Origin of the sequence: Streptomyces sp. Ac-502, from assembly GCF_045222935.1 — a bacterium.
GTDB lineage: Bacteria > Actinomycetota > Actinomycetes > Streptomycetales > Streptomycetaceae > Streptomyces > Streptomyces monomycini.
In genome coordinates this window covers 6,877,724-6,990,213 of the sequence record NZ_JBHFFO010000001.1, presented here as the reverse complement: position 1 = coordinate 6,990,213, position 112,490 = coordinate 6,877,724, and the positions used below count along the sequence as shown (strand labels likewise).

Here is a 112,490-nt window from a genome sequence, read left to right as displayed (position 1 = left end):
GCGCCCGGTGGCGGGCCGCGGGTCCTCGACCGCCGTGAGGGCCCGTACGGCGAGGTGGTGCTGCGGCAGCGGGACGAGCACTTCGAGATCATCGCCAACGGGTGCTTCCTGATGGACACCTCGGACGGGCGGTCGGAGCGGCTGCTGGTGGACGCGGCGCTGGCGGAGCTGGGGAGCGCGCAGGCGTCGCACCGTGTGCTGATCGGCGGGCTCGGGGTCGGGTTCTCCCTGGTCAGGGCGGTGGAGGAGGCCCGGTGGGGGCGGATCACGGTGGTGGAGCGGGAGGCCGCGGTCATCGACTGGCACCGCGCCGGGCCGCTGTCGGCGGTGTCCGGGGCGGCGCTCGCCGATCCTCGTACCGAGATCGTCGCCGCCGACCTGGTCGCGTACGTGCGCGAAGGCGCCGGGCCGCGCCTGTTCGACGCGCTGTGCCTGGACATCGACAACGGGCCCGAGTGGACCGTCACCGAGGACAACGGCGGCCTCTACTCCCCCGCCGGTCTGGCGGCCTGCCGGGAGCGCCTGACGCCCGGCGGCGTGCTCGCCGTGTGGTCGGCGCAGCCGTCCGCCGCGTTCGAAGAAGCTCTACGAAATGCCGGGTTCACCGGCGTACGTACCGAAGAGATCCCCGTTGTCCGAGGCGTCCCCGACGTGGTGCACCTCGCGCGCAAGGGCGCGTAGCCGATGGTCATACCCTGCCCTTACGCTGCTGCCCAGCAGTACGCGACCATGCAGCACGGGGACACGCAGGGGCGGGCGATGGATCAGACGCAGACCACCCAGGGCGGCACCGCCGCGGCCACGCCCGGCGCCCAGCGCCGGATCCTCGTCGTGGAGGACGACCCGACGATCGTCGACGCCATCGCGGCCCGGCTGCGCGCCGAGGGCTTCCAGGTGCAGACGGCCACCGACGGCCCGGCCGCGGTGGACACCGCCGAGGCGTGGCAGCCGGACCTGCTGGTCCTGGACGTGATGCTGCCGGGCTTCGACGGGCTGGAGGTGTGCCGCCGGGTGCAGGCGCGGCGTCCGGTGCCCGTCATGATGCTCACCGCGCGGGACGACGAGACGGACATGCTGGTCGGTCTGGGTGTCGGCGCGGACGACTACATGACCAAACCGTTCTCCATGCGGGAGCTGGCGGCCCGGGTGCACGTACTGCTGCGGCGCGTGGAGCGGGCGGCGCTGGCCGCGCACACCCCGCGCAGCGGCATCCTGCGCCTGGGTGAGCTGGAGATCGACCACGCGCAGCGCCGGGTGCGGGTGCGCGGCATCGACGTGCACCTGACACCGACCGAGTTCGACCTGCTGGTGTGCCTGGCCAACACGCCGCGCGCGGTGCTCTCCCGTGAGCAGCTGCTGGCCGAGGTCTGGGACTGGGCGGACGCCTCCGGCACCCGTACGGTCGACAGCCACATCAAGGCGCTGCGCCGCAAGATCGGCGCGGAGCGCATCCGTACGGTGCACGGCGTCGGGTACGCGCTGGAGACCCCGCCGGTATGACGGCCTCCACCCGCCAGAAGGAGCGGGCCGGACGCCAGGACCGCGAGCATCCGCCGGACGGGCTGCGGGAGCGGGTCTGGGCCCCGTTCTGGCGGTGGGTCTGGGAGGGGCTGCGGCCGCTGGACCCGTACCGCTCGGTGAAGGCGGCGCTCGGCGCGCTGGTCATCGTCTCGGTGATCATCACGACGCTGCTGGTGTTCGTCGCGATCCACTCCGACACCGAGCTGCGGGTCATCACGGTCTTCTCGATCATCGCCTCGCTGCTGGTCACCCAGTTCGTCGCGCAGGGCCTGACGGCGCCGCTGGACGACATGACGGACGTGACCCGGGCGATGGCGGACGGTGACTACACCCGGCGGGTGCGCGGCGGGCGGCGCGACGAGTTCGGCGACCTGGCCGACGCGTTCAACCGGATGGCCGCCGACCTGGAAGCGGTGGACACCCACCGCAAGGAACTGGTCGCCAACGTCTCGCACGAGCTGCGCACCCCGATAGCGGCCCTGCGCGCCGTCCTGGAGAACGTGGTGGACGGGGTCTGCGAGCCCGATCCGGAGACGATGCGCACGGCGCTGAAGCAGACGGAACGGCTGGGGCGGCTGGTGGAGCACCTGCTGGACCTGTCGCGGCTGGACAACGGCGTGGTGCCGCTGCACGCCCGCCGCTTCGAGGTGTGGCCGTACCTGTCGGGGGTGCTCAAGGAGGCCAACATGAGCCGCGGCGCCTCCACCCTCTCGCGGCTCGCCGGCTCCGGCGCCCACACCCGTACGGACGTCCATCTGCACCTGGACGTCTCGCCGCCGGAGCTGACCGCGTACGCGGACGCCGAGCGGCTCCACCAGGTCGTGGCGAACCTGATCGACAACGCCATCAAGCACAGCCCGCGGCACGGCCGGGTCACGGTGCTGGCGCGGGGCGGCGAGACGCCCGGGGGCCTGGAGCTGGAGGTGCAGGACGAGGGCCCGGGCATCCCGGAGGCCGAGCGGCACCATGTCTTCGAGCGGTTCAACCGGGGCGACCCGGCGGCGTCGGGTCCGGGCAGCGACGGCGGTACGGGGCTGGGCCTGGCGATCGCGCGCTGGGCGGTGGATCTGCACGGCGGGCGGATCCGGGTGGCCGAATCGCCTCGCGGCTGCCGCATCCGCGTCACTCTTCCGGGAAGCGACTCCGTTCGAGGTTGACGCCGGGTGTCGTAGGGTCGGTGGCGGAAGCACACAATCCGGGGTGCGGCGGCGATGCCGCGTACCCGGACGCAGGCGAACCTGGTGTGTTTCCCGCCAAGTCATGCCCCGAAACCCGCAGCCGAATGTGACGTGCACGACGACTGACGGCCCCGGACTGCACCAAAGGTCCGGAGAGGCGTAGCCTTTATTCCCGCTGTCCACCACCTTAGGAAGCGGAAGAGGGCGGTTGCCGCCGTGTCGCCACAGTCCCCCAACAGTTCGAGCACTTCGACTGACCAAGAGGGGCAGGGTAAGAACCCTGCTGCCGCGTTCGGTCCGAATGAGTGGCTCGTCGACGAGATCTACCAGCAGTACCTCCAGGACCCGAACTCGGTAGACCGAGCCTGGTGGGACTTCTTCGCCGACTACAAGCCGGGAGCGGGCGCCAGCACGCCGGTCCCGGCGAGTGACGGCAGCCCCGCCACTCCCGCCGCCGGAACGGCCCAGGCCGCCCCCGCGACGCCGAGCGCCGCGCCGAGCACGCCCGCGGCCCCCGCCGCGCAGCCGGCCGCCGCGCCGGCCCGCCCGGCCGCGAGCGCCCCGGCGCCCGCCAAGGCCGCCCCGGCGAAGGCCGAACCCGCGAAGACCGCCCAGCCCGCTGCCAAGAAGGACGATGTGAAGCCCGACGAGGCGCCCGCAGGCCCGGAACTGGTCACTCTCCGTGGCCCCTCCGCCGCTGTCGCGAAGAACATGAACGCCTCCCTGGAGCTGCCCACGGCCACGTCCGTGCGCGCCGTCCCGGTGAAGCTGCTGTTCGACAACCGCATCGTCATCAACAACCACCTCAAGCGGGCCCGCGGCGGGAAGGTCTCCTTCACCCACCTCATCGGGTACGCGATGGTGCAGGCCCTCAAGGCCATGCCGTCGATGAACTACTCCTTCCAGGAGAAGGACGGCAAGCCGACGCTGGTCAAGCCCGAGCACGTCAACCTGGGCCTGGCCATCGACCTGGTGAAGCCCAACGGTGACCGCCAGCTCGTCGTCGCGGCCATCAAGAAGGCGGAGACGCTCAGCTTCTTCGAGTTCTGGCAGGCGTACGAGGACATCGTCCGCCGCGCCCGCAACAACAAGCTGACGATGGACGACTTCACCGGAGTCACCGCGTCGCTGACGAACCCGGGCGGCATCGGCACCGTCCACTCCGTGCCCCGCCTGATGCCCGGCCAGGGCCTCATCGTCGGCGTCGGCGCGATGGACTACCCGGCGGAGTTCCAGGGCACCTCGCAGGACACCCTGAACAAGCTGGGCATCGCCAAGGTCATGACGCTGACCAGCACCTACGACCACCGCGTGATCCAGGGCGCCGCCTCCGGCGAGTTCCTGCGCGTCATGAACCAGCTGCTGCTCGGCGAGAACGACTTCTTCGACGACATCTTCAAGTCGCTGCGCATCCCCTACGAGCCGGTGCGCTGGCTGCGCGACATCGACGTCAGCCACGACGACGACGTCACCAAGGCGGCCCGGGTCTTCGACCTGATCCACGCCTACCGGGTGCGCGGCCACGTCATGGCCGACACCGACCCGCTGGAGTACGAGCAGCGCAAGCACCCCGACCTCGACATCATCGAGCACGGGCTGACGCTGTGGGACCTGGAGCGGGAGTTCGCCGTCGGCGGCTTCGCCGGCAAGACCATGATGAAGCTGCGCGACATCCTGGGCGTGCTGCGCGACTCGTACTGCCGCACCACCGGCATCGAGTTCATGCACATCCAGGACCCCAAGCAGCGCAAGTGGATCCAGGACCGGGTCGAGCGCGGGCACTCCAAGCCGGAGCGCGAGGAGCAGCTGCGCATCCTGCGCCGTCTGAACTCCGCCGAGGCGTTCGAGACGTTCCTCCAGACGAAGTACGTCGGCCAGAAGCGGTTCTCCCTGGAGGGCGGCGAGTCCGTCATCCCGCTGCTGGACGCGGTCATCGACTCGGCCGCCGAGTCGCGCCTGGACGAGGTCGTCATCGGCATGGCCCACCGCGGCCGGCTGAACGTGCTCGCCAACATCGTCGGCAAGTCGTACGCGCAGATCTTCCGCGAGTTCGAGGGCAACCTCGACCCGAAGTCGATGCACGGCTCCGGCGACGTGAAGTACCACCTGGGCGCCGAGGGCACCTTCACCGGCCTGGACGGCGAGCAGATCAAGGTCTCGCTGGCCGCCAACCCCTCGCACCTCGAAGCGGTCGACCCGATCGTCGAGGGCATCTCCCGCGCCAAGCAGGACATCATCGGCAAGGGCGGCACGGACTTCACCGTCCTGCCGGTCCAGCTGCACGGTGACGCGGCCTTCGCGGGCCAGGGTGTCGTCGCCGAGACGCTGAACATGTCGCAGCTGCGCGGCTACCGCACCGGCGGCACGGTGCACATCGTCATCAACAACCAGGTCGGCTTCACCGCCGCGCCGGAGTCGGCCCGCTCCTCCATGTACGCCACGGACGTGGCCCGCATGATCGAGGCGCCGATCTTCCACGTGAACGGTGACGACCCGGAGGCCGTGGTGCGGGTCGCGCGCCTCGCCTTCGAGTTCCGCCAGGCGTTCAACAAGGACGTCGTCATCGACCTGATCTGCTACCGGCGCCGCGGTCACAACGAGACCGACAACCCGGGCTTCACGCAGCCGCTGATGTACGACCTGATCGACAAGAAGCGCTCGGTGCGCAAGCTCTACACCGAGTCGCTGATCGGCCGCGGCGACATCACGCTGGAGGAGGCCGAGCAGGCCCTCCAGGACTTCCAGGGCCAGCTGGAGAAGGTCTTCACGGAGGTCCGCGAGGCCACCACTGCCCCGGCCGCCCCCGAGGTGCCGGAGCCGCAGGCCGAGTTCCCGGTCGCCGTGGACACCGCGATCTCCCAGGAGGTCGTCAAGCGGATCGCCGAGTCCCAGGTCAACATCCCCGAGCGGGTCACCGTCCACCCGCGCCTGCTGCCGCAGCTGCAGCGCCGCGCGGCCCAGGTGGAGGACGACACGATCGACTGGGGTACGGGCGAGACCCTCGCCTTCGGCTCCCTGCTGATGGAGGGCACCCCGGTCCGCCTGTCGGGCCAGGACTCCCGCCGCGGCACCTTCGGCCAGCGCCACGCGGTGCTGGTGGACCGGGAGACCGGCGAGGACTACACCCCGCTGCTCTACCTGTCCGAGGACCAGGCGCGCTTCAACGTCTACGACTCGCTGCTCAGCGAGTACGCGGCGATGGGCTTCGAGTACGGCTACTCGCTGGCCCGCCCCGAGGCGCTGGTCATGTGGGAGGCGCAGTTCGGTGACTTCGTCAACGGCGCGCAGACCATCGTCGACGAGTTCATCTCCTCGGCGGAGCAGAAGTGGGGCCAGACCTCCGGCGTCACCCTGCTGCTGCCGCACGGCTACGAGGGCCAGGGCCCGGACCACTCCTCGGCCCGTATCGAGCGCTTCCTCCAGCTGTGCGCGCAGAACAACATGACCGTCGCCATGCCGACGCTCCCGTCGAACTACTTCCACCTGCTGCGCTGGCAGGTGCACAACCCGCACCACAAGCCGCTGGTCGTCTTCACCCCGAAGTCGATGCTGCGTCTGAAGGCCGCGGCGTCGAAGACGGCGGAGTTCACCACGGGCGGCTTCCGGCCGGTGATCTCGGACGAGGCGGCGCGGGCCGCGGACGTCACCAAGGTCATCTTCTGCTCCGGCAAGCTCTACTACGACCTGGAGGCGGAGCGGGTCAAGCGCGGCGCGTTCGACACGGCGCTGGTCCGTATCGAGCGGCTGTACCCGCTGCCCGGCAAGGAGCTCCAGGCGGAGATCGCCAAGTACCCGAACGCGGGCAAGTACCTGTGGGTGCAGGAGGAGCCGGCGAACCAGGGTGCGTGGCCGTTCCTGGGTCTGAACCTGATCGACCACCTGGACCTGTCCGTCGGCGCCGACGTGCCGCACGGTGAGCGGCTGCGCCGCATCTCGCGGCCGCACTCCTCGTCGCCGGCCGTGGGTTCGGCCAAGCGCCACCAGGCCGAGCAGGCCGCGCTGATCGCCGAGGCGTTCGACGCGTAACCCGCGACCACCGGTGTGACGGCCCGGGGCCCCGCCGCGAACGACCGACGTTCGCTGCGGGGCCCCGGGCCTTTCCGAAGGCGCGGCGGGATCAGACCGGCTGGGGCTCGAAGTCCCAGTACGGGCGGCGCCTGCGGCGTGCGGAGAGGGTGTGCGGGTGCTCGGCGCCCAGCGTCTCCGTGAGCTGCTGTACGGCCTGCTGCTCCAGTTTGGAGGCCTCCTGGCCGCGCCGCAGCGCCCGCAGGTCGTCGGCGAGCGCCGTCTTGGCGGAGAGCGTCAGCGGGTGGGTGTCGCCGAGCACCCGCTTGGCGCGCTCCAGGGTCTCCCGGCTCAGCTGTGCGGCGCTCTCCTCGTCGTCCACGCGGTTGCGCGCGCCGGCGGCGTTCAGGGCGCAGCCCAGCGTCCAGGGGTGCTCGGCGCCGACCGCCCGGGTCATGCCCCTGAGCGCTTCTTCGGCGATGGCCAGCGCGTTGTCCCGCTCGCCGAACTCCCAGCACACCAGGCCGGTGTTGCCGAGGGTGCCGACCGCGAACGGGTGGGCCTCGCCGACCAGGCCGCGGTAGCGGTCGGCGGCCTCCTCGCCCATCGCCCTGGCCCGGCCGAGGTCGCCGTGCTCGCGCAGGAACGTGGCGTAGTTGGCCTGCATCATCAGCGTCTCCGGGTGCCGGGGGCCGTGCACCCGGCGGGAGCGCTCCACGACGTCGCCCATCAGCGCGTCGGCCTGGGTGACGGCGCCGGAGCGGCGCAGGCACAGGGCGAGGTTGTGCTCGGCGCGCAGGGTCAGCGGGGTGTGCTTGCCCATGACCTGGTGGTAGAGCCGTACGTTCAGCTCCTGGCGGGACAGCGCGTCGGTGTAGTGGCCGAGCAGGCGCAGCATCCGGGCGTAGGAGTAGGCGGCGCCGAGGGTGAGGTGGTGGCGGGCGCGCAGCTCGCGCTCCCAGACGAGCAGCACCTCGCCGAAGAGTTCGAGCGCGTCCTGGTAGCGGCCCAGGGCGCTGAGCGCCGAGGCGAGGTTGCTGCGCGAGGAGAGGGTGAGCGGGGCGTCGGGTCCGAGGAGTTCCGTACGGCCGCGGACGACCGACTCGAACATCTCCAGCGCCTGCCCGTAGGAACCCAGCGCCATCAGGGTGCCGGCGAGGCCGTCCTGGGCGCGCAGCAGCGAGCCGTCGCCGGCCTCCCGTTCGGCGGCCAGCTCCTCGACGATGGCCCTGCCGACCGCTTCGGCCTCGCGGTAGCGGCCCAGCCGGCGCAGCATGTTGGCGTGCTGGTGGGTGATCACGAGCATGGTGCGCTGGGTGGGGGCGATGCGGGTGCGCCAGCGGGAGAGGAACTGTTCGCACAGCCGCAGGCCGATGCGGTACTCGCCGCGGACCCGCAGGTACTCGACACAGTTCAGCAGCAGTTCCTGGACGGCGGTCTCCGGGCTGTCCAGGACGCCGGCCGGTTCCAGGTGCGGGATGAGGGCGGCGTACCGCTCCCAGGTGCGGGTGTCGGAGGGGCTCTGCGGGTCGGCGGTGGCCAGCACCCGGCAGGCCGTGGCGGACATCGCGTCCCGCTCGTCCTCCGCCATGTCGCTGCGCAGGAACCGGTGATAGAGCCGGTGCATCTGCGCGGTCTCGACGGCGGGGTCCGAGGTGGTCTGGGCGATCTGGTAGTCCAGGCGTACGGCGGTGGACTCGGTGAGCCGGCGCAGGGCGGTGTTCCAGGCGATGGGCTCGGCGGCGAGGTCGGCGAGGTATTCGGGCAGGTCGCCGCGGCGGGCGCGGGCGAGCATCGGTACCGGGATCGCGTCGGGCGCGAAGAACGCGAACAGTTTGAGCAGTTCGACGGCGGCGGGGCTGCGTTCGCGCAGCGTGTTCAGCGTTATGGCCCAGCTGGTCTGGAAGGCCATCGGGTAGTCGGTGGAGATGCGGATGCCGACCAGGCTCGGCTCGCCGCGGCGGATCAGCTCGATGTACTCCTTGGGCGCCATCGGGTTGGCGTCCAGCCAGGCGGCGGTCTGGGCGAGCAGCAGCGGCAGGTCCTGCACGGCCTCGGCGAGCAGGTCGGCTTCCATGGTGGTCAGCCGGGGCGCGCGCCGCCGCGCGTAGGCGACGGACTCGGTACGGGTGAAGGGCAGCACCTCGATCTCCTGGGCGCTGCCGGAGCCGGACCAGTCGCGGGTGAGGGTGGTGATCAGGACGTGGCCGCGGCCGTCCGGCACCAGGTCCTCGATCTGCTCCATGTCGTCGGCGCTGTCGAAGATCAGCAGCCAGCGGCGGTACGGGCGGCCGATCCGCAGCGCCTCGTGGACGGCGCGGATGCGGTCGCCCAGCTCCTGGCCGACCGGCAGCCCGAGGCGGGTGGCCAGCTCGGCGAGCTGTTCGCGGGCGGCGCCCCGGTTGGTGGCGCTGATCCACCACACGACGTCGTAGTCGTTGCCGAAGCGGTGGGCGTACTCGGCGGCGATCTGGCTCTTGCCGACACCGGAGATGCCGTACAGGGCGATCCGGGTCTCCAGCGGCTGGCCGAGGCCGGGCACCGGGCCCGCCAGCTTGCCGTGCAGCTCCTCCAGCGCGGTGTCGCGGCCGGTGAAGCGGTTGTTGCGGCGGGGGATGTTCCAGATCTCGGGCGGGTCGTTGGGGAAGCGCGGCGCGTTGGCGGCGGGGTCGGCGAGGCGCCGGCCGGCGGCCGGGACGCCGAGGCGGTTCAGGACGCGGCGGTTGGCCTCGACGGCGTCCAGGTCGCGCAGGTCGGCGGGGCGCAGCACGGAGGCGGTGGCGGGCAGCCGCTGGGTGGCGACGCTGACGGCGGCGAACCGGTCGGCGTGGTCCGGTACGACCTCCTGGAGGGCGGTCGTCCACTCGTCGTGCGTCTTGGGGCCGAGTTTGAAGTACCAGTCGTCCAGCACCATCAGCAGGCGGCCCTCGGCCGCGAGCAGACCGGCCAGCTCCTCGGTGAGGGGGCTGTCGGCCGGGGGTCCCAGCGCAGCATGGTGGTGCCGTGGCCGAGCCGTTCCAGCTGGTGCGAAATCCACGCCGCCCACGGCCGGTTGAAGCCCGCATAGCTGATGGTGATGTGCTCTGCGGAGCCGGTGGTACCGGACTGATCGACCATGCGACCGTCTCCTCGGTATGCGGTGGTTCGCGCGGGCGCGAGCTGGCTGTTCGGCACGATAGCCCAAGTATCGTCCCGCACGGCGACGCCACGTCAGGTCTTGTTCGCCGTACGCCAGTTGACGGACACGGCGGTCGGCGCGGTGACCGGCCGCGCCGGCCTGCCCGCACGGACCTCGGCGTCCAGCCGGGCGGCGATGTGCCGGATCACCCGTTCCAGGTCGGCGCAGTACACGGACGGGTTACGGAAGCCGCTGCCGCCGGCCCGGTAGCGGTGGGCGTAGTTGCCGCCGCCGCAGACCGTCATCAGCGCGCAGCCGCGGCACCGGTCGCACAGGCCGTCCGCGCCGAGCCGCCGGGCGGTCATCCCGGGGTGCTGGAGCGCTTCGTCGAAGCTGTTGCGGAAGACGTCCAGGCCGGTGGCGGCGGCTCCCTCGTACGCCGATTTGAGGGAGTCGACCTGCTCGATGGCGCCGTCGGTGTCGACGATGAGCGCGACGACGGGTGACAGGCCGACCGCCTCGCTGGTGCTGGGGCGGCCCAGCAGCAGTCCGATGATCTCGGTGAAGAGGCGGACGCGGGGAGCCGGCTCCCGTTCGGCCCACCACAGGTCGAAGACGGTGCACAGCCAGTCGCCGTACGGGGTGGTGCCCGCCGGGCCGGGCGGCAGCGGCGGGCGGCTGGTCCAGTTGGCGTGCGGGAGGAGGAAATCGAGCATCGGCGGGCCGAGCGCGCGCAGCGAGCCGTAGACCCGGGCGGGGTCGGAGGTCAGGTCGATGGTGCACAGGATGCCGGCGAAGACGCCGGGGCGGCCGGCCAGCAGCCGGGCGGCGCGGGACGCCGCGGGCCACGAGGCGCGGCCCGCGTGGTCGACGCGGCGCCGGTTGAGGCCGGGGGTGCCGCCGTCCAGGCTGAGGCCGACGCGGAAGCCCGCGCCGGCCAGGGTGTCGAGGACCGCCGGGGTGAGGAGGGTGCCGTTGGTCTGTACGCCCAGGTGCGCGCGGCAGTCGGCGGGGAGCTCGGCGCGCAGCGCGGCCGCCTGGTCGAGGAGCGGTCCCGGGCCGGTGAGCAGGGGTTCGCCGCCGTGCAGGTCGATGCGTATCTCGTCCAGGCCGTGGGCGCGTACGTGTTCCGCTATGCGCCGGGCGGTCTGGCGCACGGTGCCGGGCGGGGCGTGCAGGGGGCGGTCGCGCCAGCTGCGGTCCGGGCTCGTGTAGATGTAGCAGTAGGTGCAGGCGAGGTTGCAGCGGCTGTGCGTCTTCAGGACGAACTGCCGGAAGGGGATCACGGCCCGCTCAAGGTTCTGGCCCGTCACGACACCGCCCCCTGCCCGCGTCCGGCATCCGGGCACCCCGGAGACGGCCCGCTGTCGCCATACATGGCTCGGCCACCGGGGAACATGCACAGGGCATCGGCAACTGGCCGGTTACGCGGCCTGGTTGTCCGGATACCGCTGCTCAGGAGCGTCGGCGCACGACGCTCAGCGGTCGTCCTTGGGGTCCCCCGGGCCGTCGTCGTAGTACGCCACCGCCCGCTCGGCGGGGACCCAGGTGCGCAGCAGGAGGGCCGTCACCTCCCCCAGCATCCGGTGGTCCGTCCCTGCGGCCACCGCGGCCACATCGACACCGCCGAAGTCCGGCAGCGGCTCGGCCGACGGGCCGGACGGCTCGACCGGTGCGGCCGGGGCCGTACCGGTGACGGGGACTGTCGCCACGCTGTTCTCCTCTGGGCCGGGTGGACGGGTGTTTCCCGCGCGCCAGGGCACGGAAACCCCGGGCCGGCCGGGTCAGACGGTCATTCGGACGGGTCCAGGGCGCGCATCCGCTCCCTCGTGCGCCGGGCTTCGGGGCCGTTCTCCTCGGTGGCGCGCTGCCACTGCTCCCAGCTCTCCCGGTACGCCACCAGGGCCGCCTGCGGTCCGGCGGTGTCCTCCAGCACCCCGGCCCGCCGGTGGTGGGCGCGCGCCGCCAGCAGGGGGCTGCCGGCGCGGTCGGCGTCGGCCGCGGCCCGGCGGTAGCAGGCGGCGGCGCGGTCGTGGCGCTCCCGGGAGCCGAAGCGCCGGTCGAGCGCGAGCTGGACGTCGCCGACCTCCAGCCAGGCCTCCGCGGCGACGGCCGGGTCGTGCGAGCTGCGCGCGGCCAGCTCCAGGACCCAGTCGGCCTCGTGCAGGTCGGCGAGCGAGGGCTGCCGGTCGTGGCGCAGCCGCAGGGCGCGGCCGAACAGCAGGCGGTGGGCGCCCAGTTCGGGGTCGTTCGGGGCGACCCGGCCGAGCGCTTCGCGCAGCACGTGCACCGCCTCGTTCGCCAGCCGTCGGCCCTGGTCGCCGGGGGCTCCAGCCGGGCGCGCAGCAGTAGGGCCGCGCCGCGCTCGGCCAGCAGGGAACTGTGTTCGGGCGAGTCCGGGGTGGTCAGGCGCAGCGCGGCGGCCAGTGCCTCGATCGCCTTGTCCAGGGCGTCGGTGTCGCCGGTGCGGGTGTGCACGGCGCGGTACGCGGCGGCCGTACGGCTCAGGCTCTCCGCTTCCAGGGCCGGGTCGCGCAGTTCGCGGGCGAGCGCGCGGGCCCGGGCCAGGACGGGCAGGACGGCGTCCGGCCCGGTGCCGGCACCGAGCAGCGAGCGGGCCTGGGCCAGCTCCAGCAGCGTCTCGCAGACCGCGCGGTCGGCGGGGCCGCCCTTGCGGCGCAGCAGGACCGTGGCGGCGTCCAGGTCGGCGGTGGCGCGCAGGGCGAGCGCCCCGGTGTGCGCCTCGGCGCCGGTCTCCGCGTCGGCGGCGCGGCGCGCCTGGTCCAGCAGGACGCCGCCGCGGGCGGCGTAGATCTCGCCGGGCACCTGCTCGCCGCTGGGCCACTGTTCGAGGAGGGTGGTCAGGGCGAGCTCGGCCTCGTCGAGCGGATCGCCGGGGCGGCCGGTGCCGGCTCCGGTGGCCGGGGGCAGCGCGGCCAGCCGCCGCAGCACTTCGGTACGCAGCACCATGCTCTCCAATACGCGGGGGTCCAGCAGGCCCATCAGCCCGCACGCGGTGTGCAGGTGGCGCGCGGCGTCCTCCAGCGCGCCCCGTTCACCGTCCGGGTACCCCGCGGCGCCGCGTTCCTGCGCGGCGGCGTAGCGCACCCGGGCGAGCACGATCAGAGCTCTGACGCGTGCTTCGCCGTCCCCGTCCGGCGGCCGGGCCGGGTCGTCGCCGACGGCTTCCGCCGCCGCCCGGACCGAGCGTTCCGCCTCCTCCAGGGCGTCCGGCTGCCGCCACTCCGCCCAGCCGTGCAGCAGCGCGCGGGCCAGGTCGGTGCCCGCGGCGGGCAGCTGCCGGGTCGCGGCCCGCAGCAGGCGCACCGCTTCGATCAAGTCGCGTACCGCGCCGTCCTGTTCGTAGCGGTCCAGCAGCGCGGCGCCCTCGGCGGCGGGCCCGTCGGGCGCGTACGGCGGCTGGACGGGTGTCCTGAGGGCCGGTTCGAACCGGCGCAGGACCCGCTCGGAGATCCGCGCGAACGGCTCGGGCACGGCGCGCTGCCCGGTGGCCGGTTCCCGGCCGCTGCCGGAGAGCATGGCGACCGCCACGGCCGGGAAGTTGCGGGCGCTGCGGCCGAACGTGCGCTCGATGTACAGGGAACAGTGCTTGAGGACGAGGGCGGCCTCGCCGGCGCTCAGACGGCTCAGCAGCTCGTCCCGCACGCCGGGCACGAACTCGTACCAGGGGCCGCCGGCCGCGCCCTCCCGGGCGGGACCGCCCGGCGGGTCGGGCAGCTGCTCGACCAGGCCGCTGAGCAGCACCTCCGCCAGTTCGGCGGGGCCGGTCTGGGGCAGCATGGCGCGCTGTACGAGCTGGATGACGGGCAGGGCGAGCGGTACGGCCGACAGATGGACCGCCAGGTGCCGGGCGTCCGGGGAGGCGGCCTGCTCGAACTCCCTGACCAGGGCGTCGGGTCCGGGCCGTTCGACGCGGCGGGTGAGGTCCGTACCGATGCCGTGGTCGCAGCGGACGACGGCGGCGGCGCCGCTCAGCGAGAGGCCCGACTCGGCCGCGGCCAGCCGGGCCCAGGAGCCGAGGGCGGCGGGCGCGGCCGACAGGACCGGCACGGCGCGCTCGCGCACGTCGCCCTGGGGGCGCCCGCTCGCGGACGGCGCGCGGCGGCGGCGCCGGGCGGGCCTGAAGCCGAGGGTGCTGTACGGGCCCTGGCGCCGTACGAGGGTGCCCGCGACGGCCGGGAGCAGGGTGCGGGCCCACATCCGCTGCGGCAGCGGCTGCACCACGGCGAGCGGCGCGTCGGCCGCCCAGCGGTACAGCAGCCGCTGGATGCGCCCGTCACGCCACAGCGGGCCCGCGCAGTCGCTGACGACGAGGGTGAGGTGATGGCCGGTGGGGTCGTGCAGCTGGTCGGCCGGGCGCAGCGGGGCGTCCCGGCCGGGGCCGGCGGCGACGCCGACCTCGTCGCCGTGCGGGTGGAGGTAGTGGACCGTGACGTCGCGGAAGGCGCCGACCCGTTCGCAGACCTGCCGCAGGTCGTGCAGCATCTGCTCCCACACGGCCATGGAGGAGGAGCCGTCCATCAGCAGGCGCAGGCTCGCCGCGCGGCGGCGGACGCCGCGCAGCACCGGGATGATCAGCTCGGCGTGTGCGGAGAGGTCGGCGGTGGCGTCCTCGTCGAGTTCCTGGCGGGCCGGGGCGACCGGCGGGTGGTAGCGCTGGACCGGCCGGAGGGCGCGTTGCAGCGGCAGCAGTCCGGGGAAGGCGGAGGCGACGGGGATGCCGACCTCGCCCAGCCGCCCCTGGCCGGGTCCGAGGGTGCGGTCGTCCTGTGCGGGCAGCAGGTCCACCTCCGGGCGGCGGGGGCGGTCGCGCGCCGCGGGCTCCGTACGGCTCGGCGTGTCGCGGGCCGGTTCGCGGCTGCGGGGGTCCACGGAGAATGTGGCTGGTTTTGGCCTCTGCGCGGCGGCCGGAACGGTCCCGTCGGCGGATTCCTCGTCGCCCTCGGAGGGCGTGGGGGTGATCCAGCGGGCCAGCCACAGGGCGTCCGCCATGGAGCGGGCGTCGGCGGGCAGCCCGGCCGCGCGCAGCCGCGCGACGATCTCACCGAGGGGGCCGAAGCCCGGTCCGCCGGCCGGCACCGCGGGTCACCTGGTCCGATCCAGGGGCCGCAGCAGTTCGGCCGTCAGGCGCCGCCGCGTCTCCTCCTCGTCCTCGTCCGCCCAGCCGGCCTTCTGCGTCAGGTGGATGGCGTTGAGCAGCTGGTCGACGGCGCGTACGTCGCCGGGCTCGCGGTCCAGGAAGCGGTCGATCAGCGACGCGTAGTCGGCGGCCGCGCTCTCGCCGAAGTGCGCCCGGACCATGTCGGTGAGCCGTTCCTTGTCCGGTGTGGGGATGTTCAGGTGGATGCAGCGGCGCAGCAGCGGGGCCGGGAAGTCCCGCTCGCCGTTGCTGGTCAGCACGATGAACGGGAAGGCTCGGCAGCGCACCCGGCCGTCGCGGACGGTGACCTGGCCGCCGTCGTCGCTGAGCACCGGCACCTCGGGGGCGGATCCGGCCAGCCGTTCCAGCTCCGGAATCCTGAACTCCCCTCCTCCAGCACGTTGAGCAGGTCGTTCGGCAGGTCGATGTCGCTCTTGTCCAGCTCGTCGACGAGCAGCACACGCGGCTTCGCGGCGGGCAGCAGGGCCGTGCCGAGCGGGCCGAGGCGGATGTAGCGGCCGATGCCGCCGCCGGGCTCGTCCGGTGTGCTCGGGCGCCCCTCGGCCGGGCCCGGTCCGGGCTGGGCGGTGCGGGCGATCTGGAGGTCCTGGAGGCGGCCGATGGCGTCGTACTCGTACAGCCCGTCACGCAGCGAACTGCGGCTGACGATCGACCAGTTCAGCACCCGGCCCAGGCCCAGCTCGTAGGCGACCGAATGCGCGAGGGTGGACTTGCCGCTGCCCGGGGCGCCGGTGACCAGCAGGGGACGGCGCAGGTAGAGCGCGGCGTTGACCAGCTCGCGCTCGGTCTCGCCCGGCCGGTGGTAGCTGGCCTCGCGGCGCTGCACGCCGAGCCTGCGCTCGGAGGCGTGGTCGAGGGCGGCGGGCGGCGCCACCGGCGGGCCACCGTCGAAATCCCGCCAGGGAGGGGGTGGTGGTAACTGCTCGATGCCGTCGTGCGGAGCCCCCGCGCCACGGTAGATGAGCCAGTCGCTCACGTCGGAACTCCTCGTCGCCGGCCGGCCGTCGGGCAGGGGCGAAGGGGCCGCGGAAGAACCATCCCGGCAAGCGTCGGCATCCGCTCACCGCCCTCCCCGGACCCGTCCCCTAGCAATCTCTCACGACGCTAGGACAGTAGCCAGCCGGACGGAAGGATGCGGGGCGTTTTCCGGTCTCCGGGGGCGTCACGGGGGCGACAATTGCGTGGTTCTGGAGAAGAGTTGGGGAATCGGGTTGCCCGGGTCGTCGTAGAGGAGCACGAGGTCGCGGGCCCAGGAGACGCCGCCCTCCGCGGCCTTGGCCCGCAGCTCCCGCACCAGTTCGGGAACCTCGGCGACCGACTTCGGCGCGCCGAGCAGCTGCGCCACCTCCCGGTGGAACTCGTCGCACACCCGGTCGCAGTCCCGCTCGTCGTGGCCCTCCGCGAGCCACAGGGCGACCGGGTGGCCGGTGTCCAGGGTCCAGCCGACGGCCTCCAGCCCCGTCCCGTCCGCGACCGACCGGCACAGCGCCGGTACCGCGCCCTCGCCCGCCTCCTCCAGCTGCCGCGACAGCCCCGCCACCGAGGCGCGGGCGCCGGCCGGCACCCGCAGCGCGGTCAGCCGCCCCGCCGCGGCCAGGCCCTGCCAGCGCCGCAGCCAGGCCGGGTCCACCTCCTGGCGCCGCCCCTGGTCGCGCAGCACCACCGCGCGCGCCGGGCCCAGCGGGCGCAGGCGCGCGGCACGGCGCGTCGATGCCGGTACGCGCCAGCGGTCCGCCGGCGTGTGCCACCGCTCCTCCGGCACCGCGACCTCCAGGCGCACCCGGGCGCCGCCCGCCGCGTCGTCGGCGCGCAGCAGCCGCGGACCGAGCCGTCGCAGCACCTGGTCGCGGGCCTGCTCGAAGGACATGCCGTCCCGCGACTCCTGGATCTCGACGCGCTGCCACCGGCCCTGCCCGTACCCCTCGCTGACCGACCAGTTGAACAGCTGCCGGCCGGCCGCGTCGGCGTAGAACAGCGGCTCGAACTCCACCAGCAGCGCGTCGGGGCGGCGCCGCACCGGGCCGATCCGCTCCCGGTCCCGTGGCAGCAGGACCACCGCCTTGGCCGTCACGAACAGTTCCAGCCGCTCGGCCGCCGTGCGGAGCGCGGCACCCTCCTCACCGGGGACCTCCCGCGCCTCGTCGGCCGTGCGCTGCGCGACGATGCGCAGGTAGTGCACGAAGGCGCTCAGCTCCGTGTACGGGTCGCTGCCCTGGTAGAGCGCGCCGTGCCCGTCCCGCCAGGTGCGCAGTGTCCACGGCCCGGCCCGCCCGGTACGGCCCCGCGGGTCCGCGCGGCCCAGCGCCTCGGCGACCGCGGCGGCCACCACCAGCGGGTCGCGCGGCGCGGGCAGCGACGCCAGCAGGTCGAGCGCCTGCAAGCGCTCCTGCACGCCCCACAGCCGGCCGCGCCCCGACATGATCGCGTGCTGGGCGTCGAACCAGGTGGGATCGCCCGGCCCGCCGAGGTCCTGCCCGGCCCAGTGCCAGCGGTCGTGCAGGCTCGTCAGCGCGTGGTACGGGTCGTCGCCGAGCCCGGCGGCGCCCGGCACCAGGTGGTGCGGCGCCAGTCCGCGCAGCTCGGTGACCGGCACCGCGAGGCCGAGCCGGTCCTCGCGGTGACTGCCCTTGACGATGCCGACGACCTCGCCGCGGTCGCAGTCCAGCAGCGGCCCGCCGGACGCGCCCGGGGTCACCCGGACGTCGGTGCCGAACTGGAGGCCGCGGGCGTCGCGGGCGCCGAAGCGGACGGCGATGAAGGGGTGGACGGGGGCGGTGTCCGGGCCGGGGCCGGCGCCCGGGGCGGGTCCGGTCCCCGGGCCGGTTCCGGCGTCGTACGGGGCGCCGGACGGGTCCTGGTCGTGGCCGCGGAAGATGAACGCGTCCTCCAGGAGCGCGGCCGGCTGGTCGCTGAGCCAGGCGCACGGGTGCGGGACCCCGGGGTCGAGGAGGCGCAGGAGGGCCAGGTCCACGCGCGGGCCCGGAGCGGGCGCCGGGCCGCGCCCGGCCGCCTCTCGGCCGGCGCCGAAGGCTTCCGCGGTTTCCGGGGCTTCCGGTCTCCCCTCCCCGGCCGTCCGTACCGGGGCCGGGCGGCTCAGGTCGTACTCCAGGCGCGCGGCGACCACCCGGCCGTCGAACGCCACGCCGATCTCGCCGTCCGGGCCGGTGGCGCGACGCCGGCCGTCGCCGCTGGTGAGCACGTGGGCGCAGGTCAGCACCCAGCCGGGGGCGATGAAGACCCCGCTGCCCCACAACGGCGCCGGGGTCACACCGGGCGCCGGACGGATGGCGACGGTCGCCCGGCCCGCGTGCCCGAGGAGGTGCGCGTACTTCTCGCGGTCCGCGCGCTCCCCCGTCCGGGCCCGTGGCCGCCTTCCGGGGGCGCCATCACTCACCCGGGTCGTGCGGCCCTCGGCCGTCGGCGCGGCCGCCCTCCACCGGGGCGGGGCCGCCCTCGGGCGTCTCCCGCCGCCGCCAGGTGAGCGTCACCGACAGGTTGGCCTTGGCCTCGCCGTCCGCGAGCAGCGCCACCGCCCGGCCGGGCTTGGCCGCCACCTCCACGCCGAAGGTCACGCTGGTCTCGTCCGGCGCCACCCGTTCGGTCGCCTCGCGCAGGCTGGCCGCGACCCCGCCGACCAGGTCCCGCAGTCCCTCGACGCGTGCGCCGAGCGCTTCCCACGCCCCCACGTCGTCGTATTCCCCGTCCGGTTCCCCGGCGACGTCCAGCCGGGAGACCCGGGCCCAGACCGCCGTACCGTCGGGCAGCTCGATGAGATGTGCGCGATCGCGCATCACGGCCTCCTGCTCCCCCTGAGCGGCAGAGTCCCCCTGCCCCAGGGCCGTTGACAGGTGATCAGGTTATCCCCAGGGCGCGAGGGGCGCGAGGGGTCGCGGCGCCTGCCTATCCTGGCCGGGAACGTCCCGAAAACCTGGTGGAGAGCACGTGTATTTCACGGATCGCGGTATCGAGGAGCTGGAGAGCCGGCGCGGCGAGGAGGAGGTCACCCTCGGCTGGGTCGCCGAACAGCTGCGTACCTTCGTCGACCTCAACCCTGACTTCGAGGTTCCCGTCGAGCGTCTGGCCACCTGGCTGGCGCGGCTGGACGACGAGGACGACGACTGACCCTGTGCGGCGCGCCGCCGCCCGAGCCCGGCCGTCCGGCGGATCCCCCGCCGTGGCGGCCGGGCTCTTCGCGTGCCCGGCGTCCGGGCCCTGCCCTTGGACATCACCCCGAGCGCGATATATCGTGTTGAGAGATACGCGATATGTTGCGTCGCTGTCACGCCGGGGAGGCCAGAACATGTCAGAACGGGCCGAGTGGTCGGTCTCCGAGCCACGCACACTGGAGATCGAGGGGACCGTCACCACCCTGGAGGTGCGGGTGGTCGGCGGAACCGTCAACGTCGTCGGCACCACGGACGGCGGCACGGCACGGGTGGAGATCAGCGAGGTCACCGGGCCGCCGCTGACCGTCCGGCGGGAGGCGGGGACGCTCACCGTCACGTACGAGGACCTGCCCTGGAAGGGCCTGCTGAAGATGTTCGGCCGCGGGCCCCGGCAGCGCACCGCGGTCGTCTCGGTCACCGTGCCCGCCGCGACCCGCGTCCAGGTCGGCGCGGTGGGCGCGAGCGTGGTGCTCTCGGGGATCTCCGGGCGTACGGAGCTGCGCGGTGTCACCGGCGACAGCACCCTGGTCGGGCTGACCGGCCCGGTGCGGGCCGAGACCGTGTCGGGCCGGGTCGAGGGGCAGGCCGTCACGGGGGACCTGAGCTTCCACTCCGTCTCCGGCGGCCTGACGCTCCTGGAAGGGTCCGGCGGCTCCGTACGGGCCGAGTCGGTCAGCGGCGACCTGGCCCTGGACCTCGATCCGGCGGCCGGGGGCACGGACGTGCGGCTGACCACGGTCTCCGGCGAGGTCGCCGTGCGGCTGCCCGCGCCGGGCGACACCCGGGTCGACGCGAACACCACCAGCGGCACGGTCGCCAACGCCTTCGAGGACCTGCGCGTCAGCGGCCGGTGGGGGCCAAGCGGATCACGGGCCGGCTCGGCTCGGGCAACGGCTCGCTGAAGGTGACCACGGTCTCCGGAGGCCTGGCCCTGCTGCGCCGTCCACCGTCCGGGACCCCTGACGAAACCCCCGCCGACAGCGCCGGCCAGGCCGGCAAGAAGGTGCTCTGAAAGCCATGCCCCCCGTCTTCGCCCACGGCCGTCTCCGCCTCTACCTCCTCAAGCTGCTGGACGAGGCCCCGCGGCACGGTTACGAGATCATCCGGCTCCTGGAGGAACGCTTCCAGGGGCTCTACGCGCCGTCCGCCGGGACGGTCTACCCGCGGCTGGCCAAGCTGGCGGCCGAGGGCCTGGTCACCCACACCACCGAGGGCGGCCGCAAGGTCTACGCGATCACCGCGGCGGGCCGCGCCGAACTGGCGGACCGGGGCGGTGAACTGGCCGACCTGGAGCTGGAGATCCGCGAGTCCGTCGCGGCGCTGGCCTCCGACATCCGGGAGGACGTGAGCGGCTCCGCGCGGAACCTGCGCCGCGAGATGCGCGAGGCGGCGCAGCAGGTCCGGGAGGGCCGGCGGGGCGCCGCCAAGGACGGCGGCGCGGAGCACGGGTTCCCCGACGCCGCCGAGTACTTCGAGGACCGCTTCGGCGACAAGGAGGGCTGGCGGCAGGCGAAGGAGGAGTTCCGGCGCGCCAAGGAGGAGTGGAAGGAGCAGGCGCGGCGGGCCAAGGAGGAGAGCCGGCGCGCGAAGCAGGACGCGCAGCGGGCCCGTAAACAGGCCCGGGACGCGCAGTCGTTCGTACGCGACGAGGTGCAGCAGGCCATCAAGCGCGTACAGGAACAGGCCCAGGAGCACGTACGTACCGGGGACTGGGCCGGCGCGCTGCGCGAGGCGCTGTCGGAGGTCTCGCGCGAGATGGGCCGCTTCGGCGCCGGGCCGGAGCCGGCCGAGGGCGCACCGGCGGACGCGGACCGCCCCGACGGCGCGCGCGGGCAGCGCCCGGCGGACGCGGCAGGTGCCGACCTGACCAAGGGGAACGCCGCGGCGGGAGCGGGCGGGACGGACGGCTCGCGGGCGGCGCGGACGGGGGCCGGCGACCGTGCGGTCGCCGAGCCCGCGTGGGCGTCCGAGCCCGGTTCCGGCGACCCGGCCCGGGACTTCGACCGGCTGCTGGACCGCTTCCGGGACGACCTGCGGGACGCGGCGCGCGACCACGGCGTCAGCGCCGAGCAGTTGAAGGACGTACGCAGCCGTCTGTCGTCGACTGCTGCGCACGTCGGAGCACTGCTGCGTGACCCGGAGGCATATGCGGCCGGGCAGGAACCCCCGCGCTGACCGCTCCGGCTGATCGCCCGTCCGTCACGCACAGTTGTCGGCGAGGGTCTGGATTCACCGCACGTAATCGGGGAACTCAGACCCTCGCACGGCTTTTTGCCCGACGACGGGATCTGCCGTAAGAAATCGCAGACCTGTGGCCGTGTCCGCCTTTACAGTCAACTCTCCTTGTCTGAACGGATCTTGAAGGCCAAGAGGTAAGCGATGTCGGAATACCCTGCCGTGGCCCGCCGGATGTGGCGCCAGCTGGAGCCCGTCCACGCCATTGTCTACTTCGCGCCCGAGGCGTTCGAGGAGGCGGCGGCTCTCGGTTACGACACCGATTCCCGCTGGCCCAGCTACTTCGCCTGGCGCACGGCGCCGCTCGGTGCGGCGGGTCCCGAGCTGGTGGCCGCGACGTTCTACAGCTTCAGTCCGCGGATGATCGCCCGGTACGTGCCGGCGATCTGGTCGACGGCGGCGCCCGGCAAGGTCCTGGACGCCCGGACGCAGGCGGTGGACCGCATAATGACCGGCCTGACGAGAGCCGCCCGGATGTCCGCCGCGCAGATCGCCGAGGCGGCCCGGCTGGCCCGGCAGGCCGCCGAGAACGCCTCGACGGCCGCCCGTCCGCTGGCCGCCGCCAACCGCGACCTGCCCTGGCCGGACGCCCCGCACCTGGCGCTCTGGCACGCCATCACGGTGCTGCGCGAGCACCGCGGCGACGGGCACGCGGCGGCCCTGCTGACCTACGACCTCGAACCGTGCGAGGCACTGGTGTCGTTCGCCGCGATCGGCGCCGTGCCGAAGGCCAACTTCAAGGGGCGCGGCTGGACGTCGCAGGAGTGGAGCGCCGCGCACGACCGGCTGGCCGCGCGCGGCTGGATCGACCCGGCCGGGCGGCCGACGGACCGGGCGCGTGAGGGGCGGGACGACGTCGAGCGCATGACGGACCGGCTGGCCGCCGCGCCCTGGCGGGCGCTGGGCCGGTCCCGCGCGGAACGGCTCGCCCAACTGCTCAATCCGCTGCTGGGCGCGGTCTCCGAGGCCGGGCTGCTGCCGCGGCACGGTACGTCGGGGATCGGGGCGGTGAAGGTCGCGTACCCGTAACGGGCGGCGGGCCCTCCCCGCCCGCCCCGCACCCGTCCACCCCGCGTCCGCCCGTCCCGCACCCGCCGCCCCGAGCCCGTCCGTCACGCCACCGCGGCGGGCCCCTCACCCCGCCGCGGCCCGCTCCCCCAGCGCCCGTACGACATCGGCGTGCCCGACGCCGTGTTCGGCCAGTACGGACGCGGCGAGGCCCGGGCTGGACACCATGGCGAGCAGCAGGTGTTCGTCGCCGATGTGCTTGTCGCCGCGGCCGAGCGCGACGCGCAACGATCTTTCCAGTACGGCCTTGGCCTCCGGGCGGAACGGTCCGCGCAACGAGCGCCCGCGGCGTCCCTTCGGTGCGGAGGCGGAGTCCAGCGCGCCGGCGCCGTGCGCCCGTTCCACCCGGGTGACGACCTCCGTCACGTCGATGCCGAGCCCGGCCAGCGCCTCCGCGTCGGCGGCCGTCAGACCGCCCCGCCGGCGGGCCTCGTCCAGCGACCGTTCCACGGACGCGCGGCGCTCGCGCATCCCGAGGGCGGCGAGCGCCTCGGCGCCCGGGGAGCCGCGGCCGTCCAGCAGGGCGAGCAGCAGTTCCCCCTCGCCGACCGTGCCGGGGCCCGGCCGTACCGCGTAGGAGGGGGCGCCGCGCACCACGTCGCGGGCGCTCGCCGTGAACCGTTCGAACATCAACGCCTCCCGTGCTTCTTGTGGACCGCCTGCCTGCTGACGCCCAGCTCGGCGGCGATCTCCTGCCACGACCAGCCCTTCATGCGGGCGCTGCGCACCTGTACGGCTTCCAGCTGCTCCAGCAGCCGGCGGAGCGCGGCCACCGCACGCAGGCCGATCCGGGGGTCCTGGTCGCCCGCCCGCTCGGCGAGCTTCGTTGCTTCGCTCATGACGTCAATGTAGGTTGACGCACACCTCGTGTCAACAGTGGTTGACGGCCGGCCGTCACCGTGGACGGACGGCGACGCACACCGGCAACGGGCCCGCCATCGGCACCCCACCGCCGTCATCCATGTCGACGAGTCGATTCCCGGCGCCCGCCGACCCGGGGCGCCCCGGGTCGTCCCGATACGAGCACTACCGCGACTACGCCACCCTGCGGACCCCCGGGCGACACCGCGGCCAGTTCAGGCAAAGATCCGGTCGAGGTGGTAGTCGATGGTGTGCCGGACCTCCGCCATCGTGCGGCGCCCGTGCAGCACGTCGAGGCCCAGCCCGGAGACGCCCGACACCAGCAGGTCCGCCTCGCGCGCGGGATCGACGCCGGGCCGTACGCCGCCGGCCTCCCGGATCAGGGTGGCGACCAGGGACTCCACCACCTGCTCGCCGTGCAGGAAGACCTCGGACATCGCCGGGTCGGTCAGACTGCGGACGAAGTACGCCGTGAACACCCGCAACGCCAGCGCGCGTTGCGCGTCCAGCGGCAGGAACTCGACCAGCACGGCGCGCAGCACGGCCCGCAGATCCCCGGCGTCGTACAGGTCCGCCATGCGCGCTCGGGCCCGGCGGTCGTTCTCTTCGTGCAGCATCCGCAGCGACTCGACCAGCAGCTGATGCTTGCTGCCGAAGTAGTACTGCACCACCCGCAGCGACACCCCGGCCTCCGCCGCGACCTCGCGCATGCTCGCCGACTCCAGGCCGCGGGCGGCCGCGATCCGCCAGACGGCCTCCGCGACCTCACGCCGCCGCCGCTCCCGCGCGCCGCCGGCGGGCGGCCGGGTGACCTCTGCGGGCCCCTCGCGCGCGGAGCGTTCGCGACGGTCCTCCACAGCCGTACGGGCCGCCTTCTTGCGCCGCCGGTACGCCTTCGCCTGACAGCTCCGCGAACAGTACGCGGGCGGGCGGCCGCGGACCGCCTCGGGCAGTCCGGCACCGCAGATCCGGCACTCGGCCGTCTTTTCGTCACGCACACGAGGAGCGTACCGCGCCACGAGAAATCGTGACGAATAGCAGAAGATGCAGGGGTAGCCAAGGCGATGGGAGCGAAACTTTGATACGGTCGTATCCACGAACGGTGAAATACCGGCACGGAACGGGGAGACGACCATGAATGAAGCCTGGTACCGGCTGCTGTCCATCCTCATGTTCACCGCGGGCTTCTGGGAGGGCCCGGCGGCCATCCTCTACCGGATCGTCGGTGACGACCGCGGCCACCCCATGCGGCCCGTCAACTACCTCGAAGCGCCATGGAACTTCGTCGCCTCGGGCGCGGCGATCGTCGTCGCCGTCGTCCTGCTCGCCGTACTGGACAAGGGGCGCGAGAAGGCACTCGCCCGCGAACGCGGCACCGGGGCAGCCCGCGCGCACGCGGGCGCGCACACGGACTGAGCGCCCGCGTCCGCGCCCGCCCCCGGCCGTCACACCGGCTCATAGACCTGCCCGGTCTGCCCGCCCTCGACCGACCGCACGTACGCCGCGGCCACCTGCGCCAGGTCGACCGGCTTGACGCCGGGGAAGAAGTCCCCGTACTCCGCGAGGGATTCGGTGACCACGGCCGGGCTGACGGCGTTCACCCGCTGCGGGGCGATGTCGAGCGCGGCGGCCCGCACGAACGCCTCCACCGCGCCGTTGGCCATCGCCGCCGCGCTGCCGGTGGGGACGGGATCGCGGGAGAGCACCCCGGTGATCAGGGTGAAGGAGCCGCGCCCGGCGATACGGGCGGTGCCCTGGCGCACCAGCTCGATCTGGCTGAGCACCTTGCCGCGGAAGCCCGCCGCGTAGTCCTCCGCGGTCATCGCGGCGACCGGCTTGAACGGGGTGTCGCCGGCCGCGCTCACCACGGCGTCCAGGGTGCCGGCCCGTTCGGCGGCCCGGTCGTACGCCTCGGTGACCTGCGCCGGGTCGGAGATGTCGAGCCGCAGGTCGCCGCCGCGGCGGCCGACCGTGATGATCTCGTGGCCGCGTCCGGCCAGCGTCTCGTGTACGGCGGCGCCCAGCTTTCCGGTCGCGCCGATCAGCAGAATCCTCATGCCGCCGACGCTAGGGCGGGCCGTTCGGGGAGGGAAATACCTTCCGTGCAGGATTTATGCTCGGAGATCATGAATGGTGTGTGGCTCCTGAGCGTGCAGCCCGGCCGGGGCGGGGACGGAGGCGTGCGGTGAACGTGGAGTTGCGGCATCTGCGGGCGCTGGCCGCCATCGGGGACGAGGGCACGATCACCGGCGCGGCGGCGGTCCTGCGCGTCAGCCAGCCCGCGCTCTCGCGCACTCTGGAGCAGTTGGAGAGCCGCCTGGGCACCTCACTGGTCGAGCGGACCACCCGCCGGCTGCGGCTCACCCCGGCGGGGCGGCGGCTGCACGAGCACGCCCACCGCATCCTCGCCCAGCTCGACGACGCGCTGGCCGAGGCGGTGGCCGGGCCGCGCCCGCTGCGCGTCGGCTTCGCCTGGGCCGCGCTCGGACGGCACACCGTGCCGCTGCTGCGCGAGTGGCGGCACGAGCGCCCCGGCGAGCCCGTCGAGGTGCACCGGCTCGACGACGCGGAGGCCGCGCTGCGGCGTGGCACCGTCGATCTCGCCTTCCTGCGGACCGTCCCGGCGGACGACGGGGCGCTGGACACCGTGGCGCTGTACCGCGAACGCCGGATCGCCGCCCTGTGCGAGAGCGACCCGCTGGCCGAAGAGCCGGCGGTCTCGCTGGCCGACCTGACGCACCACGCCATCGCGCTGTGCGCCACCGCGTGCACCACCAGCGCCGCGCTGTGGCCCGCCGGTCAGCGTCCGCGCAGCACCTTCGAGGTCGCCAACGTCGACGAGTGGCTGACCATGATCGCGACGGGGGCGGCGGCCGGGGTGACGGCCGAGGCCACCGTGCACAGCCATCCGCACCCGGGTGTCCGTTACGTACCGATCACCGACGCCGGCCCGGTCACGGTCCTGCTGGCCCGCCCCCGGACGGCCACGCACCCCGCCACCGACGCCTTCACCACCCACGCGCGGCACACCCTGCGCCGCACCGGCGCGACCGGCACCCCGGTCTCGGACGCTACGCGGACGCCTCCGGCAGCCGGGCGTCCGGATCCGCCGTCCGTACGGTGAGGGTGACGACGGCCGTGACCCCGTCGGCGTGCAGCGAGACGCCCGCGTCCGCGGGCATCAGGGCGGCGTCGTACCGCTCCAGCGTCGTGCGGGTGTGTCCGGCGCCGGCCCCGGACAGCCGCGTACGGCCGGACAGCGCGACCACCAGCCGCGCCCGCCGCTCCCCGGACGTGTCCTCCACGTCCCCCGGCCGCGACTCGGCGGCGCAGCGGACATAACTCCCGCGTGCCACCTCCACGGTCGCCGTCGCACGCCCACGCCGCAGCATGACGTTGAAGTTGACGACCGGCCCGTCCAGGAGGCGGCAGCCGGTCGGTGCGTCGCCGGGGAAGGCGAACGGGCGGTACGGGCCGGGCAGTACGTGACGGGTGCCGTCGACGGTCAGTTCCAGTCCGGCGCCCTCGGCCACCGTCAGGACGCGGTCCACGCCGGGCAGCGCGGAGTACGGACCGTCGCGGCCCACCTCGGCCAGGCTCACCCGCCAGTCGAAGGTTTCCCAGCCCGCGCCGGGCGGTGCGGCGGCGATCTCCCGCGTCACCCCGCCGCCGTTGCTCCAGGCCGTCGCCGTCCGTCCGGCCGCGCGCAGCACCCGCACCCGTCCCGCCTCTCCCGGTGTCTCCTGTCCTCCCCCGCCTCAGACCGTCAGGACGACCTTGCCGAACATCTCGCCCTCGGCCAGCTTCGCGAAGCCCTCGCGGGCCCGATCGAGCGGCAGGGTGGTGTCGATGACGGGCCGGACGCCCTTGGCCGCGCAGAAGTTCAGCAGCGAGGCCAGTTCGTCCTTGCTGCCCATGGTCGAGCCGACGACCTTCAGCTCCAGGAAGAAGATGCGGTTGAGTTCGGTGCGCTCGGGGTTGAAGCCGCTGGTGGCGCCCGAGATGACGAGCGTGCCGCCGGGCTTGAGCGACTTCACCGAGTGCGACCAGGTGGCGGCGCCGACCGTCTCGATCACCGCGTCCACCCGCTCGGGCAGCCGCTCGCCGCTGGGCAGCGCGGCCTCGGCGCCCAGTTCGACGGCGCGCTTGCGCTTGTCCTCGCTGCGGCTGGTGGCGAAGACCCGCAGCCCGGCCGCCGCGCCCAGCACGATCGCCGCGGTGGCCACACCGCCGCCCGCGCCCTGGACGAGCACGCTGTCCCCGGGCCGTACCCCGGCGTTGGTGAACAGCATCCGGTACGCGGTCAGCCAGGCGGTCGGCAGGCACGCGGCCTCGGCGAAGGACAGCTCCTTCGGCTTGGGCAGCACGTTCCAGGCGGGCACGGTGACCTGTTCGGCGAAAGTGCCCTGGTAGCGCTCGGTGAGGATGGAGCGCGGCTCGTCCGGGCCGACGCCGTGGCCGCTCTGGCCGATCACCGAGTGCAGCACGACCTCGTTGCCGTCCTGGTCGGTGCCGGCCGCGTCACAGCCGAGGATCATGGGCAGCGCCTCCTCGCCCAGACCCACGCCGCGCAGCGACCACAGGTCGTGGTGGTTGAGGGAGGCGGCCTTGACGTTGACGGTCGTCCAGCCGGGGCGCGCGCCGGGGGCGGGGCGTTCCCCCAGTTCGAGGCCGTTCAGCGGCTGGTCGCGGTCGATGCGGGCGGCGTAGGCAGCAAACATGATCCCAACGTAGGGCGCCCGGGGGCCGGGCGGTACCGGGCCGCGGTGTGACACGCGCCGCGCCGCCGCCCGCCGTCCGGCCCTTGCCGCCGCCGGCGCAGCGAAAAGGCCCCGCCCGGAGGCGAGGCCTTTCCACGGACGCGGGGTCAGCGGCGCGCGACGCCCTCCGCGCGGGCGGCGGCCGCGACCGCCGAGGTGACCGCCGGGGCGACCCGCTCGTCGAACGGCGACGGGATGACGCACTCGGCGCTCAGGTCGTCGGCGACCACCGAGGCCAGCGCCTCGGCGGCGGCCAGCTTCATGCCCTCGGTGATCCGGCTGGCGCGCACCTGGAGGGCGCCGGCGAAGATGCCGGGGAAGGCCAGCACGTTGTTGATCTGGTTCGGGTAGTCGCTGCGGCCGGTGGCGACGACGGCCGCGTACTTGTGCGCGACGTCCGGGTGGATCTCCGGGTTGGGGTTGGCCATGGCGAAGATCAGCGCGTCCTTCGCCATCTTGGCGACCGCCTCCTCCGGCACCGTGCCGCCGGAGACGCCGATGAAGACGTCCGCGCCGTCCAGGGCCGTCTCCAGGGAGCCGCTCAGTCCGGCCTTGTTGGTGAAGGAGGCCAGCTCACGCTTGACGTCGGTGAGGTGTTCGTCGCGGTCGGCGGTGACGATGCCCTTGCGGTCGCACACCGCGACGTCACCGATGCCCGCCTCGACGAGGATCTTGGCGATGGCGAACCCGGCCGCGCCGGCGCCGGAGATGACGGCGCGCAGCTGTCCGAGCGAACGGTTCGTCAGCTGGGCGGCGTTGCGCAGCGCGGCCAGCGTGACCACGGCGGTGCCGTGCTGGTCGTCGTGGAAGACCGGGATGTCCAGGCGTTCCTGGAGCTTGCGCTCGATCTCGAAGCAGCGGGGCGCGGAGATGTCCTCCAGGTTGACGCCGCCGAAGGACGGCGCCATCCGCACGACGGTCTCGACGATCTCGTCGGCGTCGGTCGTCGCCAGGGCGATCGGCACCGCGTCCACGCCGCCGAACTGCTTGAAGAGGATGGCCTTGCCCTCCATCACGGGCAGCGACGCCTCGGCCCCGATGTCACCGAGGCCCAGCACCGCGGTGCCGTCCGTGACGACGGCCACGACCTGGGACTTCCAGGTGTAGTCGTGCACCAGCTCGGGTTCTTCGGCGATGGCGCTGCACACCTTGGCGACGCCGGGCGTGTAGGCGAGGGAGAGGTCCTCGCTGTCGCGCACCGGGACGGTCGCCTGGATCGCCATTTTGCCGCCGCGGTGCAGGAGGAAGGCGGGGTCCTGGCACTGCCGCTCCCCGCCGTCCGGTCCGGAGCCGGGCGCACCCTTGGCGTCCGTGTCCGCGTGCGTGTTGCCGCCGTCATGGGCCTGGGCGGTCTTGGCTGTCACTGGTTCAACCCCTTTGTTCGTCAATCAGTTGAGGGTGTCCACTCCCTGGTCAAGGGGTGGGCGGGCACCGCGGCCGTGCCCTGCGCGACGGATGGCCGTCCCGCGGGGGGAGGTACGGACGCCGGGCGCGCCGCACGCGCGCCCTGAGCCCCGGATGAGGGGTGTAACGAACCTTTCTACCGGACGGGCGCGGGCCCCGACGAGTCGGATTCGTTACCCATGGGTCACCTCTGGGGTCACAACCTCGGCATTAGGGGTGAACACCGCGAACCATAGGAAGTTCCCCGCGCTCTGTCCGTACTGCGAGACGCGGGCCCGTACGGCCGGGCCCTTCGCCCTCCAGTTGGCGCGCACCGCCCAAGGGACACCTGGGTTGTGCGGCTTCGTCCCCGTCCGTTATCCGATTTTGACCTGGACGGCAGTCCGGATAGCGGTGTCCGGATGGCAAGATTCCGTCACCGAACGAGGTCGCGACGCCCGAAGGTGTGTGCCCGGCCCCTGCTCAGTCGGCTTCTCCCTCATCCGCAGGAGGATCAGCATGACCGCAAGCCTCACCCGTCGCCCGGCCCCCGGCAGGTCTCGTTCAGCCGTGGCCGCCGCGACCGCGGTCGCGGCCTCGCTGCTGCTGCTCAGCGCCTGCGGCGACCAGACCGACGCGGCGATCGCCAAGCGGGAGGCGGCCAAGAACCGCAACCCCGACGCTCCCCTGTTCAAGCTCCTGCCCAAGGAGATCCAGGACAAGGCGATGATCCAGGTCGGTTCGGACATCACCTACAAGCCGGTGGAGTTCCGTACCGACGGCAAGGTCACCGGCATCGACCCGGACCTCGCCGACGCGCTGGGCGAGGAGTTGGGCGTCAAGCTCAACTTCAACAACGCCACCTTCGACACCCTCATGGGCGGCATGAAGTCCAAGCGGTACGACATCGCCATGTCGGCGATGACCGACACCAAGGCCCGCCAGCAGGGCGTGGACAGCGCCACCGGCAAGAAGGTCAGCGACGGCGTCGACTTCATCGACTACCTCGACGTCGGCGTCTCGATCTACACGCAGAAGGGCAAGACCCAGGGGATCGACGGCTGGGAGGCGCTGTGCGGCAAGAAGATCGCGGTGCAGCGCGGCACCGTCTCGCACGACCTGGCCAAGGACCAGGCCAAGAAGTGCGAGGAGTCCGGTACGGACGCGATCTCCATCGAGGCGTTCGACAACGACACCGAGGCGCAGACGCGGCTGCGCACCGGCGGCGTGGACGCGGTCTCCAGCGACTACCCGGTCGCGGCGTACGCGGTCAAGACCTCCGGTGGCGGCAACGACTTCCAGCTGGTCGGCGGCGCACCGGTCAAGGCCGCCCCGTACGGCATCGCGGTGCCCAAGGACAGCCCGAAGCTGCGCGACGCCCTGAAGGCGGCCATGGAGGCCATCGTCAAGAAGGGCAGCTACGCGCAGGTGCTCAAGAAGTGGAACGTCACGGACGCCGCGGTCAAGGAAGTGAAGCTCAACGGCGGCAGCTGAGCGCCTGCCCGAGCCCCGCCCGCCCGCGTGCCCGCCCGGCCGCGCACGGCCCGTCCCTCCCGCCGAACGCTGAAAGGCAACACCCGTGTCAGTTGACGTCGACAAGCCGGCCCAGCCGCCGGCGGACGCCCCGCCGCCCGCTCCCGAGCCGATCAAGGCCATTCCCGTCCGGCACTACGGGCGCTGGGTCGCGGCGCTGGTCGTCCTCGTGCTGCTCGCCCTGCTCGTGCGGGCCTTCGCCGCCGGCAAGGTCAACTGGGGCACGATACCCGAGTACATGTTCAACGCGGACATCCTGCGGGGTCTGCGCAACACCCTGATCATCACGGTGCTGTCGATGGTCATCGGCATCGTCCTCGGCGTGGTCCTGGCCGTGATGCGGCAGTCGAAGAACCCGGTGACCTCGACGGTCGCGTGGTTCTACGTCTGGTTCTTCCGCGGTACGCCGGTCTACGTCCAGCTGTTCCTGTGGTTCAACCTGGGCCTGGTCTTCCAGTACATCGACATCATGCCGATCTACAAGGACGAGTGGTCGGACTTCATGACCCCGTTCCTGTGCGCGCTGCTGGGCCTCGGGCTCAACGAGGCCGCGTACATGGCGGAGATCTGCCGCGGCGGCCTGCTCGCCGTCGACGAGGGGCAGACCGAGGCGGCGCACGCGCTGGGCATGAGCCACGGCAGGACGCTGCGCCGGATCGTCGTACCGCAGGCGATGCGGGTGATCGTGCCGCCGACCGGCAACGAGGTCATCAACATGCTCAAGACCTCCTCGCTGGTCATCGCGGTGCAGTACTACGACCTGCTGCAGTCGGCGCAGAACGTGGGCCGCGACGCCGGTCCCGTGGTGGAGATGCTCGTCCTCGCCGCAGTCTGGTACCTGATCGCCACCTCGGTGCTCAGCGTCGGCCAGTACTACCTGGAGCGCTACTACGCCCGCGGCGCCAGCCGCCAGCTGCCGCCCACGCCGGTCCAGCGGCTGCGGGCCAGGCTGTCCGGCGGCACCAACCGTTCGTCGGCCGGAGGTGCCGCATGACCAGCAAGTCCACCCCCATGGTCAAGGCCGAGGGCGTCCACAAGTCCTTCGGCACGGCCCACATCCTCAAGGGCATCGACCTGGAGGTCGCGCCCCGCGAGGTGTTCTGCCTGATCGGCCCGTCCGGCTCCGGCAAGTCGACGTTCCTGCGCTGCATCAACCACCTGGAGAAGATCAACGCCGGGCGGCTGTCGGTCGACGGTGAGCTGGTCGGCTACCGGGAGGCCAACGGCAAGCTGTACGAGCTGCGCGACCGCGAGGTGGCCGCGCGCCGCCGCGACATCGGCATGGTCTTCCAGCGCTTCAACCTCTTCCCGCACATGACGGCGCTGGAGAACATCATGGAGGCGCCGGTCCAGGTCAAGGGCGAGTCCAAGGCGACCGCCCGGGAGCGCGCGGGCAAGCTGCTGGACCGGGTCGGCCTGGCCGACAAGGCCGGCAACTACCCCTCGCAGCTCTCCGGCGGCCAGCAGCAGCGCGTCGCGATCGCCCGCGCGCTGGCGATGGAGCCGAAGCTGATGCTCTTCGACGAGCCGACCTCGGCGCTCGACCCGGAGCTGGTCGGCGATGTGCTGGACGTGATGAAGGACCTCGCGTCGGACGGCATGACGATGATCGTCGTCACGCACGAGATGGGCTTCGCGCGCGAGGTCGGCGACTCGCTGGTCTTCATGGACGACGGTGTGGTGGTCGAGTCCGGGCACCCGCGCGACGTGCTGGGCAAGCCGCAGCACGAGCGCACCAAGTCGTTCCTGTCGAAGGTGCTCTGACCCGGCGGGCAGGGCCGTACGCCCCACGCGACGGGCGGTACGTACGGGCGCGGCAGGCGCTCCGGTACGTACCGCCCGGTCGTCGGACGAACCGTACGCGCGCTACTTCAGCCCGAGGACCAGCGCGTCCGAGGGCGAGCGCCACACCGCACGCGCCTCACCGAAGCCGGACTCGCGCAGCACCTCGCAGTGCCATGCCACCGAAGGGGTGTCACCGTCGGCGTGCTCGCCGTAGATCTCGAAGCGCTCGGCGGTCGGCCCGGCGAGCACCGGGTCGGCGGCGGCCTTGTCCCACCAGGCACGCCAGTCCAGGGCGCCCGCAGCCTTGGCCTCCTCCTGCCGCGCGTGCCGGAAGGCGCGCTCGGCCGCGTCGATGCGCGGGGTGTCCCCTTCGGGCATGTGGTCGGCGTTCATGAAGACGCCGCCTGCCCTGACCAGCCCGCCGAGCTGCCCGTACAGCCCGCGCAGCGGTCCGGTGTGCATCCAGTGCAGGGCCGTGGCGGTGAGTACGGCGTCGTACGAGTCGTGGGGCAGGGCGTCGGTCCACCGGGGGTCCTTGAGGTCCGCGCGGACGAACGTCACCCGGTCGTCACCTTCGAAGTGTCCGCCGGCGATGGCCAGCAGGGCCGGGTCGAGGTCCACCCCCACGCTGACCGCCTTGGGGAAACGCTTGAGCAGCCGGTCGGAGATACTGCCCGTGCCGCACGCCAGGTCCAGCACCCGGGGCTCGGTGCCCACCAGGGCCTCGACCATGTCCAGCATCACGCGGAACCGCTCCTCGCGGTCCGGCATGTACCACTCCTGCTGGCGGTCCCAACTGTCCTGCCACCCCTGCCAGTCAGTACCGACGACGGTCTCGGTCATACCGTTACCTCCAGGCCGTAATACCCTCGTAGCAACAACACCTATTACGAACACTAGACCGCGCCCGTAAGGACTACAAGTGGAACTGGCCTATTACTCGGACTATGCCGTTCGCCTGGTCAACACCGAGCAGCCCGAGCGCGGCGGCGACACCCTGACCTCGGTCGAGGCCGTCCGTGAGCTGTTCGGGCCCGCCCAGCAGATGGCCCGCCGGGCCAACGAGAGCGACGTGACCCGCCTGCGCGGCGTACGGACCCGGCTGCGCGCCGTCTTCGAAGCGGCGGACAAGGGCGACGAGGTGCGGGCGGTGGACCTGCTCAACGCGCTGATGATGGAGTTCCCGGTCAGTCCGCAGGTCTCCGGGCACGAGTTCCGCGACGAGGACGGCCGCCCCAAGTGGCACCTGCACATCGCCGACCACGCGGCCAACGCCACCGCCGGCTACACCGCCACCGCCTCCATGGGCCTGGCCTTCCAGCTCACCGAGCTGGGCGTCGACCGGCTCGGCATCTGCCAGGCACGCCCGTGCCGCAACGCCTACCTCGACACCTCGACCAACCGCTCCCGGCGCTACTGCTCGGACCGCTGCGCGACGCGCGCCAACGTCGCCGCCTACCGGGCCCGCAAGCGCCTGGACAGCGAGCGGCCGGCCCGTACCGGGCGCACCGCCGAGACCACCCAGGACAGCGCGCCCGACAGCGAGCGCTGAACACCGCGCGGCGGCCGCACCCGCACCCAGGCACGCGCGATCACCAGCTCGTCGGGCACCACCCCGAACTCGCGGCTGTCGTTCTCCACGAACGGATTGTCCCCCTGGACCCACCAGCCGCCGTCGCGCCGCTCGACGGCCCGTTTGACGATCAGCAGGTCCTGCCGGAACGGGTGCCGCAGGACGACCACGTCACCCGCCCGCACCACCGCCCCGTACCGCACCACCAGCTGGTCGCCGGGCCGCAGCGTCGGCACCATCGACGGGTTGTAGACCTCGGCCAGGCCGAAGGCCCGCAGCAGTCCGCCGCGCTCCCGCCCGTGCTCCTCCCCCTGCTCCGGCCCGCGCTCTTCCACCCGCTCCGGCATCCCCGTCACACCTCCCGGTCCCAGCCCGGTGACCACCACGGCCCGGTCACCCGTCACCGGTCCCATCCTCCATCAGACCCGGCCCGGAACCGGCCTTTTGCCCTAAGACCCCGAGCCACCCGAGAAAAGCCTTCCCGCGGCGAGTAATCTCGCACCTGAGAAGACGATCACGAGGAAGGACTGAACATGCTTTCCCGCCTGTTCGCCCCCAAGGTGAAGGTCAGCGCCCACTGCGACCTGCCGTGCGGCGTGTACGACCCGGCCCAGGCCCGTATCGAGGCCGAGTCGGTCAAGGCCGTCCAGGAGAAGTACCAGGCCAACGAGGACGCGGACTTCCGTACCCGCGCCGTCCTCATCAAGGAGCAGCGCGCGGAGCTGGCCAAGCACCACGTCTCGGTGCTGTGGAGCGACTACTTCAAGCCGCCGCACTTCGAGAAGTACCCGGAGCTGCACCAGCTGGTCAACGACACCCTCAAGGCGCTGAGCGCCGCCAAGGGCAGCAACGACCCGGCGACCGGTCAGAAGGCCCTGGACTACATCGCCCAGATCGACAAGATCTTCTGGGAGACCAAGCAGGGCTGACCCGCCCCGCGCCGCGGCGGCCGCCCGTCCCCACACCGGGACGCGCGGCCCCCGTGGCCCGCACCAGCACCGCACCCGGTCCGCGGGGCGCCCTCCACAGGCGCCCGCGCGGGCCGGGTGCGGCTGTTTCCGCACGTTGGCACGTCCGCGTACCCGCCGCCGGGCCCGGCTTTCGATAGGCTCGGAAGGTGACGACAGACCGCAGCGCAGCGGACCACTACGAGGCCGTGGCCCTCGCGTCGTCCGCGGGCGGCATCAAGGCTCTGACAGCGGTCCTCGGCGCCCTCGGACCGGACCTCCCGGTTCCGGTTCTGGTGGTCCAGCACCTGGACCCGCGACACCGCACCATCATCGCCGAGGTGCTCGCCCGGCGTACCGCGCTGCGGGTCAAGCTGGCCGAGGCCGACGAGCGGGCCCGGCCCGGCACGGTCTACATCGCGCCCCCCGACCAGCACCTCCTGGTGGGCCCCGGAGGTACGCTGACGCTCTCCGGGAGCGAACAGGTCCACTTCCTGCGCCCCTCCGCCGATCCGCTCTTCGAGTCGGTCGCCGGGGCCTACGGGACGCAGGCGATCGGCTGTGTGCTGACCGGGACCGGCAGCGACGGCGCCATGGGTGTGGACGCCATCAAGTCACGCGGCGGCACGGTGATCGCGGAAGATCCCCGGACGGCCGAGTTCAAAGGAATGCCAGAGGCAGCGGTGGGTACGGGATCGGTCGACTTCGTGCTGCCCCTGGAAGAGATCGCCGCGGTGATCCGCGGTCTTGTCGAGACCAAGAGGCAGTGATGGGGCAAGCTCGGGATGTCGAGACGGACGAGGAACTGGAGCAGCTGCTCGGCTTCCTCAGGGACGCCCGCGGATTCGACTTCACCGGCTACAAGCGCTCGTCCCTGGGCCGGCGCATCCGCAAGCGGATGGCGGACGTCGAGACCGATTCCTACGCGGACTACCGCGACCGCCTGGAGACGAACGCCGACGAGTTCAACGCCCTCTTCAACACCATCCTGATCAACGTGACGTCCTTCTTCCGCGACCCGGACGCCTGGACCTTCCTGCAGCGCGAGGTCGTACCCGAGCTGCTCGCGGACACCCCCGCCGACGAGGAGATCCGGGTCTGGAGCGCGGGCTGCTCCAGCGGTGAGGAGGCGTACTCCCTCGCCATCATGTTCGCCGAGGCGATGGGAGTCGAGGAGGCGCTGAACCGGGTCAAGATCTACGCCACCGACGTGGACGAGGAAGCCCTGCGCGACGCCCGCTCCGGCCTGTACACGGCGAAGGCGCTGGAACCGCTCTCCCCGGAGCTGCGCGACACCTACTTCGAGCAGAACGGCACCCGCTTCAACTTCCGCACCGACCTGCGGCGCCGGGTCATCTTCGGGCGGCACGACATCACCCGCGACGCCCCGATCTCCCGGCTGGACCTGCTGGTCTGCCGCAACGCCCTGATGTACTTCAATGTCGAGGCGCAGCGGCAGATCATCGACCGGTTCCACTTCGCCCTGCGCGAGCGCGGCTTCCTCTTCCTCGGCAAGGCGGAGATGCTGCTGAACGACGCCGAGCGGTTCGAAGTGCTCAGCATGCGTCAGCGCGCCTTCCGGCGGCGCCCCGGCGAGGCCGGTCCGCCGTACCACCCCACGCCCGCGAAGATCCGGGGCGGGGGAGCACCGAGAAGCTGGCCACCGCGGCCCGCAGCCGGCAGCTGCGCGACCTGATCCTGGACGCCAACCCCGCCCCGGCCATCGCGGTCGACGGCGAGGGCACCGCGGTGCTGATCAACAGCCAGGCGCGGGCCCAGTTCGGCCTGACCTCCAACGACATCGGCCGGCCCTTCCAGGACCTGGAGATCTCCTACCGCCCCGTCGAGCTGCGCTCACTGATCGAGCAGGCCGCCCACGAGCGCCGCACCCTGCGGGTCAACGGCGCCGAGCGGCGGGTCGGCGAGGAGGTCCAGTACTTCGACATCCTCATCCAGCCGCTGATGGGCTCCAGCGGTCTGCTGGCCGCCACCAACATCACCTTCTCCGACGTCACCGTCGCCACCCAGCTGAAGTCGGAGAACAAGCGGGTACGCGAAGACCTGGAGACGGCGTACGAGGAACTCCAGTCCACCAACGAGGAGTTGGAGACCACCAACGAGGAGCTCCAGTCGAGCATCGAGGAGCTGGAGACCACCAACGAAGAGCTCCAGTCCACCAACGAGGAACTGGAGACCACCAACGAGGAACTCCAGTCGGGCAACGAGGAACTGGAGACGATGAACGAGGAGATGCGCACCCGCACGGAGGAACTGGACGAGGCCCGTGCCTTCCTCGAAGGGGTCGTCACCTCCATCGCCGCGGGTGTGGTCGTCCTCGACAAGGAACTGAAGGTCAAGAGCTGGAACCGCGGCGCGGTGGACATGTGGGGCCTGCGCCCGGACGAGGTGATCGACGAACCGTTCTTCTCACTGGAGTTCGGGCTGCCCACCGAGATGCTGCGCCCGGCCGTGGAGAAGTGCCTGGAGTCCGGCAAGCGGACGTCGCCCTCGCGGGTCTCGGCCGTCAACCGGATCGGACGGTCCATCACCTGCAACGTGCTCTGCTCCCCGTTCGACCGGCACAACGGCGGGGTCGTCCTGCTGCTGGAGGCGGACCGCGGCGACAGCGGCGACTGAGCGCCGTCATCGGCGTACGCTGGGCCCATGGTTTGGGGCCAGCGCAGGGACGTCCAGGCACAGCTGGCGCGTCGCCGTGCGGCCAGGGCACGCCAGCGCGCCGAGCATGCCGCGGCCTGCGCCGAACAGCAGGAGATCCTGGCGGCCTCGGCCGGCGGGGACCTCCACCTCCATCTGGCGGACGCCTACCGGCGATCGGCGGAGTGCCACCTGTCCTCGGCGCGTCTCCAGGACACCTACGCCGACCGCCTGTCCGCGTGGCGCGGGGACGAGACCAGCCGCCCGCGCTTCATGACCGGCGTCGCGGAGGCGTGCGGGACGACCAGCGCGGCGCTCACCCTGATGGGCTCCGACCACGGCCAGCTCTCCGTCGCCTCGTCGGACGGGCCCTCCCGGGCCGCGCAGGACCTGGAATTCATGCTCGGCGAAGGGCCGGCGCACGACGCCTCGGTGGGCGGCTGCCTGGTCTCCGCGGCCGGCCGGGCCATCGAGAGCCGCTGGCCCGCCTACGGGCCCGCGCTGACCTCCCTGGGCGTCCACGAGGTGCTCACGGCTCCGTTGCGGACCGAAGGCAGTTGCATCGGCGCGCTCGCGGTCTTCGACCCGGGCGGCGGCACGGCCGCCGCCGGCACGCTCACGGTGATCGCCGACGCCCTCACCCGTACAGTGCTCCTCGGCCCCGACGCCGACCCCGAGCTGTACGAGGACGCCGACCACCGGGACCGCATCCAGCAGGCCGCCGGAATACTCTCCGTCCAGGCCGGCTGCCGGGTCCAGGACGCACTCGCCATGATCAAAGCGCGTGCTTTCGCCGACGGGCGGCCCCCGGACGTCATCGCCGAGCAGATCGTACGCGGCACGCTGAAACTCGCCCAGGGCAGCTGAACCCACCGAGGGGACCCCCACCCATGACCACAGCTCCGCACCACCTCGCCTCCGTCTTCGTGGAGCTGGCGGGCGGCGGTGGGCAGGGGCCGCCCGGCGTCCCCACGCTGCTGGACCGGCTCACCGACCGCAGCAGGGAACTGCTCGCGGTCCGGGCGACGGCCGTGACCTTCTCCCCCGGGCCCGTGACGCCCCCTGGGTGGCGGCCTCCGACGCCGACGCGCGCCGCCTCGAAACGGACGCGGTCGCCTGGGGCGAAGGCCCCGGCCCCGCCTGCCGCCGCACCGGCCGGGCGCTCGGCGGTACGGCCCTGAGCGGAACGGTGGCCCGGCAGCGCTGGCCGCGCTACGCGCCCCGCGCGCTCGCCCTGGGCTGCACCCACGCCGCCGCCCTGCCGATACGGGGTCATACCGGCCCGGTCGGCGCCCTGGTCCTGCTCGCCACCCGCCAGACCGCGCTGACCGGTGACCTGATGGCACTGGGCCAGTCCCTCGCCGACTTCGCCGCCGTGACCCTGCTGCGTGAGCACGAGGTCGAGGCGAGCCGCACCCTCGCCGCCCAGTTGGAACACGCCCTGACCACCCGGATCGTCATCGAACAGGCCAAAGGAGCACTCACCGCGCGGCACGACCTCTCCCCCGACGCCGCCTTCACCCTCCTGCGCGGCTACGCCCGCTCCCACCGGCGCCTGCTGACCGACGTGGCCCGCGAGGTGGTCGAGGGGCGGCTCGACCCGCGGTGACCTCACGCGTGGTCGCGGCGGGCGGGTCCGTCTGACCTACGGCCACGGGCGGCGCGCACGGCCGCACGGCCAGGTTCCGCCCCGCCTCACGTCCCGATCGGCAACGGCCCGTCGTGCCGAACGAGCCACTCGCGGTACGCGGTGCTCTCCCAGGCCACCTCCATGTAGGAGGCGGTCAGGTCGGCGAAGAGGGCGTCGGCGGGGGCGGCCGGGGCGGCGCCGGGACGGTGGGCCATGAAGAGCCGGACGGCCAGCGGGTCGCCGCGCAGCGGGCGGACGACCATGCCGTGCCGGGGCCGGGAGGTCGGCTGGCAGGGGGCGACCACCTCGCCCGCCGCGACCAGGTCGGCCGCCGTGAGGTAGTCCCCGTGCACCACCCGGGGGTCCAGGCCCGCGGCCGCGAAGACCCGGCGCAGCCCCGTCCACTCGCCGTCCACCGACGGGTCGACCATCCACTGGTCACCGGCCAGCTCGGCGAGTTCGACCACCGGGTGGCGGGCCGCCGGGTGGTCGGCCGACAGGGCGACGAACTGCGGTTCCCTGGCGATCAGTTCCCGTTCGACGAGCCCGTCGGGGCGGCGCAGCGGCGCTCCCTCCACCTCGTGCACGAAGGCGACGTCGAGCTGGCCCATCGCCACCATCTGCAACAGCGCGTTGGCGGACACGTCGATACGGATGGCGGTGTCCGTGTCGGGCAGCCTGGCCCGCAGCCTTCGCAGCCAGCCCGCCACCGCCCGGCTGCTGGTGCTGCCGATGCACAGCCGTGATCCACCGGCCCGCAGGGAGGCGGAGGCGATCTCGTCGACCAGCGCGCGCATGTCGGCCACTATCGGCCGGGCCCGGCTCAGCACCGAGTGCCCCAACGGCGTCGGCCGGCTGCCGGTCCGCTCGCGGAAGAACAACTGGCCGCCCAGGGCGTTCTCGATGCGGCGGAGCTGGGTCGTCAGGGAAGGCTGGGTCATGCCCAGCTGCCGCGCGGCCTTGCGTACGCTGCCCGCGTCGGCGATCGCGCACAGCGCACGAAGGTGCCTCACTTCGAGCTCCACGACCGGAGCATAACGACGTTCGCGCACGTCACACCAGACTCTCCGGGCACGCTCGGTCCGGCTTCCCCCGGGGGCATCACCTGGTGCTATCGCCACATGACATCTCCGCGCCCCGGATGATCTCCAACAGACTCTCCGGCACCAAGAGTTCATCCGCAGGGCCCCGGCCGCCGCCCCACACGGCGGCCGTACGGCCCCACGGACGATAAGGAGTCCCCCCACATGAGATCTCCCAAGACGGCTCTGTCGGCAGTACTGGGCCTGGGCCTCGCCGCCACGCTGGCCGCCGCGGCCCCCGCGACGGCGACCACCGTCTCCGCCGCCCCCCAGACCCACCGGGTCACCGCCGCCGCGTACGCCGGTTCGGCCGCCGAGCAGGCCGACACCAAGGCGTTCTTCCAGGCCGTCATGAAGTCGGTCAAGGCCAAGCAGGCGGCCCACCCGAACCTGAAGGCCGTCACCGTCACCTACGACGCGAGCGCGGCCCCCACGTTCAAGAGCCAGATAGCGAAGAGCGCCCAGATCTGGAACGGCGCGGTGCAGAACGTCAAGCTCCAGGAAGGTAGCGGCGGCGACTTCCAGTACCGCGAGGGCGACGACGCGCGCGGCTCGTACGCCAGCACCGACGGCCACGGCAAGGGCTTCGTCTTCCTGGACTACAAGCAGAACCAGGAGTACGACTCGACCCGCGTGACCACGCACGAGACCGGCCACGTGCTGGGCCTGCCGGACCACTACGAGGGTCCGTGCAGCGAGCTGATGTCCGGCGGCGGCCCCGGCCCGTCCTGCACGAACTCCCAGCCGGACCAGACCGAGCGGGCCAAGGTGGACCAGCTCTGGGCCAACGGCCTCAAGGGCATACGTCCCTGACGGGCCGCTCCCCCGGCAGGTCCGGTAAGGCGTGACATCGCCACGGCCCCGGGAAACTACGGCGCGCGAGCGCCGCGGTCCGACAACGTCTACGCGCGCGGCGGGCTCCCCGGAGCCCTGCCGCGCGCGTACGCGTTCCGCGCCGCGCGCCCGGCGGTGTTCGTACCGTTGCGCCGTGCCTCAGTGCGTCAGTTCCCTGCTCCACGCCTCCAGTTCCGGTTCCCCGTCGTCGGACCGGCGCAGCCGGCCAGTGGGCTGCCACCCCCACGCCCGTACCGCGGAGCGTGCCGCCCCGTTCGCCGACTCGACGAGGGTGACGACCGCCGCCGCGTTGCTGCGGATCAGCAGCATCTCCTGGAGCCGGGTGGCGACGTGGCCGCGCCGGTGCGCGGGCAGCACCATCAGCTCGGCGACGACGAACACCTGCCCCGACGCGGTCAGTTCCTCCAGCTCACGCGGCACCTGCCCGTTCAATCCCTGCCACCACCGGCCGTCCCGCTCGGCGGGGAAACCGTAGGCGCAGCCGACCAGCGCCGGGTCGCTGGCGATCACCATCTCGAAGCCGGGGCGCTGGACGTGCTCCGCGAACCGCTGCAGAAAGGCCCCCGCCCGCGGAACTCCTCGCCCGAGGGGCCGCGGTACGCCTCGACGCACAGGTCGGCGACGGCCTCGCGTTGTGCTTCGGCCTGCCACCTGGTCAGGCGCCGTAAGAAGACTTCTGCCATCCGGTCCTCCACAGGATCCAGGAAATCACCTTCGGTTGAGGAAGTACTCCATGACGAGGCCGCTGTCGAGCGTGCCGTCGACGACCTGGCGGGCCAGGTCCGGCAGCCGCCGGCGGTGGGCCCGGGCATAGGCCCGGACGACCGTGAACGCCTCGTCCACGGTGGTCGTCCAGCGTTCGGCGAGCATGCCTTTGGCCTGTTCGATGACGACGCGGGAGCTGAGCGCGTGCTGCAGCTGGGTCCGCTCGGCGTGGCTGCGCTCCAGGCTCTTGCACTGGACGGCGGTGACGGCCAGCAGGTCGGCCAGGGAGCGGGCGAAGGCGCCGTCCTGCTCACCGAGCGGTGCGGCGGTGCCGGAGAAGAGCGCCAGGACGCCGACGGTCCGGGAGTGCAGGCGCATCGGCAGGGCGTGTGCCGTCACATGGCCCCGTTCCCGCGCGAGGGCGGTGAAGTGCGGCCAACGCGCGGCGGTGCGCGGGTCGGACAGGGCGATGTCCGTCTCTGCGGTGCCGCTGCGGTAGCAGTCGGCGTACGGGTCACAGGGGCCCTGCGGTCCGTCCGGGCCGAGCAGCCGGGCGGTGTCGCCGGACTCGGCGACCACCCGCAGCCGGTGGTGCGCGTCGGCGAGGAGCACGGCGGCCGCGTCGGTGCCGAACAGGGCGGCGCAGTGCGCGCACAGGCGGCTCAGCAGTTCCCCGCAGTCGACGTCGCCGACGAGCCCCTCGGGTAAGTCCGCCCACACCTGTGTCAGGGGTCCTTCACGGGCCATGGAAACCATCCCTTTCCGCCTTCGACCGGTCGTGGCCCGTGTCCATCGTCTCTCGGATCGAAGCCGCACGGCTACTATGCCTCCGGCAAGCCTCCGGCGGGAGACCGCCTGCACGTGGACCTCGGGTTTCGGTGCCCGGGCCCCGCCGGGGAGGGCCGGACACACGGTCTACGGCGAGCAGTTCGCCATCTGGTCGCAGCGCGCGTCCCGTACGCTCGCGTAGCGGGGAAAGCGGCCGGTCAGCCGGGTCGCCCTGAGCAGGATGGCGATGCCGCGGTGAGCGTGCACGACGCGCAGCCAGCCGCCCTGCTCGACGGCCCAGCTCTGCGCGGCGCACAGTTCCCGCAGCGCGGAACAGTCCATGAAGGTCACCGCCCCGAGGTCGACGATCACCCGGGGCGGGCCGGTTGCGCGACCGTGCTCGCGCCGCAGCAGGGTGCGCAGGCGCGGGGCCGTCATGAGGTCCAACTCCCCCTCGGGCCGCACAACGTTGATCTGGTTGACACCGATCCGGTGGTGAAGGTCCATAGCGATTCCGCCCCTGCAATCAAACATGCCGCACTGACTGTTTTTCGTGCGAACCGGGGTCCGGGGCACCGCGCCATCAGCGTATTCCGGCTGGGCGTCGGGCGGCGGTGAAGAAAGGTTCCGTTCGAAACTCGACCGCATTCGTTCACTCGCCCGGGGGCCGCGTCGCACGGGCAAGCGCAATCCGGCCCACCCGGTCCGCCCGGTCACCCCCGTACCACTCCGGGCCCGCACAGACCTGCCCGAACCTGCTCAGACCCGCGCAGGCCCGCTCAGCCCCACAGCGCTTCGGCGAGAGCCGCGCCGGCGTACACCGCGGCGAGGCCGACGGCGACACTCGCCGCCACATTGGCGGCAGCACGCCACCGCGCGCCGTCGGCGGCCAGCCGCAGCGTCTCGTACGAGAAGGTCGAGTACGTCGTCAGCGCTCCGCAAAGGCCCGTACCCAGCAGGAGGTACAGGTCCGAGGAGGCGGCACCCGCCGCCACGGCACCGGTGACCAGGCCCAGCACCAGCGAACCCGCGACATTGACCGTGAACGTCCCCCAGGGGAAGGCCGTACCGAGCCGGGACCGCACCAAACGGTCCGTCAGAAAGCGCAGCGGCGCACCGGCCATCCCGCCGGCCACCACGAGCAGCCAGTTCACCGCGCACCTCCGCGCCGGGTCAGGGCGTACCGGGTGCCCGCGTGCGCGGCCCACACCGCCGCCAGCGCGGCGAGCAGGGTGGCCGCCAGGTAGGCCAGGCCGAGCGGGAGCCGTCCGGTGTCGGTCAGATGCCGGACGTCCGCGGTGTACGTGGAGAAGGTCGTGAACCCGCCGAGGACGCCGGTGCCGAGGAACGGGCGCAGCAGCGGGTGGGGCGCGCCCCGCTCGGCGATCAGCGCCGTCAGGACGCCCATCAGCGCGCAGCCGACGGCGTTGACCAGGAGGATCGTCGCGGGGAACGTCCCGGGGGCGGTGGGCCACAGCAGCGTGGCCCCGTACCGGAGGGCCGCGCCGATGCCGCCGCCGAGCGCGATGGCGCCGACGGCCGGCCATTGGCCCTGCCAGGGGGCTGTGTACGGGGATGGGCCGGGGACGGGCGCTCTCCGGACGGCTCGGTGGGGTGCGGGGATGGGCGAGCGTCGGTTTGCGGGGAAGGCCGACCGGCGACGTGCGGGTCGGCGGTGTGCGCACCGGCAAGGTGCGGGGCGGGTGGGCCGGGTGTGGCGTCGGTCGCCGCCGGGCGGGGGGCTCCGGTGGTCATACGTCTCCTACTCGCGCGGTGCGTGCGTGCTGCTTTCCGCTCTGCAAGCAGGGACCGTTAGCGGCCTCGGACGGCCGCGGTTGGGGTCCGGCGGGCCCCACCGCCGGGCGATGATCCGCGGATCACCGGCGCTCTCAGAGTAAACCCGGCCGTTTGACACCGCCAAACATGGGATGTTCCCATCACCGGTGGAATCGAGAGGGAGAGGACGGCGTCCATGCCGCTGCGCAGCACCGCCCGCACCAGCCTGGTGGACCTGGTCATCGAGCAGATGGAACAGCTCATCACCGACGGCGAGTGGCAGGTCGGCGGGAAGATCCCCGCCGAACCCGTCCTCGTCGAGACGCTCGACGTGGGCCGCAACACCGTCCGCGAGGCGGTCCGCGCCCTCGTGCACACCGGGATGCTGGAGCCGCGGCAGGGCGACGGTACGTACGTACGCGCCAACAGCGGCTTCGGCGCGGCCGTGCAACGCCGACTGCGCCGGGCCGCCGACCTGGAGGCGTACGAGGTCCGGGCCTCCCTGGAACGCGACGCGGCCCGCTACGCGGCGCTGCGCCGCACCGACGACGACCTCGCGGCGCTGCGGGCCGCGCTCGCCGAACGCGACCGCGCCTGGGAGAACAGCGACGTCACCGCGTTCATCGACGCGGACATGCACTTCCACCGGACCGTCGCGGCCGCGGCCCACAACAGCGTCCTCGCGGAGCTGTACGAGCACCTCAGCGACGCCCTGCGCGCCGCCCTCCAGGCCGTCGTCCGCAGGCCGCTGCCCGATTCCGTCCGCCACCAGTTCGACGCGCACACCGCCATCGTCGACGCCATCGAGGCCCAGGACCCGGACGCCGCCGAACAGGCCGCGCTGGCCCACCTGACCGAGGCCATGGACGCGCTGCGCGCCACCCGGCCCGACGACGAGGCCCCGGCGGCCCCCGCGCGCGCGAAGCAAGCCCAGGAGAAGAAGACCATGCATGACGACGGACCGGCCGCCACCGTGAGCGCCACCGGCACCGGCACCGGCGGCGCCGCGCGGCCGGACGCACCCGCCGACGCGCCCGCCGAGGCACCTGCCGACGCCCCTTCCGGGGGCGCCGCACCGCCCGTTCCGGCGCCGGGCGCCACCGGACGCCGCGCCCTCTACCTGGGCGCCGGCGTCATCCTGCTCGCCCTCAACCTGCGCCCCGCCCTCGTCGCCGTGTCCCCGCTGGCCGGCACCATCCGCGACGAGAGCGGCATGTCGGCCGCGGCCACCAGCCTGCTGACCGCGCTGCCGCTGCTCTGCTTCGGCCTGCTCGCCCCGATCGCGCCGCGGCTCGGCCGCCGCTTCGGCATGGAGCGCTCGCTGCTCGGCACCATGGCGCTGATCTGCGCCGGTACGGCGCTGCGGCTGCTGGACTCGGTGGTGGCGCTGTTCGCCGGGACGATCGTCATCGGCGCGGGCATCGCCGTCGCCAACGTCCTGCTGCCCGGCCTGATCAAGCGCGACTTCGCGGCCAGGTCCGGGCTGATGACCGGGCTCTACTCCATGTCGCTGTTCGGCGGTGCGGCCCTGGCAGCCGGTGTCACCGTGCCGGTGCAGCGCGCGGCCGGACTGAGCTGGCAGGCCACACTGGCGTGCTGGGGCTCGCTGGCGGTCATCGCGCTGGTGGTGTGGCTGCCGCAGACCCGCAGCCGTACGCGGACCTCCGCCTCCGCCGCCCGTGGGGCGGCCCACCCCGTGCGCGGCCTGTGGCGCTCCCCGCTGGCCTGGCAGGTCACCGCGTACATGGGCCTCCAGTCGCTCAGCTACTACGCGGCGGCCGCCTGGCTGCCGACCATGCTCACCGACGCCGGACTGAGCGCGGGCGACGCGGGCTGGATGCTGTCGTTCTCCTCCCTGCTGGGCATCGTGGGCTCCTTCCTCGCCCCGGTGATCGTCGGCCGGCGGCTGCCGGCCGGTGCGCTGGCCACGGTCGGCGCGGTGCTCTGCGCAGCCGGTTTCGCCGGGATGCTGGCCGCGCCGGCCGACGGCGCGTACGTGTGGATGACGCTGCTGGGCCTCGGCCAGGGCGCGGCGATCAGCCTGGCCCTGCTCTTCATCGTCCAGCGCGCCCCGGACATCCGGCACACCGCACAGCTGTCCAGCATGGCCCAGTGCTTCGGCTACATCCTGGCAGCCACCGGCCCCGCGGTACTGGGCACCGTGCACGACGCCTCGGGCGGCTGGACGGTACCGGTGGTCGTGCTCCTGGCACTGCTCGTCCCCCAGGTGATCATGGGCCTCGGCGCCGCACGCCCGCGGCATGTGGCTGGACGGTGATCCGGTGGGGCACCGGGGTCCGGGGGCCGGGGGCGGCGGGCGGTGATCCGGTAGGTCGCCGGGGCCGGGGGCGACGGGCGGTGCCTCCGGTAGGTCGCCGGGCTCCGGGGTGTCGACGGGCGGTGATCCAGTACGTGGCCGGGCCCGGGCGGGGGACAAAGCCGGACGCTGACCCGGTCCTCGACGGACGCTGACCCGGTACGTCGCCGGGCCCCGGGATGCCGGGCGGGCACTCTTCCGGTACGTCGCCGGGCCCGGGCGGGGACAAAGCCGGACGCCGACCTGGTCCTCGGCGGACGCTGACCTGGTACGTCGCCGGGCCCCGGGATGCCGGGCGGGCACTCTTCCGGTACGTCGCCGGGCCCGGGCGGGGACAAAGCCGGACGCTGACCCGGTCCTCGACGGACGCTGACCCGGTACATCGCCGGGCCACAGGCTGTCACCGGACGCTGCCCGGCACTCGCCGGGAGCTGCCTCCGGTACGTGGCCGGGCCCCGGCACGTCGTCGAGCGCCGCCCCAGCACTCGCCGGGCCCCGGCACGTCGTCGAGCGCCGCCCCAGCACTCGCCGGACCCCGGTATGCCGCCGGGGCGCTGCCCGGCACTCACCAAACCTCGGAAGGCCATCGGACACCGCCCCGGCACGCACCGGACCCCGGTGTGTCGCCGGGCGCCGCCCCGGCACCTCACCGCGCGCCGCCTCCCGTACGGACGCGCCGGAGTGGGCCGGTCCGTACGGGCGGGAGGTGTGCGGAGCCGCCGTCACGCCTCCCGCCTCGCCCTACGACCGGTCCATACTGGTGCGGTGTCGGTGATCAGCAACCTTCGTAAAGCGGTCCGGCTGCCGCAGCAGCAGCGCCGTGGTGTCGACCTCAGCCACCCCGCGCGGTCACCGCTGGGCACCGCCGTGGTGAACTGCGCCGTCTACGAGAACGGGGTCCGCCAGCCCGGCGACCACCCGGCCGAGGACGCCGTCCACCGGGTCCGCGGCTCCGGCGACGGCTTCGTGTGGATCGGACTGCACGAGCCGTCGGAGAAGGAGTTCGCCGGCGTCGCCGAGCTGTTCGGACTGCACCCGCTGGCCGTCGAGGACGCGGTGCACGCGCACCAGCGGCCGAAGCTGGAGCGCTACGACGACTCGCTGTTCACCGTGTTCAAGACGGTCTGTTACGTGGACCACGACCGGCTCACCGAGTCCAGCGAGGTGGTGGACACCGGCGAGATCATGGTCTTCACCGGCGCCGACTTCGTCATCACCGTCCGGCACGGCGGCCACGGCTCGCTCGGGCCGCTGCGCGAACAGCTGGAGGCGGACCCGGAGCAGCTGGCCATCGGCCCCTCCGCGGTGCTGCACGCCATCGCGGACCTGGTCGTGGACGACTACCTGGACGTCGCCGCCGCCGTGCAGGACGACATCGACGACGTCGAGAGCGAGGTCTTCGCCGAGAGCCCGCGCCGCACCCGCGGCGAGGAACGGCGCGGTGGCGCCAAGGGCTCCGGCACCGGCGCGGGCCGGATCTACCAGCTCAAGCGGGAACTGCTGGAGCTGAAACGGGCCGTGGCGCCGCTGGCCCGACCGATGCAGGCCCTGGCCACCCAGCCGATGGCGCTGGTGGACCCGCACATCACCACGTACTTCCGCGACGTGTCGGACCACCTGGAGCGGGTCACCGAGCAGATCAACGCCTTCGACGAACTGCTCAACTCCATACTCCAGGCGCACCTCGCGCAGATCACCGTGGCCCAGAACGAGGACATGCGGCGGATCAGCGCCTGGGTCGCGATCCTCGCCGTCCCGACGATGGTGTGCGGCATCTACGGCATGAACTTTGAGTACATGCCGGAGAAGCACTGGACCTTCGGCTACCCCCTGGTCATGGCCTTGACGGTCACGCTCTGCTTCCTCATCCACCGGGGCTTCAAGCGGAACGGGTGGCTGTAGGGCGCCTGGCGCCTCCTCTCATGACACGGCCCCCTCAGGCCAGATAACCGTCCGGGCGGACCAGGAAGGTGTCGCCGGGCTCCGCCGCATAGCCCGCGAAGGCATGGCCCTCGGCATCGACGACATACCGTCCGCGGCCGGGCCGTCCACCGTCGGATATCTCGCCGCCGGGCTCCTCGCCGGGTCGCAGCACGGCGTAGGCATGCTCCTCCTCCGGGGCGGGCGCGCCGAAGACCAGCCGGGTGAAGTGCGGGCCGCGGAAGAGGTCAAAGAGGCGGACGTGTTTGCCGTCCGCGTCGAGCAGCGGAGCGTCCGGGGCACGGTCGCCGGTGACGAGGACACCGGTGGCGTCCGGGGCCCGGTAGGTGATGTCGAGGCCGAAGCTCTCCTCGCCGCGCTTGTGGGCGTCGGCGCTGCCCTCGACGTACTTGTCCAGCAGGTCGGTGCTGAGGCCGAGGACGCGGGCCGCGACGGCCCGCCGCTCGGTCTCGTAGCTGTCCAGGGCGGTCTCCGCGGCCAGCTTCCAGCCCAGGTTGTAGGCGTCCTGCACGCCGGTGTTCAGGCCCTGTCCGCCGGTCGGCGGGTGGACGTGCGCGGCGTCGCCGGCCAGGAAGACGCGCCCGACCCTGTACCGCTCGGCCAGCCGTACATTCGGCCGCCACACCGTCGACCAGCCGTGTCCGGTCAGGCGCACACCGGCCGAGAACCGGTCGAGGGCGGCCTGCATCGTCTCCAGGGAGGCGTCGTCGCCCTCGTCCAGCGGCGAGATGAACTGGAACTGCCCGGTGCCGGGCAGCGGGGTCAGCGCGACGCCCGCCATGGGGTGGCCCTCCGTGGCGAACCAGTGGCCGGACGTGGGATCGAGGTCCGGCGCCGTCACATCGCCGACCAGCGCGCGGAAGGTCTCGTCGGTGGTGCCGGGGAAGGCCACACCGATGGCCTTGCGGACGAAGCTGGCGCCGCCGTCGGCGCCCACGAGGTAGTCGAACCGGGCCGCCTCGCCGGTGGCCAGCCGCGCGGTCACGCCGTCCGCGTCCTGTTCCAGGCCGGTCAGCGCGGTGTCCAGCTCGACGCGGACGCCGAACTCCCGCAGCCGCGCCCGCAATATCCCCTCGGTCTGCGACTGGCCGAGCACCCACGGATTCGGATACGGCACGCCGGGCCGGGGCTCGCGCAGCTCGGCCATCCAGTGCTCGCCCACGAACCGGCCGTCGAAGTGCACGCGCAGCGGCGCCGGCGGCGCCCCGGCGGCCCGTACGGCGTCCAGCACACCGAGGTCGTCGAAGGCCTCCAGCGTGCGCGGCTGAAGGCTGTCACCGCGCGATCCGTCGAAGTACGCGGTCGCCTTGTCGACGACCCGCACCCCGACGCCGCGCCGGGCCAGCTCGATCCCCAGGGTCAGCCCGGTCGGGCCGCCGCCCACCACCAGCACTCGCATGATGAATCTCCATTCGCTGAATGTGTATTCATCGTGAGGCTGCTAGCGTGCGATGTCAAGAGAGCTGGAGGAGACGTGAAGCGCGCGGAGCAGGCGGTCGAGACGAGGGCGGCGCTGATCGAGGCGGCCAAGCGCCTGTTCGCCGACCGCGGCTACCTGAACACCAAGATCACTGACATCACGACGGAGGCCGGCCGGGCCGCCGCTCCTTCTACCGCCACTTCACGAGCAAAGAAGACCTGCTCAGGGCGCTGCTGGACGAACTGTCCGCGGCGAGCGACGCCTACGCCGGAACCGACCAGCACAAGTCGGACTTCACCGACCCGGAAGCGATCCGCTACCACGTCGCCAGCTGCTGGCGCGTGCACCAGGAGCACGCGGCGACCATGGTCGCGCTGCGTCAGGCGGCGCTGGTCAGCGAGGACTTCACCCGCACCTTCGACCAGTTCCGCCGCGCCCAGCTCGAAGACCTGGCCGACCACCTGGAACACGTACAGAACCTGCCGGCCTCCCCCGAGACCACCCTGCTGATGATGAGCGCCATGCTGGACGCGCCCGCGCAGCTGTTGCCCGGGATGACCGAGGACGAGGCCATCGAGGCGACCACCCGCTTCCTCTACCGCGCGCTGAACGGCAGGGACTACACGCCGTAGGTACGGGCGCGCGGTCCCTGCCGATGAAGGGCCGGCAGGCCAAGTGGGAGCCGGTGGGGGGCTGATGGGGTCGGCGGGAGGCCGCCCGGGTCAGTGGACCAGCGTGCGCTCGGCGTCCGAGGTCCGGCGCCCGTCCTCGGGCCCGGACCCGGCGGGCAGCTCCGCTCCCCCGCCCGTACCGGACTCGTCCGCCGTACTGGATTCCTCCGCCGTACCGGGTCGGCCCGCCGTACCGGACTCATCCGCCGTCCCGGACCCACCCGCCGTACGGGACTCCCCGCCCGTACGCGGCTTCCCCGGCAGCAGGAACAGCAGCAGGAAGATGACCACCAGACCGGCCGCCACCCACCACAGCGAGGTGACCGTCGCGTCGACGACCGCCGCCCTCGGGTCCCGGCCGGCCGCTCCGTCGAGGACCCCGAAGAAGGCCACCGACGACAGGCCGAGCCCGAACGCCATGCCCAGCTGACTCGTGGTGTTGAAGACCCCGGACGCCGATCCGGAGTGTTCGGACGGCACCTCGGAAAGGGCCGCGTCGGTGATCGGCGCGACGATCAGGCCCATGCCGCCGCCCATCAGCAGCAGGGCGGGAGCCATCTGCCAGGACGTCAGGTCCGTGCCGTACCGCGTGGCCCCGGCGATGTAGAGCAGCACACCGCAGAGCATGATCAGCGCGCCGGCCTGCATCACCTTGCGCCCGAAGCGCGGTATCAGCTTCTGTACGGAGACACCGGCCGCCGCCGAGCAGGCGACCGAGAACGGCACTCCGGTCAGCCCGGAACGCAGCGGGCTCCAGCCCAGGCCGAGCTGCATGCACAGGGTCCAGACGAGGAAGAACAGCCCCGAGAGCGCCCCGAACGTGAGCTGCACCCCGGCACCCGCGACGAACGTCCGGAGCCTGAAGAGGGAGAGTTCGACGAGCGGCGAGCCGTCCTTACGGGCCTTGGCGCGCTCGTACCGTACGAAGGCGGCGAAGACGAGCGGACTCGCGGCCATCGACACGAAACCCCAGGCGGGCCAGCCCATTTCGCGGCCCTGGGTGAGCGGGTAGAGCACCATCAGGAGGGCGAGCGCGGCGAGGACCATGCCGCCGAGGTCCAGACGCAGCGCCTTGGGAGCGCGGGACTCGGCGATGAAGCGGCGCCCCAGGAGGATGCCGGCGACGCCGACCGGCAGGTTGATCAGGAAGATCGGCCGCCACTGGAGACCGAGGATGTCCCACTGCGTCAGCAGCGCGCCGATCAGCGGACCGCAGACCGCGCCCAGCCCTATGACGGCGCCGAACATGCCGAAGACCTTGCCCCGTTCGTGCGGAGGGAAGGTGACGTGGATGATCGCCAGCACCTGCGGCACCATCAGCGCGGCCATCGCGCCCTGGAGGACCCGCGCGGCGATCAGCATCCCCGGGTCGGCGGCGATGCCGCACAGCGCGGAGGCGACGGTGAAGCCGCCCATACCGAGCAGGAAGAGCCGGCGGCGGCCGTGGATGTCGCCCAGCCGGCCGCCGGTGATCAGGCCGACGGCGAAGGCCAGCGCGTAGCCGGCGGTGATCCACTGGACGGCGCCGAACGTGGCGCCGGTGTCCCGCTGGATGCTGGGCACGGCGATGTTGACGATGGTCGCGTCCACCAGGTCCATGAACGCGGCGGTCAGCACGACGGCGAGCGCGATCCAGCGCCTGCGGCCGGTCGGGCCGGGCGTGCCGGGTACATCGGCCGGATCGCTCGCGCCGGGCGTGCCGGGCGGGTCGGACTCACCGGGCGTGCCGGGGGCGGTCGTGGGCGGGGTGGGCATGGCGGTGACTCCAGGGGTGGTTCAGGACGGGAGCGGAGGGCCCGGGGGCCCGGACACCCGGGGCTTCCCGGGGCTTCCCGGGGCAGGCCGCAACGGGCAGACCTCGACTTTACGGTCCGTATAGGACAGCTCCGGTCCTACTGAGCCCTGCATCATCGACGGCATGAGCGAGACCTCGGCACGCCTGCTGAACCTCCTGTCCCTCCTCCAGACACCCCGCGAATGGCCCGGCAGCGAACTGGCCGGCCGCCTACGGGTCACCACCCGCACCATCCGCCGCGACATCGAGCGGCTGCGCGACCTCGGCTACCCGGTGCACGCCACGATGGGCGCGGAAGGCGGTTACCGGCTCGCGGCGGGCACCGCGATGCCCCCGCTGCTGCTGGACGACGAGGAGGCGGTGGCCATCGCCGTCGGGCTGCGCTCGGCGGCCGGCCACACCGTCGACGGCATCGAGGAGGCGTCCGTACGGGCCCTCGCCAAGCTGGAACAGGTCCTGCCGTCCCGGCTGCGGCGGCGGGTGGGCACGCTGGGGACCGCCACCGTACCGATGCCCGCCGGGGACGGCCCGACCGTCGACCCCGCGCACCTGACCGCGCTCGCCGCGGCCGTCGCCAACCGGGAGCGGCTGCGCTTCACCTACCGGGCGGGCGACGGCGTCCGCTCCAAGCGCCTGGTGGAGCCGCACCGGCTGGTCGCGGCCGGGCGCCGCTGGTACCTGGTGGCGTACGACAACGAGCGCGAGGACTGGCGGATCTTCCGCGTGGACCGGCTGAGCGAGCCGTACCCCATGGGGGTACGCACGCCCCCGCGCGAGCTGCCCGCCGAGGACGCCGCCGCGTTCGTCACGGAGCGGATGCAGGGCATGGGGCCCGGTCGCGCCGCGGTGGTCACGGTGCGCGCGCCGGCCGCCGAGGTGTGCGACCGGCTGGGGCGCGCGGTGGCCGCGGTGGAGCCGCTGGGCGAGGGGGTGTGCCGGGTGCGCACCCGGCCCGATTCCCTGGAGTGGACGGCGTTCCGGCTGGCGATGCTCGGCAGCGATTTCACGGTGCACGAGCCGCCGGAGCTGGCGGAGTACCTGCGGCGGCTGGGCGGGCGGGTACTGCGGGCGGCCGACGGGGAGGGTGATGCGGGGACAGGTGGGACGAAAGGGAGCAACAGGCCCGCCGAGGCTGTCGAGGCAGATGGGGTAGTCGAGGCTGGTGAGGCAGTCGAAGCCGGCGAGTTCTCCGACTCCGGTGAGAGCACACCCCGACATACCCAGGAGGGGTAGCACCCATACCCCCTAGGGGTATACAGTCCAGACAGTGGACCACGACGACCCTCCGCCGTCACCCCGCCCCCAAGGAGCAGCCATGACCACCACCGTCGGCGAGCACGGCATCGAGCTGGAGATCGGCGGCATGACCTGCGCCTCCTGCGCCGCCCGTGTCGAGAAGAAGCTCAACCGGATGGACGGCGTCACCGCCACCGTCAACTACGCGACCGAGAAGGCGAAGGTCACGTACGAGGACGGCGCCGGGATCGAAGTCGCCGACCTGATCGCCACCGTCGAGAAGACCGGCTACACGGCCGCCGTCCCGGAGCCCCCGGCCCCCGCACCGCCGCCTCCGGATCCCGACGCGGGGCCGGTACCGGCCCCGGAAGCGGGCGCCGACCCGCTCGCGTCGCTGCGGCAGCGCCTGACCGTCTCGGTGCTCCTGGCCGTGCCGGTGATCCTGATGGCGATGGTCCCGGCGCTGCAGTTCACCAACTGGCAGTGGCTGTCGCTGACCCTGGCGGCGCCGGTGGTGGCGTACGGCGCCTGGCCGTTCCACAAGGCCGCCTGGACCAACCTGCGGCACGGTACGGCCACCATGGACACCCTGGTCTCCATGGGCACGCTCGCCGCGCTCGGCTGGTCGCTGTGGGCCCTGTTCTTCGGCCACGCCGGGATGCCCGGCATGACCCACCCGTTCACGCTGACCATCGAACGCGGCGACGGCGGCAGCAACATCTATCTGGAGGCCGCGGCCGGGGTCACCGCCTTCATCCTGGCCGGACGCTACTTCGAGGCCCGCTCCAAGCGGCGGGCCGGGGCCGCGCTGAAGGCGCTGCTGGAGCTGGGCGCCAAGGACGTCGCGGTGCTGCGGGACGGGCGCGAGGTGCGCGTACCGGTCGGTGAGCTGGCGGTCGGCGACCGGTTCGTGGTCCGTCCGGGCGAGAAGATCGCCACCGACGGCACGGTCGTGGACGGGTCCTCCGCCGTGGACGCCTCGATGCTCACCGGCGAGTCCGTTCCCGTCGAGGTCTCCCCGGCGACCCGGTCACCGGCGCCACCGTCAACGCGGGCGGCCGGATCGTCGTCGAGGCGACCCGGATCGGCGCCGACACCCAGCTGGCCCGGATGGCGCGGCTGGTCGAGGACGCGCAGAACGGCAAGGCCGCCGCCCAGCGCCTGGCCGACCGGATCTCCGCCGTCTTCGTCCCGGTCGTCATCGCGCTGGCCCTCGGCACCCTGGGCTACTGGCTGGCCACCGGTGCGGGCGCCGTCGCCGCGTTCACCGCCGCGGTCGCCGTACTGATCATCGCCTGCCCGTGCGCCCTGGGGCTGGCCACGCCGACCGCGCTCATGGTCGGCACCGGCCGCGGCGCCCAGCTCGGCATCCTGATCAAGGGGCCCGAGGTCCTGGAGACCACCCGCCGCGTCGACACCGTCGTCCTGGACAAGACCGGCACGGTCACCACCGGCGCGATGACCCTCACCGGTGTCCACCTGGCCGAGGGAGTGGCCGAGGCCGAGGCGCTGCGGCTGGCCGGTGCCCTGGAGCACTCCTCCGAGCACCCCATCGCGCGGGCCATCGCCGCCGCGGCGGCCGAGCGTACGGGGGAGCTGCCCGCCCCCGAGGACTTCGCGAACGTACCCGGGCTCGGCGTCCAGGGCGTCGTCGACGGCCACGCCGTCCTCGTCGGCCGTACCTCGCTCCTCGCCGAGTGGGCCGTCGAACTGCCCGCCACCCTGGCGGACGCCAAGACCGCCGCCGAGGAGGCCGGGCACACCGCGGTCGCCGTCGCGTGGGACGGGGAGGCGCGCGCCGTGCTCGTCGTCGCCGACGCGGTCAAGCCCACCAGCGCCGAGGCCGTCCGGCGGCTGCGCGCCCTCGGCCTCACTCCGGTGCTGCTGACCGGCGACAACGCGGCCGTCGCCCGCTCGGTCGCCGCCGAGGTCGGCATCGACGCGGAACACGTGATCGCCGATGTGCTGCCCGAGGACAAGGTCGCGGTCGTCCAGCGCCTCCAGAAGGAGGGCAGGTCGGTGGCCATGGTCGGCGACGGTGTCAACGACGCGGCCGCCCTCGCCCAGGCCGACCTGGGCCTGGCGATGGGCACCGGCACGGACGCCGCCATCGAGGCGGGCGACCTGACGCTGGTACGGGGCGACCTGCGTGCCGCAGCGGACGCCATCCGCCTCGCCCGCCGCACCCTCGGGACCATCAAGGCCAACCTCTTCTGGGCCTTCGGCTACAACGTCGCCGCGCTGCCGCTGGCCGCCGCCGGGCTGCTCAACCCGATGATCGCCGGAGCCGCGATGGCCTTCTCCTCGGTCTTCGTGGTGGCCAACAGCCTCCGGCTGCGCCGGTTCGCACCGCTCGGCTGAGCGACGGACGACGGGAGAACCGAGAGCGGGGCCCCGGCCGGCCCGTACCGCGGAGCGCTGTACGGGCCGGGCGTCGTCGTGCGCGGGATCACGATCCCGGCCCGGAGCCGCCGGAAGCGTCCGCCGCACGCCGTCCGTGGCTTCCCTCCAGTTCTCGCCCCCGAAGATTGGCGGTTCTCGCTACGTCCTCAGCAGCCGCGCCCCCAACACTGGACGGAAACCGTCCGCACACGCTCAGGGGATCCCATGACGGGCTCACGCGTCCTGTCTCTCGGCCACTACCAGCCCTCCGAGGTGCTCACCAACGACGACCTCGCGAAGATCGTCGACACCGACGACGCCTGGATCAGCAGCCGTGTGGGCATCCGCACCCGGCATGTCGCGGCCCCCGACGAGAGCGTGGACGCGATGGCGGCCGCCGCGGCGGCCAAGGCGCTCGCCGCCAGCGGCCTGACCTCCCAGGACATCGACCTCGTCCTGGTGGCCACCTGCACGGCCGTCGACCGCAGCCCCAACACCGCGGCGCGGGTCGCCGCCCGGCTCGGCCTGCCGGCCCCCGCCGCCATGGACCTCAACGTCGTCTGCGCGGGCTTCACCCACGCGCTGGCCACCGCCGACCACGCCATCCGGGCCGGTTCGGCCGTCAACGCGCTGGTCATCGGCGCCGAGAAGTTCACCGACGTGGTCGACTGGTCGGACCGTTCGACCTGCGTGCTCGTCGGGGACGGCGCGGGCGCCGCGGTCGTCACGGCGGCGGCGGAGCCGGAGATCGGCCCGGTGCTGTGGGGTTCGGTCCCGGAGATGGGCGGCGCGGTGCGCATCGAGGGCAGCCCGGCCCGGTTCTCCCAGGAGGGCCAGGCCGTCTACCGCTGGGCCACCACCCGGCTCCCGGCCATCGCCCGCCAGGTGTGCGAGCGCTCCGGCATCGAGCCGGAGGACCTGGCCGGAGTCGTGCTCCACCAGGCCAACCTGCGGCTGATCGAGCCGCTCGCGGAACGCATCGGCGCGGTCAACGCCGTGATCGCCCGCGATGTCGTCGAGTCCGGCAACACCTCGGCCGCCTCCGTACCCCTGGCCCTGTCCAAGCTGGTGGAGCGGCGGGAGATCCAGTCCGGCGCCCCGGTGCTGCTCTTCGGGTTCGGCGGCAACCTGTCGTACGCGGGGCAGGTCATCCGGTGCCCGTGACACCCGTGGCGGTACCCGTCCCGCGCCCGTAGCGGCACGCGTACCGTACCGGTGTCCGATTCGTTCAAGACCGGGCCGTCCGGCGCTCCCTACGCTCCCCGTATGAGCAACGAAACGCACCCTTCCCCCGGTTCCACCACACCGCGCCTGGCGGCGATCGGCATCGTCGTCGCCGACATGGCGGCCTCGCTCGCCTTCTACCGCCGCCTGGGCCTGCCGGTCCCGGCGGAGGCCGATTCCGCCCCGCACGCCGAGGCGGCGCTGCCCGGCGGTCTGCGTCTGATGTGGGACACGTACGCCGTCGCGCGCTCCATCGATCCCGGGTGGACGCCGCCGGGTTCCGGCACCCCTACGGGGCTGGCCTTCGAGTGCGCGGGCCCGGCCGAGGTCGACAAGGTGTACGGGGAACTGACCGCCTCCGGGTACGTCGGCGAGAAGGAACCGTGGGACGCGCCCTGGGGGCAGCGGTACGCGGTGGTCCAGGACCCGGACGGGCATGGAGTGGATCTGTTCGCCGCGCTGGCGTAGGCGTGGGCCTACGGGAGCACGCGAGTACGGAGCGCCCCGGGCCGGCCGCCGCGAGTACGGGCCCCCGAAGCCCGCCACCGCGAGTACGGGGTACCCCGGAGCCCGCCACCGCGAATACCGGGTACCCCGGAGCCCGCTGCCTCGGCTACACCACCTCGCGCAGGTACAGCGCCCCGCAGGAGTGGCAGAAAGGTTCGCCCGCAGCCGTGCCCCAGGCGTCCGAAGGCTGCACCGCCGCATCCGGTCGCAGTTCGCGTCCGCACATCGACTGGGTACCGTCCAGCCGCACCATGTGCCACAGCTTCACCGGGGCACCCTCCTGCGGCGAGCCGCCCTCCGCGTACTCGGCGCGCATCTCGTGCTCCATGGCGACGCACCTCCTCGTCCCCACGATGCGCCCGGGGCGCCGCCGCCCGCCACCGGGCGGCCGGCTCAGAACACCGACCAGCCGGTCAGCGACGTGAAGTGGTCCAGCGCCGCCGCGCCCGCGACCGAGTTGCCGCGGCTGTCCAGGCCGGGGCTCCACACGCACAGCGTGCAGCGTCCCGGTACGACCGCGACGATCCCGCCGCCGACACCGCTCTTGGCGGGCAGCCCCACCCGGTACGCGAACTCCCCGGCCGCGTCGTAGGTGCCGCAGGTCAGCATCACCGCGTTGATCCGCTTGGCCTCGCGGGCCTCCAGCAGGCGGCTGCCGTCGGCGCGCAGGCCGTGCCGGGCCAGGAACCCGCCGGCCGCCGCCAGGTCGCGGCAGCTCATCTCGATCGAGCACTGCCAGAAGTAGTGCTCGATGACGCTGGGGACGGGGTTCTCCAGATTGCCGAAGCTGGCCATGAAGTGGGCGAGCGCCGCGTTGCGGTCGCCGTGTTCCGCCTCGGAGTCCGCCACGGCCTGGTCGAAGGCGAGGTCCGGGTTGCCGCTCTCCTCGCGCAGGAAGTGCAGCATCGTGGTGCTGGCGTCGCCGGTCAGCGTCTGCAGCCGGTCGGTGACGACGAGCGCGCCCGCGTTGATGAAGGGGTTGCGCGGTACGCCGTTCTCCCACTCCAGTTGCACCAGCGAATTGAACGGCGTGCCCGACGGCTCGCGGCCGACCCGCTTCCAGATGTCCTCGTTGTCGTTGGCCATGACCAGCGCCAGCGAGAAGGTCTTCGATATGGACTGGACGGAGAACGGGACCTCCCAGTCCCCCACCCCGTACACCTCGCCGTTGATGTCGGCCACCGCTATGCCGAAGCGGTCCGTCGGCACCTTTTCCAGTGCCGGTATGTAATCGGCAACCTGCCCATGTCCGACATACGGCCTCGCAAAGGCCGCTACCTCCTCAAGAACGGCCTGGTAGTCCATGACGGACAAGCTACCCCGGGGCCACGATCACCCCCAGCGGGGCCCCCGCCAGCGCTTTCACCTCACGCGCCAGGTGCGCCTGGTCCGCGTACCCGGCGCGGGCCGCCACCTCCGCGTACGGCATTCCACCGCGGGCCAGTTCCAGCGCGCGGCCGAGGCGCAGCACCCTGGCCAGCATCTTGGGCCCGTACCCGAATGCCTCCAGACACCGGCGGTGCAGCTGCCGCCCGCCGACGCCCACGGTCCGGGCGACCTCCGCAACGGACCGGCCGCGGCCGAGCGCCGCGGCGATCGCGTTCCGCGCGGGGTCGGCCGGGCCGGCGGCCTCCCGGAGGCGGTGTACGGCGATCTCCTCCAGCACCCGTCCGGGTGAATCGGTCCCGGCCACCGTTCCGGCCAGCCGGTCCACCAGGCTCCGGGGCCACAGCTCCTCCAGCGGCACCCGCTGATCGCGCAGCACGTGCGCCGGCACGCCGAAGACGGCAGGCCCCTGACCGGGGGCGAAGCGCAGTCCGACGGAGTTCTCCCCCGGCCGTACGACAGGGGTGTACGCGCTGGTGTCCGGCCCGGCCACGATCAGCCGGCCACCCCACCAGAGCAGGTCAGTGCAGCCGTCGGGCAACACCCGCTGCGGCGCCGGTGCCGGGCCGCCGGGCGCGCGCTTCACCCAGACGACCGCACCGGGCAGCCGCGCGGCCCGCTCCCGGTACCCGCCCAGGTCCGCGGCCGCGCCTTGGCCGACGCCCTGGTCACCGCCCTGGTCCGCGCCCGGGCCCGCCCCCGGGGCCTCGTCCGCGGCCCCCTCCGTGCCCCTGTTCACCTCATCAGCCTGGCACGGGAACGCGGGTAACGTCCGGACCGTTGATCCGGTACGGCACCGCGACGGCAGCGGGGCCGTCCGCCCCCCAACCTCACCGGAGGCAGCAATGGCAGGCTTTCTCGACCGCGCCAAGGAGCAGGCACAGAGCGCGCTGAACCAGGGCAAGCAGAAGGTCGACGAGGTCCAGCAGCAGCGGGCCGGCAACGATCTGCTGAAGAAGCTGGGCGCGGCCTACTACGCGGAGCGTCGTGGCAACGGCTCCGCCGACGCCACCCAGGAGGCGCTGAGCGCGCTGGAGGCCCACATCGCCACGCACGGTGACGGCTTCCTGCGCGGCTGAAAGGCGGCGCCTGCCGCGACTGAAAGCGGTGGATAGCGGCTGAAACCGCTCGCTCACCCGCTCGTACACGCGACGAACGGCTGGTCTGTGACCTGGCGTTCCAGTACAAGCGTTTTATGAGGCGGTGCGCGGTCGGCGGCCGCCGCGCACCGAACGGAGTCGGCCATGGCCCCACCCATGTCCGCGAACACCTTCATCAAGGCCCTCAGAGACGAGGGCCTGGAAGTCGTCGAGGTCGGCGAGTGGCGTACGCACAACCGCGAGGGCCACGGTGACTGGGGACCGGTGCACGGTGTGGTGATCCACCACACCGTCACGTCCGGGACCGAGAGCACCGTCCGCCTGTGTTACGACGGCACCTCGGCGCTGCCGGGTCCGCTGTGCCACGGCGTGATCACCAAGGACGGCCGGGTGCACCTGGTCGGCTGCGGGCGCACCAACCACGCGGGCAGCGGTGACCGCGACGTGCTGAACGCCGTGATCGCCGAGCGGACGCAGCTGCCTCCCACCAACCAGTACAACGCCGACGGCAACGTCCACTTCTACGGCTTCGAGTGCGAGAACCTGGGCGACGGCAAGGACCCGTGGCCCGAGGCCCAGCTGGAGGCCGTCGAGAAGGCCGCGGCGGCGCTGTGCCGGGTCCATGGCTGGAACGAGTACTCGGTCGTCGGCCACCTGGAGTGGCGCGCGGACAAGATAGACCCCAAGGGCTTCACGATGAAGGACATGCGCGCCCGTATCGGCGCCCGCCTGAAGTAACACCCGCAGCACACGTACCACTCGTACCAGCCGCTCTGTCCGTACCATCCGTACCACCCGTCGGCAGGTGAAGCAGCGCCCGCCGGCACGCGACAATGGCCGGGTGACCTCCGCCGTCCCCGACCTCGCCGCACTGCGGCCGCGCCTGCCGTCCCCCTCCAGCACATCGAGGACGGACGGTTCGCGCGCCGCGGTGTGCGGCTGCTGCTCAAACGGGACGACCTGATCCACCCCGAGCTGCCCGGCAACAAGTGGCGCAAGCTGGAGCTGAACCTGCGGGCGGCTGCCGAGGCCGGGGAACACACACTGCTCACGTTCGGCGGTGCGTACTCCAACCACCTGCGTGCCACCGCCGCGGCCGGCCGCCTCCTGGGATTCGCGACGGTCGGCGTCATACGCGGCGCGGAACTGGCGGACCGGCCGCTGAACCCCTCCCTGGCACGCTGCGCCGCCGACGGCATGCGCCTGCACTTCGTCGACCGCGCCGCCTACCGTCGCAAGGCCGAGCCGGAGACCGCCGCCGCGCTCCGGGAACGCTTCGGCCCGCACTACGCCGTACCGGAAGGCGGCAGCAACGCCCTCGCCGTCCAGGGCTGCACGGCCCTGGGCCGGGAGCTGCACGGCGCGTCGGACGTCGTCGCCGTCGCCTGCGGCACCGGCGGAACGCTGGCGGGCCTGGCCGCCGGCCTGGCGCCGGACCAGCGGGCCCTCGGCATACCCGTCCTCAAGGGCGGCACACCGCACTTCCTCGCCGCGGAGACCGAACGCCTCCAGTACGCGGCCTTCGGCGGCCGGCGCGGCACCTGGGACCTGGACGACCGCTTCCACTGCGGCGGTTACGCCCGCCGCACCCCCGAACTGGACGCCTTCGCCACCGACTTCGAGGCCCGGCACGGCATACCCCTGGAACGCCTCTACGTCGCCAAGCTCCTCCTGGGCCTGACGACCCTGGCCGAGGAGGGCGCCTTCCCGCCCGGCACCACCGTCACGGCGGTCGTGACGGGGGCTCCGGCTCCCTGACTCGCGCCCCGTAATGCGCGACCCCGCGCCCCGCGCCCCGCAAGGCGACGCCCCCGTGCCCGCCGCCCTAGTCGGCCCCCTCCCGGTATGCCGCGGCCTCCTCCAGGTCCAGCCGCTTCAGCAGCACGCTCATCATCTCGTCGTCGATCCGCCGCTCGTCCCGCAGCCGTACGAACACCTTGCGCTCCGCGTCGATCATCTCCCGCGCCAGCCGCCGGTACGTGTCGTCCGCCGACTCCCCCGTGGTCTCGTGGACCGTGCCCAGCCGCTCCCACACCGCGTTGCGCCGCCGTTCCATGACCGTGCGCAGCCGGTCGGCCAGCGGCCCCGGCAGCGCGTTGCGCTCGTCCTCCAGCAGCTCCGCCAGCCGCTGCTCCGCGGCTCGTGACGCCTCGTTCTGCGCCTGTGCCTCGGCCAGCGTCTCGCCCTGTACGTCGCGCGCGGGCAGCCGCAGCGCGCGGATCAGGGGCGGCAGGGTCAGCCCTTGGACGGCGAGGGTGCCGATGACGGTGGTGAAGGTCAGGAAGAGCACCAGATTGCGCGCCGGGAACCCGTCGCCGGAGTCCTGGACGGTCACCGGGATCGAGAAGGCGATCGCCAGCGACACCACGCCGCGCATCCCGGCCCACCCGACGATCACCGGTGCCTTCCAGTTCGTACCGGGTTCGCGGGTACGGATGCGTGCGGACAGCATCCGCGGCAGGAAGGTCGCGGGGAAGACCCAGACGAAGCGCGTGAGCACCACCACCAGGAAGACCACGACGGCATACCAGGCGGCCTGGGCGCCGCTGAACTCCCCGAGCCCGCGCAGGACGACCGGCAGTTGCAGACCGATCAGCGCGAACACCGACGACTCCAGCACGAAGGAGACCATCTTCCACACGGCCTCCTCCTGGAGCCGCGTCTCGAAGTCGACCTGCCAGGAGCGGTGCCCGAGGTAGAGCGCGACCACCACGACCGCCAGCACTCCGGACGCCCCGAACTCCTCGGCGACCTGGTAGGCCACGAACGGGATGAGCAGCGACAGGGTGTTCTCCAGCAGCGGCGCGTCCCGCAGCCGGCAGCGCAGCCAGTGCAGCGGGATCATCAGCACCACCCCGACGCCGATGCCGCCGAGCGCCGCGACCGCGAACTCGCGGATGCCGTCGGTCCAGGTCGCGCCCACCCCCGCGGCGGCGGCCACCGCCACCTTGTACGCGGTGATCGCGGTGGCGTCGTTGACCAGCGACTCGCCCTGGAGGATGGTCGTGATCCGGTTCGGCAGGCGCAGTCTGCGGGCGATGGCGGTGGCGGCCACGGCGTCCGGCGGCGCGATCACCGCGCCGAGGACGAGCGCCGCCGCCAGCGGCAGGTCCGGGACGACCAGGTACGCGACGTACCCGACGGCGACCGTCGCGAAGAGCACGTATCCGACCGACAGCAGCGCCACCGGCCGCAGGTTGGCCCGCAGGTCCAGGTAGGAGCTTTCCAGGGCTGCGGTGTGCAGCAGCGGGGGCAGCAGCAGCGGCAGCACGATGTGCGGATCGAGCGTGTAGTCCGGTACCCCCGGGATGTAGGACGCCACCAGGCCGGTGACGACAAGCAGCAGCGGCCCCGGTACGGGCGTGCGCCGGGCGGCGCCGGCGACCGCCGCGCTCCCCGCGACCAGCAGCAGTAGTGGCATCACGTCCATCGGTCCAACCCGTCCTGTCCTGTCCTGTTCCACCGGGGCGGCGCGCGCCACCCCTGTCGCCGTCGCGGCCGCCTGTGCCGCGCCCGCTCCGGCGATCTAACCTGGCAATCATGAGCGAGTGCCCGCATGTTCCCTGTCTGCCGCGCCCCGAGCCCGCCGCGCTGAGCGCCACCTGCCCCGAGTGCGAAGCGGTCGGCAGCCACCCCGTACAGCTGCGGCTGTGCCTGGAGTGCGGACACGTCGGCTGCTGCGACTCCTCGCCGTTCCGGCACGCCACGGGCCACTTCGCGGCGACCGGCCACGCGGTGATGCGCTCGTACGAGCCGGGCGAGAGCTGGCGGTGGTGCTTCGTCGACGAGACCGTCGTCTGAGCCGACGGCGCGACCGGCGACCGGGCCGGCGGACCGTGAGAGCCGACGCCGGGACCATCGGCCGGGCCGGCGGACGGTGAAAGCCGGTGGACCGCCTTCCGAGCAGCCCCCGCGGCGCCTTCCGTCCCCTTTGGGCGCCTTGCGCGGGCCCGGTCCGGCGGGATCACCGCACCCCCGGGCCGGATGTCAGTGCCGCCCGCTAGCCTTCAGGCATGATCCGCACCGCGACGGTCGACGACGTACCCGTCATCCACACGATGATCCGCGAGCTGGCCGAGTACGAGCGGGCCCGGGAGTCCGCGAAAGCCACCGAGGCGCAGTTGCGCGAGGCGCTCTTCGGCGCGCATCCGGCGGCGTTCGCGCTCATGGCGGAGGACGTCGAGGGGCCGGTCGGCTTCGCCCTGTGGTTCCGGAACTTCTCGACGTGGGCGGGCACGCACGGTGTCTATCTGGAGGATCTCTACGTCCGTCCGGAGGCGCGCGGCGGCGGTCACGGCAAGGCGCTCCTCGCGGCGCTCGCGGAGATCTGCGCGGAGCGCGGCTACGAGCGTTTCGAGTGGTCAGTCCTGGATTGGAACGAACCGTCCATCGGTTTTTACCGGTCGATCGGCGCCGAACCCATGGACGGATGGACCGTCTTCCGGCTCACTGGAGATGCACTGCACAACCTTGCGGGCGTCTCGAACGTCAACGCAGCGTAACTAGTTCCGATTTGGCAGTGCAGACCCCTAGCCACTGTCCGTACCCGTAGGCTTACAATGAGTGACAGTCGTAGGACTGCGGGACGCTGTGAGACCACCCGTCGCACCGGAAGCCGGCGCTGCCTCTTCCGGGCGACATCGCCCCGCGGATCGCGATAGCGTCGCAGGCGAACCATGTGCCGCGCCGGATCGTTCTCCTCTTGTCACGAGAGGGGCCGCGACCGGCGCGAATATCAGCTCAACCAGCTTGTGTCACCTTGGAGGTGAGGGTGTCCCAGATCGCAGGCGAGCCCGGGACCCAGGACTTCGTGGAAGTCCGGCTGCCCGCTGCGGGTGCCTACCTGTCGGTGCTGCGTACGGCCACGGCCGGACTCGCAGCCCGCTTGGACTTCACCCTCGACGAGATCGAGGATCTGCGCATCGCCGTGGACGAGGCGTGCGCGATTCTTCTGCAACAGGCCGTGCCCGGCTCCGTACTGAGCTGCGTCTTCCGCCTGATCGACGACGCGCTGCAGGTGACCGTCTCGGCCCCGACGACCGACGGCCGCGCCCCCGAGCGCGACACCTTCGCCTGGACGGTGCTCTCCGCGCTGGCCGGCAAGGTCGACTCCACCGTCGCGGAGGACCGTACGGTCACCATCAGCCTGTACAAGGAGCGCGGCGCCGGTCCCGGACCGTCATGACCGAACAGGGGGCCCCGTGAAGGATCTTGAAAGCGGCACGCGGATGGCGCCCGTCACGGCCATCCCCGAGCAGCATCATGCCCGGCCGCAACCGGTGGGCGCGGATGACCACGGCGGCCGTTTGGACGCGGCGGAGCAGGCAGAGCGGGCGGACCACATGGACCAGAGCGAGAACAAGCGGACCGAGCGCGATCCGCACACCCCGCACCACCCTCATGACCCTCACGACCCCCATGACCGCAGCGGCGCGCGGGCGATGTTCTACGAGCTCCGCAAGCTGCCCGACGGATCGGCGGAGCGCGCCGAGCTGCGCAACACGCTCGTACGGATGCATCTGCCGCTCGTCGAGCACCTGGCCCGGCGCTTCCGCAACCGCGGCGAGCCGCTGGACGACCTGACCCAGGTCGCCACCATCGGCCTGATCAAGTCCGTGGACCGCTTCGACCCCGACCGCGGCGTGGAGTTCTCCACGTACGCCACGCCCACGGTCGTCGGCGAGATCAAGCGGCACTTCCGCGACAAGGGCTGGGCGGTCCGGGTGCCCCGCCGCCTCCAGGAACTGAGACTGTCGCTGACCACCGCGACCGCCGAGCTCTCACAGCGCCACGGCCGCTCCCCCACGGTCCACGAGCTGGCCGAGCACCTCGCGATCTCCGAGGAGGAGGTCCTGGAGGGCCTGGAATCGGCCAACGCGTACAGCACCCTGTCCCTGGACGTACCGGACACCGACGACGAGTCACCGGCCGTCGCCGACACCCTGGGCGCCGAGGACGAGGCGCTGGAGGGCGTCGAGTACCGCGAGTCGCTCAAACCGCTGCTGGAGGACCTGCCGCCGCGGGAGAAGAAGATCCTGCTGTTGCGCTTCTTCGGCAACATGACCCAGTCGCAGATCGCCCAGGAGGTCGGCATCTCCCAGATGCACGTCTCCCGCCTGCTGGCCCGCACCCTGGCCCAGCTCCGCGACAAGCTCCTGGTGGAGGAGTAGCCCGGCAGCACCTGCACCCGTCACCCGCATGTGCACCACCGCCACCGCCCCGGCCTCGATGTCCGAGCCCGGGGCGTCGTGCGTGGGGCGCCGCGTGCGGGGCCTCGTACGGCGGGCGCGGATTCCGTACGGCGTACGTCACATGCGGGGCGTCGTACGGGGCGCCCGCGGTCGGGAGCGCACCTCGGACGCCGTCCCTCACTCCCTCGGGGTGATCCCCAGCGCCTCGGTGGCCGTCGGATTCACCAGCAGCCCGAGTACGGCGATCGCGACCACCGCCAGACCGACACCGGCCGCGATCAGCGCGCCACCGCCGTTGATCAGCGTCCAGGCCACCGGGAACGCCACGATCTGGGTGATCAGCGAGGGCCCGCGGCTCCAGCGGCGCCGCAGCCACAGCCCGCGCGCCGCGACCAGCGGCAGCACCGCCAGCGCGATCACGGTCAGGCCGCCCGTCTCCGCCTGCCGCGGACTGTCGGGCGAGCCGGCCAGCCCGTCGACGAGCATGTAGATGCCGAGGGCGGCCAGCGCCACACCCTCGACGGCGGTGAGCACCGCGGCGGCACTGAGCCGGGCCGGCCGCGGCCCGCTCGGTCCGGAGGAGGCAGTCGCGCCGGCCTTGGCGTCCGGCCGCTTCCCGCCCGCCTTCCCGCCCGAACCGCCCTTCCCGGCCTTCTCCGCCTTCGCAGGCTTCTCGGCCTTCCCGGACTTTCCGCCCGATCCGGCCTTGGCACCCCCGGCCTGCACGTTCTCCCCGTCCGGCTTACTGCCCCGTGTCGCCTCGGCCGGCCGGGAGGGCTTGGCCGCCTTGGCCGCGGGCCGTTTCTGCTTACTGCTCACCCCAGCAGGGTAGCCCCGGGACCCCCTCCGCACGGCGGGCAGGGAGTGGGTCGGGTACCGGCAGGTAGGTACCCTGCTGCACATGCGCGCACTTCTCGTGGTCAATCCCGCAGCTACCACCACCAGTGCGCGTACGCGTGAAGTGCTCACCCACGCGCTGGCCAGCGATCTGAAGCTGGAGGTCGCCGAGACCCGCTACCGCGGACACGCCCGGGACCTGGCCCGGCAGGCGGCCGAGGGCGGGCAGATCGAGCTGGTCGTCGCGCTCGGCGGCGACGGCACGGTGAACGAGGTCGTCAACGGTCTGCTGACGCACGGCCCCGCCCCCGAGTCCCTTCCGCGCCTGGCCGTCGTCCCCGGCGGCTCCACCAACGTCTTCGCCCGGGCCCTCGGTCTGCCCAACGACGTGGTCGAGGCGACCGGCGCCCTCCTGGACGCGCTGCGTGACGGCAGCGAACGCACGGTCGGCCTGGGGCTGGCCGCCGGCACGCCGGGCACGGAGGACGAGGGCGTACCGGCCCGCTGGTTCACGTTCTGCGCGGGCTTCGGTTTCGACGCGGGCGTGGTCGGCCGGGTCGAACAGCAGCGGGAGCGGGGCAAGCGTTCGACGCACTCGCTCTACATGCGGCAGGTGCTGCGCCAGTACGTCGGCGAGTCGAACCGCCGGCACGGCACGATCACCCTGGAGCGCCCGGGCGAGGACCCGGTGGAACAGCTGGTCATGTCGATAATCTGCAACACCGCCCCCTGGACCTACCTGGGCAATCGCCCGGTCTACCCGGCCCCGGCGGCCTCCTTCGACACGGCGCTCGACGTGTTCGCCCTGTCCAAACTGTCCGCATCCGCGGTGACCCGTTACGCGACCCAGCTCCTGGCGTCAACACCGGAGCGCGGCCCCCGGGGCAAGCATGTGGTCTCGCTCCATGACTTGACGGACTTCACCTTGCATTCGCAGGCGCCACTGCCCTTCCAGATGGACGGTGACCACCTGGGACTCCGTACGAGCGTGACGTTCACAGGCGTTCGCCGTGCACTGCGTGTGATTGTGTGAGCAGTAGGGCCTAAAGTCCTTTCAGTCGAACGTTTAGGCTGACTTCCACCCCCTAGAAGTACGGCTGTGACCTAGGCGACACCAAGGAATCAAAAAAAGTTTCCGGAAGGGGTTGTATCCGCCGCCGAGGTTTGCGAGTCTCTTCATGGCGATCGGGACGGCCGTTTCTACCGGCCCCCTTGAGAGCCCGAATCCTCCTCCTCATTCTTCAGGACCGCACCAGTTCTCAACTGGGGTTCGGCCCTTCCCTTGTGGAGGGATTCGTGAAAGCGTTCACATTCACAAGCAACGATCCCGTCACACGAGGAGATGGAGCAGCCATGGACTGGCGTCACCGCGCCGTTTGCCGCGAGGAAGACCCCGAGCTCTTCTTCCCCATCGGCAACACCGGTCCTGCGCTGCTGCAGATCGAGGAAGCCAAGGCCGTCTGCCGCCGCTGCCCCGTCATGGAGCAGTGCCTGCAGTGGGCGCTTGAGTCCGGCCAGGACTCCGGCGTCTGGGGTGGTCTCAGCGAAGACGAGCGCCGCGCCATGAAGCGCCGTGCAGCTCGCAACCGGGCGCGCAACGCCAGCGCCTGACCGCCAGACGCCCCCGTGGCCCCCGAGCCGCAGCGCGCAGTACCCCCGATGCTCCCCCAGCGCCCTGAGCGCCTGGGAGCTCCCCACGCAACGTGAGCTTTGAGCCCCGGACCGGATAGGTCCGGGGCTTACTGCTGTCCGGACCCGCCGGCCTGCGGCTCACCGCCGACCCGGCGCACCCCGCCCACCCGGCGCACCCCGCCCTCACCCTTGCCTGCCACCCTCGCCCTTGCCGCCCTCGCTCCAACCTCCGCCCGCACCCCCGACGCGCCCCGCCCCGCCTTCGTCCGCGCCTCCGGAAAGGTCCGGACCTTCATCTCCCGGGCGTCCCTGGTGACTTACCCCACCCCGGCGTTGTCCATTCGCCGCCCCCGCCGTCACTCTTCCGTTACGTCGTTCTGCTGTACGGCCATTCGGCGGACCAGGTGCACCGCGCGGTATTTTCTCCGTATTTCCCGAATTCCACGCGCTCGCCGCTCACTTGATGAGCGGTGTCTTCATCAGTGCTTCTCGGCGCGTACGGGAATGTCGAGAATCACCTGGGTGCCCCGTTCGGCTCCGGGCACCATGTCGAACTTTCCGCCCAACTCGCCCTCCACGAGCGTACGGACGATCTGCAGCCCGAGATTGCCGGCCCGGTGCGGGTCGAACCCGTCCGGCAGGCCGCGGCCGTTGTCCTGAACCGTGACCAGCAGACGGGGTTCCGTACGGCTGCCGCCGCGGACCGCGCCCACCTCGACGGATCCCTGGTCACCCGGCACGAAGGCGTGTTCGAGGGCGTTCTGCAGGACCTCCGTGAGGACCATGGAGAGAGGGGTGGCGACCTCGGCGTCGAGTATGCCGAAGCGGCCCGTACGACGCGTGGTCACGGCGCCCGGCGCGATCTCGGCGACCATCGCCAGCACCCGGTCGGCGATCTCGTCGAACTCGACCCGCTCGTCCAGGTTCTGGGACAGTGTCTCGTGCACGATCGCGATCGAACCGACCCTGCGTACGGCCTCGTTGAGCGCCTCGCGCCCCTGTTCGGAGTCCATCCGGCGGGACTGGAGGCGCAGCAGGGCGGCGACGGTCTGCAGATTGTTCTTCACCCGGTGGTGGATCTCCCGGATGGTGGCGTCCTTGGTGATCAGTTCCCGTTCGCGGCGCCGGAGTTCGGTGACGTCGCGCAGCAGGACCAGCGAACCGATGTGGGTGCCCTTGGGCTTGAGCGGGATGGCGCGCAGCTGGATCACCCCGTCCTCGCCCTCGACCTCGAACTCCCGGGGCGCCCAGCCGCTGGCCAGCTTGACCAGCGCCTCGTCGACGGGGCCGCGCGCGGGCGCCAGTTCGGCGGTGGTCTGGCCCAGGTGGTGTCCCACGAGGTCGGCGGCGAGGCCGAGGCGGTGGTAGGCGGACAGCGCGTTCGGGCTGGCGTACTGGACGACGCCGTCCGCGTCCAGCCGGATCAGCCCGTCGCCGGCCCGCGGCGAGGCGTCCATGTCGACCTGCTGGCCGGGGAAGGGAAAGGATCCTGCGGCGATCATCTGGGCGAGGTCCGAGGCGCTCTGGAGGTACGTGAGCTCCAGCCGGCTCGGCGTCCGTACCGTCAGCAGGTTCGTGTTCCGCGCGATGACGCCCAGCACCCGGCCCTCGCGGCGCACCGGGATCGACTCGACACGTACCGGCACCTCCTCGCGCCACTCGGGATCGCCCTCCCGTACGATCCGTCCCTCGTCCAGGGCGGAATCGAGCATCGGGCGGCGGCCGCGCGGAACGAGGTGGCCGACCATGTCGTCCTGGTAGGAGGTCGGCCCCGTGTTGGGCCGCATCTGGGCGACGGACACGTACCGCGTGCCGTCGAGGGTGGGCACCCACAGCACGAGGTCGGCGAAGGACAGGTCGGAGAGCAGCTGCCACTCCGAGACCAGCAGGTGCAGCCACTCCAGGTCGGAGTCGCTGAGGGCGGTGTGCTGGCGTACGAGATCGTTCATGGAGGGCACGCCTTGGAGCCTACCGGCGTACGGTGTAGGTGTTGTCCTTGCAAGGCCATGGACAGATCTGATTGGTCTAGTCCACAATGAGTCGGTACCGCACCCCGCGAGGGGCGCGGCCTCAGGGCCCGCGGTACCGGCACAGACTTCGCGAACCTCCAGAAACCTCCGCTCTCCCCGCACAGGAGAGCGGAAAGAGGCCCGAGCGCTCTCTGCCCTGACTGCGCGACGGCCTCCGGTCGACCGGCCTCTGGGCAGGCGGATGTTCCTACCGCACGTGGGGCGCCTCCTGCCGCCGGGCCGGCCGATGAAGCTCCGGGCTGCGGTGCCGGACAGGTTGAGGGTCCTGTCCCGGCGCCGCGGCCCGCGGGTGTTTCCGGACCGACAGACTTCCACCCCACTCCACCTCACCCCCTCCCCCTTTCCCCTACGCCTCCCGCGCCGAGCCGCCCTCCCCTTCCTCATCGCTCCGGCCGGCGGGCCAGGCGGCCATCGCGAGTTCGGCGACCCGCTCCAGGGTCGTACGGTCCGCCCCGTCCCGCGCCTGCTGCGACATGCCTTGGAGCACGGTCGCGCCGTAGGTCGCGAGCGCGTGCGCGTCGATGTCACCGGGCAGCTCACCACTGCGGATGTCCTCCCGGATCCGCCCTTCGAGCAGTTCCACGGTCTGCGCGCGGCGTCCCTGAAGGCTGCGCATGACCTCTTCGGACTGCACCGTGCAGTTGGTGGCGGCCGTGATGATCATGCAGCCGCGCGGATAGCCCGGGAGGGTGTGGAAGGCCGCCGCCTCGTGCAGCATCCGCGCCACGGCCCGGCGCGCCGTCGGCTCCTCGGTCAGGGCCTGGCCGGAGAAGGCGCCGAAATCCCGGACGTACGCCTCGACCGCCTCCTCGAAGAGCGTCCGCTTGTCACCGAACGCCGCGTACAGGCTCGGCGCCTTGATGCCCATGGTCTCGGTGAGGTCGGCGATCGACACGGCTTCGTAGCCGTGTTCCCAGAAGGCGCGCATCGCCTGCTCCAGGGCCGTCTCGCGGTCGAAGGACCGGGGCCGCCCACGCTGTTTCGTTGCCATCCCCCAATTCTATAGCGCTCGCTACGAAAACCCTGCTACGGTCTTTCTATAGCAACCGATACAGAAAAGGGGGCGCGGTCATGGGCGTGCTCACAGGCAAGACGGCGCTGGTCACGGGCGGCAGCAGGGGCATCGGCCGGGCGATCGCCGAGCGGCTGGGGCGGGACGGCGCGCTGGTAGCGGTGCACTACGGACGCGACGAGGCGGCGGCGAAGGAGACGGTGACGGCGATCGAGGAGGCGGGCGGCCAGGCCTTCGCTCTCCGCGCCGAACTGGGCGTGCCGGGTGACGCGGCGGCACTGTGGTCCGCGTTCGACGCCCAGACGGAGGGCTTGGACATCCTGGTCAACAACGCCGGCATCGACGGCCGGCGCGAACCACTGCCGGGCGTCACCGAAGAAGACTTCGACCGCGTCTTCGCAGTCAACACGAAGGCTCCGTTCTTCGTCACCCAGCTGGGCCTGGCGCGACTGCGCGACGGCGGCCGCATCATCAACATCTCTACGGTCCTCACCCGCGGCGCCGCCTCCCCCGAGCTGATCGCCTACTCGATGACCAAGGGCGCCCTCGACGTCTTCACCTCGACCCTCGCCAAGGACCTGGGCCCCCGCGGCATCACGGTCAACGCGGTCGCCCCTGGCGTGATCGACACCGACATGAACGCGGCCTGGCTCCGCGACGATCCGGAGGCATGGCGGACGTCCGCGGAGATATCTCCCCTGGGCCGCGTCGGCGAGCCCCGCGACATCGGCGACATCGTCGCTTTTCTGGCCTCGGACGACAGCCGTTGGATCACGGGCCAGTGGGTCGATGCGACGGGGGGTGCGCTGTTGTGACGGGGAGGGGGCTGCTCGCACGGGGGTGCTGCGCTGACGGGTGGACTGTGACGGGGATGTGCGACGGGCGTCTGCCCTGACGGGAGGGCTGCTACAAGGAGAGAACTGCCTAGAGGGGGTCTGCGACTGGGGCTGCGCTGCTCTAACCGGGGGCTGCCATGACGGAGAAGGGCTGTCGCGACTGGGTGGTGCTGTCGTGTTGGAGAGTGCATTGCTCTACCAGGGTGGCGCTGCTCTGATGGGGAAGGATCCACGGCTCTATCTCGTTTCTGATGGCTCTTGTCGGCGGGTTGGACCCCGCTCGGGTCCGGGCAGGCGTCGGGCATGGTGCTACGACATGAGCTGACCGATGCGCAGCGGCAGGCGATCGAATCACTGTTGCCGGTCAACGGCCGGCCCGGCGGGCAGTGGGCGGATCACCGGACGGTGGTCAACAGGGTGCTGTTCCGGATCCGTACCGGGGTGCCCTGGCCAGATCTGCTCGAACGGAACGGCCCCTGGCAGACCGTCTACGAACACCATCGGCGCTGGTCGGCGGACGGCACCTCGCAACGCATCCTGAGTGAGCTGCACATCGAGGACGACGCTGGTGGCCCCGACGGTGCACTGGTCCGTGATCTGAAGCGGGAGTGGGAGTGGGCGGCGAACATCGACTCCACCTCCTGAACCTCCTGCCGGCCCCACCAGCACACGGCCGAGGCCCGGCACCGGCCCTCGGGCGACGTCTCACAAAACGGGGCCGGAGGCGAGTGAAAGAACGGAGGACGTGAGGTCCTGGGGGGCTCCCGGGGCGGATTGATCAGCAAGGTGCATCTGCTGGCCGGCGGCCCGCCCGCCCGTCCGCTGACCTGCAAGGCCGCCCCGGGGCAGCAGTCCGACAGTCCCCTGCTCAAGCCCGTCCTGGAGGGGCTGCCGATCCGGCGGTGGGGGCCGGGCCGCCCGCGCTGCTCCGAACCGTCTGCGAGGGGACAAGGCGTATTCAGCCGCACCAACCGCTCCTGCCTGCACCGCCGGAACTCCAAGACGACCATCACCGAACCGGCCGACCAGCGGGCCAACCGCCGGCGCCCCGGCCGGGCCAGCGGCCACCCACCGGCCTTCAGCACCAGCCAGTACCGGCAGCGCAACGCGGTCAAGCGATGCGTGAGCAAGTGCAAGCAGTCCCGCACAGTGGCCACCCACTACGACAAACGCGCGCACATCTTCAACGGCGCCCTGACCACAATCGTCATCGTCATCGTCATCGTCATCTGAGCCACGACACGGTCCAAGAGCCATCAGTCACGGCCTAACGGCGAGGGCTGCCCTGACGGAGGCGCTGTCCCGGTGAGGGGGCGTTGCTCTGGAGGAGGGCTCTGCTCTGGAGGGGGCTCGGGTCTAGAGGGGAGCGCTGCTCTGACGGCGGGCAGGCGGGGCCCGGGCATCGGGTGGCGGTTGGTCCCGGGGGAGAGCGCATCGGGGGCAGTCCGCAGCCCTCAGCGCCAGGCCCGTTGTTCCCAGACGGTCGATCGCTGACTGCCGCGCCTCCTCCCCGGGCGCCGTCACCGGGGCGCCCGGCACCCGGGTCCGGCCCCCGACCCCTGGCGTCCGCCCCCCGGCACCCGGTGTCCGCCCCCGGTGCCCGGCGTCCGGTGTCCGGTGTCCGGCGTCCGGCGTCCGGCGTCCGGCGTCCGGTGTCCGGCGCGCTGCGTACTGGTCGCCCGGGGGCGCATGGATCAAGCTCAAGAGGCGCTTTCGTGGGTGGGGTGGGGTAGGGGGCGGGGGGGGAGAAAGCGGGGCGGCGGAGCGGGGCGGGATCGTGCGGGGAAGAGGACAGGGTGGGGGCGGGGCGGGGGGAGAGAGCAAGGGGAACGGGGCGGAGGGGAGAAGTCGGGCAGGGGTGGGGCGGGTGGAGAAGGCGGCAGGGGTGGGGCTGAGGGGAAGGGAGGAGAGGCGGCAGGGGTGGGGTGGGGAGAGGGTGGGGCGGGTCAGTGGGTTTTTGTGACCTTGGCCAGGGAGCGGGGGGCGTCGGGGTCCTGGCCTCGGGCGAGGGTCACCTCGTAGGCGAGCATTTGGAGGGGGAGGATTTCGAGGACCGGCTGAAGTTCCTCGGCCACGCCGTCGGTCGGCAGCGCGAAGCCCGCCGCGGCCCGGTCGACCTCGGCGCGGCTGCCGATGACCACCAGGTCGGCGCCCCGGTCACGCAAGCGCTCCAGTACGGGCCGCAGCGCCTCGCCGCCCTTGCCGTCGGTGACGATCGCGATCACCGGGGAGATGTTGTCGACCATGGCGAGCGGGCCGTGCAGGAGGTCCGCGCCGGAGTAGGAGAGGGCCGGGATGTAGCTGGTCTCCATGAGCTTCAGGGCGGCTTCCTTGGCCGTCGGGTAGCCGTAACCACGCGAGGTGAGCACCATGCGCTCCGCGAAGCGGTAGCGGGCGGCGAGGGCCTTGACCTCGGCGTGGCGGGCGAGGACGGACTCGGCGAGGTCCGGCAGCGCCTTCGCGGCCAGGTCGCCCGCGGCGTGCGGGCCCGGGTGGCCCCAGCTGTCGCGCAGGCCGTCGACGAAGAGGTAGAGGGCGAGGAGTTCGGCCGTGTACGTCTTCGTGGCGGGCAGGGCGCGTTCCGGGCCGGCCAGCACGTCGACGTGGAACTCGCTGACGCCGGCGAGCGCCGATCCGGCGTTGTTGGTCACCGCGAGGGTGATGGCGCCGGCCTCGCGGGCGGCCCGGGTGGAGGTGATGAGGTCGGGTGAACCGCCGGACTGACTGACCGTGACGACCAGGCAGTCCCTGAGATCGGGCCGCGCGCCGTAGGCGGTGGTCGTGGACATGGAGGTGAGGCCACAGGGCATGCCGAGTCGCACTTCGAACAGGTACTTGGCGTAGAGGGCCGCGTTGTCCGACGTACCGCGCGCGGTGAACAGGACGAACCGCGGCCGGCGGGCTGCGACCTGCTCGGCGACGGTACGGATGCGTGACGCGCCCTCGGCGAGGATGCGGCGCAGGACGTCGGGTTGTTCGGCCATCTCGGCGGTCATGTAGCGGCCGGGCCGTTCGTCGGGGTTGTCGTGCAGCGTGCGGTTCGCCGTGCCGGACATCCTGGCTGCCTCCCGTGGTCTGCCGTGCCCGCGTATCGTTCGCGTACCGTCGTACCGTTCGCGTACCGTTGCCGCGGCGCTCGGAAGAACGCTTGTGCGCGTCGGTCGCGCATCTGTCACGTATCGCGTAACCGTGAAGTGGCCGCCGCACCCGTACTGGCCGCGATGGCCGCATCAGTCGCGATGGCCGTGGCGGCCGGAGCGGCCGCGTCGGGCGCGGAATCCGCGGCGTTCGACGCCAGTCGACCACGCGCGCCCCGGTCCCCGCCACCGCGCCCGCCGTGCCGTTCCGGCCGCGTCCGCCGCACCCCGTGGCCGCGCCCGCCGCCACCTCCGACCGGCCCCGCCGCCACCTCCGAACGGATCCGCCGCCGCCTCCGCCCGGGCCCGGTGCCGCCTCCGTCCGCCCTCCCTCCGCCCCCTCAATTGGCTCGCTGTTCAGTTGCGGGCCGTCTGATGTCTCCGGGGGTGGAGGGGCGGGCTCTGGTAGATTGGTCTATACCACACGAGTCCATTCTCCAGATCGGCAGGCAAAGCGTGGAAGTTGTCATCGTCCCGGACGCCAAGGCAGGCGGCGAGCTGATCGCGGAGGCCATCGCCGCCCTGGTGCGCCGCAAGCCCGAGGCGCTGTTGGGTGTGGCCACTGGATCGACTCCGCTGCCCGTCTACGAAGCGCTGGCGGGCACGGTCCGCAACGGTGGTGTGGACGTCTCGCGTGCCCGCATCTGCCAGCTCGACGAGTACGTCGGGCTGCCGGCCGGGCACCCCGAGTCGTACCGCTCCGTGGTGCTGCGCGAGGTCGTGGAGCCGCTGGGGCTCGGCGAGGACTCCTTCATGGGGCCCGACGGCACCGCGGAGGACGTGCAGGCGGCCTGCGAGGCGTACGACCGTGCGCTGAGCGAGGCCGGCGGCGTGGACCTCCAGCTGCTGGGCATCGGCACCGACGGGCACATCGGCTTCAACGAGCCGTGCTCCTCGCTCGCGTCCCGTACCCGCATCAAGACGCTGACGCAGCAGACCCGGGAGGACAACGCCCGGTTCTTCGACAGCCCGGACGAGGTGCCGCACCACGTCATCACCCAGGGCATCGGCACCATCCTGGAGGCCCGCCACCTGGTGCTGCTGGCCACCGGCGAGAACAAGGCGGACGCCGTCGCGCAGGCCGTCGAGGGCCCGGTCTCGGCGCTGGTGCCGGCCTCCGCGCTCCAGCTGCACCCGCACGCCACGGTCGTGGTCACCGAAGCCGCCGCGTCCAAGCTCAAGCTGGCCGACTACTTCCGCGCCACGTACGCCGCCAAGCCGGAATGGCAGGGGCTGTAGGCGGATCACGGAAGACGGAGCGCGGAAGACGCATCGCGGGAGAAGGTCGCGGAAGGCGGGACACGGACCGCCGCCGCACCCCGCACGGCGTGTCGCGGCCGGGGCACCCACCATGGGTGCCCCGGCCGCGACGCGTCTTACGCCAGGCGTCCGTCTCCGCGCCGCAAGTACGTCAGCACGCCAGCACCACGTCCGCGCGCCGGTGCCACGTCCACGCGCCACCATTACGTCCGCGCGCCGCCAGTGGCCTCCGAGCGCCGCCAGCGGCCTCCAAGCGCCACCCGTGGCCTCCGCGCGCCGGCACCGCGTGAGTTCCCGCCGGGCCGCGGCTCCCCTTCCGCGGCCCGGCGGGGGTTCAGGCCCCCGCGATGACCTCCGCGGCGGCGCGGCCGCAGACGCGGGCCGCGCCATGGGTGGCGATGTGCAGGGCACCGCGCGGCGGTGCCTGCGGCAGTCCCATCTCGACGACCACCGTGTCCGGGCGGGCGTCGAGCAGGGCGTCCAGGGCGGCCGCCATCCAGGCGTGCCGGTGGACGTCGCGTACGACGGCGACGATCCGCCGCTCACCCGCCGCCCGCAGCACCTCCGCGACCTGCGCGGACAGCCCGGACGCACCGCCACACCCAGCCGCACCAGGGTTCCCAGCCGCGCCAGGACTCCCGGCCGCGCCGGGGCTCCCAGCCGCACCAGCACCCTCAGCCCTGCCACCGTCCCCGGCAGCCTCGCCGCCGTCCCCAGCAGCTCCGCCACCGCCCCCGGCCCCACCACCGGCCGCTCCCCCGCCACTCCCGTAAGTACCGGTCTCGGTACCCGGCACCAGCCGACTCAGCTCAGCAGCGACCCCCCAAGGCGTCTCATCACCGACAGCGATGTTGGCGACGGGCGTGAACGCCGCGACATAGGCGGGCGCGGTGAGCGGTTCGTACGGGCCGTTACGGGTGATGCGCAGGGCGCGGCGGGCCGCGACGAGGCCGGCCTCGGGTGCGGGCGCGACCCCTCGCTCCCCAGGGAGGGTCCCCTGTGTCGCGCCCGCACTCCGGGTCCACCGCGCCAGGGCGCGGACCCGTGCTGCCGCGTCGGCGAGCCGCTTCTCCGACAGCTCTCCGTCGCGTACCGCCCTCACCAAGGCGTCCCGCAGCCGCAGCACGGTGGTTTCGTCGGCCAGTCCCCCGCCGACGCAGATGGCGTCCGCGCCGGCGGCGATGGCCAGGACGCTGCCCCGCTCGATGCCGTACGTCGCGGAGATGGCCCGCATTTCCATGCCGTCGGTGACGATCAGGCCGTCGAAGCCGAGGCCGCCTTCGGAGGCGGGGGCGCGCAGCAGGCCGGTGAGGACGTTGCGGCTCAGGGTGGCGGGCAGTGTGGTGTCCAGGGCCGGGAGCAGGATGTGCGCGCTCATCACGGCTTTGGTGCCCGCGGCGATGGCGGCCCGGAAGGGCACCAGTTCGCGTTCCTGGAGGGTGCGCAGTTCGGCGGCGATGTGCGGTACGTCGTGGTGGGAGTCGACGGCGGTGTCGCCGTGGCCGGGGAAGTGCTTGGCGCAGGCGGCGACGCCGGCGGACTGGAGTCCTTCGACGTACGCGGCGGTGTGCCGGGCGACCAGCCGGGGGTCGGCGCCGAAGGAGCGGACGCCGATGACCGGGTTGGACGGGTTGGAGTTGACGTCGGCGGACGGCGCCCAGTTCAGGTTGACGCCGCATTCGGCGAGGCGGCGGCCGAGTTCGCGGGCCACGTCGTGGGTGAGCCGCGTGTCGTCGACCGCGCCCAGGGCGAGGTTGCCGGGGAAGGAGGAGCCGCCGCGTACTTCGAGGCGGGTGACGTCGCCGCCCTCCTCGTCGATGGCGACGAGGATGTCGTCGCGCTCGGCCCGCAGCTGGGCGGTGAGCGCGGCGAGCTGTTCGGGTGAGGCGACGTTGCGTCCGAACAGGCCCACCGAGGCGAGGCCCTCGCCGAGCCGGCGCAGCAGCCAGTCGGGCGCCGAGGTGCCGGTGAAGCCGGGCTGGAGGACGGTGAGCGCGTCGCGGGTGAGGGTGTCGGCCGGGTGCAGGAGTGTCGTCATGGCGCGCGTCATCCCTTCACTGCGCCGGCGGTCAGTCCGCTGACCGCCTTGCGTTGCAGGAACAGGAACAGGACCAGGATCGGTACGGCGAAGATGGAGGCGGCGGCCATCGTGGCGCCCCAGTCGTCGCCGAACTGGCTCTGGAACTGCGAGAGCCACAGCGGCAGCGTGCCCTTGTCCGGTTCCTTGTTGAGAACCAGCACCAGCGGGAATTCGTTCCAGGCGGTGATGAAGCCGAACAGCGAGGTGGCCATCAGGCCGGGGGCGAGCAGCGGGAAGATGATCTTCACGAAGGCCTGCCGGCGGGTGCAGCCGTCGACCATCGCGGACTCCTCCAGTTCCTTGGGCACGGCGGCGACGTAGCCGCGCAGCGTCAGGAGGGTGAAGGGCAGCACCATGAGCATGTAGAAGAAGGTCAGCGGCACCAGGCTGTTCAGCATGTCGGCGTCGCGCACGATCATGTAGATCGAGATGACCAGGACCTCCCAGGGCGCCATCTGGGCGACCATGAAGGTCAGGATGATGCCCTTGCGGCCCTTGAAGCGCATCCGGGCGATGGCGAAGGAGCCGCACAGGGCGATCAGCAGCGAGAGTCCGACCGCCAGCACGGTGACGGTGACGGAGTTGCCCACCAGGGTCCAGAAGTTCGGCGCGTTCACGGCGGTCGTGAAGTGCTCGAAGGTGCCGTGGAACGGGAACCACACCGGGTCCTCGGTGATGATGTCGCTGTTCGGCTTGAAGGCCGTGGTGAACATCCAGTACACGGGGAAGACGAATCCGAGGGCGAGCACGATCGCCGTCGCGTTGGGCCAGATGCGGCCGAGCAGTGAGCGGTTCACAGCTCGTCCTCCTCTTGCTTCAGGGTCAGTCGCAGGTAGTACGCGGTCATGGCGAGCAGGACGACGATGGTCAGCAGCGAGATGGCCGCGCCCATGCCGAAGTGGAGGTTGCCGACGCCTTCGGTGAAGGCGTAGATCGGCAGGGTCTCGGTGAGCCGGTCCGGGCCGCCCTCGTTGATCGCGAAGATCTGCGGGAAGGCCTTGAAGACCCAGATGACCTCGAGGAACGTCGTTGCCAGGAAGAACGGCTTGAGGAAGGGGAAGGTGACGCTGGTGAAGACCTTCCAGGTGCCGGCGCCGTCCATCCGGGCCGCCTCGTACAGCTCCTTGGGGATGGTCGTGGTCGCGGCGTAGAGGTTCAGTGCCACGAACGGCAGCGACTGCCAGACGATCAGTACGGTGATGACGAAGAAGGTGGACAGCTGGCTGCCGACCCAGTCGAAGTGGGCCATGGAGTGCCAGCCCAGCGCGTCCAGGACCCAGTTGACGACGCCGTAGCGGGCGTCGAACAGCCACTGGAAGACGGTGGTGGCGGCGATGGCGGGCATCGCCCAGGTCAGGACGAGCGCGACGGACAGCGTCAGGCGCATCTTCTTGCCGAGCTTGGCCAGCAGGAGCCCGATCAGGACGCCCAGCACCATGATCAGGGTGACGTTGACGGCGGTGAAGACGACGGTGCGGAGCGTGACCCGCCAGAACTGCTCGCCCCCGAGGATCTCCGCGTAGTTGTCGAAGCCGCGCCACTCGGTGAGGTGCTGGATCAGCTGCTTCATGTTCAGGTTCTGGAACGAGATGATCAGGTTCCGCACCATGGGCCAGCCCAGGAAGACCGCGGTGGCGGCCAGGGCGGGGATCAGCAGCAGGTAGGGGGCGCTTCTGGCGGCCCGGCCGGCCTTCCGGCCGCGCCGGGGCGGCGGGGCGCCGCCCTTGCCGATCCGCGGCGCGGAGTCTCGAACCGCGTCCTCGATCTGCACTGACATGTCCCGCTCCCCATCACCTGGTCGTGCTCACGCTGGTCGGTCCCGTACGGGGGCCGGGACGGCCGGCTCCCGTACGGAACCCGTACGACTCCGTACGGACCCCCGTACGGTGGCGGCCCCCGCGGCTGGCGCCGCCGCGGGGACCGCGTTTCTGGTGCCGGGGCGTGCCGTTACGGGTCCGCGCGAACCGGACCGCGGGGCACGCCGTCGGTCACTGCTTCTGGGCCAGCCGCTTGTTGATCTCGCCTTCGACGTCCTTCGCGGCGTCCGCGGGGGCCTTGCCGTTGAGCACCGCGGTCATGTACGCCTTGATCGGGTTCGGCGTGTTCTCGACCTGGGCCCACTCGGGGATCAGCGGGGTGGTGCCGCTGGACTTGGCGGCGCCGGGCGCGGCGGCCTCGGCGGCCGGGTTGCCCTTGGCGGCGGACGCGAGGTCGGGGGACTTCGGGCTCCAGCCGACCTCCTTGACCATCTGTCCGTCGTTCTTCTTGGACAGCGCGACCTTCAGGAACTCCTTGGCGAGTTCCTGGTTCTGGCCGCCGCCGGCGACGGCGAGGTTGGAGCCGCCGAGGAAGACGCCCTCGGGCTTGTCGGCGGTCTCGCCCGGGATGGGGAAGAAGCCGATGTCGTCCTTGATGGCCGGGTCGGCCTTGACGGCGGTGGGGCCCTCGTAGCCCATGGCGATGATGGCGCCGGTCTTGCCCTTGGAGAAGATCTCGGCCTGCTGCGGGGTGGCCTCGTCCTTGTTCTTCGGGGCGGTGCTGAAGGCCTGGTACTGCTTGTAGATGTCCATGGCCTTGGAGACCTTGGGGTCACCGAGGTTGGAGACCCACTTGTCGCCTTCCTTCTTGACCAGGTCGGCGCCGGTCCCGATCGTCAGGCCGTCGAAGAAGTACCAGTTCTGGCCGGGGAGGTAGAGCGGCTCGGCCTGGGTCTTCTGCTTGATGGTGTCGAACGCCTTGAAGAGTTCGGCGCGGGTCTTGGGCAGTTCCTTGATGCCGGCCTGCGCCCAGATCTTCTTGTTGTACATCACCACGCGGTTGCCCGCGTACCAGGGGAGGGCGTACTGCTTGCCGTCGGCCATGGCGGCCTTGTTGAAGGAGTCGGTCCAGTCGGCGCCGATCTCCTTCTTCAGGTCGCCCAGGTCCGCGAGGGCGCCGGCCTTGGCGTACGCGGCGGTCTGGGTGTTGCCGATCTCGACGACGTCGGGCGGGCTGCTCTCGGAGAGGGCGGTGGTCAGCTTCTGCTGGATGCCGTTCCACTGCTGGACGCGGAACTCGACCGTGGCGCCGGTCTTCTTCTTGAAGTCCTCGGAGACCTGCTTGGTCCACTGCGCCGGGTTGGAGCCGTCCATGACCCAGACGATGAGCTTCTTGCCCTTGAAGTCCGAGGCCCCCGCCGTCTTGCTGTCGCCGGACCCACAGGCAGCGACACTCACCAACATTCCCGCGACTGCCGTCGCCGCTATGAGTCCACGCTTCATTGCGCTCTCCCCTGAAAACCGTGAGTGGTCTTTAATGGTTTAGACCAGTGCCCGCAGCTTGGCCTAGACCTTTTGGGGTGTCAAGGGTGTATAAGAGTCGCTGTCAGGTCCGTTACCGGACCGACATCTGGGGCCTGTCGCCGCTACGGCGGCGTCCGTCCGCAGGGCAGACGCTACGTTGGCGTCAGGCCCCGCGAGCGGGCACGGACCAGCAAGGGAGCATCGGGACCCCACCCGTGCCACGATGAGCCGCTACGTACGGAGGAGCCGGTGACGGCAGCGCGACAGGAGTCGGAGAGGCGGGTCATGGAGACCGACGGGGGCAGTGCGGACAACGGCGGCGGCGCGCGTACCGCCCGAGTGCCCAAGTACTACCGCCTCAAGCGCCACTTGCTGGAGATCACCGAGACGCTGCCCCCGGGCACGCCGGTCCCGCCGGAGCGGACCCTGGCGGCGGAGTTCGACACCTCCCGCACCACGGTACGCCAGGCCCTCCAGGAACTGGTCGTCGAAGGCCGGCTGGAACGCATCCAGGGCAAGGGTACGTTCGTCGCCAAACCCAAGGTCTCACAAGCCCTGCAACTTACCTCCTACACCGAGGACATGCGGGCCCAGGGCCTGGAACCGGCCTCGCAACTGCTCGACATCGGCTATGTCACGGCCGACGACCGCCTGGCCGGGCTGCTGGACATAACGGCCGGCGGCCGGGTGCTGCGCATCGAACGGCTGCGGCTGGCCAGCGGCGAGCCGATGGCCATCGAGACCACCCACCTGTCGGCGAAGCGCTTCCCCGCGCTGCGCCGCAACCTGGTGAAGTACACCTCGCTCTACACGGCGCTGTCCGAGGTCTACGACGTCCGGCCGGCCGAGGCGGAGGAGACCATCGAGACCTCGCTGGCCACACCGCGCGAGGCCGGACTGCTCGGTACGGACGTGGGCCTGCCGATGCTGATGCTCTCCCGGCACTCCCTCGACGCCGAGGGCGCGCCGGTGGAGTGGGTGCGCTCGGTCTACCGCGGCGACCGCTACAAGTTCGTGGCCCGGCTGCGGCGGCCGGCCGACTGACGGGCGCCGGGCCCGCTGCCGTACGGTCCGCCGTCCGCGGCCGTACGCGCCGGGCCCGACGCACCGCCTGCCGGGGTATGGCGCGAGCCGCCCTCCTGCCTCTACGGTCCTTCCGTCGTCGCGTCGACGGGAGGACGTACAGGTGCGCCCAGCAGGCAGACCTCGAAGTGCCGCCGATCCCCGGAAGATCGCGCTGTGGACGGCCGTGGCGCTGGCCGGCGCCGCCGGCTGGACGCTGCTCGCGCTGTCCCGCGGCGAGGAGGTCTCGGCCGCCTGGATGGTGGCCGCCGCCCTCGGCTCGTACGCCATCGGCTACCGCTTCTACGCGCGCTTCATCGCGACCCGCGTACTGAAGTTCGACCGGACCCGAGCCACACCCGCCGAGCGGCTGAACGACGGCGTGGACTTCCACCCCACCGACCGGCGGGTGCTGCTCGGGCACCACTTCGCGGCCATCGCGGGCGCCGGACCGCTGGTCGGACCGGTGCTCGCCGCCCAGATGGGATATCTGCCGGGCACCATCTGGATCATCGTCGGGGTGATCTTCGCGGGCGCCGTGCAGGACATGGTGGTGCTGTTCTTCTCCACCCGGCGCGACGGCCGGTCGCTGGGGCAGATGGCGCGCGAGGAGATCGGCGTGGTCGGCGGCGCCGCCGCGCTGCTCGCCGCCTTCGCCATCATGATCATCCTGCTGGGCGTGCTGGCGCTGATCATCGTCAACGCGCTCGCCCAGTCCCCCTGGGGCACCTTCTCCATCGGCATGACCATCCCCATCGCCCTGCTGATGGGCTTCTACCTGCGGGCCCTGCGCCCCGGCCGGGTCACCGAGGTCTCCCTGATCGGTGTCGCGCTGCTGCTGCTCGCGCTGGTCGCGGGCCGCTGGGTCGCGGACTCCTCCTGGGCCGACACCTTCACGCTGGAGCCGGGGACGCTGGTCGTCTGGCTGGTGGCGTACGGGTTCATCGCCTCCGTCCTGCCCGTGTGGACGCTGCTGGCACCGCGCGACTACCTCTCCACCTTCATGAAGATCGGCACGATCGGCCTGCTGGCGGTCGGGGTGCTGGTCACGCTGCCCAACCTGAAGATGGACGCGGTCACGGACTTCGCCGGACGCGGTGACGGCCCGGTCTTCGCCGGATCGCTCTTCCCGTTCGTCTTCATCACCATCGCGTGTGGCGCGCTCTCCGGCTTCCACGCGCTGATCTCCTCCGGCACCACGCCCAAGATGGTGCAGAAGGAGACCCAGATCCGCATGATCGGCTACGGCTCGATGCTCATGGAGTCGTTCGTCGCGGTGATGGCCCTGGTGGCCGCGTCGATCATCGATCCGGGGCTGTACTTCGCGATGAACGCCCCGGCCGGTGTCATCGGCGACACCGTGCAGTCGGCCTCACAGGCCGTCGCCCAGTTCGGATACAGCATCTCCCCCGACCAGTTGGCGGCCGTGGCCAAGGCCGTGGAGGAACACACCCTGCTGTCCCGTACGGGCGGCGCGCCCACCCTCGCCGTCGGGGTCGCGGACATCTTCTCGCAGGTCTTCGGCGGTGCCGGGATGAAGGCGTTCTGGTACCACTTCGCCATCATGTTCGAGGCGCTGTTCATCCTCACGGCGTTGGACGCGGGTACCCGGGTCGGCCGGTTCATGCTCCAGGACATGCTGGGAAACGTCTACAAGCCGTTCCGCAGGGTGGGTTGGAAGCCGGGGCTGGTGCTGTGCAGCGCGGCCGTGGTGGCGTTGTGGGGCTACTTCCTGTGGGTCGGCGTGCACGAGCCGCTCGGCGGCATCAACCAGCTGTTCCCGGTGTTCGGCATCGCCAACCAGCTCCTGGCGGCGGTCGCGTTGACCGTCTGCACGACCCTGCTGGTGAAGTCCGGCCGCCTCAAGTGGGCCTGGCTCACGGGCGTGCCGCTCGTCTGGGACGCCACCGTGACGCTCACCGCGAGCTGGCAGAAGGTCTTCTCCGACGACCCCAAAGTCGGTTTCTTCACACAGCGTTCGGTCTATCAGGACGCCATCGACGCCGGGAAGGTGCTGCCGCCCGCCAAGACCATGGACGACATGCACACGGTGGTCACCAACTCGACGGTGGACGGCGTGCTGTCGGCGGTGCTCGCCCTGCTGATCGTGGTGGTGATCGCGGACGCTGCGCGGGTGTGCGTACGGCACCTGCGCAACCCTGCGGCGACCCGGCTCAGCGAGGCTCCGTACGTGCGGTCGGCGATCGTCGCGCCCGCCGGGCTGGTGGCCTCCAAGGAGGAGAAGGCGGAGCTGGCGGCCGCGGAGCGGAGCGGGCCGTGAGCGCGGCGCCGGTCGTGGCGGCGGCCCGGCGCGGGTTGCGCTGGATCCGCTGGTACGTACGGGAATTGACCGGCGAGAGCGCGTACGAGCGGTACGTCGCGCATGTCCGGCAGCACGCCCCCGACGCGCCGGTGCCCGGCCGCCGCGAGTTCGAGCGGCGGCGGGCCGACGCGCGCGAGGGCGACCCCGCTCCGGCTTCCGCTGCTGCTGAGGCGGCGGGGCCGGCGCGCGGCGGAGACGGCGGGCGTCGTTGCCGTACCGATATGCGGACAGGTAGTGACGCGTACAACTTCCCTGGCTTAGATTTCCTGCCCATTGCACGCGTGATCACCAAGGGACCGCCAGGGAACGGAGCCACGGCCATGCCAGAGCCGTCCGAATCAGCCGGAACACCAGCGGGCAGAGCCGCCCCGGTCGTCACGCCCAGCCGCGTGACCGCCGGGCTGTGCCTGGTCGCGCCCTTCGTGGCGATGCTGTGGGTGGGCTCGTACGCCAAGGTGGAGCCGACGCTCGTCGGCATCCCGTTCTTCTACTGGTACCAGATGCTGTGGGTGCTGATCTCGACCGCGCTCACGATGATCGCCTACAAGCTGGTCCGGCGTGAGCAGCGGCTGCGCAAGGGGGTGCGTCGCGGTGAAGGACGGCGTGAACGGCGTCGCGCTCGCCGTCTTCATCTTCTTCTTCGTGGCCGTCACGGTCATGGGCTTCCTGGCGGCGCGCTGGCGCAAGGCCGCGCAGTCCGACAACCTCGACGAATGGGGCCTGGGCGGCCGCAGCTTCGGCACCTGGGTGACGTGGTTCCTGCTCGGCGGCGACCTCTACACCGCGTACACCTTCGTCGCCGTACCCGCGGCGATCTACGCGGCGGGCGCGGCCGGGTTCTTCGCGGTCCCGTACACGATCCTCGTCTACCCGCTGATCTTCACCTTCCTACCCCGGCTGTGGTCGGTGTCGCACAAGCACGGGTACGTGACCACCTCCGACTTCGTGCGCGGCCGGTTCGGCTCCAAGGGCCTGTCGCTGGCCGTGGCGATCACCGGCATCCTCGCCACGATGCCGTACATCGCGCTGCAACTCGTCGGCATCCAGGCGGTGCTGGACGTGATGGGCGTCGGCGGCGGCGAGAACACCCACTGGTTCGTCAAGGACCTGCCGCTGCTGATCGCCTTCGGCGTGCTCGCGGCGTACACCTACTCGTCCGGGCTGCGGGCGCCCGCGCTGATCGCGTTCGTCAAGGACGGGCTGATCTACCTGGTCATCATCGTCGCGATCATCTACATCCCGATCAAGCTGGGCGGCTTCGACCACATCTTCGCGGTGGCCGAGGACGCCTTCGCGCAGCCGAATCCGGCGACCGGCAAACCACGCGGCGAACTGGCGAGCGGCCCGAACGCGCAGTGGGCGTACGCGACGCTGGCCCTCGGCTCGGCGCTCGCGCTGTTCATGTACCCGCACTCGATCACCGCGACGCTGTCCTCCCGCAGCCGCAACGTGATCCGCCGCAACACCACCATCCTGCCGCTGTACTCCCTGATGCTGGGGCTGCTCGCGCTGCTCGGCTTCATGGCGGTGGCGGCCGGGATCAAGGTGCAGAACGGGCAGCTGGCGATCCCGCAGCTGTTCGAGGACATGTTCCCCGACTGGTTCACGGGCGTGGCGTTCGCCGCGATCGGCATCGGCGCCCTCGTGCCCGCCGCGATCATGTCCATCGCCGCGGCGAACCTGTTCACCCGCAACATCTACAAGGACTTCCTCAGGCCCGGCGCCACGCCCGCACAGGAGCACAAGGTGGCCAAGCTGGTGTCACTGCTGGTGAAGGTGGGTGCGCTGGTCTTCGTTCTGACGATGGACAAGACCGTAGCCATCAACTTCCAGCTGCTGGGCGGCATCTGGATACTCCAGACCATGCCGGCCCTGGTCGGCGGCCTGTTCACCCGTTGGTTCCACCGGTGGGCGCTGCTGGCCGGCTGGGCGGCCGGCATGGTCTACGGCACGCTCGCGGCGTACGGGGTGGCCGGCCCCACGCAGAAGCACTTCGGCGGCTCCAGCGCGGAGATTCCCGGCATCGGCGAGATCGGCTACATCGGGCTGACCGCGTTCGTCCTGAACGTGCTGGTCACCGTCGTCCTCACGGTGGTCCTGCGGGCCACGAAGGCCCCGGACGGCGTCGACGAGACGTCCCCGGAGGACTACACGGCGGACGTGGGCGACAAGGGCGTCCAGGCGGATCTGCCGCCGGTCACGGCCGGGGTGCCGGCGGGGCACTGAGGGGCCGGGTGCGTCGCCGGGGGCCCGTTGTCAGACCCCCGGTGCACACTGGGCTCATGGACATCACGATCAGGGCCGCGCGGCCGGAGGAGTTCGAAGCGATCGGCGAACTCCTCGTGGCGGCCTACGCGGCGGACGGACTGCTGGCGTTCGGGGCCGACGACCCGTATGCGGGCAAGCTGCGCGAGGTCGCGCGGCGGGCGGAGCACGCCGAGGTGCTGACGGCGGTCGACGCCGACGGCGCGGTGCTGGGGGTGGTGACCTTCGCCGCCCCCGGCAGCCCGTACGCCGAGATAGCCGCTCCCGACGAGGGCGAGTTCCGGATGCTGGCCGTCGCCCCCGACGGCCGCGGGCGCGGCATCGGCGAGACGCTGGTTCGCGCCTGCATGGACCGCGCCCGCTCCCTCGGCCTGTCCCGCATGGTGCTCTCCACGATGCCGCACGTCGAGAAGGCCCATCGGGTGTACGAGCGCATCGGGTTCACCCGGATACCCGAGCGGGACTGGGCACCGGTGCCGGGCGTCGAGCTGTGGGCGTTCACCTGCGACTTGGACAGGGCCTAGGGGGCCCGGGGACGGGCGGCCGGGGCCCGGGTACGGGGTTACGGCCTCACCCGCCGTACGAACACGTCCGAGACCCCGTTCGTGTCGCCCGGGACCAGGTTGGCCGCGTCGGAGTCGAAGGCGACGTGGCGGCCCGTGGCGTCGGTGGAGGCGTTGGAGGACCAGGCCTGGGCCTGGGTGCCGTCGGTGGCGACGCTGACCCGCTCGACGGTGCCGGCCCGCAGGTCGCGGACGAAGATGTCCTGGGCGCCGTTGGTGTCGCCGGGCACCAGGTCGGGGGACGAGGACTCGAAGTACAGACGGCGGTTGTCGGCGGACAGCACGCCCTGGCCGGAGGACCCGGTCAGCGGCTGCTTGCCGTCGTGGGTGAGGCTCACCTGCGCTGTCGTGCCCTTGGCGAGGTCGCGGACGAACAGGTCCGGGCGGCCCGTCGGGTGGCCGGGCACGACTTCACCGTACTGGCTGGAGAAGACCGCGTAGCGGCCGTCGGGGCTGAGCGAGGCGTTCCAGGCGCCCACCGGCTCACCGGCCGAGCTGAGGCTCGCCACGCTCGTGCGGCCGGTGTCCAGGTCGTGCAGGAAGAACGGGTAGCTGTGCGGTCTGCGCAGGTCGGCCTCCTGGCGGGCGGCCGCGGCCCGGGCCGGCTTCGGGGGCATGTTGGACGCCTTGGAGATGAAGCCGACCTTGCGGCCGTCGTAGCTGATCACCGGGTTGGCGGAGGGGCCGGCGGCCTGCTCGCCGCCGGTGACGGAGACGCTGACCCGGGTCACGGTGCCGGCCCTGCGGTCGCGGACGAAGATGTCCTGGACGCCGTTGGTGTCGCCGGGCACCAGGTCCTCGCGGCTGGAGGCGAACGCCACGTACCGGCCGTCGGCGCTGATCACCGGCATCTGGGCGCCCTGCTTGCCCTGCGGGGGCCGCCCGTCGAGGGTGACGCTCTCGGTCCGTCCGGTCCGGCGGTCGTGGACGAAGATGTCGGTGTCCGCGTTGGTGTCGCCCGGCACGAGGTTGGCCGCGTCGGAGGCGAAGGCGACGTACCGCCCGTCGGCGCTGATCGAAGGGGTGGACGACCAGGAGTCGGCCTGGGTGCCGTCACTCGCCATGTTGACACGCTGGACGGCGCCCGCCCGCAGGTCCTTCACGAAGACGTCCGGCTGCCCGTTGGTGTCACCGGGCACCAGGTCGCTCGCGTCGGAGGCGAAGGCGACGTACCGGCCGTCGGCGCTGATCGCCGAGCCGGACGAGCCGCCGTTGGCCTGCGCCCCCTCGGCGGTGACGCTGGCCCGCTCGGTGCCGGACGGCGGCGGGGTCCGGGCGCCGGCCGTCGTCGCGGGCAGCAGCGCGGCGAGCGCGCACACGCCCGTCACGGCGGCGATTCTTCGCGCGGTGGTGCGGGTGGTCCTCATGGTGGGTTCCCCTCCTGGTCGGTACGCCGATGTCCGGGTTCGGTACGCCGATGTCCGGGTGGTGCCGATGCGCCGTACGCCGGTTCCGGCCGAGCGCCCCGGCCTCGGTACGTCGGTGCGTCGGTACGTCGGTGCGTCGGTACGTCAGTGCTCCAGCCGCCGGACGAACACATCGCCCGTCGCGTTCGTGTCCCCGGGCACCAGCCCCTCGTCGCGCGAGTCGAAGGCCGCCAGCCGTCCGGTGGCATCGGGTGCCGCGGTGTTCGTCCAGGACGCCGACTGGCCGCCGTCCGCGCCGACGTTGATCCGCTCGACCCGCCCGGTGCGCAGGTCGCGGACGAAGCCGTCCACCTGGCCGTTGGTGTCGCCGGGCACCAGGTTGGTGGCCGCCGAGGTGAAGAAGAGCCGCCGGTTGTCGGCGCTGAGCCGCCCGCCGGAGGACCAGCCGTCGCCCTGGGCGCCGTCGTGCGCGCGGGACAGCAGCCGGGTGGTGCCGCGCTCCAGGTCGCGGGCGAAGAGGTCGTACGTGCCGTTGGTGTCGCCCGGCACCACGTCGGCGGCCAGGGCGGAGAAGACCGCGTACCGGCCGTCGGGGCCGATCCGGGGGACGGCGACACGCCGACCACGGTGCCCGTGGTGCTCAGGCTCGCCGCGCGGGTGCGCCCGGTGTCCACGTCGTGGACGTACAGGGGTCCTGCGGCGGCGGGCGGCGGAAGCCGGGCCCTGCGGGGGTGAGATTCGTCGCCTTCGAGGTGAACGCGATCCGGCGGCCGTCGGCGCTGATCGACGGGAAGGCGGACGCGGCGTTCGCCTGGGTGCCGTCGCTCGCCACACTGACCCGTCGCGTCGTTCCCTTCCGCACATCGTGGACGAAGATGTCCAGGCGCTCGTTGGTGTCGCCGGGCACCAGGTCCGGGCGGTAGGAGCCGAAGACGAGGCGGCGGCCGTCGCCGCTGAGGGCGAAGTCCTGGACCCCGTATCCGTACGGGGAGGTCCCAGCGCCCGCGGTGGGGCTCATGGTGCGCCCGGTGCGGCGGTCGTGGACGAAGACGTCGCCCTCGCCGTTGGTGTCGCCGGGGACCAGGTTCGTCGCGCCGGAGTAGAAGGCGACGTACCGCCCGTCGGCGCTGATCACGGGCGATCCGGAGAGGGCGTCGCCGGGCGTGCCGTCACCGGCGACGCTGACCAGGTCGGCCTTTCCCGTCCGTAAATCCTTGACGTAGACGTCCTGGTGGCCGTTGGTGTCCGCGGGGCCCAGGTTGGTGGCTTCCGAGGTGAATGCGACGAACCGCCCGTTCGCGCTGAGCTCCGGATCGCCCGAGAAACCGTTTCCCTGCGTCCCGTCCGCGGCGACGCTGACCCGCTCGGTGGCCGGAGCCGCCCGCCCCGCGGCGGCCGCCGGTGACGCCGGCAGTGCCCCCGCCACGACGCACACCCCCGCCATCAGCCCCACGACGCGCACGGCGCCGCGCGCCGCACCGGTTCCTCGCATGTTCCCCCCTCGCACAAGGCCCCCACCCGCCCCGCCGGACCGACGGAGCAGACAAGGAGCCAATACGCTTCAGGGGTCCCGGTCAACGCGCCCAGGACATTCCGCGCCACCAATACGCCCCCTGCATCAGCCCCCGTCCAGGCCGCGCGGAACGGCCCGCCGGACGACCCGGCGAACGGCCGCGGAACCCCCGGAAACAGCCCCGGAGCCGCCGCGTGACACCCTCTCGGAGGCCCCGGGAAACCCCGGGAATCCGCCCCGCAACGGCCGCCGAATACCACGGCTCCGGACATCCCCGCGCCAACGCGACACAAGATATGGGGGTGGGTGCACGAGGCGGCACAAGATGTATGCTCGTGCTCGCTGTCGTCGCAGGGGAATCCGGTGCGAATCCGGAACTGTCCCGCAACGGTGTACGAAGTGCGCAAACCGCACTCGTGAGTCCGAAGACCTGCCCACAGTACGCCCGCGCCAGGACCGGCGCGGACGTCGATACGTCCGGGTCTCGCGGGTTGGACCGGTGGACGCTGCGCGGTGTGCCCGCGCGCCCCTTGCCGTGCCGGGGGTGCCGCACGCCCGTACGCGCCCCGTGCCCTCCCCAGGCCCCCGCCGAGTGAGGGAGAGCAGCACGTGACCATCGCGCCAACGGAGCCCGCAGCAGCCGAGCAGGTCGTGCAGCCCGCGAAGGACACGCAGCCCCAGCGGGGCCCCGGCGGCCAGGCCGCGGACGGCCCCGGCGCCGCCCTGCTGCGCACGCTGACCGACCTCACCGTCGACCTGCCCGCCACCGACCCGGGCAAGATCGCCGCCGCCGCGCTGCGCGGCCGCCACCCCGGTTCCGACGAGGCCGAGCTGCGCTCGCTGGCCGTGGAGGCCGCGGCCGGCCTGATCGGCGACGAGCCGCAGTACTCCAAGCTGGCCGCCCGACTGCTGACCCGCGCCATCGCCGAGGAGGCGGCCGCGGAGGGGCGACCGCCTTCTCCGCCTCCGTCACCGTCGGCCACCGCGAGGGCCTGATCGCCGACAGCACCGCGGAGTTCGTGCGGACCCACGCGGCCCGCCTGGACGGGCTGGTGGAGCGCGCCCTGACGGACGGCGCCGACGACCGGTTCGGCTACTTCGGCCTGCGCACCCTGCACTCCCGCTACCTGCTGCGCCACCCGATCACCCGCCAGGTGATCGAGACCCCGCAGCACTTCCTGCTGCGGGTGGCCTGCGGCCTGGCCGAGGACCACAGCGAGCGGGCGCTCGCCGATGTCGCCGAGCTGTACCGGCTGACCAGCACGCTGTCGTACCTGCCCTCCTCGCCGACGCTGTTCAACTCCGGCACCCGGCACCCGCAGATGTCCTCCTGCTACCTGCTGGACTCCCCGCTGGACGAGCTGGACTCGATCTACGACCGCTACCACCAGGTGGCCCGGCTGTCGAAGCACGCCGGCGGCATCGGCCTGTCGTACTCCCGGGTCCGGGCCCGCGGCTCGCTGATCCGCGGCACCAACGGCCACTCCAACGGCATCGTGCCGTTCCTGCGCACCCTGGACGCCTCGGTCGCGGCCGTGAACCAGGGCGGCCGGCGCAAGGGCGCCGCCTGCGTCTACCTGGAGACCTGGCACGCGGACCTGGAGGAGTTCCTGGAGCTGCGCGACAACACGGGCGAGGAGGCCCGGCGCACCCACAACCTGAACATCGCGCACTGGATCCCCGACGAGTTCATGCGCCGCGTCGAGGCCGACGCCGACTGGTCGCTGTTCTCCCCCAGCGACGCGCCCGAGCTGGTCGACCTGTACGGCGACGAGTTCGACGTCGCGTACCGCAAGGCCGAGGCCGAGGGCCGTGCCGTCAAGCAGGTGCCGGCCCGCGTCCTGTACTCGCGGATGATGCGCACCCTCGCGCAGACCGGCAACGGCTGGATGACCTTCAAGGACGCCGCCAACCGCACCGCCAACCAGACCGCCGAGCCCGGCAAGGTCGTGCACTCCTCGAACCTGTGCACCGAGATCCTGGAGGTCACCGACGACGGCGAGACCGCCGTCTGCAACCTCGGCTCGGTCAACCTCGCCGCCCACCTCGGCGACAACGGCGAGATGGACTGGGAGCGGCTGGACGCCACGGTCCGTACCGCGGTGACCTTCCTGGACCGCGTGGTGGACATCAACTTCTACCCGACCGAGCAGGCCGGCACCTCCAACTCCCGCTGGCGCCCGGTGGGCCTGGGCCTGATGGGCCTCCAGGACGTCTTCTTCCGGCTGCGGCTGGGCTTCGACTCGCCCGAGGCGCGGGAGCTGTCCACCCGTATCTCCGAGCGGATCATGCTCGCGGCGTACGAGGCGTCCGCCGACCTCGCCGAGCGGCACGGCCCGCACCCGGCCTGGTCCGCGACCCGTACGGCCCGCGGCGTGCTGCACCCCGACCACTACCCGAACGCCGAGCCCCGCTGGGCGGACCGGTGGACGGCGCTGCGCGCCCGTATCGCGGCGACCGGCATGCGCAACTCGCTGCTGCTGGCCATCGCGCCGACCGCCACCATCGCGTCCATCGCGGGTGTGTACGAGTGCATCGAGCCGCAGGTCTCGAACCTGTTCAAGCGCGAGACGCTGTCGGGGAGTTCCTCCAGGTCAACGCGTACCTGATCGAGGAGCTGAAGGCGCTGGGACTGTGGGACGCCCGCACCCGTGACGCACTGCGCGAGGCCAACGGCTCGGTGCAGGAGCTGGACTGGATTCCCGCCGAGATCCGCGCGCTGTACCGAACGGCCTGGGAGATCCCGCAGCGCGCGCTGATCGACATGGCGGCGGACCGTACGCCCTACCTCGACCAGAGCCAGTCGCTGAACCTGTTCATGGCGTCCCCGACCATCGGCAAGCTCAGCTCGATGTACGCGTACGCCTGGAAGCGCGGCATCAAGACCACCTACTACCTCCGCTCGCGGCCGGCGACCCGTATCGCCCAGTCCGCGCGCGGCACGGGCGGGGGCGCGCAGACCGCTCCCGTCCCCGCTCAGACGGCCGACCCCGAGGCCGTCGCCTGCTCCCTGGAAAACCCCGAGTCCTGCGAGGCATGCCAGTAATCATGACTACCGCACCCGAGAAGAACGCCCCCGAGACGTCCGCCGCCGCCTCGCACACCGCCACCACCAGCAGCAAGAACCTCCTCGACCCGGGCTTCGAGCTGACCCTGCGCCCGATGCGCTACCCGGACTTCTACGACCGCTACCGGGACGCGATCAAGAACACCTGGACCGTGGAGGAGGTCGACCTCCACTCCGACGTGGCCGACCTCGCCAAGCTGTCGCCCGGCGAGCAGCACATGATCGGCCGGCTCGTCGCGTTCTTCGCGACCGGCGACTCGATCGTGGCGAACAACCTGGTCCTGACGCTCTACAAGCACATCAACTCCCCCGAGGCGCGGCTCTACCTGAGCCGGCAGCTGTTCGAGGAGGCCGTGCACGTCCAGTTCTATCTGACGCTGCTGGACACCTACCTGCCCGACCCGGAGGACCGCGCGGCCGCGTTCGCCGCCGTGGAGAACATCCCCTCCATCCGCGAGAAGGCCGAGTTCTGCTTCAAGTGGATGGACTCGGTCGAGTCCATCGACCGCCTGGAGTCGAAGGCCGACCGCCGCCGCTTCCTGCTGAACCTGATCTGCTTCGCGGCCTGCATCGAGGGCCTCTTCTTCTACGGCGCCTTCGCGTACGTGTACTGGTTCCGCTCGCGCGGTCTGCTGCACGGCCTGGCGACCGGCACCAACTGGGTCTTCCGCGACGAGACCATGCACATGGACTTCGCGTTCTCGGTCGTGGACACGGTGCGCGAGGAGGAGCCGGACCTCTTCGACGACGAGCTGGAGGGCCAGGTCACCGACATGCTCAAGGAGGCCGTCGAGGCGGAGCTCCAGTTCGGCCGTGACCTGTGCGGCGAGGGCCTGCCGGGCATGAACACCGAGTCGATGCGCGAGTACCTCCAGTGCGTCGCCGACCAGCGTCTCCAGCGCCTCGGCTTCGCGCCGGTGTACGGCTCGGAGAACCCGTTCTCCTTCATGGAGCTGCAGAACGTCCAGGAGCTGACCAACTTCTTCGAGCGGCGCGCCTCGGCCTACCAGGTCGCCGTCGAGGGTTCGGTCTCCTTCGACGACGAGTTCTGATCCGGCGGGTCGAGCAGCCGGGCGGTGCCGGTCCCCGAGGGCGGACCGGCGCCGCCCGTTTCTTTATGTCCGACGAATCCGGATCGGATTTGATGAGTCGATGACAACGTGCGGGCGACGGCAACCCTGCCCCGGCCCGCCGGCTCTCCCCTGGCATGAAGGGCAGCGAGCAACCGAGGAAACGGTTCATCGACTATCCCCGCCAGGGCCGCGGCGGCCGGCGCCGCTGGCTGCCGTCCTGGAGACAGCAGCTCGGCACCGCCGCCGTCGGCGCGGCCGGTCTCGCCGGGCTCTTCGTCACCGTCTACGCACAGGTCGACATCCCGGACGAGAACGCCGCCTCGCGCCAGGAAGCCACCGTCTACTACTGGGCGGACGGCAGCCAGATGGTGAGCGAGGGCGCCGTCAACCGGCAGAACGTCACGCTCGCCCAGGTGCCCGATTCCGTCGAACACGCCGTCATCGCCGCCGAGAACGAGAGTTTCTACTCCGATTCCGGCGTCTCGCTCTCCGGGATCGCCCGCGCCGCGGTGAACATGGCCCAGGGCCAGGAGGCGCAGGGCGGTTCCACCATCACCCAGCAGTTCGTGAAGAACACGTACCTCTCGCAGGACCAGACCCTCAAGCGCAAGGTGAAGGAATTCTTCATCGCGCTGAAGCTGGACCACCGCAAGTCCAAGTCGGAGATCCTGCAAGGCTATCTCAACACCAGTTACTTCGGGCGCAATTCGTTCGGCATCCAGGCCGCCGCGAACGCCTATTACGGCATTCCCGCCAAGAGCCTGGACCCCAGCCAGGGCGCGGCGCTGGCCGCGCTGCTCAAGGGCGCCGAGCAGTACGATCCGGCGCTGAGCGACGCCAACCACGAGCGGGCTGTGGAGCGTTGGAAATGGATTCTGGACCGCGAGGTGGAGACCGGCCTGATGAGCCGGGAGGAACGCGCCCGCTTCACGACGTTCCCGGAGCCGCGCGAACCCGTGACACCGACCAGCCAGAAAGGCCAGACCGGTTATCTCGTCGACGCCGCGAAGAAATACCTCAGGAGCCGTACGGAGCTGACCGACCGCGATCTGGCCCGCGGCGGCTACCGCGTCCACACCACCTTCGAGAAGGACAAGGTGGCGCTGCTGACGAAAGCGGTGGAGGACGAACGGCGCCGCGGCATCGATCCGAGGAAACGGGCCGCCGACACGTACGTGGAATTCGGCGCCGCGTCCGTTCGGCCGCGGGACGGCGCGGTCGTCGCGCTCTACGGCGGTCCGGACGCGACGAAGCACTTCGCGAACAACGCCGACACCGCGGGCGTGCCGGCGGGCTCGGCCTTCAAGCCGTTCGTGCTGGCCACCGCCCTGCGCGAGGGCAGCGGCGAAGCCCCGGAGGCCGTCCCCGACGACGGTGGCCCGTCGTCGGCCGTCGCGCTGCCGCCCGCCCTGTACGAGGGTCTGGTGACCTCCGCCCACCCGCCGTTCGTCAGCGCGGGCAAGCGCCTCGGACTGGAGAAGATCCGGGACCTGGCCGTCGAAGCGGGCCTGCACAAGGAGAGCCTGGCCCGGCTGGAGCCGACGTTCCCGCTCGGCACCTCCACGCCCAGCGCGATCCGGCTGGCCGGCGCGTACGCGCTGTTCAGCACCGGCGGCAACCGGACCGAGCCGTACTCGGTGACCAAGGTCGTGCACGACGGCAAGCCGCTGCCGGGCCTGGAGCCGCCGGCACCGCGCCGCGTGCTGACCCCGGCAGCGGCCCGCAGCGTCAACTTCGCGCTGCGGGCCTTCGCCTGGAAGTCGCTGCCCCAGGAGACCGTCACCAAGCTGCCGCAAGGTGTCACCGCGGGCGGCACCGGACCCGCCGACCGCATGCGGTCGGCGTGGTTCATCGGCAACGACGGCGTGCCCGGCGGCGGGCTGACCACCGCCGTCACCGTCTTCCGCGCCAAGCCGGGGGCGCCGCGGCTGCTGCCCATGGAGGGCGTGGGCGGCGACGCCCGGCTGTTCGGCAACGGGATACCGCCCCGGGTCTGGGGCGCGTACGCCACCGCGTACGCCTCTGGTACGGCGAAGTGAGCGGGGGCCGGGGCGGGCCGTGGCTCAGTCGTTGGCGACGACGGGGTAGCGCGGCTCGCGCTCGGCCATCTGCTTCAGCGCGTCCTTGCGGTCGCGCTTGGAGAGCCGGTCGATGTACAGGTAGCCGTACAGGTGGTCGGTCTCGTGCTGGAGGCAGCGCGCGAAGTAGCCGGTGCCCCGGACCACGATCGGGTTGCCCTCGGTGTCCTGGCCGCGGACGACCGCGTAGTCCGGGCGGGCCAGCTCCGCGTACGCGCCGGGCACCGACAGGCAGCCCTCGTTCGAGTCGTCCAGCATCCGACGCTCGACCGGCAGCTCGTCCAGGACCGGGTTGCAGACCACACCGACGTGCCGGACGCCCTCGTCGTCCAGGCAGTCGTAGACGAAGACCTTCAGGTCCACGCCGATCTGGTTGGCGGCCAGGCCCACGCCCTCGGCCGTGCGCTGGCTGGCGAACATGTCGTCGACGAGCTGGGCGAGCTTGTCGTCGAACTCGGTGACGTCCTTGCACTCCTTGTGCAGCACCGGGTTGCCGACGACGGTGATCGGGCGGGACGTGCCGCGCTCGCGGTGAGCCTCCTCCCGCTCCGCCGCGCCGGTGACGTCGTCGACGAAGCCCTCCGCCGCCCGCTCCTCGTTGTGGTCAAAAACAGGCTGTTGCGCCATCTCCGCCGTACGCCTTCCTAGAAACCTGGAAACCCGAAATACTCGCCCTCCAGCCTACGCGGGGCGTCCTGCGGGCTCTCGGAGACCGCGTCCGGTTCCGGCCGAGCGCCGGGAGCGCGCGGGATGCAGGGCGCCGGGCGCGCGTGGGATGCCGGGCGCCGGGGCGCGCGGGGTACCGGGCGCCGGTACGGGCCGGCTGCCGGGCGCGAGGCGTGAGCGCCGTACGGCCGCCGGCCGTCAGCAGACCTCTTCGAGGTCCCGCCACTCGCGGGTGTCCGGGCTGTCCGCGACCCAGCCGTCCAGCAGGCCGCGTACCAGCCCGGCGGGGGCCGCGATACCGCACTCGCGCTCCGGCACCCACAGCGAGCCGGAGCCCGCCGTGCGGTGGCCCAGCGGACCCGGGTGGCCCGGCTCGCTGTGGTCGTGCGGGTCCAGGTGCTCGCCCTCGCCCTCGTCGCTGGGCATCCGGCTCTCCGAGCACGTACGGCACAGCAGGCGTACGGACGACGACCAGTCCTCGGCGGCAAAGCCCGCGTCGGCGGCCAGCCGCTCCAGGGCGTCCCGGTCGGCCTCCGTGGCGGCCTCCAGGAGCACCACCCAGGTGGGCACCGGGGAGGGCGCCCACAGCTCGATCTCGTCGAACACCGGGAAGGACGGGCCGGCCGCGGTCGTCCGCTCGCCGTTCGGCACACCGTCGTGCAGCACCACCTCGCCCCAGCGCCGCCCGGAGGACGGCAGCGGGATGGAGAGCACCTCGATGCGGGCCGGGTCCAGCCGGCGGCCCCAGACCACCTCGGCCTCGCCCTCGGGCGAGAGGCGCACGGCGGCGCTGCCCAGTTCCATGCCGACCGGTGCGGCGGACGGCGAGCCCTCGCCGGGGACCTTCAGGCCGTACGCCTGCCAGGCCCGCCGGGCCAGCGGCCAGTCCTGCAAGGCGGTGGCGGCGATGCCCACGTTCCACCAGTCGGGGGCGCCGGCCTCGCGGTCCAGCAGGGCGACCGCGCGCAGTCCGGCGGCGCGCGCCTGCTCCCAGTCGTGCCGGAACTTGTGCAGCAGCGCGAGGTTGAACCAGGACTCCGACAGCCACGGCTCCATGTCGGCCGCCCGCGTCAGCAGTGCGCCCGCGTCCTCGTAACGGCCGTCACCGATCAGCGTGAAAGCGCGGTCGGTCGCCTGCCGCCACGAGGCGGAGGGCCGGTGCCGTACCTTGCCGAAGATCTTCACGATTCCCGCCTGCTGGTTGCTTCCTGGATGCCGCCCCGGACGGAGGCCGGGGGCCGTTCGAGGGCCTACTCGACAACCTGCCACAGATTGCCGCCGGGCTCAGCCCGGTTGCCGCGCCGCACGCGGCCCGCCGCCGTCCCCCTCACCGGCTCCTTGCCTTTCGCCGTCCCCCTGAATCCCCGTTCGTGGGGGTTCCTTCGCATCCAACCATGCCCATCTCCGGGGCCGCTCATTACCCATCGGTTCCATGACCTTGCGCGGGCCTTTGCGGGGATCTGTACGTGGATCCGCCCACGGAGCAGTCCACGGGTCCGCCGTGGATCGGTCGTGCGACGGCGCGGGAGTCCGGAAACGGAACCCTCACGGGCCGGGCGTTCTTCCGGGGAGGCCGCCGAGGCAGGCGGCAGGACGTACGGAACGGCGGCCCGCCGTACGGCAACGGCGTTCCGGGCCAGGAGAGTTGAGCCTCTGGGGCAGCCGGTGGGCGGCGGAGCCGCGACGAACCCGGCGGCGCGAGGGCGGATCAGTGGATCGGGCGGGACGAACCGTCCCGCCCCTCACCCCTTGGGGTGATACGCCGCGCTATTCGGCCCGCGCGGTCTCACCACGCGCGTCGAGCGTGGTGTCCGGGCCGGGCCCGGTCGCCTGCTCGGGGGCCTTGGCGGCCGCGGCGGCGCGGGCCGCCGCCTGCTCCTGCTTGGCCTGTTCGAGCACGCTCTGCTCGGGCACGGCCTCGCCCGCGCGGATCAGGTCGATCCGGCCCATCACCTTCGACCGCAGGTCGACCGGGACGTCGTCATGGCCGCAGCAGCGCTTGACGAGCTTCTTGACGGCCTGCTCCAGCCCGTACTTCTCCAGGCAGGGCGAGCATTCGTCGAAGTGCTCCTGGAACTTCTCGCACTCACCGGCCGGCATCTCCCGGTCGAGGTACTCGTACAGGTGGTCGAGGACCTCTGAGCAGTCCTTCTCGTGCGGCTCTCCGCAGCTCATGATCCCGAGCCTTTCCGATCGTGCGACTGCGACGACTGCGCGGACGCAGCGCCTGCCCCGGCGGGGACCAGCCCGCGCTCACGGGCGTAATCCTCCAGCATGCCGCGCAGTTGGCGCCGGCCGCGGTGCAGACGGGACATCACCGTGCCGATGGGTGTACCCATGATGTCGGCGATCTCCTTGTACGCAAAGCCCTCGACGTCCGCGAGATAGACCGCGATACGGAACTCCTCCGGGATGGCCTGGAGCGCGGCCTTCACGTCGGAGTCGGGCAGGTGGTCCAGCGCCTGGGACTCGGCGGACCGCAGGCCCGTGGACATGTGCGACTCGGCGCGCGCCAGCTGCCAGTCCTCGATCTCCTCGGCGGCACTGCGCTGGGGCTCGCGCTGCTTCTTGCGGTAGGAGTTGATGAAGGTGTTCGTGAGGATGCGGTACAGCCACGCCTTGAGGTTCGTCCCCTCACGGAACTGGTGGAAGGACGCATACGCCTTCGCGTACGTCTCCTGGACCAGGTCCTCCGCATCGGCCGGGTTGCGCGTCATGCGCAGCGCGGCCGAATACATCTGGTCCAGGAAGGTGAGCGCGTCCCGCTCGAAGCGCGCGTTGCGCTCGGCGTCCGTCTCCCGCTTCCCCTGGCCAGCGTGCTCCTCTGCCGTGCCGTCGGTCCCTGCGTCGGTACCGGTGACCGGACCCACCTCCTCCAACACCGTGACGGATCCGGACGCGGACCCGCTCGATTCGGAGAATAGACGACGATCCGGTACCGCCGCCGCTCCAGCCATGGCGGCCTGGGCGCCCCTCAGCTGTGACCACTGCAGGTCAGCGGCCTGCGGGCGGGCTGGGCAAGCGATCCCCATGCGGCGGACTCCACTTCCTCGAAGATTCCCTCGGCGTTCCTACAACCGGCACAACAGCCGCACCCCGCACGTCATTCCCGCATCGCGGGGCCGCCCCGTGAGCATCGTCACGGCGCCCGCCGGACCGGCCCGTACGGCCGGGGCCCCCTTGACAAAACCGCTTGCCGCTTCAGCAATGAAGAGATGGACGACAAGGCGTACGAACGGGTGCTGACGAACGTGGGACCGCGGCTGCGGCGGCTGCGGCAGGACAGAGGAGTCACGCTCACCGCCCTCTCGGAGACGACGGGCATCTCGGTGAGCACCCTGTCCCGCCTCGAATCGGGCGGCCGCAAGGCCACGCTCGAACTGCTGCTGCCGCTCGCCCAGGCCCACCAGGTGCCGCTGGACGAACTGGTCGGCGCGCCGGAGGTGGGCGATCCGCGGGTGCGCGCGGTGCCGCAGCGCAGGGCGCACATGACGTTCGTACCGCTGACCCGGCAGCCCGGCGGGCTCCAGGCGTACAAGATGATCATCGATCCGGTGGCGGGCGAGCCCGATCTGCGCACTCATGAGGGCTACGAGTGGCTGTACGTGCTCTCCGGGCGGCTGCGGCTGCTGCTCGCGGACCGGGACGTGGTGCTGCGGTCCGGCGAGGCGGCCGAGTTCGACACCCGGCTGCCGCACTGGTTCGGGCCGGCGGGCGGTGAACCGGTGGAGGTGCTCAGCCTCTTCGGGCGGCAGGGCGAGCGGATGCACGTACGGGCCCGGCCGCGTGACCGGGACAAGGAGGAGCGGTAAAGGGAGCCGACAGGAGTGCGGGCTCCAATCGCGCGCGGGCGCGCGCGACGGCTGCCACCGGTCCCCGCCGGTCAGACGAACAGTCCGTCCAGCCACTCCCCCGCCGCGTCCGTGATCACGGCCATCGCCGCCGGCTCGTCGAGGTCCGCCTTCTTCGGTACGGCGAAACCGTGGTCCCCGTACGGCACCTCGACGACGCGGGTGCCCTCCGGGAACTCCGCCGGCCGCCCGAACGGGTCCCGGCCGCCCTGCACCACCAGCGTCGGCAGCCCGGCCCCGGTCAGTTCGTCCGCGCGTGACTTCTCCGGCTTGCCCGGCGGGTGCAGGGGAAAGCTCAACGCCAGTACGCCGTGCGCGCCCAGACCGCGCGCCGTGCGGCAGGCCACTCGCGCCCCCGCGCTGCGTCCGCCCGCGACGACCGGCAGACCGGGCTTCTCCAGGGCGGGCCACAGTGCGGTCCAGGCGGCGTCCAGCGTCTTGGGGGCCGGTGCCAGCTTCTTGCCGGCCACCCGCCACGGCTGCTCGACCAGCGCCACGGTGTAGCCGCGCGCGGGCAGCTCCGCCGCGAGCGCGCGCAGGTCGCGTGCTTCGATGCCGCCGCCGGCGCCATGACTGACGGCGAGGACGGCCCGCGCGTCCGCCGCCCGGTGCCAGGTGATGCGCGCCTCACCCACAGGAGTCTCAACTGTTTCGCTCACGCCCTCATCCTGCCTCCCCGTGGCCGCGGTCCGGTCCCGGGGCGCGCGTCAGAAGAGCGTCTCCTCCTCCGGTGCCGGCAGCTCCTTGACCAGCTCGGGCCCGTTGTTGCGGACGTTGCTCACATCGGTCGGCACGGGGTACGCGCGCATCAGCCCGGCGGGCGGCGGCGCGAGCAGCGGCAGCAGGTCGGCCACGTCCGTGCGGGCCGGGTCGAGCCAGGCGTCCCACTTGTCGGGCGTCATGACCAGCGGCATCCGGGGGTGGATGTCGGCGAGCGTCTGCGGGCCCTCGCCGCCGTCCGCGTTCGCCAGCGGGGTGGTCTCGGCCTCGGTGGTGACGACCGTGCACGTCACCCACCAGGCCTGCGGGTGGTCGTCGGGCAGTGTGCGGTCGCGCCAGAACTCGTAGAGCCCGGCCAGCGCCATCACCTGGCCGTCCGCCGGTGTGACGAAGTACGGCTGCTTACGGGGGCGCTTCTTCCTGCCCTGCTCCTCCAGCTGCCGTTCGGCCGCGGCCGTGACCCACTCGTAGTAGCCGTCACCGGGCAGCAGGCAGCGGCGGGCCGCGAACGGCCGCCGGAACGAGGGCTTCTCGTGCACCGTCTCGGCCCGTGCGTTGATCATCTTGACCCCGACATCGGGCGATTTCGCCCAGGACGGGACCAGCCCCCAGGTCAGTCTGCGCAACTGGCGAACCGGACGGCGGTCTTCCGCGTCTTTAAGGGGACGTTCGAGCACCGCGTGGACGTTCTTCGTCGGGGCGATGTTCCAGTCGGGCGCCAGGGTCTCCTCCGGCTCCCACTTCTCGACCTCGAAGAGCCCCGCCAGATCCTCGGGGCCGCGACTCGCTGCATACCGTCCGCACATGTATGCCACAGTGCCACGCCACATCAAGGGGAGAGATGGACACCGGTCATATCACCGACGTATGGGACAGGGTTTTCGGCATCCAGCCCGACCCGCCGCCCTGGCTCGTCCTGGTCACCGCGGTGCTCGCCCTCGGCGCCATCGTCCCGTACCGCGCCTGGCGGCTGTCCCGCAACGCCATCACCATCGCCCACGAGGGCGGCCACGGGCTCGTCGCCCTGCTCAGCGGCCGCCGGCTGTCCGGTATCCGGCTGCACTCGGACACCTCGGGGCTGACGGTCTCGCGCGGCAAGCCGCACGGCCTCGGCATGATCCTCACCGCGGCCGCCGGGTACGTCACCCCGTCCCTGCTGGGGCTGCTCGGCGCCTGGCTGCTGGCCTCCGGGCACATCACGGCGCTGCTGTGGGGCGCCGTGGCGCTGCTCGTCGCGATGCTGCTGATGATCCGCAACGCGTACGGCGTGCTGACCGTCGTGGTCTCCGGGGCCGCCTTCTTCCTCGTCTCCTGGCTGACCACCCCGGACGTGCAGGCGGCGTTCGCGTACGCGGTGGTGTGGTTCCTGCTGCTGGGCGGCGTACGGCCGCCCTTCGAACTCCAGGGCAAGCGGCGCCGCGGCCGGGCCGGGGACTCCGACCCCGACCAGCTGGCCCGGCTCACCCGCGTACCGGCGGCCGTCTGGCTGGGGCTCTTCCACCTGGTGACGCTGTGCTCGCTGGCCGGCGGCGGCCGGTGGCTGCTGGACAGCTGAGGCGGTACGAGCGGTGCGCCGGTGCCCGGCCTCGGGCGCTAGCCGTGCGCGGATGCCCGACCCCCGGGCGCGAGCCGTGCGCCGGTCCCCGCCTTCCGGCCGCGAGCCGCGCCCCGCGCCCGTACGGTACGGACGGGACGCCGGTGCCCTCGGGATGCGCCCCGGAGCGCCTCCCCGGGAGCGCGGCGCCGGACGGTGACCCGGCCTGCACTATCAGTGCTGTGTTTCCTGCAGGTTGCGCCACTTTTGATCAAGATATGCACCCCGGCCCAGCCATTAAAGTGAGGGACATGACCGAGAGCCCCGCGCATCCCGCCCTCTGGCCCGCCCCCGTAGCTGCCGGGGCGGTCGACGCCACCGTCACCGTGCCCGGCTCCAAATCGGTCACCAACCGTGGCCTCGTCCTTGCCGCCCTGTCCTCCGAGCCCGGCTGGCTGCGCCGGCCGCTGCGCTCCCGGGACACCCTGCTGATGGCCGAGGCACTGCGCACGATGGGCGTCGGCATCGAGGAGACCGCCCCCTCCAGCGCCGCCGCGACGGCCGGCGCGGACGGCGGCGGTGGCGAGGCGTGGCGGGTGATCCCGGCCGGCCTGCACGGCCCGGCCACCGTCGACGTCGGCAACGCCGGTACGGTCATGCGCTTCCTGCCCCCGGTCGCGGCCCTCGCCGACGGCGCCATCCGCTTCGACGGCGACCCGCGCTCCTACGAGCGCCCGCTCGACGGCGTGATCAACGCGCTGCGCTCGCTCGGTGCCCGGATCGACGACGACGGCCGCGGCGCGCTGCCCATGACGGTGTTCGGCGGCGGCGCCCTGGAGGGCGGCGCGGTCGAGATCGACGCCTCCTCCTCGTCCCAGTTCGTCAGCGCGCTGCTGCTGTCCGCGCCCCGCTTCAACCAGGGCGTCGAGGTACGGCACGTCGGCTCGGCGCTGCCCTCGATGCCGCACATCCGGATGACCGTCGACATGCTGCGCAGCGTCGGCGCCCAGGTGGACACCCCCGAGTCCGGCGGCGAGCCGAACGTCTGGCGGGTCACCCCGGGCGCCCTGCTGGGCCGTGACCTGATCGTCGAGCCGGACCTGTCCAACGCCCAGCCGTTCCTGGCGGCGGCGCTGGTCACCGGCGGCCGGGTCACCATTCCCGACTGGCCCGAGCGCACCACCCAGCCCGGTGACGCGCTGCGCGAGATCTTCACCGCCATGGGCGGTTCCTGCGAGCTGACCGAGCGCGGCCTGACCTTCACCGGCACCGGCCGTGTCCAGGGCATCGACGTGGACCTGAGCGAGGTCGGCGAGCTGACCCCCGGTATCGCCGCGGTGGCCGCCCTCGCCGACTCCCCTCCACGCTGCGCGGCGTCGCCCACCTGCGCCTGCACGAGACCGACCGGCTGGCGGCGCTCACCAAGGAGATCAACGAGCTGGGCGGCGACGTCACGGAGACCGAGGACGGCCTGCACATCCGGCCGCGCCCGCTGCACGGCGGCATCTTCCACACGTACGAGGACCACCGGCTGGCCACCGCCGCCGCGGTCATCGGCCTGGCCGTACCGGGCGTACAGGTCGAGAACGTGGCGACGACCGCCAAGACGCTCCCCGACTTCCCCACCCTGTGGACCGGCATGCTCGGCGAGGCCACGGCCCCCGCGCGGAGAGGCTGAGGCTCTTTCGACCATGCGGCGCTACGGCAAGAACCCCGACGAGGACGACATCCGCTTCCGTCCCAACCGCAAGGGCAACCGCCCGCGGACGAACATCCGGCCCAAGCACGAGGACGCCAGCGAGGGCCTGGTCCTGACCGTCGACCGCGGCCGGATCACCTGCCTGATCGAGGACCGCACGGTCACCGCGATGAAGGCCCGCGAGCTGGGCCGCAAGTCCGCCGTCGTCGGCGACCGGGTCGCGGTCGTCGGCGACCTGTCCGGCGCGAAGGACACCCTGGCGCGGATCGTCCGGGTCGAGCCGCGCAGCTCCACGCTGCGGCGCACGGCGGACGACGACGACCCGTTCGAGCGGGTGGTCGTCGCCAACGCCGACCAGCTCGCGATCGTCACCGCGCTCGCCGACCCGGAGCCGCGGCCGCGGCTGATCGACCGCTGCCTCGTCGCCGCGTTCGACGCGGGCCTGGACCCGCTGCTGGTCCTGACCAAGTCCGACCTGGCCTCCGCCGACGCCCTCCTGGAGTCCTACGGCGCGATCGGCGTCCCGTACATCGTCACCAACCGCGACGAACTCGCCGACGGCATCGCCGCGGAGCGGGTCCGGGAGCGGCTGCGCGGCCACATGACCGCCTTCGTCGGGCACTCCGGCGTCGGCAAGACCACCCTCGTCAACGCGCTGGTGCCGGACCGCGCACGGGCCACCGGTCACGTCAACGCGGTCACCGGCCGCGGCCGGCACACCACGACCTCCGCGCTCGCGCTGCCGCTGCCCGACGACTCGGGCTGGGTCATCGACACCCCGGGCGTCCGCTCCTTCGGGCTGCACCACGTGGATCCGGCCCGGGTCATTCTCGCCTTCCCCGATCTGGTCCCCGGCACCGCCGACTGCCCGCGCGCGTGCGGCCACGACGAGCCGGACTGCGCCCTGGACCAGTGGGTGGCCGACGGCCACGCGGACCCGGCCCGGCTGTACTCGCTACGCCGTCTGCTGGCCACCCGTGAGCGACGCGAAGGGGACTGATCGCTCAAGTTTGCTGCCCCGCCGCCGCGGTGAATGCATAATCACACCAAGGCTGGCGAAGCGGTCACGGACCGTACGGAGGCAATGGACATGGCGTGGCTGCTCGTCGTGGTGGCGGGGCTCCTGGAGACCGGGTTCGCGGTCTGTCTCAAGCTCTCCCACGGCTTCACCCGGCTCTGGCCCACGATCGCCTTCGCCTGTTTCGCCCTCGGCAGCTTCGGCCTGCTCACCCTCTCGCTGAAGAAGCTGGACGTGGGTCCGGCCTACGCGGTGTGGACCGGCATCGGCGCCGCCGGCACCGCGATCTACGGCATGGTCTTCCTCGGCGACCTGGTCTCCACCCTCAAGCTCGTCTCCATCGCCTTCGTCATCGTCGGCGTGATCGGGCTTCAGCTTTCGGGGTCGGCGCACTAGGTCCGGTGCTGTTCTGACGTCAGGCGCTGCTCCGTCGTCAGGCGCTGCTCCGTCGTCACGTGCTGCGCTGTCGTCCGGTTCCCGGCTGCCGCGGGCGGCGGTCAGGGGCGGTGGTTGGCGTGGGCGAAGGCCCTGTGGAGCTGGCGGGCGAGGTCTTCCGGTTCGGCGGGGGCGACGACGTACGACAGGGTGAGGCGGGCCGCGGTGGCGCAGGCGGTGCCCAGTTCGGGGAGGTCCTCCTTGGGCCAGTCGGCCTCCAGCGCCGCCATCGCGCAGTCGCTGAACCTGCTCACCAGGTCGGTCGGTCCCGGCGGGAGCCCGTCCGCGCGCGCCCCCGGCTGGCTGTTCGCGCCGCCGGGGTACGGTCCGCGCCGGCCCGGTGTCCCGCCCGCCGGGGTCGGCAGGCGCTCGCTCCAGCATCCCGTCAGCGCCGCCCGTACGAGCGGATTGGTCCGCGCGGCCCGTACGGTCCACGCGGCCGCGGCCACCACCCGGGCCTCCACGTCACCGCCCGTCCCTCCCGACCCGCCCGGCCCGGCGCCCGGGTCGGCCAGGGCCCGGGTGACGCCGGCGATATAGCCCTCGGTCTCTCGCCGTACCAGGGCCCTGGCCAGGCCCTCCTTGCTGCCGAACTCGTTGTAGAGGGTCTGCCGGGACACCCCGGCCTCGGCCGCGACATCGACCATCCGGACGCCTGCCCACGGCCTGGCCGCGAGCGCCGCGTAGGCGGCGTCCAGCAGGGACTCACGCGCTGTAGGCATCGTCGCCTCCCAGGCCGCCGGCCCAGGTGGCCGGTGTGCCGCACAGAATTGACTCGCCGCCAGGGGCTGTCAAGGGTCCGTACGCGCCGGGCAACCGGCGTCATGTGGCTCGTGCCCGAGACCAGTCGATACTGTTCGCACATGCCCGACTATCACGATGACCTCCGCCTCGGCCACGTCCTGGCGGACGCCGCCGACGCCGCGACCATGGAGCGGTTCAAGGCACTCGACCTCAAGGTCGAGACCAAACCGGACATGACTCCGGTGAGCGAGGCCGACAAGGCGGCCGAGGAACTGATCCGTGGTCATCTGCAGCGCGCCCGTCCGCGCGACGCCGTCCTGGGTGAGGAGTTCGGCAGCGAGGGCTCGGGGCCGCGCCGCTGGATCATCGACCCCATCGACGGCACCAAGAACTATGTGCGCGGGGTCCCGGTCTGGGCCACGCTCATCGCCCTGATGGAGCGCGGCGAGGGCGGCGACCGCCCGGTGGTCGGCGTCGTCTCCGCGCCCGCGCTCAACCGCCGCTGGTGGGCGGCGGAGGGCCTCGGCGCGTACACGGGCCGCAGCCTGACCTCCGCGAGCCGGCTCCAGGCCTCGCAGGTGGGCCGTATCCAGGACGCTTCGTTCGCGTACTCCTCGCTCACCGGCTGGGAGGAGCAGGGCCGGCTGCCCGGCTTCCTCGAACTGTCCCGGGACTGCTGGCGCACCCGTGGCTACGGCGACTTCTGGCCGTACATGATGGTCGCCGAGGGCTCGGTGGACATCTGCGCGGAGCCGGAGCTGTCGCTGTGGGACATGGCGGCCTGCGCCGTCGTCGTGCAGGAGGCGGGCGGCCGGTTCACCGGCCTGGACGGCGTGCCGGGGCCGCACAGCGGGAACGCCGCGGCCTCCAACGGCCTGCTGCACGAGGAACTGCTCAGTTACGTCGGCGACGAGCGCCGCTGAAGGCGCGGCCCGGCCCGTACCGGCAGACGGACCGGCACCCGGGGGCGTGCGAACGGAAACCGTCCGTTCCGCGCCCCTTGTTGCACCCCCGGACGCATGTGAACATGAGAACACCGAAGCTTGTGAACTTGTGAATCGATTCGCAAGGTGCTCTCCGCAAGCGACAAGGAGGTGGCTCCATTCCATGCCCATGTACGTGCGCAACGCCATGAGCACGGTGGTCCTCACCATCGGGCCCGCCCACACCCTGCGCCAGGCAGCCCACCTGATGGCCGCGCGGCGCGTCGGCGCGGCCGTCGTCCTGGACACCGACACCAGCGGGCTCGGCATCCTCACCGAGCGCGACATCCTCAACTCCCTGGGCGCGGGAGAGGACCCGGACCGGGAGACCGCGCAGGCCCACACGACCGCGGACGTGGTCTTCGCCGCTCCGGAGTGGACGCTCGACGAGGCCGCCACCGCCATGGTGCACGGCGGCTTCCGGCATCTCATCGTCCTCGACGACCTGGAGCCGGTGGGGATCGTGTCGGTCCGCGACATCATCCGGTGCCGGGCCTCGGTACCGGAACAGCGCGAGGAGCGGGTCAGCCCCGTACCGGCGTGAGAGGCCCCACACCGACGTGACGGCCGGCGCCGTGGGGGTGGTGGCTCTCACGGCGCGCGGCGACGGCCGTTGCCGTGAGAGTGCCGGCCCCTGCGATGCGGCGACGGCCCTCGCGGCGCGGCGACGGCGCGCGGGCGTACGGCGTACGGTGCGCGCGGCCGCCTGCCCGCCCGCGCGCACGCGAAGAGGCCGGAGCCCATTGGCGTCCGGCCTCTTCGGTGTTACGGCAAGGGAAGGGTCAGCCGCGCAGGGCCTGGACCGCGGCCTCCAGCCGCTTGCCGTAGTCGGGGTCCGCCTTGCGGAAGTTCTCGATCGCGCGCTGGGCTATGTCGTCGCGCGAGACCTTGGAGATGAAGCCGGCCAGGTTGCCGACCAGACGCTCCTTCTCCTCTTCCGTCATCAGGCGGTACAGGTTGCCGGCCTGCACGTAGTCGTTGTCCTCGGCGTGCGAGGGCGCTTCCGACTGGCCGGTCGTGCCGCTCACCGCGATCGGCTGCCACATCGCCCGGCCGGTCTCCACCGGGCCGCCGAAGCTGTTCGGCTCGTAGTTCTTCGCGCCGCCGTGCCGGCCGTCGTAGAGCGCGCCGTCGCGGCCGTGCGAGCGGGCCTCGGTGGCGTGCGGGCGGTTGACCGGCAGGTGGTCGGCGTTGATGCCGACGCGGTAGCGGTGGGCGTCGCCGTACGCGAACAGCCGGCCCTGGAGCATCTTGTCGGGGGACGGGCCGATGCCCGGCACGAAGTGGTGCGGGGAGAAGATCGACTGCTCGACCTCGGCGAAGACGTTCTCCGGGTTGCGGTTGAGCTCCAGCTTGCCGATCTCGATCGGCGGGTAGTCCGCGTGCGGCCAGACCTTCGTCAGGTCGAACGGGTTGAAGCGGTACGTCGCGGCGTCGGCGGCCGGCATGATCTGCACCTGGACGGTCCAGCTCGGGAACTCGCCGCGCTCGATGGACTCACGCAGGTCGCGCTGGTGGCTGTCCGGGTCCTCACCGGCGAGCTTGTCGGCCTCCGGCTGGGTCAGGCACTTGATGCCCTGGTCGGTCTTGAAGTGGTACTTGACCCAGAAGACCTCGCCGGCCTCGTTGTTCCACTGGTAGGTGTGCGAGCCGAAGCCGTCCATGTGGCGGTAGGACGCCGGGATGCCGCGGTCACCGAAGAGCCAGGTCACCTGGTGGGTGGACTCGGGCGACAGACCCCAGAAGTCCCAGACGTTGTCCGCCTCCTGCGAGCCGGTGTACGGGTCGCGCTTCTGGGTGTGGATGAAGTCGGGGAACTTGATGGCGTCCTTGATGAAGAACACCGGGGTGTTGTTGCCGACGAGGTCGTAGTTGCCCTCTTCGGTGTAGAACTTCAGCGCGAAGCCGCGCGGGTCGCGCACCGCGTCGGCGGAGCCGAGGTTGCCGGCGACGGTGGAGAACCGCAGGAACGTCTCGGTCTGCTTGCCGACCTCGGAGAGGAACTTGGCGCGGGTGTACCGCGAGACGTCCGCGGTCAGCGTGAACGTGCCGTAGGCGCCGGCGCCGCGGGCGTGCACCACACGCTCCGGGATGCGCTCGCGATTGAAGTGCGCAAGCTTCTCCATCAGGAGCTGGTCCTGGATGAGTCCGGGACCGCCGGTGCCGGCCGTCTCGCTGTTCTGGTTGTCCGCGACCGGAGCCCCGGCCTCCGTGGTCAGCGGTCCGGTGCTGCTCTGTACCGACACGTGCGCCTCCTGAGTCATGAACCTGCCCTTGGCTTGCGCCGAAACCGATCCTACATTGGACATTGTCTAAGTCAAGAAGAACCCGAGACTCGTACCGGATCCGGTGATGGACGAGCCACTGCTACCCTGGCCTTATCTGACTGATAGGTGATTGGCATGAGTGACCTGCTGGAACGACTCCGGGGACGCGGCTGGCGGCTGACCGCGCAGCGACGCGTCGTC

The 112,490-nt window shown here is 72.2% G+C and carries 96 protein-coding genes, 9 pseudogenes and 1 riboswitch (2 of these 106 running past the window's edge); of the genes and pseudogenes, 57 read left to right on the top strand and 48 right to left on the bottom strand.

Annotated elements, in window-relative coordinates; all coding sequences use genetic code 11:
* From ACEXOX_RS31985 to ACEXOX_RS31970, 4 genes are all read left to right on the top strand, one after another.
* On the top strand, positions 1–681 hold the 3' portion of the coding sequence (locus tag ACEXOX_RS31985) for a spermidine synthase (protein WP_406524486.1). 57 nt of this gene lie to the left of the window's left edge; only the last 681 of its 738 coding nucleotides appear in the window; the start codon falls outside the window, past its left edge; its stop codon occupies positions 679–681.
* Positions 682–759: 78 nt separating this feature from the next.
* On the top strand, positions 760–1,500 hold the full coding sequence (locus ACEXOX_RS31980; RefSeq protein ID WP_030017194.1) for a response regulator transcription factor: 741 nt from the start codon (positions 760–762) through the stop codon (positions 1,498–1,500).
* Positions 1,497–2,678 (top strand): sensor histidine kinase, encoded by a 1,182-nt coding sequence (locus ACEXOX_RS31975; RefSeq protein WP_406524485.1) that lies wholly within the window; start codon positions 1,497–1,499, stop codon positions 2,676–2,678. Before ACEXOX_RS31980 ends, ACEXOX_RS31975 begins: the two co-directional genes overlap by 4 nt.
* A 237-nt stretch (positions 2,679–2,915) precedes the next feature.
* On the top strand, positions 2,916–6,725 hold the full coding sequence (locus ACEXOX_RS31970) for a multifunctional oxoglutarate decarboxylase/oxoglutarate dehydrogenase thiamine pyrophosphate-binding subunit/dihydrolipoyllysine-residue succinyltransferase subunit (protein WP_406524484.1): 3,810 nt from the start codon (positions 2,916–2,918) through the stop codon (positions 6,723–6,725).
* Between the two features lie 91 nt (positions 6,726–6,816).
* Here ACEXOX_RS31970 and fxsT read toward each other — a convergent pair.
* The 7 genes and pseudogenes from fxsT to ACEXOX_RS31935 form a co-directional block, all read right to left on the bottom strand.
* Positions 6,817–9,821, bottom strand: a pseudogene (fxsT, locus tag ACEXOX_RS31965) (FxSxx-COOH system tetratricopeptide repeat protein).
* Positions 9,822–9,914: 93 nt separating this feature from the next.
* Positions 9,915–11,135, bottom strand: coding sequence for an FxsB family cyclophane-forming radical SAM/SPASM peptide maturase (locus ACEXOX_RS31960; protein WP_406524483.1), 1,221 nt, complete (start codon positions 11,133–11,135; stop codon positions 9,915–9,917).
* A gap of 165 nt (positions 11,136–11,300) precedes the next feature.
* The gene (locus ACEXOX_RS31955) at positions 11,301–11,405 is read right to left on the bottom strand and encodes a hypothetical protein (RefSeq protein WP_406526537.1); all 105 of its coding nucleotides are present in this window, start codon (positions 11,403–11,405) and stop codon (positions 11,301–11,303) included.
* Positions 11,406–13,455: 2,050 nt separating this feature from the next.
* Positions 13,456–14,835, bottom strand: a pseudogene (locus tag ACEXOX_RS31950) (SAV_2336 N-terminal domain-related protein); the annotation flags it as partial.
* Between the two features lie 93 nt (positions 14,836–14,928).
* Positions 14,929–15,980, bottom strand: a pseudogene (locus tag ACEXOX_RS31945) (AAA family ATPase).
* A gap of 186 nt (positions 15,981–16,166) precedes the next feature.
* A complete protein-coding gene (locus ACEXOX_RS31940; protein WP_406524482.1) occupies positions 16,167–18,398 on the bottom strand; it encodes a trypsin-like peptidase domain-containing protein in 2,232 nt (743 codons plus the stop codon).
* Positions 18,391–18,795, bottom strand: a complete 405-nt coding sequence (locus tag ACEXOX_RS31935; protein WP_406524481.1) for a CU044_2847 family protein — start codon at positions 18,793–18,795, stop codon at positions 18,391–18,393. The genes ACEXOX_RS31940 and ACEXOX_RS31935 overlap by 8 nt, the downstream gene beginning before the upstream one ends.
* A 151-nt stretch (positions 18,796–18,946) precedes the next feature.
* On the opposite strand from ACEXOX_RS31935, the gene ACEXOX_RS31930 reads away from it, so the two are divergent.
* The 4 genes and pseudogenes from ACEXOX_RS31930 to ACEXOX_RS31915 all read left to right on the top strand — a co-directional run bounded on the left by ACEXOX_RS31930 (position 18,947) and on the right by ACEXOX_RS31915 (position 22,434).
* Positions 18,947–19,126, top strand: a complete 180-nt coding sequence (locus ACEXOX_RS31930) for a DUF6104 family protein (RefSeq protein WP_030017204.1) — start codon at positions 18,947–18,949, stop codon at positions 19,124–19,126.
* 178 nt (positions 19,127–19,304) lie between these two features.
* Positions 19,305–20,182, top strand: a pseudogene (locus ACEXOX_RS31925) (DUF4097 family beta strand repeat-containing protein).
* Positions 20,183–20,187: 5 nt separating this feature from the next.
* Positions 20,188–21,345 (top strand): helix-turn-helix transcriptional regulator, encoded by a 1,158-nt coding sequence (locus tag ACEXOX_RS31920; protein WP_406524480.1) that lies wholly within the window; start codon positions 20,188–20,190, stop codon positions 21,343–21,345.
* A gap of 204 nt (positions 21,346–21,549) precedes the next feature.
* Entirely contained in the window at positions 21,550–22,434 is an 885-nt protein-coding gene (locus ACEXOX_RS31915; RefSeq protein ID WP_406524479.1) for an SCO6745 family protein, read from the top strand.
* A gap of 105 nt (positions 22,435–22,539) precedes the next feature.
* Here the strand turns inward: ACEXOX_RS31915 and ACEXOX_RS31910 are convergent, their stop codons facing one another.
* The 3 genes from ACEXOX_RS31910 to ACEXOX_RS31900 all read right to left on the bottom strand — a co-directional run bounded on the left by ACEXOX_RS31910 (position 22,540) and on the right by ACEXOX_RS31900 (position 24,332).
* Positions 22,540–23,103, bottom strand: coding sequence for a Clp protease N-terminal domain-containing protein (locus ACEXOX_RS31910; protein ID WP_406524478.1), 564 nt, complete (start codon positions 23,101–23,103; stop codon positions 22,540–22,542).
* A complete protein-coding gene (locus tag ACEXOX_RS31905) occupies positions 23,103–23,312 on the bottom strand; it encodes a helix-turn-helix domain-containing protein (RefSeq protein WP_406524477.1) in 210 nt (69 codons plus the stop codon). The genes ACEXOX_RS31910 and ACEXOX_RS31905 overlap by 1 nt, the downstream gene beginning before the upstream one ends.
* 237 nt (positions 23,313–23,549) lie before the next feature.
* A complete protein-coding gene (locus ACEXOX_RS31900; protein ID WP_406524476.1) occupies positions 23,550–24,332 on the bottom strand; it encodes a TetR/AcrR family transcriptional regulator in 783 nt (260 codons plus the stop codon).
* A 136-nt stretch (positions 24,333–24,468) separates the two neighbouring features.
* Here ACEXOX_RS31900 and ACEXOX_RS31895 point away from each other — a divergent pair, with 136 nt between their 5' ends.
* A complete protein-coding gene (locus tag ACEXOX_RS31895) occupies positions 24,469–24,750 on the top strand; it encodes a hypothetical protein (protein ID WP_406524475.1) in 282 nt (93 codons plus the stop codon).
* Positions 24,751–24,779: 29 nt separating this feature from the next.
* Here the strand turns inward: ACEXOX_RS31895 and ACEXOX_RS31890 are convergent, their stop codons facing one another.
* Positions 24,780–25,391: a short chain dehydrogenase gene (locus ACEXOX_RS31890; RefSeq protein ID WP_406524474.1), complete on the bottom strand. Its 612-nt coding sequence runs from the start codon at positions 25,389–25,391 to the stop codon at positions 24,780–24,782.
* A gap of 128 nt (positions 25,392–25,519) precedes the next feature.
* Here ACEXOX_RS31890 and ACEXOX_RS31885 point away from each other — a divergent pair, with 128 nt between their 5' ends.
* A complete protein-coding gene (locus ACEXOX_RS31885) occupies positions 25,520–26,458 on the top strand; it encodes a LysR family transcriptional regulator (RefSeq protein WP_406524473.1) in 939 nt (312 codons plus the stop codon).
* On the opposite strand, the gene ACEXOX_RS31880 is transcribed toward ACEXOX_RS31885, so the two are convergent.
* From ACEXOX_RS31880 to ACEXOX_RS31870, 3 genes are all read right to left on the bottom strand, one after another.
* Positions 26,406–27,053: a HutD family protein gene (locus ACEXOX_RS31880; protein ID WP_406524472.1), complete on the bottom strand. Its 648-nt coding sequence runs from the start codon at positions 27,051–27,053 to the stop codon at positions 26,406–26,408. The two genes, ACEXOX_RS31885 and ACEXOX_RS31880, sit on opposite strands and share 53 nt — an antisense overlap.
* Positions 27,054–27,092: 39 nt before the next feature.
* Entirely contained in the window at positions 27,093–28,055 is a 963-nt protein-coding gene (locus tag ACEXOX_RS31875) for a zinc-binding dehydrogenase (RefSeq protein ID WP_406524471.1), read from the bottom strand.
* Positions 28,056–28,201: 146 nt separating this feature from the next.
* Positions 28,202–29,458 carry an NADP-dependent malic enzyme gene (locus ACEXOX_RS31870; protein WP_406524470.1) on the bottom strand — a complete coding sequence of 419 codons (1,257 nt, stop codon included), beginning with the start codon at positions 29,456–29,458 and terminating at the stop codon, positions 28,202–28,204.
* A 538-nt stretch (positions 29,459–29,996) separates the two neighbouring features.
* Between ACEXOX_RS31870 and ACEXOX_RS31865 the strand changes: the two genes are divergently transcribed.
* From ACEXOX_RS31865 to ACEXOX_RS31855, 3 genes are all read left to right on the top strand, one after another.
* Positions 29,997–30,971, top strand: a complete 975-nt coding sequence (locus ACEXOX_RS31865) for an ABC transporter substrate-binding protein (protein ID WP_406524469.1) — start codon at positions 29,997–29,999, stop codon at positions 30,969–30,971.
* A gap of 85 nt (positions 30,972–31,056) precedes the next feature.
* Entirely contained in the window at positions 31,057–32,004 is a 948-nt protein-coding gene (locus ACEXOX_RS31860; RefSeq protein ID WP_406524468.1) for an amino acid ABC transporter permease, read from the top strand.
* Between the two features lie 17 nt (positions 32,005–32,021).
* Positions 32,022–32,774, top strand: coding sequence for an amino acid ABC transporter ATP-binding protein (locus ACEXOX_RS31855; RefSeq protein WP_078623906.1), 753 nt, complete (start codon positions 32,022–32,024; stop codon positions 32,772–32,774).
* Between the two features lie 102 nt (positions 32,775–32,876).
* Here ACEXOX_RS31855 and ACEXOX_RS31850 read toward each other — a convergent pair whose 3' ends face one another.
* Positions 32,877–33,638 (bottom strand): class I SAM-dependent methyltransferase, encoded by a 762-nt coding sequence (locus tag ACEXOX_RS31850; RefSeq protein WP_406524467.1) that lies wholly within the window; start codon positions 33,636–33,638, stop codon positions 32,877–32,879.
* Positions 33,639–33,717: 79 nt separating this feature from the next.
* Here ACEXOX_RS31850 and ACEXOX_RS31845 point away from each other — a divergent pair, with 79 nt between their 5' ends.
* Positions 33,718–34,347, top strand: coding sequence for a CGNR zinc finger domain-containing protein (locus tag ACEXOX_RS31845; RefSeq protein ID WP_406524466.1), 630 nt, complete (start codon positions 33,718–33,720; stop codon positions 34,345–34,347).
* Here the strand turns inward: ACEXOX_RS31845 and sodX are convergent.
* Positions 34,251–34,715, bottom strand: coding sequence for a nickel-type superoxide dismutase maturation protease (gene sodX, locus ACEXOX_RS31840; RefSeq protein WP_406526536.1), 465 nt, complete (start codon positions 34,713–34,715; stop codon positions 34,251–34,253). The two genes, ACEXOX_RS31845 and sodX, sit on opposite strands and share 97 nt — an antisense overlap.
* Positions 34,716–34,901: 186 nt before the next feature.
* Between sodX and sodN the strand changes: the two genes are divergently transcribed.
* The 6 genes from sodN (at position 34,902) to ACEXOX_RS31810 (ending at position 39,579) form a co-directional block, all read left to right on the top strand.
* Positions 34,902–35,297 carry a superoxide dismutase, Ni gene (gene sodN / locus ACEXOX_RS31835; protein ID WP_030017226.1) on the top strand — a complete coding sequence of 132 codons (396 nt, stop codon included), beginning with the start codon at positions 34,902–34,904 and terminating at the stop codon, positions 35,295–35,297.
* Positions 35,298–35,485: 188 nt separating this feature from the next.
* The gene (locus ACEXOX_RS31830; RefSeq protein WP_406524465.1) at positions 35,486–36,085 is read left to right on the top strand and encodes a chemotaxis protein CheB; all 600 of its coding nucleotides are present in this window, start codon (positions 35,486–35,488) and stop codon (positions 36,083–36,085) included.
* Positions 36,085–37,011, top strand: coding sequence for a CheR family methyltransferase (locus ACEXOX_RS31825; RefSeq protein WP_406524464.1), 927 nt, complete (start codon positions 36,085–36,087; stop codon positions 37,009–37,011). The genes ACEXOX_RS31830 and ACEXOX_RS31825 overlap by 1 nt, the downstream gene beginning before the upstream one ends.
* Positions 36,972–37,952, top strand: coding sequence for a PAS domain-containing protein (locus ACEXOX_RS31820; protein ID WP_406526535.1), 981 nt, complete (start codon positions 36,972–36,974; stop codon positions 37,950–37,952). Before ACEXOX_RS31825 ends, ACEXOX_RS31820 begins: the two co-directional genes overlap by 40 nt.
* Positions 37,953–37,979: 27 nt before the next feature.
* Positions 37,980–38,837, top strand: a complete 858-nt coding sequence (locus tag ACEXOX_RS31815; RefSeq protein WP_406524463.1) for a GAF and ANTAR domain-containing protein — start codon at positions 37,980–37,982, stop codon at positions 38,835–38,837.
* Positions 38,838–39,036: 199 nt separating this feature from the next.
* Entirely contained in the window at positions 39,037–39,579 is a 543-nt protein-coding gene (locus ACEXOX_RS31810; RefSeq protein WP_406524462.1) for an ANTAR domain-containing protein, read from the top strand.
* 86 nt (positions 39,580–39,665) lie between these two features.
* Here ACEXOX_RS31810 and ACEXOX_RS31805 read toward each other — a convergent pair whose 3' ends face one another.
* Positions 39,666–40,625: a LysR family transcriptional regulator gene (locus tag ACEXOX_RS31805; protein ID WP_406524461.1), complete on the bottom strand. Its 960-nt coding sequence runs from the start codon at positions 40,623–40,625 to the stop codon at positions 39,666–39,668.
* Positions 40,626–40,847: 222 nt separating this feature from the next.
* Between ACEXOX_RS31805 and snpA the strand changes: the two genes are divergently transcribed.
* Positions 40,848–41,495 carry a snapalysin gene (gene snpA, locus ACEXOX_RS31800; protein WP_406524460.1) on the top strand — a complete coding sequence of 216 codons (648 nt, stop codon included), beginning with the start codon at positions 40,848–40,850 and terminating at the stop codon, positions 41,493–41,495.
* Between the two features lie 180 nt (positions 41,496–41,675).
* Here snpA and ACEXOX_RS31795 read toward each other — a convergent pair whose 3' ends face one another.
* The 6 genes from ACEXOX_RS31795 to ACEXOX_RS31770 all read right to left on the bottom strand — a co-directional run bounded on the left by ACEXOX_RS31795 (position 41,676) and on the right by ACEXOX_RS31770 (position 44,487).
* Complete coding sequence (locus tag ACEXOX_RS31795) at positions 41,676–42,050, bottom strand: hypothetical protein (RefSeq protein WP_406524459.1); 375 nt, start codon at positions 42,048–42,050, stop codon at positions 41,676–41,678.
* Positions 42,044–42,220: a hypothetical protein gene (locus tag ACEXOX_RS31790; RefSeq protein WP_406524458.1), complete on the bottom strand. Its 177-nt coding sequence runs from the start codon at positions 42,218–42,220 to the stop codon at positions 42,044–42,046. Before ACEXOX_RS31790 ends, ACEXOX_RS31795 begins: the two co-directional genes overlap by 7 nt.
* 25 nt (positions 42,221–42,245) lie before the next feature.
* Entirely contained in the window at positions 42,246–42,962 is a 717-nt protein-coding gene (locus ACEXOX_RS31785) for an ANTAR domain-containing protein (RefSeq protein ID WP_406524457.1), read from the bottom strand.
* A 195-nt stretch (positions 42,963–43,157) separates the two neighbouring features.
* Positions 43,158–43,517 (bottom strand): STAS domain-containing protein, encoded by a 360-nt coding sequence (locus ACEXOX_RS31780; protein WP_406524456.1) that lies wholly within the window; start codon positions 43,515–43,517, stop codon positions 43,158–43,160.
* A 272-nt stretch (positions 43,518–43,789) separates the two neighbouring features.
* Positions 43,790–44,164 (bottom strand): fluoride efflux transporter CrcB, encoded by a 375-nt coding sequence (gene crcB, locus ACEXOX_RS31775; protein WP_406524455.1) that lies wholly within the window; start codon positions 44,162–44,164, stop codon positions 43,790–43,792.
* On the bottom strand, positions 44,161–44,487 hold the full coding sequence (locus tag ACEXOX_RS31770) for a fluoride efflux transporter FluC (RefSeq protein WP_406526534.1): 327 nt from the start codon (positions 44,485–44,487) through the stop codon (positions 44,161–44,163). Before ACEXOX_RS31770 ends, crcB begins: the two co-directional genes overlap by 4 nt.
* 495 nt (positions 44,488–44,982) lie before the next feature.
* On the opposite strand from ACEXOX_RS31770, the gene ACEXOX_RS31765 reads away from it, so the two are divergent.
* Both ACEXOX_RS31765 and ACEXOX_RS31760 read left to right on the top strand, forming a co-directional pair.
* A complete protein-coding gene (locus ACEXOX_RS31765; RefSeq protein WP_406524454.1) occupies positions 44,983–47,064 on the top strand; it encodes an MFS transporter in 2,082 nt (693 codons plus the stop codon).
* 810 nt (positions 47,065–47,874) lie between these two features.
* Complete coding sequence (locus tag ACEXOX_RS31760; protein WP_406524453.1) at positions 47,875–49,005, top strand: magnesium and cobalt transport protein CorA; 1,131 nt, start codon at positions 47,875–47,877, stop codon at positions 49,003–49,005.
* 34 nt (positions 49,006–49,039) lie between these two features.
* Here the strand turns inward: ACEXOX_RS31760 and ACEXOX_RS31755 are convergent, their stop codons facing one another.
* Positions 49,040–50,443, bottom strand: a complete 1,404-nt coding sequence (locus ACEXOX_RS31755) for an FAD-dependent monooxygenase (RefSeq protein WP_406524452.1) — start codon at positions 50,441–50,443, stop codon at positions 49,040–49,042.
* Positions 50,444–50,829: 386 nt separating this feature from the next.
* Here ACEXOX_RS31755 and ACEXOX_RS31750 point away from each other — a divergent pair, with 386 nt between their 5' ends.
* Positions 50,830–51,096 carry a hypothetical protein gene (locus ACEXOX_RS31750; RefSeq protein WP_406524451.1) on the top strand — a complete coding sequence of 89 codons (267 nt, stop codon included), beginning with the start codon at positions 50,830–50,832 and terminating at the stop codon, positions 51,094–51,096.
* Between the two features lie 90 nt (positions 51,097–51,186).
* On the opposite strand, the gene ACEXOX_RS31745 is transcribed toward ACEXOX_RS31750, so the two are convergent.
* Complete coding sequence (locus tag ACEXOX_RS31745) at positions 51,187–52,890, bottom strand: MFS transporter (protein ID WP_406524450.1); 1,704 nt, start codon at positions 52,888–52,890, stop codon at positions 51,187–51,189.
* A gap of 163 nt (positions 52,891–53,053) precedes the next feature.
* Here ACEXOX_RS31745 and ACEXOX_RS31740 point away from each other — a divergent pair, with 163 nt between their 5' ends.
* From ACEXOX_RS31740 to ACEXOX_RS31725, 4 genes and pseudogenes are all read left to right on the top strand, one after another.
* Positions 53,054–54,163: a helix-turn-helix transcriptional regulator gene (locus tag ACEXOX_RS31740; protein WP_406524449.1), complete on the top strand. Its 1,110-nt coding sequence runs from the start codon at positions 53,054–53,056 to the stop codon at positions 54,161–54,163.
* A gap of 82 nt (positions 54,164–54,245) precedes the next feature.
* Positions 54,246–56,527 (top strand): annotated as a pseudogene (locus tag ACEXOX_RS31735) (heavy metal translocating P-type ATPase).
* A 246-nt stretch (positions 56,528–56,773) separates the two neighbouring features.
* The gene (locus ACEXOX_RS31730; protein ID WP_406524448.1) at positions 56,774–57,712 is read left to right on the top strand and encodes a beta-ketoacyl-ACP synthase III; all 939 of its coding nucleotides are present in this window, start codon (positions 56,774–56,776) and stop codon (positions 57,710–57,712) included.
* A gap of 102 nt (positions 57,713–57,814) precedes the next feature.
* Positions 57,815–58,240: a VOC family protein gene (locus ACEXOX_RS31725; protein ID WP_406524447.1), complete on the top strand. Its 426-nt coding sequence runs from the start codon at positions 57,815–57,817 to the stop codon at positions 58,238–58,240.
* Between the two features lie 145 nt (positions 58,241–58,385).
* On the opposite strand, the gene ACEXOX_RS31720 is transcribed toward ACEXOX_RS31725, so the two are convergent.
* The 3 genes from ACEXOX_RS31720 to ACEXOX_RS31710 all read right to left on the bottom strand — a co-directional run bounded on the left by ACEXOX_RS31720 (position 58,386) and on the right by ACEXOX_RS31710 (position 60,404).
* The gene (locus ACEXOX_RS31720; RefSeq protein WP_406524446.1) at positions 58,386–58,607 is read right to left on the bottom strand and encodes a hypothetical protein; all 222 of its coding nucleotides are present in this window, start codon (positions 58,605–58,607) and stop codon (positions 58,386–58,388) included.
* Positions 58,608–58,672: 65 nt separating this feature from the next.
* Positions 58,673–59,584, bottom strand: coding sequence for a glutaminase (locus tag ACEXOX_RS31715; RefSeq protein ID WP_030017251.1), 912 nt, complete (start codon positions 59,582–59,584; stop codon positions 58,673–58,675).
* Between the two features lie 10 nt (positions 59,585–59,594).
* Positions 59,595–60,404, bottom strand: coding sequence for a helix-turn-helix domain-containing protein (locus tag ACEXOX_RS31710; RefSeq protein WP_406524445.1), 810 nt, complete (start codon positions 60,402–60,404; stop codon positions 59,595–59,597).
* Positions 60,405–60,510: 106 nt separating this feature from the next.
* On the opposite strand from ACEXOX_RS31710, the gene ACEXOX_RS31705 reads away from it, so the two are divergent.
* From ACEXOX_RS31705 to ACEXOX_RS31695, 3 genes and pseudogenes are all read left to right on the top strand, one after another.
* Positions 60,511–60,744, top strand: a complete 234-nt coding sequence (locus ACEXOX_RS31705; RefSeq protein ID WP_030017253.1) for a hypothetical protein — start codon at positions 60,511–60,513, stop codon at positions 60,742–60,744.
* A 165-nt stretch (positions 60,745–60,909) separates the two neighbouring features.
* Positions 60,910–61,503, top strand: coding sequence for an N-acetylmuramoyl-L-alanine amidase (locus ACEXOX_RS31700; protein ID WP_406524444.1), 594 nt, complete (start codon positions 60,910–60,912; stop codon positions 61,501–61,503).
* Between the two features lie 103 nt (positions 61,504–61,606).
* Positions 61,607–62,523: pseudogene (locus ACEXOX_RS31695) on the top strand (1-aminocyclopropane-1-carboxylate deaminase/D-cysteine desulfhydrase).
* 67 nt (positions 62,524–62,590) lie between these two features.
* On the opposite strand, the gene ACEXOX_RS31690 reads toward ACEXOX_RS31695, so the two are convergent.
* Positions 62,591–64,195, bottom strand: coding sequence for a Na+/H+ antiporter (locus tag ACEXOX_RS31690; protein WP_406524443.1), 1,605 nt, complete (start codon positions 64,193–64,195; stop codon positions 62,591–62,593).
* A 110-nt stretch (positions 64,196–64,305) separates the two neighbouring features.
* Here ACEXOX_RS31690 and ACEXOX_RS31685 point away from each other — a divergent pair, with 110 nt between their 5' ends.
* From ACEXOX_RS31685 to ACEXOX_RS31670, 4 genes are all read left to right on the top strand, one after another.
* On the top strand, positions 64,306–64,566 hold the full coding sequence (locus ACEXOX_RS31685) for a UBP-type zinc finger domain-containing protein (protein ID WP_406524442.1): 261 nt from the start codon (positions 64,306–64,308) through the stop codon (positions 64,564–64,566).
* A 212-nt stretch (positions 64,567–64,778) separates the two neighbouring features.
* Complete coding sequence (locus tag ACEXOX_RS31680) at positions 64,779–65,267, top strand: GNAT family N-acetyltransferase (RefSeq protein WP_406524441.1); 489 nt, start codon at positions 64,779–64,781, stop codon at positions 65,265–65,267.
* Positions 65,268–65,536: 269 nt separating this feature from the next.
* The gene (locus ACEXOX_RS31675; protein ID WP_003985353.1) at positions 65,537–65,950 is read left to right on the top strand and encodes an anti-sigma factor; all 414 of its coding nucleotides are present in this window, start codon (positions 65,537–65,539) and stop codon (positions 65,948–65,950) included.
* A 43-nt stretch (positions 65,951–65,993) separates the two neighbouring features.
* Entirely contained in the window at positions 65,994–66,935 is a 942-nt protein-coding gene (locus ACEXOX_RS31670) for an RNA polymerase sigma factor SigF (RefSeq protein ID WP_406526533.1), read from the top strand.
* 198 nt (positions 66,936–67,133) lie between these two features.
* On the opposite strand, the gene ACEXOX_RS31665 is transcribed toward ACEXOX_RS31670, so the two are convergent.
* Positions 67,134–67,682 (bottom strand): hypothetical protein, encoded by a 549-nt coding sequence (locus ACEXOX_RS31665; protein WP_406526532.1) that lies wholly within the window; start codon positions 67,680–67,682, stop codon positions 67,134–67,136.
* 175 nt (positions 67,683–67,857) lie between these two features.
* Here ACEXOX_RS31665 and ACEXOX_RS31660 point away from each other — a divergent pair, with 175 nt between their 5' ends.
* Both ACEXOX_RS31660 and ACEXOX_RS31655 read left to right on the top strand, forming a co-directional pair.
* Positions 67,858–68,826 carry a diacylglycerol kinase family protein gene (locus tag ACEXOX_RS31660; protein ID WP_030017263.1) on the top strand — a complete coding sequence of 323 codons (969 nt, stop codon included), beginning with the start codon at positions 67,858–67,860 and terminating at the stop codon, positions 68,824–68,826.
* A 320-nt stretch (positions 68,827–69,146) separates the two neighbouring features.
* Entirely contained in the window at positions 69,147–69,404 is a 258-nt protein-coding gene (locus ACEXOX_RS31655; RefSeq protein ID WP_003983230.1) for a WhiB family transcriptional regulator, read from the top strand.
* A 500-nt stretch (positions 69,405–69,904) separates the two neighbouring features.
* Here the strand turns inward: ACEXOX_RS31655 and ACEXOX_RS31650 are convergent, their stop codons facing one another.
* Both ACEXOX_RS31650 and ACEXOX_RS31645 read right to left on the bottom strand, forming a co-directional pair.
* Complete coding sequence (locus ACEXOX_RS31650) at positions 69,905–71,374, bottom strand: sensor histidine kinase (RefSeq protein WP_406524440.1); 1,470 nt, start codon at positions 71,372–71,374, stop codon at positions 69,905–69,907.
* Positions 71,375–71,801: 427 nt separating this feature from the next.
* Positions 71,802–72,446: a TetR/AcrR family transcriptional regulator gene (locus tag ACEXOX_RS31645; protein WP_406524439.1), complete on the bottom strand. Its 645-nt coding sequence runs from the start codon at positions 72,444–72,446 to the stop codon at positions 71,802–71,804.
* Between the two features lie 80 nt (positions 72,447–72,526).
* Between ACEXOX_RS31645 and ACEXOX_RS31640 the strand changes: the two genes are divergently transcribed.
* From ACEXOX_RS31640 to ACEXOX_RS31630, 3 genes are all read left to right on the top strand, one after another.
* Positions 72,527–73,282, top strand: coding sequence for a glucose 1-dehydrogenase (locus ACEXOX_RS31640; RefSeq protein ID WP_406524438.1), 756 nt, complete (start codon positions 72,527–72,529; stop codon positions 73,280–73,282).
* Positions 73,283–73,606: 324 nt separating this feature from the next.
* Positions 73,607–73,948 (top strand): transposase, encoded by a 342-nt coding sequence (locus tag ACEXOX_RS31635; protein ID WP_406524437.1) that lies wholly within the window; start codon positions 73,607–73,609, stop codon positions 73,946–73,948.
* A 129-nt stretch (positions 73,949–74,077) separates the two neighbouring features.
* Positions 74,078–74,536, top strand: coding sequence for a hypothetical protein (locus tag ACEXOX_RS31630; RefSeq protein ID WP_406524436.1), 459 nt, complete (start codon positions 74,078–74,080; stop codon positions 74,534–74,536).
* 713 nt (positions 74,537–75,249) lie between these two features.
* Here ACEXOX_RS31630 and ACEXOX_RS31625 read toward each other — a convergent pair.
* Positions 75,250–76,359 carry an SIS domain-containing protein gene (locus tag ACEXOX_RS31625; protein ID WP_406524435.1) on the bottom strand — a complete coding sequence of 370 codons (1,110 nt, stop codon included), beginning with the start codon at positions 76,357–76,359 and terminating at the stop codon, positions 75,250–75,252.
* Between the two features lie 537 nt (positions 76,360–76,896).
* Here ACEXOX_RS31625 and nagB point away from each other — a divergent pair.
* Positions 76,897–77,679, top strand: a complete 783-nt coding sequence (nagB, locus tag ACEXOX_RS31620) for a glucosamine-6-phosphate deaminase (protein ID WP_406524434.1) — start codon at positions 76,897–76,899, stop codon at positions 77,677–77,679.
* Between the two features lie 355 nt (positions 77,680–78,034).
* Here nagB and ACEXOX_RS31615 read toward each other — a convergent pair whose 3' ends face one another.
* From ACEXOX_RS31615 to ACEXOX_RS31600, 4 genes are all read right to left on the bottom strand, one after another.
* A complete protein-coding gene (locus ACEXOX_RS31615) occupies positions 78,035–79,738 on the bottom strand; it encodes a glycoside hydrolase family 3 protein (RefSeq protein WP_406524433.1) in 1,704 nt (567 codons plus the stop codon).
* Between the two features lie 8 nt (positions 79,739–79,746).
* A complete protein-coding gene (locus ACEXOX_RS31610; RefSeq protein ID WP_406524432.1) occupies positions 79,747–80,577 on the bottom strand; it encodes a carbohydrate ABC transporter permease in 831 nt (276 codons plus the stop codon).
* On the bottom strand, positions 80,574–81,557 hold the full coding sequence (locus tag ACEXOX_RS31605) for a carbohydrate ABC transporter permease (protein ID WP_406524431.1): 984 nt from the start codon (positions 81,555–81,557) through the stop codon (positions 80,574–80,576). Before ACEXOX_RS31605 ends, ACEXOX_RS31610 begins: the two co-directional genes overlap by 4 nt.
* A gap of 211 nt (positions 81,558–81,768) precedes the next feature.
* On the bottom strand, positions 81,769–83,001 hold the full coding sequence (locus ACEXOX_RS31600) for an extracellular solute-binding protein (protein ID WP_406526531.1): 1,233 nt from the start codon (positions 82,999–83,001) through the stop codon (positions 81,769–81,771).
* A gap of 345 nt (positions 83,002–83,346) precedes the next feature.
* On the opposite strand from ACEXOX_RS31600, the gene ACEXOX_RS31595 reads away from it, so the two are divergent.
* The 5 genes and pseudogenes from ACEXOX_RS31595 (at position 83,347) to ACEXOX_RS31575 (ending at position 89,235) form a co-directional block, all read left to right on the top strand.
* Positions 83,347–84,105: a GntR family transcriptional regulator gene (locus tag ACEXOX_RS31595; RefSeq protein WP_030022135.1), complete on the top strand. Its 759-nt coding sequence runs from the start codon at positions 83,347–83,349 to the stop codon at positions 84,103–84,105.
* 142 nt (positions 84,106–84,247) lie between these two features.
* On the top strand, positions 84,248–86,404 hold the full coding sequence (locus ACEXOX_RS31590; protein ID WP_406524430.1) for a carbon starvation CstA family protein: 2,157 nt from the start codon (positions 84,248–84,250) through the stop codon (positions 86,402–86,404).
* Positions 86,401–87,012, top strand: a pseudogene (locus ACEXOX_RS31585) (CstA-like transporter-associated (seleno)protein); the annotation flags it as partial. The gene ACEXOX_RS31590 and the pseudogene ACEXOX_RS31585, both read left to right, overlap by 4 nt.
* A gap of 25 nt (positions 87,013–87,037) precedes the next feature.
* Positions 87,038–88,672 (top strand): monocarboxylate uptake permease MctP, encoded by a 1,635-nt coding sequence (gene mctP, locus ACEXOX_RS31580; protein WP_406524429.1) that lies wholly within the window; start codon positions 87,038–87,040, stop codon positions 88,670–88,672.
* Between the two features lie 56 nt (positions 88,673–88,728).
* Positions 88,729–89,235 (top strand): GNAT family N-acetyltransferase, encoded by a 507-nt coding sequence (locus ACEXOX_RS31575; RefSeq protein ID WP_406526530.1) that lies wholly within the window; start codon positions 88,729–88,731, stop codon positions 89,233–89,235.
* A gap of 38 nt (positions 89,236–89,273) precedes the next feature.
* On the opposite strand, the gene ACEXOX_RS31570 is transcribed toward ACEXOX_RS31575, so the two are convergent.
* The 3 genes from ACEXOX_RS31570 to ACEXOX_RS31560 form a co-directional block, all read right to left on the bottom strand.
* Positions 89,274–90,641: a TolB family protein gene (locus ACEXOX_RS31570; protein ID WP_406524428.1), complete on the bottom strand. Its 1,368-nt coding sequence runs from the start codon at positions 90,639–90,641 to the stop codon at positions 89,274–89,276.
* A gap of 144 nt (positions 90,642–90,785) precedes the next feature.
* Entirely contained in the window at positions 90,786–91,193 is a 408-nt protein-coding gene (locus ACEXOX_RS31565; RefSeq protein WP_406524427.1) for a TolB family protein, read from the bottom strand.
* 88 nt (positions 91,194–91,281) lie between these two features.
* Positions 91,282–92,133 carry a TolB family protein gene (locus ACEXOX_RS31560; protein WP_406524426.1) on the bottom strand — a complete coding sequence of 284 codons (852 nt, stop codon included), beginning with the start codon at positions 92,131–92,133 and terminating at the stop codon, positions 91,282–91,284.
* Positions 92,134–92,466: 333 nt separating this feature from the next.
* Positions 92,467–92,607, top strand: a riboswitch (cobalamin riboswitch).
* A gap of 156 nt (positions 92,608–92,763) precedes the next feature.
* Between ACEXOX_RS31560 and ACEXOX_RS31555 the strand changes: the two are divergent.
* The 3 genes and pseudogenes from ACEXOX_RS31555 (at position 92,764) to ACEXOX_RS31545 (ending at position 98,333) form a co-directional block, all read left to right on the top strand.
* A pseudogene (locus ACEXOX_RS31555) lies at positions 92,764–95,200 on the top strand (ribonucleoside-diphosphate reductase subunit alpha).
* Between the two features lie 2 nt (positions 95,201–95,202).
* Entirely contained in the window at positions 95,203–96,273 is a 1,071-nt protein-coding gene (locus ACEXOX_RS31550; RefSeq protein ID WP_406524425.1) for a ribonucleotide-diphosphate reductase subunit beta, read from the top strand.
* Between the two features lie 155 nt (positions 96,274–96,428).
* The gene (locus tag ACEXOX_RS31545) at positions 96,429–98,333 is read left to right on the top strand and encodes a transglycosylase domain-containing protein (protein WP_406524424.1); all 1,905 of its coding nucleotides are present in this window, start codon (positions 96,429–96,431) and stop codon (positions 98,331–98,333) included.
* 24 nt (positions 98,334–98,357) lie between these two features.
* Here ACEXOX_RS31545 and def read toward each other — a convergent pair whose 3' ends face one another.
* From def to ACEXOX_RS31525, 4 genes are all read right to left on the bottom strand, one after another.
* The gene (def, locus tag ACEXOX_RS31540; RefSeq protein WP_406524423.1) at positions 98,358–98,999 is read right to left on the bottom strand and encodes a peptide deformylase; all 642 of its coding nucleotides are present in this window, start codon (positions 98,997–98,999) and stop codon (positions 98,358–98,360) included.
* Between the two features lie 237 nt (positions 99,000–99,236).
* Entirely contained in the window at positions 99,237–100,223 is a 987-nt protein-coding gene (locus tag ACEXOX_RS31535; protein ID WP_030022123.1) for a hypothetical protein, read from the bottom strand.
* Between the two features lie 582 nt (positions 100,224–100,805).
* Positions 100,806–101,213 carry a mycothiol system anti-sigma-R factor gene (gene rsrA / locus ACEXOX_RS31530; RefSeq protein WP_030022122.1) on the bottom strand — a complete coding sequence of 136 codons (408 nt, stop codon included), beginning with the start codon at positions 101,211–101,213 and terminating at the stop codon, positions 100,806–100,808.
* The gene (locus ACEXOX_RS31525; protein ID WP_030022121.1) at positions 101,210–101,908 is read right to left on the bottom strand and encodes a sigma-70 family RNA polymerase sigma factor; all 699 of its coding nucleotides are present in this window, start codon (positions 101,906–101,908) and stop codon (positions 101,210–101,212) included. The genes rsrA and ACEXOX_RS31525 overlap by 4 nt, the downstream gene beginning before the upstream one ends.
* Before the next feature lie 345 nt (positions 101,909–102,253).
* Between ACEXOX_RS31525 and ACEXOX_RS31520 the strand changes: the two genes are divergently transcribed.
* Positions 102,254–102,850: a helix-turn-helix domain-containing protein gene (locus ACEXOX_RS31520; RefSeq protein ID WP_406524422.1), complete on the top strand. Its 597-nt coding sequence runs from the start codon at positions 102,254–102,256 to the stop codon at positions 102,848–102,850.
* Between the two features lie 71 nt (positions 102,851–102,921).
* On the opposite strand, the gene ACEXOX_RS31515 is transcribed toward ACEXOX_RS31520, so the two are convergent.
* Both ACEXOX_RS31515 and ACEXOX_RS31510 read right to left on the bottom strand, forming a co-directional pair.
* Positions 102,922–103,548: an alpha/beta family hydrolase gene (locus ACEXOX_RS31515; protein ID WP_406524421.1), complete on the bottom strand. Its 627-nt coding sequence runs from the start codon at positions 103,546–103,548 to the stop codon at positions 102,922–102,924.
* A gap of 48 nt (positions 103,549–103,596) precedes the next feature.
* Positions 103,597–104,415: an SOS response-associated peptidase gene (locus tag ACEXOX_RS31510; RefSeq protein WP_406524420.1), complete on the bottom strand. Its 819-nt coding sequence runs from the start codon at positions 104,413–104,415 to the stop codon at positions 103,597–103,599.
* A gap of 35 nt (positions 104,416–104,450) precedes the next feature.
* On the opposite strand from ACEXOX_RS31510, the gene ACEXOX_RS31505 reads away from it, so the two are divergent.
* From ACEXOX_RS31505 to ACEXOX_RS31490, 4 genes and pseudogenes are all read left to right on the top strand, one after another.
* Positions 104,451–105,164: a M50 family metallopeptidase gene (locus tag ACEXOX_RS31505; protein WP_406524419.1), complete on the top strand. Its 714-nt coding sequence runs from the start codon at positions 104,451–104,453 to the stop codon at positions 105,162–105,164.
* Positions 105,165–105,454: 290 nt separating this feature from the next.
* Positions 105,455–106,821 (top strand): annotated as a pseudogene (gene aroA, locus ACEXOX_RS31500) (3-phosphoshikimate 1-carboxyvinyltransferase).
* Positions 106,822–106,834: 13 nt separating this feature from the next.
* Complete coding sequence (gene rsgA / locus ACEXOX_RS31495) at positions 106,835–107,842, top strand: ribosome small subunit-dependent GTPase A (protein ID WP_406524418.1); 1,008 nt, start codon at positions 106,835–106,837, stop codon at positions 107,840–107,842.
* 90 nt (positions 107,843–107,932) lie between these two features.
* Positions 107,933–108,256 (top strand): multidrug efflux SMR transporter, encoded by a 324-nt coding sequence (locus ACEXOX_RS31490; RefSeq protein ID WP_030022114.1) that lies wholly within the window; start codon positions 107,933–107,935, stop codon positions 108,254–108,256.
* A gap of 101 nt (positions 108,257–108,357) precedes the next feature.
* On the opposite strand, the gene ACEXOX_RS31485 is transcribed toward ACEXOX_RS31490, so the two are convergent.
* Positions 108,358–109,017, bottom strand: a complete 660-nt coding sequence (locus ACEXOX_RS31485; protein ID WP_406524417.1) for a TetR/AcrR family transcriptional regulator — start codon at positions 109,015–109,017, stop codon at positions 108,358–108,360.
* Positions 109,018–109,158: 141 nt separating this feature from the next.
* On the opposite strand from ACEXOX_RS31485, the gene hisN reads away from it, so the two are divergent.
* Together hisN and ACEXOX_RS31475 are read left to right on the top strand one after the other, a co-directional pair.
* Positions 109,159–109,962, top strand: coding sequence for a histidinol-phosphatase (gene hisN, locus ACEXOX_RS31480; protein WP_406524416.1), 804 nt, complete (start codon positions 109,159–109,161; stop codon positions 109,960–109,962).
* Between the two features lie 190 nt (positions 109,963–110,152).
* Positions 110,153–110,566, top strand: a complete 414-nt coding sequence (locus ACEXOX_RS31475) for a cyclic nucleotide-binding/CBS domain-containing protein (RefSeq protein ID WP_406526529.1) — start codon at positions 110,153–110,155, stop codon at positions 110,564–110,566.
* A gap of 238 nt (positions 110,567–110,804) precedes the next feature.
* Here ACEXOX_RS31475 and ACEXOX_RS31470 read toward each other — a convergent pair whose 3' ends face one another.
* Positions 110,805–112,286 (bottom strand): catalase, encoded by a 1,482-nt coding sequence (locus ACEXOX_RS31470; RefSeq protein ID WP_406524415.1) that lies wholly within the window; start codon positions 112,284–112,286, stop codon positions 110,805–110,807.
* A gap of 138 nt (positions 112,287–112,424) precedes the next feature.
* Here ACEXOX_RS31470 and ACEXOX_RS31465 point away from each other — a divergent pair, with 138 nt between their 5' ends.
* Positions 112,425–112,490, top strand: the 5' end (the start) of a protein-coding gene (locus ACEXOX_RS31465) for a Fur family transcriptional regulator (protein ID WP_406524414.1). 354 nt of this gene lie beyond the right edge of the window; only the first 66 of its 420 coding nucleotides appear in the window; it begins with the start codon at positions 112,425–112,427; its stop codon lies off the right edge, out of view.

What these genes read in the sequence shown, in the direction of transcription:
- ACEXOX_RS31980 (WP_030017194.1), top strand. Translation starts at nt 760, where the DNA reads ATGGATCAGACGCAGACCACCCAGGGCGGCACCGCCGCGGCCACGCCC.
- ACEXOX_RS31975 (WP_406524485.1), top strand. Translation starts at nt 1,497, where the DNA reads ATGACGGCCTCCACCCGCCAGAAGGAGCGGGCCGGACGCCAGGACCGC.
- ACEXOX_RS31955 (WP_406526537.1), bottom strand. Translation starts at nt 11,405, where the DNA reads ATGCTGGGGGAGGTGACGGCCCTCCTGCTGCGCACCTGGGTCCCCGCC.
- ACEXOX_RS31935 (WP_406524481.1), bottom strand. Translation starts at nt 18,795, where the DNA reads ATGCGCGATCGCGCACATCTCATCGAGCTGCCCGACGGTACGGCGGTC.
- ACEXOX_RS31920 (WP_406524480.1), top strand. Translation starts at nt 20,188, where the DNA reads ATGCCCCCCGTCTTCGCCCACGGCCGTCTCCGCCTCTACCTCCTCAAG.
- ACEXOX_RS31915 (WP_406524479.1), top strand. Translation starts at nt 21,550, where the DNA reads ATGTCGGAATACCCTGCCGTGGCCCGCCGGATGTGGCGCCAGCTGGAG.
- ACEXOX_RS31910 (WP_406524478.1), bottom strand. Translation starts at nt 23,103, where the DNA reads ATGTTCGAACGGTTCACGGCGAGCGCCCGCGACGTGGTGCGCGGCGCC.
- ACEXOX_RS31905 (WP_406524477.1), bottom strand. Translation starts at nt 23,312, where the DNA reads ATGAGCGAAGCAACGAAGCTCGCCGAGCGGGCGGGCGACCAGGACCCC.
- ACEXOX_RS31895 (WP_406524475.1), top strand. Translation starts at nt 24,469, where the DNA reads ATGAATGAAGCCTGGTACCGGCTGCTGTCCATCCTCATGTTCACCGCG.
- ACEXOX_RS31890 (WP_406524474.1), bottom strand. Translation starts at nt 25,391, where the DNA reads ATGAGGATTCTGCTGATCGGCGCGACCGGAAAGCTGGGCGCCGCCGTA.
- ACEXOX_RS31875 (WP_406524471.1), bottom strand. Translation starts at nt 28,055, where the DNA reads ATGTTTGCTGCCTACGCCGCCCGCATCGACCGCGACCAGCCGCTGAAC.
- ACEXOX_RS31865 (WP_406524469.1), top strand. Translation starts at nt 29,997, where the DNA reads ATGACCGCAAGCCTCACCCGTCGCCCGGCCCCCGGCAGGTCTCGTTCA.
- ACEXOX_RS31855 (WP_078623906.1), top strand. Translation starts at nt 32,022, where the DNA reads ATGGTCAAGGCCGAGGGCGTCCACAAGTCCTTCGGCACGGCCCACATC.
- ACEXOX_RS31850 (WP_406524467.1), bottom strand. Translation starts at nt 33,638, where the DNA reads ATGACCGAGACCGTCGTCGGTACTGACTGGCAGGGGTGGCAGGACAGT.
- sodX (WP_406526536.1), bottom strand. Translation starts at nt 34,715, where the DNA reads ATGCCGGAGCGGGTGGAAGAGCGCGGGCCGGAGCAGGGGGAGGAGCAC.
- sodN (WP_030017226.1), top strand. Translation starts at nt 34,902, where the DNA reads ATGCTTTCCCGCCTGTTCGCCCCCAAGGTGAAGGTCAGCGCCCACTGC.
- ACEXOX_RS31825 (WP_406524464.1), top strand. Translation starts at nt 36,085, where the DNA reads ATGGGGCAAGCTCGGGATGTCGAGACGGACGAGGAACTGGAGCAGCTG.
- ACEXOX_RS31815 (WP_406524463.1), top strand. Translation starts at nt 37,980, where the DNA reads ATGGTTTGGGGCCAGCGCAGGGACGTCCAGGCACAGCTGGCGCGTCGC.
- snpA (WP_406524460.1), top strand. Translation starts at nt 40,848, where the DNA reads ATGAGATCTCCCAAGACGGCTCTGTCGGCAGTACTGGGCCTGGGCCTC.
- ACEXOX_RS31795 (WP_406524459.1), bottom strand. Translation starts at nt 42,050, where the DNA reads ATGGTGATCGCCAGCGACCCGGCGCTGGTCGGCTGCGCCTACGGTTTC.
- ACEXOX_RS31790 (WP_406524458.1), bottom strand. Translation starts at nt 42,220, where the DNA reads ATGGCAGAAGTCTTCTTACGGCGCCTGACCAGGTGGCAGGCCGAAGCA.
- ACEXOX_RS31780 (WP_406524456.1), bottom strand. Translation starts at nt 43,517, where the DNA reads ATGGACCTTCACCACCGGATCGGTGTCAACCAGATCAACGTTGTGCGG.
- ACEXOX_RS31765 (WP_406524454.1), top strand. Translation starts at nt 44,983, where the DNA reads ATGCCGCTGCGCAGCACCGCCCGCACCAGCCTGGTGGACCTGGTCATC.
- ACEXOX_RS31755 (WP_406524452.1), bottom strand. Translation starts at nt 50,443, where the DNA reads ATGCGAGTGCTGGTGGTGGGCGGCGGCCCGACCGGGCTGACCCTGGGG.
- ACEXOX_RS31750 (WP_406524451.1), top strand. Translation starts at nt 50,830, where the DNA reads ATGGTCGCGCTGCGTCAGGCGGCGCTGGTCAGCGAGGACTTCACCCGC.
- ACEXOX_RS31745 (WP_406524450.1), bottom strand. Translation starts at nt 52,890, where the DNA reads ATGCCCACCCCGCCCACGACCGCCCCCGGCACGCCCGGTGAGTCCGAC.
- ACEXOX_RS31740 (WP_406524449.1), top strand. Translation starts at nt 53,054, where the DNA reads ATGAGCGAGACCTCGGCACGCCTGCTGAACCTCCTGTCCCTCCTCCAG.
- ACEXOX_RS31730 (WP_406524448.1), top strand. Translation starts at nt 56,774, where the DNA reads ATGACGGGCTCACGCGTCCTGTCTCTCGGCCACTACCAGCCCTCCGAG.
- ACEXOX_RS31725 (WP_406524447.1), top strand. Translation starts at nt 57,815, where the DNA reads ATGAGCAACGAAACGCACCCTTCCCCCGGTTCCACCACACCGCGCCTG.
- ACEXOX_RS31720 (WP_406524446.1), bottom strand. Translation starts at nt 58,607, where the DNA reads ATGGAGCACGAGATGCGCGCCGAGTACGCGGAGGGCGGCTCGCCGCAG.
- ACEXOX_RS31715 (WP_030017251.1), bottom strand. Translation starts at nt 59,584, where the DNA reads ATGGACTACCAGGCCGTTCTTGAGGAGGTAGCGGCCTTTGCGAGGCCG.
- ACEXOX_RS31705 (WP_030017253.1), top strand. Translation starts at nt 60,511, where the DNA reads ATGGCAGGCTTTCTCGACCGCGCCAAGGAGCAGGCACAGAGCGCGCTG.
- ACEXOX_RS31700 (WP_406524444.1), top strand. Translation starts at nt 60,910, where the DNA reads ATGGCCCCACCCATGTCCGCGAACACCTTCATCAAGGCCCTCAGAGAC.
- ACEXOX_RS31690 (WP_406524443.1), bottom strand. Translation starts at nt 64,195, where the DNA reads ATGGACGTGATGCCACTACTGCTGCTGGTCGCGGGGAGCGCGGCGGTC.
- ACEXOX_RS31685 (WP_406524442.1), top strand. Translation starts at nt 64,306, where the DNA reads ATGAGCGAGTGCCCGCATGTTCCCTGTCTGCCGCGCCCCGAGCCCGCC.
- ACEXOX_RS31680 (WP_406524441.1), top strand. Translation starts at nt 64,779, where the DNA reads ATGATCCGCACCGCGACGGTCGACGACGTACCCGTCATCCACACGATG.
- ACEXOX_RS31670 (WP_406526533.1), top strand. Translation starts at nt 65,994, where the DNA reads ATGGCGCCCGTCACGGCCATCCCCGAGCAGCATCATGCCCGGCCGCAA.
- ACEXOX_RS31660 (WP_030017263.1), top strand. Translation starts at nt 67,858, where the DNA reads ATGCGCGCACTTCTCGTGGTCAATCCCGCAGCTACCACCACCAGTGCG.
- ACEXOX_RS31655 (WP_003983230.1), top strand. Translation starts at nt 69,147, where the DNA reads ATGGACTGGCGTCACCGCGCCGTTTGCCGCGAGGAAGACCCCGAGCTC.
- ACEXOX_RS31650 (WP_406524440.1), bottom strand. Translation starts at nt 71,374, where the DNA reads ATGAACGATCTCGTACGCCAGCACACCGCCCTCAGCGACTCCGACCTG.
- ACEXOX_RS31645 (WP_406524439.1), bottom strand. Translation starts at nt 72,446, where the DNA reads ATGGCAACGAAACAGCGTGGGCGGCCCCGGTCCTTCGACCGCGAGACG.
- ACEXOX_RS31640 (WP_406524438.1), top strand. Translation starts at nt 72,527, where the DNA reads ATGGGCGTGCTCACAGGCAAGACGGCGCTGGTCACGGGCGGCAGCAGG.
- ACEXOX_RS31635 (WP_406524437.1), top strand. Translation starts at nt 73,607, where the DNA reads ATGGTGCTACGACATGAGCTGACCGATGCGCAGCGGCAGGCGATCGAA.
- ACEXOX_RS31625 (WP_406524435.1), bottom strand. Translation starts at nt 76,359, where the DNA reads ATGTCCGGCACGGCGAACCGCACGCTGCACGACAACCCCGACGAACGG.
- ACEXOX_RS31615 (WP_406524433.1), bottom strand. Translation starts at nt 79,738, where the DNA reads ATGACGACACTCCTGCACCCGGCCGACACCCTCACCCGCGACGCGCTC.
- ACEXOX_RS31605 (WP_406524431.1), bottom strand. Translation starts at nt 81,557, where the DNA reads ATGTCAGTGCAGATCGAGGACGCGGTTCGAGACTCCGCGCCGCGGATC.
- ACEXOX_RS31600 (WP_406526531.1), bottom strand. Translation starts at nt 83,001, where the DNA reads ATGTTGGTGAGTGTCGCTGCCTGTGGGTCCGGCGACAGCAAGACGGCG.
- ACEXOX_RS31595 (WP_030022135.1), top strand. Translation starts at nt 83,347, where the DNA reads ATGGAGACCGACGGGGGCAGTGCGGACAACGGCGGCGGCGCGCGTACC.
- ACEXOX_RS31575 (WP_406526530.1), top strand. Translation starts at nt 88,729, where the DNA reads ATGGACATCACGATCAGGGCCGCGCGGCCGGAGGAGTTCGAAGCGATC.
- ACEXOX_RS31570 (WP_406524428.1), bottom strand. Translation starts at nt 90,641, where the DNA reads ATGAGGACCACCCGCACCACCGCGCGAAGAATCGCCGCCGTGACGGGC.
- ACEXOX_RS31560 (WP_406524426.1), bottom strand. Translation starts at nt 92,133, where the DNA reads ATGCGAGGAACCGGTGCGGCGCGCGGCGCCGTGCGCGTCGTGGGGCTG.
- ACEXOX_RS31550 (WP_406524425.1), top strand. Translation starts at nt 95,203, where the DNA reads ATGACTACCGCACCCGAGAAGAACGCCCCCGAGACGTCCGCCGCCGCC.
- ACEXOX_RS31545 (WP_406524424.1), top strand. Translation starts at nt 96,429, where the DNA reads ATGAAGGGCAGCGAGCAACCGAGGAAACGGTTCATCGACTATCCCCGC.
- def (WP_406524423.1), bottom strand. Translation starts at nt 98,999, where the DNA reads ATGGCGCAACAGCCTGTTTTTGACCACAACGAGGAGCGGGCGGCGGAG.
- rsrA (WP_030022122.1), bottom strand. Translation starts at nt 101,213, where the DNA reads ATGAGCTGCGGAGAGCCGCACGAGAAGGACTGCTCAGAGGTCCTCGAC.
- ACEXOX_RS31520 (WP_406524422.1), top strand. Translation starts at nt 102,254, where the DNA reads ATGGACGACAAGGCGTACGAACGGGTGCTGACGAACGTGGGACCGCGG.
- ACEXOX_RS31510 (WP_406524420.1), bottom strand. Translation starts at nt 104,415, where the DNA reads ATGTGCGGACGGTATGCAGCGAGTCGCGGCCCCGAGGATCTGGCGGGG.
- ACEXOX_RS31505 (WP_406524419.1), top strand. Translation starts at nt 104,451, where the DNA reads ATGGACACCGGTCATATCACCGACGTATGGGACAGGGTTTTCGGCATC.
- rsgA (WP_406524418.1), top strand. Translation starts at nt 106,835, where the DNA reads ATGCGGCGCTACGGCAAGAACCCCGACGAGGACGACATCCGCTTCCGT.
- ACEXOX_RS31490 (WP_030022114.1), top strand. Translation starts at nt 107,933, where the DNA reads ATGGCGTGGCTGCTCGTCGTGGTGGCGGGGCTCCTGGAGACCGGGTTC.
- ACEXOX_RS31485 (WP_406524417.1), bottom strand. Translation starts at nt 109,017, where the DNA reads ATGCCTACAGCGCGTGAGTCCCTGCTGGACGCCGCCTACGCGGCGCTC.
- hisN (WP_406524416.1), top strand. Translation starts at nt 109,159, where the DNA reads ATGCCCGACTATCACGATGACCTCCGCCTCGGCCACGTCCTGGCGGAC.
- ACEXOX_RS31475 (WP_406526529.1), top strand. Translation starts at nt 110,153, where the DNA reads ATGTACGTGCGCAACGCCATGAGCACGGTGGTCCTCACCATCGGGCCC.
- ACEXOX_RS31470 (WP_406524415.1), bottom strand. Translation starts at nt 112,286, where the DNA reads ATGACTCAGGAGGCGCACGTGTCGGTACAGAGCAGCACCGGACCGCTG.